The organism is Trichocoleus sp. FACHB-262, assembly GCF_014696035.1.
Classification (GTDB): domain Bacteria; phylum Cyanobacteriota; class Cyanobacteriia; order FACHB-46; family FACHB-46; genus Trichocoleus.
Genome location: NZ_JACJPK010000015.1, coordinates 55,160 through 148,513, shown reverse-complemented (window position 1 = coordinate 148,513; position 93,354 = coordinate 55,160). Strand labels below are relative to the sequence as shown.

76 protein-coding genes (1 of these 76 running past the window's edge) are annotated in these 93,354 nt (G+C 50.4%); 26 read left to right on the top strand and 50 right to left on the bottom strand.

Annotation, left to right across the window (positions count from 1 at the left end; translation table 11 throughout):
- Window positions 1–91 precede the first annotated feature (91 nt).
- From acs to speY, 3 genes are all read right to left on the bottom strand, one after another.
- Window positions 92–2,065 (bottom strand): acetate--CoA ligase, encoded by a 1,974-nt coding sequence (acs, locus tag H6F68_RS01125; RefSeq protein WP_190555834.1) that lies wholly within the window; start codon window positions 2,063–2,065, stop codon window positions 92–94.
- 162 nt (window positions 2,066–2,227) lie between these two features.
- A complete protein-coding gene (locus H6F68_RS01120) occupies window positions 2,228–2,764 on the bottom strand; it encodes a GAF domain-containing protein (protein WP_190555833.1) in 537 nt (178 codons plus the stop codon).
- Between the two features lie 235 nt (window positions 2,765–2,999).
- A complete protein-coding gene (speY, locus tag H6F68_RS01115; RefSeq protein WP_190555832.1) occupies window positions 3,000–4,205 on the bottom strand; it encodes a homospermidine biosynthesis protein in 1,206 nt (401 codons plus the stop codon).
- A gap of 1,009 nt (window positions 4,206–5,214) precedes the next feature.
- On the opposite strand from speY, the gene H6F68_RS01110 reads away from it, so the two are divergent.
- From H6F68_RS01110 to H6F68_RS01100, 3 genes are all read left to right on the top strand, one after another.
- Window positions 5,215–5,520, top strand: coding sequence for a hypothetical protein (locus H6F68_RS01110; protein ID WP_190555831.1), 306 nt, complete (start codon window positions 5,215–5,217; stop codon window positions 5,518–5,520).
- Between the two features lie 81 nt (window positions 5,521–5,601).
- Window positions 5,602–6,261, top strand: a complete 660-nt coding sequence (cobO, locus tag H6F68_RS01105; RefSeq protein WP_190555830.1) for a cob(I)yrinic acid a,c-diamide adenosyltransferase — start codon at window positions 5,602–5,604, stop codon at window positions 6,259–6,261.
- 64 nt (window positions 6,262–6,325) lie between these two features.
- Window positions 6,326–9,082, top strand: coding sequence for an AAA family ATPase (locus H6F68_RS01100; RefSeq protein WP_190555829.1), 2,757 nt, complete (start codon window positions 6,326–6,328; stop codon window positions 9,080–9,082).
- Here the strand turns inward: H6F68_RS01100 and H6F68_RS01095 are convergent.
- The 6 genes from H6F68_RS01095 to H6F68_RS01070 all read right to left on the bottom strand — a co-directional run bounded on the left by H6F68_RS01095 (window position 9,079) and on the right by H6F68_RS01070 (window position 16,716).
- Window positions 9,079–10,356 carry a DNA repair exonuclease gene (locus H6F68_RS01095; RefSeq protein WP_190555828.1) on the bottom strand — a complete coding sequence of 426 codons (1,278 nt, stop codon included), beginning with the start codon at window positions 10,354–10,356 and terminating at the stop codon, window positions 9,079–9,081. The genes H6F68_RS01100 and H6F68_RS01095 overlap by 4 nt on opposite strands.
- Before the next feature lie 74 nt (window positions 10,357–10,430).
- On the bottom strand, window positions 10,431–11,060 hold the full coding sequence (locus tag H6F68_RS01090; protein WP_190555827.1) for a hypothetical protein: 630 nt from the start codon (window positions 11,058–11,060) through the stop codon (window positions 10,431–10,433).
- Window positions 11,061–11,350: 290 nt separating this feature from the next.
- The gene (locus H6F68_RS01085; protein WP_190432542.1) at window positions 11,351–12,334 is read right to left on the bottom strand and encodes an RNA polymerase sigma factor, RpoD/SigA family; all 984 of its coding nucleotides are present in this window, start codon (window positions 12,332–12,334) and stop codon (window positions 11,351–11,353) included.
- A gap of 633 nt (window positions 12,335–12,967) precedes the next feature.
- Window positions 12,968–14,743, bottom strand: a complete 1,776-nt coding sequence (locus H6F68_RS01080; RefSeq protein WP_190555826.1) for an ATP-binding protein — start codon at window positions 14,741–14,743, stop codon at window positions 12,968–12,970.
- Window positions 14,744–15,189: 446 nt separating this feature from the next.
- The gene (locus tag H6F68_RS01075) at window positions 15,190–15,627 is read right to left on the bottom strand and encodes a hypothetical protein (protein WP_190555825.1); all 438 of its coding nucleotides are present in this window, start codon (window positions 15,625–15,627) and stop codon (window positions 15,190–15,192) included.
- Window positions 15,628–15,942: 315 nt separating this feature from the next.
- Complete coding sequence (locus H6F68_RS01070; protein WP_399312401.1) at window positions 15,943–16,716, bottom strand: glutathione S-transferase family protein; 774 nt, start codon at window positions 16,714–16,716, stop codon at window positions 15,943–15,945.
- Here H6F68_RS01070 and H6F68_RS01065 point away from each other — a divergent pair.
- The 4 genes from H6F68_RS01065 to H6F68_RS01050 all read left to right on the top strand — a co-directional run bounded on the left by H6F68_RS01065 (window position 16,708) and on the right by H6F68_RS01050 (window position 19,561).
- Window positions 16,708–16,959: a hypothetical protein gene (locus H6F68_RS01065; protein WP_190555823.1), complete on the top strand. Its 252-nt coding sequence runs from the start codon at window positions 16,708–16,710 to the stop codon at window positions 16,957–16,959. The genes H6F68_RS01070 and H6F68_RS01065 overlap by 9 nt on opposite strands.
- 132 nt (window positions 16,960–17,091) lie before the next feature.
- Window positions 17,092–17,922: a hypothetical protein gene (locus H6F68_RS01060; protein ID WP_190555822.1), complete on the top strand. Its 831-nt coding sequence runs from the start codon at window positions 17,092–17,094 to the stop codon at window positions 17,920–17,922.
- A 256-nt stretch (window positions 17,923–18,178) separates the two neighbouring features.
- Entirely contained in the window at window positions 18,179–18,658 is a 480-nt protein-coding gene (locus H6F68_RS01055; protein WP_190555821.1) for a hypothetical protein, read from the top strand.
- On the top strand, window positions 18,659–19,561 hold the full coding sequence (locus tag H6F68_RS01050; RefSeq protein ID WP_313929991.1) for an inositol monophosphatase family protein: 903 nt from the start codon (window positions 18,659–18,661) through the stop codon (window positions 19,559–19,561). It begins immediately after the preceding gene.
- A gap of 8 nt (window positions 19,562–19,569) precedes the next feature.
- On the opposite strand, the gene H6F68_RS01045 is transcribed toward H6F68_RS01050, so the two are convergent.
- The 6 genes from H6F68_RS01045 to H6F68_RS01020 all read right to left on the bottom strand — a co-directional run bounded on the left by H6F68_RS01045 (window position 19,570) and on the right by H6F68_RS01020 (window position 34,132).
- Window positions 19,570–22,428 carry a CHAT domain-containing tetratricopeptide repeat protein gene (locus tag H6F68_RS01045; RefSeq protein ID WP_190555820.1) on the bottom strand — a complete coding sequence of 953 codons (2,859 nt, stop codon included), beginning with the start codon at window positions 22,426–22,428 and terminating at the stop codon, window positions 19,570–19,572.
- 315 nt (window positions 22,429–22,743) lie between these two features.
- A complete protein-coding gene (locus H6F68_RS01040) occupies window positions 22,744–26,730 on the bottom strand; it encodes a CHAT domain-containing protein (protein ID WP_190555819.1) in 3,987 nt (1,328 codons plus the stop codon).
- 340 nt (window positions 26,731–27,070) lie between these two features.
- Entirely contained in the window at window positions 27,071–28,144 is a 1,074-nt protein-coding gene (locus H6F68_RS01035) for a WD40 repeat domain-containing protein (protein WP_190555818.1), read from the bottom strand.
- Between the two features lie 3 nt (window positions 28,145–28,147).
- Window positions 28,148–30,730: a tetratricopeptide repeat protein gene (locus H6F68_RS01030; RefSeq protein ID WP_399312409.1), complete on the bottom strand. Its 2,583-nt coding sequence runs from the start codon at window positions 30,728–30,730 to the stop codon at window positions 28,148–28,150.
- Between the two features lie 819 nt (window positions 30,731–31,549).
- The gene (locus H6F68_RS01025; protein ID WP_190555816.1) at window positions 31,550–32,473 is read right to left on the bottom strand and encodes a glycosyltransferase family 2 protein; all 924 of its coding nucleotides are present in this window, start codon (window positions 32,471–32,473) and stop codon (window positions 31,550–31,552) included.
- Between the two features lie 36 nt (window positions 32,474–32,509).
- Window positions 32,510–34,132, bottom strand: a complete 1,623-nt coding sequence (locus H6F68_RS01020; protein WP_190555815.1) for a glycosyltransferase family 39 protein — start codon at window positions 34,130–34,132, stop codon at window positions 32,510–32,512.
- Between the two features lie 113 nt (window positions 34,133–34,245).
- Between H6F68_RS01020 and H6F68_RS01015 the strand changes: the two genes are divergently transcribed.
- The gene (locus H6F68_RS01015; RefSeq protein WP_190555814.1) at window positions 34,246–35,961 is read left to right on the top strand and encodes a hypothetical protein; all 1,716 of its coding nucleotides are present in this window, start codon (window positions 34,246–34,248) and stop codon (window positions 35,959–35,961) included.
- A gap of 26 nt (window positions 35,962–35,987) precedes the next feature.
- On the opposite strand, the gene H6F68_RS01010 is transcribed toward H6F68_RS01015, so the two are convergent.
- Window positions 35,988–36,707 (bottom strand): M15 family metallopeptidase, encoded by a 720-nt coding sequence (locus tag H6F68_RS01010; RefSeq protein ID WP_190555813.1) that lies wholly within the window; start codon window positions 36,705–36,707, stop codon window positions 35,988–35,990.
- A 226-nt stretch (window positions 36,708–36,933) separates the two neighbouring features.
- On the opposite strand from H6F68_RS01010, the gene H6F68_RS01005 reads away from it, so the two are divergent.
- From H6F68_RS01005 to frr, 4 genes are all read left to right on the top strand, one after another.
- Entirely contained in the window at window positions 36,934–37,350 is a 417-nt protein-coding gene (locus tag H6F68_RS01005) for a response regulator transcription factor (RefSeq protein WP_206755491.1), read from the top strand.
- 94 nt (window positions 37,351–37,444) lie between these two features.
- Window positions 37,445–37,990: a thioredoxin family protein gene (locus H6F68_RS01000; protein WP_190432575.1), complete on the top strand. Its 546-nt coding sequence runs from the start codon at window positions 37,445–37,447 to the stop codon at window positions 37,988–37,990.
- Between the two features lie 87 nt (window positions 37,991–38,077).
- Window positions 38,078–38,806, top strand: a complete 729-nt coding sequence (gene pyrH / locus H6F68_RS00995) for a UMP kinase (RefSeq protein WP_190432577.1) — start codon at window positions 38,078–38,080, stop codon at window positions 38,804–38,806.
- A gap of 13 nt (window positions 38,807–38,819) precedes the next feature.
- Window positions 38,820–39,341, top strand: a complete 522-nt coding sequence (frr, locus tag H6F68_RS00990) for a ribosome recycling factor (protein ID WP_199298916.1) — start codon at window positions 38,820–38,822, stop codon at window positions 39,339–39,341.
- Window positions 39,342–39,450: 109 nt separating this feature from the next.
- Here frr and H6F68_RS00985 read toward each other — a convergent pair whose 3' ends face one another.
- Window positions 39,451–39,627, bottom strand: coding sequence for a family 2 glycosyl transferase (locus tag H6F68_RS00985; protein ID WP_190549401.1), 177 nt, complete (start codon window positions 39,625–39,627; stop codon window positions 39,451–39,453).
- 434 nt (window positions 39,628–40,061) lie between these two features.
- Here H6F68_RS00985 and H6F68_RS00980 point away from each other — a divergent pair, with 434 nt between their 5' ends.
- Complete coding sequence (locus H6F68_RS00980; protein ID WP_399312388.1) at window positions 40,062–41,198, top strand: geranylgeranyl reductase family protein; 1,137 nt, start codon at window positions 40,062–40,064, stop codon at window positions 41,196–41,198.
- 48 nt (window positions 41,199–41,246) lie between these two features.
- Here H6F68_RS00980 and H6F68_RS00975 read toward each other — a convergent pair whose 3' ends face one another.
- Window positions 41,247–42,035: an RDD family protein gene (locus tag H6F68_RS00975; protein WP_190555811.1), complete on the bottom strand. Its 789-nt coding sequence runs from the start codon at window positions 42,033–42,035 to the stop codon at window positions 41,247–41,249.
- Between the two features lie 109 nt (window positions 42,036–42,144).
- The gene (locus tag H6F68_RS00970) at window positions 42,145–42,990 is read right to left on the bottom strand and encodes a DUF975 domain-containing protein (RefSeq protein WP_199299841.1); all 846 of its coding nucleotides are present in this window, start codon (window positions 42,988–42,990) and stop codon (window positions 42,145–42,147) included.
- Window positions 42,991–43,078: 88 nt separating this feature from the next.
- On the opposite strand from H6F68_RS00970, the gene H6F68_RS00965 reads away from it, so the two are divergent.
- Entirely contained in the window at window positions 43,079–44,047 is a 969-nt protein-coding gene (locus H6F68_RS00965; RefSeq protein WP_190555810.1) for a stage II sporulation protein M, read from the top strand.
- Here the strand turns inward: H6F68_RS00965 and H6F68_RS00960 are convergent.
- The 4 genes from H6F68_RS00960 to H6F68_RS00945 are packed head-to-tail and all read right to left on the bottom strand — an operon-like array spanning window position 44,044 to window position 48,128.
- A complete protein-coding gene (locus H6F68_RS00960) occupies window positions 44,044–45,363 on the bottom strand; it encodes a DUF58 domain-containing protein (RefSeq protein ID WP_190555809.1) in 1,320 nt (439 codons plus the stop codon). The genes H6F68_RS00965 and H6F68_RS00960 overlap by 4 nt on opposite strands.
- Window positions 45,360–46,310: a MoxR family ATPase gene (locus tag H6F68_RS00955; protein ID WP_190555808.1), complete on the bottom strand. Its 951-nt coding sequence runs from the start codon at window positions 46,308–46,310 to the stop codon at window positions 45,360–45,362. The genes H6F68_RS00960 and H6F68_RS00955 overlap by 4 nt, the downstream gene beginning before the upstream one ends.
- Window positions 46,311–46,317: 7 nt before the next feature.
- On the bottom strand, window positions 46,318–47,469 hold the full coding sequence (locus H6F68_RS00950) for a DUF4350 domain-containing protein (protein WP_190555807.1): 1,152 nt from the start codon (window positions 47,467–47,469) through the stop codon (window positions 46,318–46,320).
- The gene (locus H6F68_RS00945; RefSeq protein ID WP_190555806.1) at window positions 47,469–48,128 is read right to left on the bottom strand and encodes a DUF4129 domain-containing protein; all 660 of its coding nucleotides are present in this window, start codon (window positions 48,126–48,128) and stop codon (window positions 47,469–47,471) included. Before H6F68_RS00945 ends, H6F68_RS00950 begins: the two co-directional genes overlap by 1 nt.
- 172 nt (window positions 48,129–48,300) lie before the next feature.
- On the opposite strand from H6F68_RS00945, the gene H6F68_RS00940 reads away from it, so the two are divergent.
- Both H6F68_RS00940 and H6F68_RS00935 read left to right on the top strand, forming a co-directional pair.
- Entirely contained in the window at window positions 48,301–48,756 is a 456-nt protein-coding gene (locus H6F68_RS00940) for an NADAR family protein (protein ID WP_190555805.1), read from the top strand.
- Between the two features lie 224 nt (window positions 48,757–48,980).
- Window positions 48,981–52,289, top strand: a complete 3,309-nt coding sequence (locus H6F68_RS00935; RefSeq protein WP_190555804.1) for a GAF domain-containing protein — start codon at window positions 48,981–48,983, stop codon at window positions 52,287–52,289.
- A 30-nt stretch (window positions 52,290–52,319) separates the two neighbouring features.
- On the opposite strand, the gene H6F68_RS00930 is transcribed toward H6F68_RS00935, so the two are convergent.
- A complete protein-coding gene (locus H6F68_RS00930) occupies window positions 52,320–54,395 on the bottom strand; it encodes a caspase family protein (protein WP_190555803.1) in 2,076 nt (691 codons plus the stop codon).
- Between the two features lie 461 nt (window positions 54,396–54,856).
- Between H6F68_RS00930 and H6F68_RS00925 the strand changes: the two genes are divergently transcribed.
- From H6F68_RS00925 to H6F68_RS00915, 3 genes are all read left to right on the top strand, one after another.
- Entirely contained in the window at window positions 54,857–56,392 is a 1,536-nt protein-coding gene (locus tag H6F68_RS00925) for a hypothetical protein (protein ID WP_190555802.1), read from the top strand.
- Window positions 56,393–56,513: 121 nt separating this feature from the next.
- Window positions 56,514–56,693, top strand: coding sequence for a 50S ribosomal protein L32 (rpmF, locus tag H6F68_RS00920; protein WP_190432598.1), 180 nt, complete (start codon window positions 56,514–56,516; stop codon window positions 56,691–56,693).
- Window positions 56,694–56,868: 175 nt separating this feature from the next.
- Window positions 56,869–57,465 (top strand): sulfite oxidase-like oxidoreductase, encoded by a 597-nt coding sequence (locus tag H6F68_RS00915; protein ID WP_190555801.1) that lies wholly within the window; start codon window positions 56,869–56,871, stop codon window positions 57,463–57,465.
- A 124-nt stretch (window positions 57,466–57,589) separates the two neighbouring features.
- Here H6F68_RS00915 and H6F68_RS00910 read toward each other — a convergent pair whose 3' ends face one another.
- From H6F68_RS00910 to ureG, 15 genes are all read right to left on the bottom strand, one after another.
- The gene (locus H6F68_RS00910) at window positions 57,590–58,954 is read right to left on the bottom strand and encodes an aldehyde dehydrogenase (RefSeq protein WP_190555800.1); all 1,365 of its coding nucleotides are present in this window, start codon (window positions 58,952–58,954) and stop codon (window positions 57,590–57,592) included.
- 23 nt (window positions 58,955–58,977) lie between these two features.
- A complete protein-coding gene (locus H6F68_RS00905; RefSeq protein ID WP_190552815.1) occupies window positions 58,978–60,123 on the bottom strand; it encodes a HAMP domain-containing sensor histidine kinase in 1,146 nt (381 codons plus the stop codon).
- Window positions 60,124–60,581: 458 nt separating this feature from the next.
- Window positions 60,582–62,291: an urease subunit alpha gene (gene ureC / locus H6F68_RS00900; protein ID WP_190555799.1), complete on the bottom strand. Its 1,710-nt coding sequence runs from the start codon at window positions 62,289–62,291 to the stop codon at window positions 60,582–60,584.
- Window positions 62,292–62,381: 90 nt separating this feature from the next.
- Window positions 62,382–63,479 carry a glycosyltransferase family 4 protein gene (locus tag H6F68_RS00895; RefSeq protein ID WP_190555798.1) on the bottom strand — a complete coding sequence of 366 codons (1,098 nt, stop codon included), beginning with the start codon at window positions 63,477–63,479 and terminating at the stop codon, window positions 62,382–62,384.
- Window positions 63,480–63,606: 127 nt separating this feature from the next.
- Window positions 63,607–63,921: an urease subunit beta gene (locus H6F68_RS00890; protein WP_190555797.1), complete on the bottom strand. Its 315-nt coding sequence runs from the start codon at window positions 63,919–63,921 to the stop codon at window positions 63,607–63,609.
- 31 nt (window positions 63,922–63,952) lie between these two features.
- On the bottom strand, window positions 63,953–64,255 hold the full coding sequence (gene ureA / locus H6F68_RS00885; RefSeq protein WP_190432612.1) for an urease subunit gamma: 303 nt from the start codon (window positions 64,253–64,255) through the stop codon (window positions 63,953–63,955).
- 12 nt (window positions 64,256–64,267) lie between these two features.
- Window positions 64,268–65,131 carry an urease accessory protein UreD gene (locus H6F68_RS00880; protein ID WP_190555796.1) on the bottom strand — a complete coding sequence of 288 codons (864 nt, stop codon included), beginning with the start codon at window positions 65,129–65,131 and terminating at the stop codon, window positions 64,268–64,270.
- A gap of 31 nt (window positions 65,132–65,162) precedes the next feature.
- Complete coding sequence (locus H6F68_RS00875) at window positions 65,163–67,313, bottom strand: ATP-binding protein (RefSeq protein WP_199299840.1); 2,151 nt, start codon at window positions 67,311–67,313, stop codon at window positions 65,163–65,165.
- A 284-nt stretch (window positions 67,314–67,597) separates the two neighbouring features.
- On the bottom strand, window positions 67,598–67,891 hold the full coding sequence (locus tag H6F68_RS00870; RefSeq protein WP_242065289.1) for a SemiSWEET transporter: 294 nt from the start codon (window positions 67,889–67,891) through the stop codon (window positions 67,598–67,600).
- Between the two features lie 55 nt (window positions 67,892–67,946).
- The gene (urtE, locus tag H6F68_RS00865; RefSeq protein ID WP_399312375.1) at window positions 67,947–68,708 is read right to left on the bottom strand and encodes an urea ABC transporter ATP-binding subunit UrtE; all 762 of its coding nucleotides are present in this window, start codon (window positions 68,706–68,708) and stop codon (window positions 67,947–67,949) included.
- Window positions 68,705–69,490, bottom strand: coding sequence for an urea ABC transporter ATP-binding protein UrtD (gene urtD / locus H6F68_RS00860; RefSeq protein WP_190432618.1), 786 nt, complete (start codon window positions 69,488–69,490; stop codon window positions 68,705–68,707). The genes urtE and urtD overlap by 4 nt, the downstream gene beginning before the upstream one ends.
- A gap of 59 nt (window positions 69,491–69,549) precedes the next feature.
- Window positions 69,550–70,725, bottom strand: coding sequence for an urea ABC transporter permease subunit UrtC (urtC, locus tag H6F68_RS00855; protein ID WP_399312372.1), 1,176 nt, complete (start codon window positions 70,723–70,725; stop codon window positions 69,550–69,552).
- A 67-nt stretch (window positions 70,726–70,792) separates the two neighbouring features.
- Window positions 70,793–71,953 (bottom strand): ABC transporter permease subunit, encoded by a 1,161-nt coding sequence (locus H6F68_RS00850; protein ID WP_190555795.1) that lies wholly within the window; start codon window positions 71,951–71,953, stop codon window positions 70,793–70,795.
- 103 nt (window positions 71,954–72,056) lie between these two features.
- Complete coding sequence (gene urtA, locus H6F68_RS00845; RefSeq protein WP_190555794.1) at window positions 72,057–73,379, bottom strand: urea ABC transporter substrate-binding protein; 1,323 nt, start codon at window positions 73,377–73,379, stop codon at window positions 72,057–72,059.
- A gap of 219 nt (window positions 73,380–73,598) precedes the next feature.
- Window positions 73,599–74,192, bottom strand: coding sequence for an urease accessory protein UreG (gene ureG, locus H6F68_RS00840; protein ID WP_190432623.1), 594 nt, complete (start codon window positions 74,190–74,192; stop codon window positions 73,599–73,601).
- 279 nt (window positions 74,193–74,471) lie between these two features.
- Between ureG and H6F68_RS00835 the strand changes: the two genes are divergently transcribed.
- A complete protein-coding gene (locus H6F68_RS00835; protein WP_190555793.1) occupies window positions 74,472–77,495 on the top strand; it encodes an EAL domain-containing protein in 3,024 nt (1,007 codons plus the stop codon).
- 29 nt (window positions 77,496–77,524) lie between these two features.
- Here the strand turns inward: H6F68_RS00835 and H6F68_RS00830 are convergent, their stop codons facing one another.
- From H6F68_RS00830 to holA, 6 genes are all read right to left on the bottom strand, one after another.
- On the bottom strand, window positions 77,525–77,992 hold the full coding sequence (locus H6F68_RS00830; RefSeq protein ID WP_199296007.1) for a response regulator: 468 nt from the start codon (window positions 77,990–77,992) through the stop codon (window positions 77,525–77,527).
- Window positions 77,989–80,493, bottom strand: coding sequence for an ATP-binding protein (locus H6F68_RS00825; RefSeq protein ID WP_190555792.1), 2,505 nt, complete (start codon window positions 80,491–80,493; stop codon window positions 77,989–77,991). Before H6F68_RS00825 ends, H6F68_RS00830 begins: the two co-directional genes overlap by 4 nt.
- 186 nt (window positions 80,494–80,679) lie before the next feature.
- Complete coding sequence (locus H6F68_RS00820) at window positions 80,680–81,387, bottom strand: urease accessory protein UreF (protein WP_242065287.1); 708 nt, start codon at window positions 81,385–81,387, stop codon at window positions 80,680–80,682.
- On the bottom strand, window positions 81,356–81,808 hold the full coding sequence (ureE, locus tag H6F68_RS00815) for an urease accessory protein UreE (RefSeq protein WP_190553718.1): 453 nt from the start codon (window positions 81,806–81,808) through the stop codon (window positions 81,356–81,358). The genes H6F68_RS00820 and ureE overlap by 32 nt, the downstream gene beginning before the upstream one ends.
- Before the next feature lie 401 nt (window positions 81,809–82,209).
- A complete protein-coding gene (locus tag H6F68_RS00810) occupies window positions 82,210–82,749 on the bottom strand; it encodes a DUF4168 domain-containing protein (RefSeq protein WP_199299839.1) in 540 nt (179 codons plus the stop codon).
- 150 nt (window positions 82,750–82,899) lie between these two features.
- A complete protein-coding gene (holA, locus tag H6F68_RS00805) occupies window positions 82,900–83,883 on the bottom strand; it encodes a DNA polymerase III subunit delta (protein WP_190555791.1) in 984 nt (327 codons plus the stop codon).
- Window positions 83,884–83,916: 33 nt separating this feature from the next.
- On the opposite strand from holA, the gene H6F68_RS00800 reads away from it, so the two are divergent.
- From H6F68_RS00800 to cbiE, 3 genes are read left to right on the top strand one after another with little or no spacing between them, the layout of a single operon-like run.
- Window positions 83,917–84,705, top strand: coding sequence for a DUF1868 domain-containing protein (locus H6F68_RS00800; RefSeq protein ID WP_190555790.1), 789 nt, complete (start codon window positions 83,917–83,919; stop codon window positions 84,703–84,705).
- A 32-nt stretch (window positions 84,706–84,737) separates the two neighbouring features.
- Entirely contained in the window at window positions 84,738–85,427 is a 690-nt protein-coding gene (locus H6F68_RS00795) for a cobalt-precorrin-8X methylmutase (protein WP_190555789.1), read from the top strand.
- Window positions 85,428–85,438: 11 nt separating this feature from the next.
- Window positions 85,439–86,722: a precorrin-6y C5,15-methyltransferase (decarboxylating) subunit CbiE gene (cbiE, locus tag H6F68_RS00790; RefSeq protein WP_190555788.1), complete on the top strand. Its 1,284-nt coding sequence runs from the start codon at window positions 85,439–85,441 to the stop codon at window positions 86,720–86,722.
- Here cbiE and H6F68_RS00785 read toward each other — a convergent pair.
- Both H6F68_RS00785 and H6F68_RS00780 read right to left on the bottom strand, forming a co-directional pair.
- The gene (locus tag H6F68_RS00785; protein ID WP_242065285.1) at window positions 86,719–87,597 is read right to left on the bottom strand and encodes a CPBP family intramembrane glutamic endopeptidase; all 879 of its coding nucleotides are present in this window, start codon (window positions 87,595–87,597) and stop codon (window positions 86,719–86,721) included. The two genes, cbiE and H6F68_RS00785, sit on opposite strands and share 4 nt — an antisense overlap.
- Window positions 87,598–87,946: 349 nt before the next feature.
- Window positions 87,947–88,369: an AbrB family transcriptional regulator gene (locus tag H6F68_RS00780; RefSeq protein ID WP_190555786.1), complete on the bottom strand. Its 423-nt coding sequence runs from the start codon at window positions 88,367–88,369 to the stop codon at window positions 87,947–87,949.
- Between the two features lie 644 nt (window positions 88,370–89,013).
- On the opposite strand from H6F68_RS00780, the gene H6F68_RS00775 reads away from it, so the two are divergent.
- Together H6F68_RS00775 and H6F68_RS00770 are read left to right on the top strand one after the other, a co-directional pair.
- A complete protein-coding gene (locus H6F68_RS00775) occupies window positions 89,014–90,051 on the top strand; it encodes a succinate dehydrogenase/fumarate reductase iron-sulfur subunit (RefSeq protein ID WP_190555785.1) in 1,038 nt (345 codons plus the stop codon).
- A gap of 25 nt (window positions 90,052–90,076) precedes the next feature.
- Window positions 90,077–90,280, top strand: coding sequence for a chlorophyll a/b-binding protein (locus H6F68_RS00770; protein WP_190555784.1), 204 nt, complete (start codon window positions 90,077–90,079; stop codon window positions 90,278–90,280).
- A gap of 38 nt (window positions 90,281–90,318) precedes the next feature.
- On the opposite strand, the gene H6F68_RS00765 is transcribed toward H6F68_RS00770, so the two are convergent.
- The 3 genes from H6F68_RS00765 to psbX form a co-directional block, all read right to left on the bottom strand.
- On the bottom strand, window positions 90,319–91,620 hold the full coding sequence (locus H6F68_RS00765; protein ID WP_313929990.1) for a chloride channel protein: 1,302 nt from the start codon (window positions 91,618–91,620) through the stop codon (window positions 90,319–90,321).
- Window positions 91,621–91,756: 136 nt separating this feature from the next.
- Window positions 91,757–92,554 (bottom strand): Ycf66 family protein, encoded by a 798-nt coding sequence (locus tag H6F68_RS29560; RefSeq protein WP_190555783.1) that lies wholly within the window; start codon window positions 92,552–92,554, stop codon window positions 91,757–91,759.
- A 348-nt stretch (window positions 92,555–92,902) separates the two neighbouring features.
- On the bottom strand, window positions 92,903–93,022 hold the full coding sequence (gene psbX / locus H6F68_RS00755) for a photosystem II reaction center X protein (protein ID WP_190432648.1): 120 nt from the start codon (window positions 93,020–93,022) through the stop codon (window positions 92,903–92,905).
- A 253-nt stretch (window positions 93,023–93,275) separates the two neighbouring features.
- On the opposite strand from psbX, the gene H6F68_RS00750 reads away from it, so the two are divergent.
- Window positions 93,276–93,354: the start of a YggT family protein gene (locus H6F68_RS00750; protein WP_190553727.1), read on the top strand. 209 nt of this gene lie beyond the right edge of the window; the window shows 79 of its 288 coding nt (coding positions 1–79); it begins with the start codon at window positions 93,276–93,278; the stop codon falls past the right edge of the window.

The window sequence follows — 93,354 nt, the reverse complement described above, 5'->3', positions numbered from 1 at the left end:
CTAACCCCCAGCCCCTTCCCTAGCAGGGAAGGGGAGCTAGATTCAAAGTCCCTCTCTGTGTCGGAGAGGGGTTGGGGAGAGGTCTACCTTGTTAACCTTCGTCACGTAGGGCTTCTAGGACATTACGATCTTCTAGGGTGGAAGTATCTCCGGACACGGCATTGCCACTGGCGAGATCTCGCAGCAATCGGCGCATAATTTTGCCCGATCGCGTCTTGGGGAGGGCATCGGCAAATCGAATATCTCCGGGACGTGCGATCGCGCCGATTTCTTGGCCCACGTGTTGCTTTAGTTCTGCTTTCAGAGCATCACTGCCCGTGTGGCCCCCCTCTAGAGTGACGAAAGCCACAATATCTTGCCCTTTGACCTCATCGGGTTTACCCACCACGGCAGCCTCAGCTACGGCAGGGTGAGACACCAAGGCCGATTCAATTTCCATTGTGCCTAGACGGTGTCCCGCTACGTTGATTACGTCATCGACACGGCCCATCACCCAGTAGTAGCCATCTTCATCGCGTCGTGCGCCATCGCCTGCAAAGTAGATGTATTTGCCATCTTTGGGTGGAATGTGCTCCCAGTAGGTCTTGCGGAAGCGATCGGGATCGCCATACACCGTTCGCATCATTCCGGGCCAAGGATGCCGTACGGCCAAGTAGCCGCCTTGGTTGGTGCCAACGGATTCGCCTTCTAGGTTCACCACATCAGCCAAGATGCCAGGAAAGGGAAGGGTCGCAGAACCTGGTTTGGTAGCGATCGCACCCGGTAGAGGCGTAATCATAATGCCTCCAGTTTCGGTTTGCCACCAAGTATCCACAATTGGGCAACGCTCACCGCCAATCACGCGGTGGTACCACATCCAAGCTTCGGGATTGATGGGTTCTCCCACAGTGCCCAACAAGCGTAAAGAGGAGAGATCTCGCGCTTTCGGCAAGTCTTCACCCATCTTGATAAAGGCGCGAATCGCGGTGGGGGCGGTGTAAAAGACGTTGACCCCATGCTTTTGAATCACATCCCAGAAGCAGCCAGGATTCGAGGCGCGGGGTGCCCCTTCGTACATTAGTGTGGTCGCACCGTTGGAAAGCGGGCCGTAGACAATATAGCTGTGTCCCGTAATCCAGCCCACGTCAGCGGTACACCAATACACATCTGTGTCTTGCAGATCAAAGATCCACTTGGTTGTCATGTGGGTGTAGAGGTTGTAGCCGCCTGTGGTGTGCACCACGCCCTTCGGTTTGCCTGTACTGCCTGAGGTGTAAAGAACGAACAGCAAATCTTCGCTATCCATCGGTTCAGCCGGGCAATCGGCTGACATTTGCGACTGCAACTCGTGCCACCAATGATCCCGACCGCCGAGTTGCATGGGGATGTCCTGTCCAGTTCGGCGTACCACTAGCACATTCTCAACACTAGGAGCCGCGCCATCGGCTAACGCTTTATCCACTTGCGTTTTTAAGGGCACGATCGCGTCTTTACGCCAACCGCCATCGGCTGTGACTACAACCTTGACTTGACCATCGACCAAGCGATCGCGCAACGCCTCGGCACTAAAGCCACCAAACACAACTGTGTGAGCCGCCCCAATCCGCGCACAAGCCAACATTGCAATCGCCGCTTCCGGGATCATCGGCATGTAGATGCCCACGCGATCGCCCTTCTCCACCCCTAAATACTTCAGGGCATTGGCGAACTGGCACACCTCGCGATGCAGTTGGGCATAGGTAAGTGTCCGCGAATCTCCCGGTTCTCCTTCCCAAATCAACGCGGCTTTGTTGCGTCGCCAAGTCGTCAAATGGCGATCGAGGCAGTTGTAAGAGATGTTGATCTTGCCACCCACAAACCACTTGGCGAAGGGAGGCTGCCAATCCAGCACTTGATCCCACTTCTGAAACCAGTGCAATTCCTGCTCGGCTAGCTCAGCCCAAAACTTTTCTGGGTCAGCTTTGGCGCGATCGTAGAGTTGCTGGTACTCTTCCAGAGTCTTGATCTGAGCTTTTTGAGAGAACTCAGCCGCAGGCTGAAATAAGCGCTTTTCTTGAAGAATGGATTCAATCGTGGATTCTGACATAGCTCTTTCTATCACCAGGACGGCCCCTCCAAAAACGATACTTCGTTCTTGGGTCAGTTAGGCAGAACAATACTTTGATTTTGTTTAAGCAACGTAACTAGGGATATAGCATCGCTGACCTGGAGTTAAAGTAGCGATCGCTATACCCTGCCCTTCTAGAATTCAGGTGCCTCGAATAGCTGGAGCAGTGGCTAGCCGAGTCGCACTTTGCTGCATCCGTTTAATTGCTTCAGCAGACCAGTCGTGAGGAGATTGGCAATGATGGGCAATTAGTAAGCCCCATAATCTTTTGTTCGTGAGGACAGGCACCACTAAATTCGCCCGCACTGGCAGACTCCGCAGAAAATCCCGGTGGCACTCTTGAATCGGCTCTGTTTCGGTGTCTGCGATCGCTCGAACCCGTCCATCTAAGTACAAAGCTGCATACTCGTCGTTGAAGCAATCATCAGCGCCAGTTGATCCCAAAATCGACAACTGCTCAGCGCTCAAGGACTCGAAGGTAACTTGGCCTTTCCAGCGTTGATAAAAGTAATACAAGACCACGCGATCAGCTTGGAGCATCTGCCTTAGCTCATCGGTTATTTTTTGGACTAAGGCATCTCTTTCTAGACTTTGGGCTAGACGTTTGGCAACGCGGCTCAATCCTCTGTCCTGCTGGTCCAAGGAGTGAGAATTCAGTTCATCAAAATTACTACGCACAGGTTGAGGAAGGGTACGAAGTTCAATAGGTTTGTTACTGATCAGCCAGTGCACTGCGCTGATTCAACCTAGAGAGATTAGCGGTTTCTGGTTCTATTTAGAAGGGATAATTTACGAAATTTTGATCAAAGTTTTTCGAAGTTGGCGATCGCTCTTTTTCCCTGACAACAAAAATCCCCCTCACCGAAGTCAGGGGGAGCTAATTTGAGTGAAGACGTTCACTCAGAAGTGACGTTTATTTGCGAATCGGAGTGCCGCAGGGATAAGTTGCCACAGGTTCGCGCTTGGCTGCTTCGCTCTTGATAGTCTCAGCCACAGCGACTAGCGATCGCTCCGTTGCCGATTCCGCTTTTGCTGCTAGGTAGTCAGCCTTCAGTTTCGTCAGCATTTCTTCCCGGCGATCGTAGAGTCGCTTGAGTGAGCGAGGCGCACATTGGTTAATCACATAAGCCGTCATGATCGGTAGGGCGATCGTGCTGTCGGTGTAGCAAACAATCGTGCTAGGCAGTTCATCCGGGTCAACCTTGCCCCAACTCACAGCTTCGCTGGGTGTTGCGCCAGAGAGACCACCTGTATCTGGGCGAGCATCGGTGATTTGGATGAAGTAGTCGTGACCCCGTTCCTCCAGACCCAACACTTCGTGGAGTTGGGGTTGCGTCTGCAAAAGGAAATTCTTAGGACTGCCACCGCCGATGATCACCGCTGCACTCTTGCCTTCTTCACCAGCGACACCAGACTCCCTTGCTGCATAAGCGATCGCTGCGGTTTCATTCACATCCAACGAAGGATCAATCACCAACTCGGAGCCTTCCAGCGCCAGCGCTGCTACGTTCATGCCAATCGAGCTGTCTCCGGGAGAAGACGTGTAGATAGGAACGCCGCATTCATAGGCTGTTGCCAACAGGCAAGAATTCTGCACACCGAGTTGCTTCTCCACTTCTCGGACATACTTGCCGAGCAAATGGTGAAATTCTGCTGTACCCATGCGCTTCTGGAACGGTTCAGCCCGCAAAATCTCGCGGATGAAGGCATCGGTTTCCAGCAGTACATCATAGTGAAAGACAATATCGTAAATCCGGATGCGGCCTTCCTGACGCAGCTTCACATCATCCAAAAAGGGATTGCTGGAATAGAGGCTCAACCCCAAACCATAGTGCATGTCATGGTAGAGGTTAGCGCCTGTGCTGATCATCCAGTCAATAAAACCATTCCGAATCAGGGGAGCTAGGACTGAAACTCCAAAGCCTGCTGGAGTCATTGCGCCAGACAAACTCACCCCAACGGTTACGCCCTCCTGCATCACTTCTTGGCTCAGTAAGTGACAAATCTCGCGCAGGCGAGCGGAGTTGTAAGCGGTGAAATAGCCGTCGATTAAATCAACGACGCTGATTTCAGCAGGCATGGGGGCGGGTGCGATTTTGTGGCTGAGCAATTTCGACATTTGTACGCTCCAAAAAGAACAAAAAGCATAAAGAAGAGGGGAAATGGACACGCAGCTACCTAATGCGATCGCGATTGATAAACGAGCTAGGAAGCCCAGTTCAATCAACTCAAACGCTACTAGGTTTTCTTATCTGCAACCTTGAAAGAAACTTTCAAAGTCATGTGATCCGATTAGGTCAACGAAATTGGCGTAGCTTAGGTGAGTAGGTACCCAAGCAGCCAAGAGATTCGATTCTGTCGCTCTGCCCAGTAGTGGCAGAACTCTACAGACTCAAAACTTATGTTTGCTGCATCAGTCAAACCTAGGCACAGAATTCCCCAGGCTAGATGAGAAAGGACATCGTACAGATCAATATCCCTTGACTAAAAGCTCTGATAAATCTGAAAAACATCAGAACCATTAATCCAGCTATTCAATTCAAAAAAACTCCACCTAAGGAGCACGATCGACCCAGTTCGCCACTATTTCTAGAGATAGGGTTGCTTATCCTCTGAATCAGCAAGAGTATCTGCTAGCAATCGCGAACCTGGTAGTTACAGGCCGATCAGCTCATACTGGGTGCTTCACAACGGTCAGCCCAAGATAGTGCGGGATCGCACTGCCGTTTCCGTTTCAATTTCATTTCCAGGTACCAAAGTGGTCTCCACGGGTACCCGACCAAGGAAAGGAGTTTCAAGGCTTTATACGCGACCTCAAACACCAACTGCTACAGTTTAACACCCACGTTTGAGATCAGTTCAATAAAGGTACGGAAATTGCTGGTATTCTCTAAGCAAACCTCCCCAAAGTAAGGGTTCTTACGGCTTTCTCTACCGCTTGGGTAAGTATGCCGCTCCTAAGGGCGTTCCTTTGCGGTTTTTCGTCTTGAGCATTACAATATCTGCTCTATTTTAGTCAAGCTATGTAGGCGAAGAAACAAGATAAACTGGAGACGACGCCATAAAAAACTTCATTAAAAAGCTAATCCGGCATATTTAACTGCTCAGCCCGTTTCTGAGGTCATGCCATGCCTACACCTCCAGCCTTGCCTTCTACATTGCAGCACGCCACTTCTCATGCGCCATCTCGGCAGCATTGGTATGGCTTCAGCAACATGCTAAAGCGGCTACATAACGAGGGCGTTTACCTGCATCCTGAGCAATTAGCTGAGTTCCTGGTAGCTCATGGCTTACCTGTAGATTTGCGTTATGTCCCAGAGCGACTGCAACAAAAAGCAAGGTCGATTAACGCTCACTACAACGGCGATATGGCAGCTTTGGCAGAAGACTCAGAAGATCAGCCTTGGGATGGCTACTTGGGGGATTTCGATTAAGTTCTCTGAATTAGCATCTGTTCCACCGAGCTTCGACTTAGACTTTAAGATCGCTACAGAGCCTTTCGGATAACTAGTTCAATGAATTCAAATCTTGACACCTCAGCAGCTACAGACTCAGCCCCCTCTGAAGCAGCGGGCCTGACGGATGAGCAGTATCGGCAGAAAATGCAGCGACGCAAGGAAGTGCAAGAACAGCGCCTAGCTGAGCGATCGCTGGAAAAAGGCTTGATTGTGGTCAATACAGGCAACGGTAAAGGTAAAACTACCGCTGCTTTGGGGATGGTGCTGCGATCGCTCGGTCACGGCTACAAGGTGGCGATCGTGCAATTCATCAAGGGCGCTTGGGAGCCAGCGGAGAAAGCAGCCTTTAGCCATTGGGGTGAGCAACTGGAATTTCATGCGATGGGTGAGGGCTTTACCTGGGAAACCCAAGACCGCGATCGCGACATCCAAAAAGCTCAGGAAGCTTGGAATACCGCTTTAACCTATATCCGTAATCCAGAATTTCGCTTGGTGCTGCTAGATGAAGTGAATATTGCTCTAAAGCTGGGCTACTTAGCGGTTGAGGACGTGTTGGCAGGTCTAGAGCAGAAACCAGAGGATTCTCACGTCATTCTGACGGGACGAGGAGCACCTGCGGCTTTGATTGAGCGGGCCGATCTAGTGACCGAAATGACCTTAGTCAAGCACCCTTTCAAGGAACAAGGCATCAAGGCTCAGCCTGGAATCGAATTTTAGATTTTAGAGTTTGAATTTCCCGTGAGCAAGTCCAAGCCGAAATTCAAACTCTAGAATTGAGTTTATGGAAATTCTTTCGATTAGTCTCAAAAACTTTAAGGCTCACAGCGATCGCTATTTTGAGTTTCAGCCCGGAACCAACGCGATTTGTGGAGAAAATGGGGCAGGCAAAACCAGCATTTTAGAGGCGATCGCTTGGGCGCTGTTTAATTACTCCAGCTATACCAAAGAAGAATTAATCCGTCGGGGTGCAGCCAGCGCTCAAGTCAGTGTCACCTTTACTTCCAGAGGGGATGGGCGCACGTATCGCGTGCAGCGTTGTACCAGCAAGGGCTATGAGATTTTTGACCCACAAATTCGCCAACGGCTAGACCTGAAGAATGTCAGTGATGTCTTGCCTTGGCTGAAAGAGCATTTGGGCGTTGCCAAAGAAACTGACTTGCCCAAATTGTTTGCTGATACCATTGGCATTCCGCAAGGCACCTTTACTGAAGACTTTAAGAAAGCGGCGGACGAGCGGCGGAAAGTCTTCGATCGCATCCTGCGCGTGGATGAGTACAAACAAGCTTTTGAGAAATCGAGAGACCTGGAAAAGTATGCTCAGCAGCAAGTTCAAGAACTAGAGCGGGCGATCGCGTACTATACCGAGAACCTGCGCGATTGGGATCTGCTGCACACTCAGCGGGCGGATTTGCAGCAAGAAGTAACCAAAGATAAGACTGCTCTACAGCAACTTCAAATCCAACTGGAGCAACTTCAGCACCAAAAAGATCGGCTCACCGCTCAATCTCACCAAATCCAGCAACTCGAAGTTCAGTTCTCGACTTTGCAGGCGCAACTGACTGGACAGCGCCAAACCAATGTGTTGCTAGAACAGTCGCTCCAGAGAGCGAAGCAAGCAGTAGCCACCTGCGAAGCCAATCGAGCGGGTTATCAAACCTTTTTACAAGCAGAATCTGCCTTGCAAGCCCTAGATCGCCAAAGCAAACAGCAGCAAGCTCTGCTGAAACAGCGCCAAGGCTATCAAATGACTTGGGAGAACTCGCAAGCCAAGCTCACTAAACTGACTCTACAACTCGAAAGCCTAACCGCAGCCCAGCAAGAAATTGAACAACTGCAACCCCTGATTCAACAACAGACTGAGCTAGAGCAAAATCAGGAAGCGATCGCCCAACAACTCCAACAATTGTTTAGTGCCGAATTAGAGCGGCAGAATGTCACCAAGCAATTAGCCAAACTTCAAGGAGAGCTAGAGCACCTCAACGGAGAAATTGCTCGGATTCTTAGCTTCGAGACAGTGCTGGAGCAAATTCCTGTCTGGGAGCAACAACGCGATCGCCTGCAAGCACAGCTCAGCCGCATTGCCGCTGCCAAACAGTTTGAAGCTGACCTCAGCCAGATCGTCTCCCACGGGGAAACTCAACGCGATCGCTACTTAAGTGAGGCTGAAACTGCGATCGCGGGTTTACAGGAACTTCAGCGATCGGTGCCCTTACTCGCCGCCTCGGTAGACTCTGCCCTGACTACGCTTCAGGCGGGTGTGGACTTGAACAATGAAGTTTTAGGCAACTTGCAGCAAATTCTAGGCGATTTATCAGAGCAGGTTTCTGCCAGCAAACTAGAGCAACAGCTAGCAGAAATAAAGCGCCAACTGGAAACAGCCTATCAACAGCGCACTCATTTCGCTGGGCTAGAAACCTGGCTGACTAAGCAAACCGCCTTGCAGCAAGATGCAGCCGAGTTGCAAGCTAAACTGCAATACCTCCAAAGTCAACTCGCCAACCAAGCAACGTTGCAACAAGAGAAGACGCAGCTGGCCACGGCGATCGCTGCATTAGGTAATCCTCAAGGTCGGAGCCAACTTCGCCAGCAGGAATTACAGCAGCAAGCGCAATTGCAGATGCAATACGACCAAGCTCAGCAAGCCCAGATGGAAATTGCTCAAGCAGTGACTCATCTAGAAGCTCAATTGGCGGAATTTGCAGATTTACCTGACCAGATAGAAGTGCAAAAAACCCAGAAAGCAAGGCACCAAACCGCACGGGATCTGTACCTGCAAAACCAAAAAGATGCAGAGCAATTGCCGACTCTAGAAGCAAATTTTGAGGCTGCGATCGCCCAACTCAGCACCTTAACTACCAACCAATCGATCGTGCAGGCGCAGTTAGCGCAGCTAGCAGAAACTTACGACCCGCAACATCTGCAAGAAGTGGAAGCCACTTACAACGCGATTCGCAGCCAAAAAGACCAAATTGAGGGAGGGTTGCCCCAAAAGCAGAAATTTCTCTATCAAATTGAGCACCAACTCGCAGAGCTACAAGCGATCGCGGATCAGCGGATTCAGGCCCAAGTTAACTTGTTAGAACGGCAGCGAGTGCAGCAGTTTATCAGCGATGCCCGTCAAGTCTACAACCAAGCAGGGCCAAGGATTACTAAGTTCTACATTGAGGAAATTTCGCGCGAATCGGACAAACTCTTTCGCGAACTAATTAACCGCCAAAACGTGGCTTTAGAATGGACAGGTGATTACGAAATCCGCATTCAAGAAGGTGGTTACTGGCGCACGTTCAGGAGCTTGTCGGGGGGAGAACAAATGTGCGCAGCCCTGGCAGTGCGTCTCGCCTTGCTGAAGGTTTTGGCAGATATTGATGTTGCCTTCTTTGACGAACCCACAACTAATATGGATCGGGCACGGCGAGAACAATTAGCCGAGGCGATCGCCAACATCAAATCTTTCCGCCAACTTTTCATCATCAGCCACGATGACACCTTCGAAAACGTCACCGAAAACTTAATCCGCGTCGAACGCGAAGCCCTCTAGTTTGTAGAGTCTTGCAGCAGTTGTTGGGCGAGTTCGTAGAGTTCGGCTTCGGGGCGGCTGTCGAGCACTAAGTCTTTCAGTTCTACTAAACCTTTGGCGATCGCCCCTGCTTGATCTTGATAGGCATTATTGGCAGCTAACAAATCGGTGTAGGCTTGTAGCTCGATTGCGTTGCGGGGTGGTGGTTCCTCGCCATTGCCAATCATCGGCGTTTCGTATTCGGTGCCGATCGCGTCGTATTTCAGCAAAAAGATTAATGCTTCACTGAGTTGATGCAGCTTATCTCGTAAATCGCGCACATTAAGGTCCAAGCGATTGAAGCCGACCTGACCGTGAATTCGCAGTTCCACGATCGCCGCTTGGGTTTTGCCAGATTTCGCTACGGCTTGGATGTACGCGATCGCTGCTTGTTCTAGTTCTGCTTGCGTTTGCTGCTTATTTGCCTCCAGGTTGAGACGGATCATCCGGCGCTGATAATAATCTTGCTTGAGCTCAGCTCGGATTCCTGTCCCGTTGATCTCGACTAGATAGGCACCACGAGGGGTTTGCTGGAGATTTTCAGCGATGCTATTGGCCTCAATCGAGCCAGGGTTGAAGATCCAGCCTTCTAGCTCGTAGTTCTTGTGAATATGCCCTAAAGCTAGATACTCCACCCCTGCTTCTCGCAAGGGATTTACAGCTTCTAGCCTCAGCGCCCCAGTATAACGAGCAATCTGGCCATCCATGCCGTGATGAAACATCATGACGGTGTGCGGCGGTCCTGGGGGCAGTTGCTGAATACTATGGGCCAATTTCTCAATCATTTGGGGAGCGGACGCGCCATACCAGCGAGAGCCTAAGACCCGCACCCCACAGGGTAAGTCGATATAGCCACCTGCTTTGGCTTCTGGTGTCCAAGGATCAAAGAGGCTAGCTCCATCTTGCACGTCTTCTTTAGGCTCTAGCAGAATCACATATTCCCAATCAGCCATGTAGCGCAGCCAACTGGTTTTGGTGGCGTAAGGGCGGTTGTCATGGTTGCCCTCGATCGCTAAGACTGGGATACCCGCTTCTCGCAGCATCTCAAAGCAAACCTGGGCTTGGTTCAGCACTGCGGGCAACACCTGCCGATGCTCAAACAAGTCGCCCGCGATGAGGACAAAATCAACTTGCTCATTAATGGCGTAACGCTCCAGCACATCCCGAAACGCTAAGAAGAAGTCTTTGGTGCGCTGGGGAGTGTCGTAGCGATCGAGCCCTAAATGCACATCGGCAACGTGGAGAAAGCGAGGCATAACCAGATTTATAGCGTGGCTTTCCCCAGTCTACCGAGCCTCCAGTGAGCTAGCGAGCAAATGTTCTATTTAGCTTAATTTTTTTGGGAGTTAGTCTGACACATACCCAAGATGCGCTGGTCGTTGGCGCTGACCTTAGCTAGGCGCTGGAAGCCTTGCAAGCCAATTTCGGCTACAGCAGGCTTATTGCTATTGGAGGCAATGGTGCTGTTTTGCTCCAAGGCGATCGCGAAGGGATGCGTGGTTTTCTCGTAGGTATCAACCACGTTCAACGCTAATTTGCCTGGCTCAAAACTGCCAGAGAAACAATCGAAGGACGATCGTGGCATGTAGAATGCGCCAACGACTTTGCCTTTAGTTACCTGAAACACCATGTAAGCACTACCAACTTGTTCTGGCTCGGCTGCCTCACCATATAGATAGGTACCGTCAGCCAGAGGACTATTCTTGCTATTCGCAGAGCTTTTAACAGAATTTTTGCTGGGAGCTGCTTGCTTGGCGATCGCTTTGGCGGTTGGTGCTGGAGTTAGGGGTTGCCGCTCCAGCTGGCGTACCGCCATAGCCGCAGAGGTAGACTCAGCTGCGTTCACAGCTTGTAGCCCAACACCTGAGAGACTCGTTAGCAGCAAAATGCCCAAAGCTGGCTGGGTGATGCGTTGCAGAGTACGCCACGGCGAGAGAGAACGGATGTATGGATTGGTCACCGTAGTTTCCTCCATCAAGACTCAACGACAAACCTCAACACTCACACCGTAACCCAGAATACCTGTACAACTGTTCAATCAAATGGGAGAGTTAGTTGCTATCTAGAGGTAGGTTTCCGGGAGTTGTGAGGACACACCCAAAAGGGTGTTGCTAAGGTTACTGTTCAGTTCTACAAGAGTTTAGTTCCCGATTCCTGACCACAAGTTCAATATCTTGTTCAGAACTTTAAATAGATAAAAATAAGTAGATAAAAAACAGGGACACGCTTGAGCATCCCTGTTTAAAGTGGTTAGCTGGCCAAGTACTCACGTACGCTCTCCTGACGACGGCGCAAGTGATTGAGGGCTTGGTGCTCTAGTTGGCGCACACGCTCACGACTAATGTTGAGGCGTTCACCGACTTTGGCTAGAGACAACTCTTTGCCATCATTCAGGCCGAAGCGGAGAGTCAAAACTTCTCGCTGTTGCGGGGTGAGCTCTGCCAACAAGTCTTGCAAGTCTTGACGGAGCAACTCCTGAGTCATATTGTGCTCAGGCGAAGGCCCTTCGTCTTCCAAGAGGTCTTGCAGTTCGGTGTCTTGGTTGTCACCGACACGAAGATCTAGAGAAACGGGTTGACGAGACATCGTCAGGTATTCCCGAATCTGCGCAGGCTCTAGTTCTAGAGCTTCTCCAATCTCAGCAGGGCTAGCAGCCCGACCTAATTTCTGGGCTAGCTCACGCTGCACCTTCTTGATCTTGTTCAGCTTCTCGGTGATGTGGATGGGCAAACGGATGGTCCGAGCTTGCTGAGCGATCGCGCGAGTAATGGCTTGGCGAATCCACCAGTATGCGTAGGTCGAGAACTTATAACCACGAGTCGGGTCAAACTTCTCTACACCGCGCTCTAGTCCTAAGGTACCTTCTTGGATCAAGTCCAGGAACTCCAGGTTGCGCTTCTGGTATTTCTTCGCGATCGCCACGACCAAGCGCAGGTTCGCTTCAATCATCTTTTGCTTGGCTCGGTGGCCCTGACGCAGAGTTTTTGTCAACTCTTCTTCGCTGAGCTTAGCTTGCGCTGCCCACTCCGCTTGAGTTGGCTCATGACGCAACTTTTTCGCCAGCTTTTCCTTGGCTTCTAATAGAGACATCATCTGCTGGACCTGCTTCCCAAACACAATCTCTTGTTCATGGGTTAGCAGAGGCACCCGTCCAATTTCATGGAGGTAGGTACGTACCATGTCAACGGTGAACATGGGATTAGCAGTCTTTGTTTTAGAATTGGCAGTAGGCATGGATCTGTGATGAACTCAGTAAAAGTAGATTAAAGAGAAGTGGGGGCGAAATTAGAGAGCGATTGAAAGCTTGAAGTGGGAACGGGCAGCCAACCAGACACAATAAGCAAGCTCTTCCCTGACCAACCTCAAATCGCCTAGGTCAGAGAAGTCCAAATGCAGAGGATAAAACTAACCTCTGTCTACAGGTGATGAATTAGCTTAAAACTTCGTGCCCGTAACTTTCAGGATGCAGGTGGACCCGATTCCATATTATTTGACCTAAGTAGTGGCAAGAAACTCTAAAAGGTCGTACTCAGTATGAGTTTACTTTACTCGATTGTGCTATAAGTTTAGACTCCAGGAAAGCAAAAAAGATTCATCCTAGAGTATGATCCCGTTAGGCAAAACCGAAGAATCTACTGGAAAATTTTCTATTCTAGCTCTAACTTTAGCGAAGTGACATTTTTGTAGCTGTGCTCTAAGCAGTTCTTCTACTATAATGGCGCAGTTTTCCCTGACCGAAGGGCCATTTAGCATAGGGAAAACCGAACTGATTTAGAGGCTTTTTAGGGAGAAAGCCTCATTGATTAATGCAAAGATGTAGCCTCTATCCGGGTCTTTTGCCCATTGGTCTCGAAAAATCTCACAGGACTAGAAACCTAAGTCCGCTTTAGCAGACTCTGCGGCTTTGAAGACTGCCGCTGTAGGCATCTCTTCCCAGGGTACATCCCCAATCTCGGCATAAAAGGTTTCGTCGTAAGGGCGAGTGCGAATGACCACAGGCATCGGCACTGCATGGCCTAGGATTAGAGCTTGCTGTTTTGAGTCTAGCTTAGATAATACGGAACGGAGGCTCTGCGCCCCCGACACTCCGGTAAAGATGGCATCAATATCCTTCTCGTCGTTGAGGAGCGCGGTGATGCGGGTGCCAATCTGAGACATGACTTCGTTGTCGATCCCTGAAGGCCGTTGGTCTACTACCAATAAGGTGACGAAGTACTTCCGCATCTCACGGGCAATCGTGCCGAAGATGGTTTGGCTGACGGTGCTGGGGTCGAGAAAGCGGTGGGCTTCTTCAATTGTGATGACTAACTGCTGGGGGCGATCGCTAGGATTCTTGCTCTGTAAAAACTTCTCAGCTTTCTGCACATAAGCAGCGTGAATCCGGCGCGCAATCACATTCGTCGCCAACATATAGGAGAGCATGTTGGATTGAGAACCAAACTCAATCACCACATGCTTGCCAGCATCAATGGAATCGAGAATTTGACCCACGTAGTTGTGAGGGCAAGTATTACGAATATATTTCAGTTCTTCTAGTCGGTTGAGTTTGCGCTGCAACGCCATGATGGAGGATTTGCTGCCCATCTTGGTTTCACAAAACTCCTGAATTTCCATGTTGCTCATAGAGAGCAGGCGAGTAATCCAAGATTTGCCAAACTCATTGCGGAGAATAATGGCGTTTTCTAGGCTGGCTTCCGAGAGGTTGAGTTCTCCGCGTACCAGCATTAAGTCTTCCACATCAATCTGGTCAAAGCTGATAAAGAGATCTTGAGCGTCTCGGACTCCACGGCGCTTAGTGGATTCGGGGTCGAGGGTGTAGATCTGCACCTGACCGGGAAAGAGTTGCCTGAGCCCCTTCACGGTGCTGAACTGCTTACCTTCACGGACGGCTTCCCAGCCATACTCCGAGTGCATATCAAAAATCAGGTTGACTCCTGCCTGTTTGCGGATAATTCCCGACAGCAACAACCGAGTCAGGAAAGATTTCCCGGTCCCTGATTTCCCAAATACACCATTACTACGTTCGACGAAACGATCTAAATCGACGCAGATAGGCACGTCCATATCAATCGGTTGCCCGATCGCAAAGTTGCGGCGATGGGGGTCATCTTCCCAACCAAAAACGGCTCGGAAATCCCGCTCGCTGGCTTCATGCACCTGGCTAAAGTGGCTGGGAATGGTCTTGACGGGCATTAACTCGATCGTGCTGCTGCTTTGAGGTGTGAGGGAAGCGAGCAGTGGCAAGCTGGCTGTAGAGTCACTTTTATCTTCAGCGGCACGGGCATTTTTGCCGCCTTTAGTTTTCTTGGCCTTACTGTTGGCCGAGTAACTAATAGGCTCTTCTGGTTCGGGCGTAAACATCAACATTGGAGTTAAGTCAATGGTGCCGAACGTGCCCGTTCCTGCGAGAACTTCTTGGAGGAAGGTATTACCTGGATCAGGAGGATTAGCGAAAATTCGAGTGCTGGCGGTTCCAAGGGTTACGTCGGTCAACATGCAGAAGAACCGCGATCGCGCCCCTTGAACAACCAAGAATTTGCCCACTCGCATATCTTCTACAGAGACATCTGGGTGTAAGCGAACTTCGAGTCCTTGGCTAAGGGAGCCTTGAATGACTGAACCTAAGGGTTTATCTAAATCCATTTATAAACTCGCTAGTCTCCCTTGCTCACACCTGGATGGGTTGATGGAGGCGAATGATTTTAGACCAATAATTCCTCAACCTTTTGAATTATCTTAGGTCTAATTCATTCAAGTAATACTAATTCTAGTTATTTTAGGGCTTAAAAGTTATATAGCAATGCTTCTGGTTCTAATACTCAAATGTTTTTGTAGAAGGATTTATCAGTTAAGCGATCGCTGCACTTAATCTTGCGTTGCTCCTCAGAAAATCTCTTTTCAGAAAAATTTTGATTGTCATTGGTTTCATCTATGAGAAAAGGTGAAGGATCTCTAACGAAACCCTTCACCTTTACTAAAAACCAAAAGATTATATAGCCATCCTAAATGGATTAGCGAGGCACGCTCTGGAGGGATGTGCCTCGCTAATCCACCAATCTCGTAAACTACTTAGGACTTCATTAGCTGAGTTACGGTTGAGCGGGAGCGGTCTCTCCTGTAGAAGTGGCATCTCCTGTAGGAGCAGCGCTATCAGCGGGAGCGCTTTCCGCTGCAGGAGCTTGTGGTGCCGCAGGGCTCGGAATGCTGACGTTCACATCCGGAGCTGGGGGCGCTTCTACTTTAGGCAATGTGATATTAACGTCTGGTGGTTTTACATCTGGGGCTTGAGGCTGAGGAACTGGAATTTCTTGGGTGCGCTCAATAATCGTTTGGTTGCCAGCAGGAGCTGAGTTGTCTGCTCCACGGTTAAATAAGAAGAAAGCACCGAGTCCTAAGCCAAGCAGGGAGGTTAAGAGGATTCCTGTCATCAAACCGCTAGCTGCACTATTATTCTCACGAGCGATTTGATTTTCTCGGCGTAATTCTTGGTTGTAAATTTCTCTATCTCGATCGCGCAAGTTTGTCATGGTTTTTTGCAGAACTCGGTATTGGTAAAAAAATCAGGTAACAAAACTGAAGTTTTAACATTCCGAGATTAACGACTGGATTGGCGCAGATCGCTCTGTCTGAAGGCTAAGTCTATCTATTTCAGAAGGGTGATTGTACGGGGCTGCTTGGTGTAAAAACGATTTTCAAGTTTGGGCAGAGTTTGTCTGCTGTTGGAATTAAGAGCTTGGGGACACCTGCCCCAAACCCCCCGCTGGAGAACGCAGCCGTCCTCCAGACCTCCTCAAGAGGGGTTTAGGGTGCTGAGTTTTTCTCTACGTGTAAGAGGCTGGAGGCTACTCGATGTCAATCGAGGTGGGTCTGGTGCTACTGGAGGAAGTGGTAGCGGGAGTGAAGGATTTGCGGTATTCAGTGTAAAGGCGATCGCGCCAGTTGAAGAAAGGCTCGAAGGTGCCGATATCTGCAACTCCCGGGACTCCTTTACCTTTGAGTCCTTCAGGGATGTCGAGGTAAGGGCCAGAGGGGAATTTGATGTACATGCTCAGCCCTGCTACAGCAAAATCCGCTAGGGTGGGCTGGTCGGAAATTAGATACGGGTGATCGAGCAGGATAAAGGTCAGGGCTTCTAGGTTTTGCCTGAGTGAGGCTTTGGCGCTATGCAAAGCATCGGGTCCCATGCCAACTCCAAAGCTCAGCACGTCTAACACTTCGCTAGGAACTGAGCCGATCAAGTTTTTCAGTAAGGCAGGCGTAGAAGTGGGTAGGGCAGCAGTGCGGAAGTCGGGACTTTGGCTGAAGGCGGCGAGCATGGCTTTTCGGGCGTTCAGACCTAGGACTTCGTCGGCCCAATCTTCGAGCATGAGGCACAGTCCTTTTTGTTTGGGGTCTGTGGGGATAACGGGGCGATCGGGATATTGACGATCGAGATATTTAGCGATCGCCGTTGAATCTGCAATCACTTCGTTGCCATCTTTTAGAACCGGGACTTGGCGTTGCCCGGACATTCGGTAGAGATCTAACTGTCCAATGCCAGGGGTGACTTCAATCTTGCGATAGGCCAATCCCTTGTAATCCAGGATCAGCCGCACCTTCTCGCAATAATGCGACATCTCAAATTGGTACAACTCCAGCATGATCATTCTCCTGTGCTGTTTACAGCGACGACCCATCCGCCTTCCAAGGTAACAGGCTCCTTCAGAAAAGGCACTTCTGGCGAGGGTGAGGATTTCTGGTCTAGAAGTTCTACCTGGGAGTTCTACCTTTGGGTAGGTTGGTTTTGTGGTGTGTCTCGCCTAAGAGCGATCGCTCAGCAGATTTTTGGTGGCTTCTTGCCATCTATCTCTTACTCTTAGCTCAGGTTAGATCCCACTCGTGGCAGAGAATTAAAACCACTCAGACTTCTACACTCAAATCTGTATAGGAGCTGACATTTTTAGCCCAAGTTTTTGAAATCACTAATCTCTTTACGGGAACCCGAGGTATTTATGAGCGCTCAGAATTTTTTCTCATTTAAGAAAGTAGTTAGTCTAGCTGGTGTGGCTGGCGTCAGTGCTTTGTTGGGATTGCCCGCAGTAGCCCAAATGGAATCTAGCCCTGCTAACTCCAACAGCCCCACTCAGTGTGTACCCAGCACGGGCCAAGTTACTCCTAGTGATAGCCCAACGGGTGGAGCCACGATGGAGCAAATGCAAGCAAGTGGCACTCAATCGATGGATCAGTCCAACATCAACATGAGCTCACCTTACAGTGGGTCTGAGCAAGCTAACTCTAGCTACCTGGGTTCGCAGAATCTGCAAGCAAATCAGTCAAACATGAGTGGTAACTCCTCTGCTGCAGGCATGTCTTATAGAAGCGCTGAGGTGGCTCCAACCTATGGCCCCGCAGGTGGATACACAATGGAGCGTTTGCGGGAACTAGATGGCGAGCGTGTTGCTAGCGCTGACATGCGTAATACAACTCAGTCCTTCAACTCGTCTTACCAATCTAACTATCAAGCTAACCGCTTTACTCCTAGTGCAGGTGCCACAGCAGGCCCTGCGGGTGGTTATACAGCAAACAGCTTGAATAACAACAACATGCCGATGAATAACAGCACGGCGATGAACCAATCGGGTGAGAACCAGTACAGTGACAGCAACACCATGCGTCCCTTGCCTGGTTCCATGAGTTCCGATAGGAACCGTCCTGCTGACGAGATGACCGCAGAAGTTAGCCAGAGCCTCGACAACCAGAGCAACTCTATCTATCGAGTTGGCCCCAGCAGTTCTAGCTCCAGCAGCCAGTACAACAGCGGTAGCGCCATCGGCGGCTGCTAAATTCGACCTTTGAGCGAGTTAAGTTCTTGGTGCAGCTACAGTTCGAGCAGTGACTCTAGCCAGTAGCTTTACCTAGCCCCTGAAACGCTCAATCACAAACACCAGCGCCAGAGCTTACAGGAGGCTGATTCCTAAGCTCTGGCGGTGTGCTATTTGGGGCAAATGCCGCAATTGCTACGAGGCATTACCAGAGATCCGTTGCGACTTTGTCTCCGTCCTATAATGATGCTGATATTGCGCGACTCCCATCTAGGTTATGGAAAGCACTGAAACGACTGGCGGTCTTACTCGCAGGCAACACCTCTGGATTGCAGCTAGTATCTGGACTTTGGTAGGGATTGGTCTGTTTACGATGGGTTTGGTGTTCTGGTTTCATCTACCTTATCTGGGCTTTCTGGATACCAAGCATCTAGGCTGGGGAGCGGTTGCCTTGAGTGTCGGTTTGTTGAAAGGAAAAATTATTCTCGATCGAACTGCAAATCGGGTGATCGATCGCGTGGATACGTTACAGGAGCCGAACCCCTTCAAGAGCATCTTCCAAATGTTTGGGGCTAAAACGATCGCGTTGATTCTCGCCATGATGGGAATTGGTGTAGGTCTCCGCTTGGCAGGCGTCAGTTTTGAAATTCGCGGTCTGATCTACATTGCTGTCGGTACTGCCCTGATGTGGAGCTGTCGTCGCTATTGGGTCGCTTCGGGTCAGGATGCAGCCATTAGTGGAGCGAAGGAATCCTAAGTGGCAAACTTGCAATCAATCGCTGGATTTCCGGTCGAATCTGTTTTAGCGATCGCCCGCTCTATTGGCTGGGGTGCGGCTGAAATCCTGCAATCCTATTACCACCCCCATCCAGTTGCGGAGGAGTCAGCTCTAGACTTAAATATCCAAGACCAGGGGGATGGACCTGTCACCGCTGCGGATGTCGCCACCAACCACTACATTCTGAATAATCTGCACGCTGCGTTTGGCACGGTCGAGTTTGGCTACCTGACTGAGGAAACCTTCAAAGCTCAGAATCCCTCCGAGCGGTTGCAGCATACTTGGGTCTGGATTGTGGACCCCCTGGATGGTACCAAAGACTTTATCAAGCGCACCGGAGAATACGCGGTTCACATTGCTTTAGCTCATGCAGGACGACCAGTGTTAGCAGTGGTAGTTTGTCCAGAACTTGGCAAACTTTACTACGCAACTTTGGGTGATGGCACGTTTGTAGAGACACGCGACGGTGCTGTAACTCAATTACGAGTAGCCGATCGCGATCGCATCGCAGATCTGTCAGTCGTTGTCAGTGGGAGCCATCGTGGGGAAAGGTTGGTCCAGCTTTTACGCCAACTGCCCTGCCAAAATCAGCGGGCGATCGGCAGTGTCGGCTGCAAAATTGCGGCGATCGTGGAGCAACAGGCAGATTTATATATCTCCCTATCAGGCAAATCAGCACCGAAAGATTGGGACTTAGCGGCTCCAGAGCTGATTTTGACCGAGGCAGGCGGTAAGGTCACTCGTTTTGATGGCAGTCTGTTGCAGTATAACCAGGCAGATGTCAGCCAGTGGGGTGGCATTCTGGCTAGCAACGGCGCTTGTCATGCGGAACTTAGCACTCAAGCAGAAACTTTACTAGCCGCAATCGATAGCTCAGTTTAACGATGGAGCTATTGAGCTTCACCAATTAAGGTAAAAGCAGCCCAATCTTTGGGATCAGGGTGTTGTTTCATCGTGGCTAGCATGGCTTGGCGGAGAGCTTGGGCTTTATCTGGTTGCTGTTGCAGTGTCTGGTAGAACTGCGTCATCAGAGTTGCTGTAGGTGCATCAGGTACTTGCCAGAGGGAGACAATGACGCTGGGGGCACCAGCGGCAATAAAGGAGCGCGAGAGGCCTACAACACCATCTCCAGTAATGCGACCACGCCCAGTATCGCAAGCACTGAGAACCACTAAATCAGTGTTGAGCTTCAGGTCAAGAATTTCGCTAGCTGTCAGGAGGCCGTTATCTCGACCAGAAGGAGCTAAGGCGATCGCCCCTGGTACTCCCAAACCTTTGAAGTCATCCAATAGCCCGTGGGTAGCTAAATGGACAAGTCGTGTTTGGGTCATCTGCTGCAAGATAGTAGTTTTAGTCGCTTGGCTACCAGTTAAAGCTTGGGTTTTTAGCAGGGCCGCGATCGCCTTAGCTTCTTGCTCCGCACCAGGGAGGCTGGGGAGCGGTTGAGGGGTGGCACCGAGAGGTAGGCTGACTTTGGGCATGGTGGGGTTGCCCACTACAAGCAAATTTTTGGCTTTGCCTGATTGCTGTTGGCGTTTCTGACGCGTCAGGTCTAGGACTTGAATCGAAGGCGCGGTGAGAACAGTGTGTTGCTCGATCAAGTAGCGACCATTGCTGGCTTGCAAGGCGGGAAATGGTACTAAAAACAGCGCTTCTTGAGGCAGAAAGGTGACGTGGGCGTTAGGGTCAGTAGGCAGGAGATCTGCGATCGGTTGAATCAATAATTGGTGGAGTTGTCGCAGCGGTTGGTTGGTTTGGTTGTTCACCTTGGCGATCGCTCTCGCCACCGTCGTCGTGTCTTCTTGGAACGCCAATCCTCGACCCTTGATGCCGATCGCCCCTCTTGCCTGCGTGACTAAACTTTCCAAGACGGAAGCAGTATCCGCTGCATTAATTCCTGATTGAGGCAAACCTTTTAACTCGACTTGGCGAAAACTGATATTTCCCGTGAGCTGAATCACCCAAATGAATAGCTGTGGAGCTTGCGAAGGAGCGGTATCCTGCACGATCGCATATTCCACTAGCGTTGAATTTTGAGTTTTAGCAATCTGCTTGATCTGCGCCAGAGTTGGAGGATTGAGAGTAGGAGTTGTGGTTGAGTTGGTGCTGAGGCGTTGAGCGAGCAACTCCACAAAGGCACGGGCACGACTGCGTTCAGCAATTTCTAAAGCGGGGTTGGTTTGCTTCTGGGCGATCAGCGTTTGCTGCAATGTGCCATAGGTTTTCTGTTGCGTTTCAAAGATCGAGACTTTCTCCGCATCCGTCAGCCCTGGGCGCAAAGATTCCAAAATTGCGATCGCCTGTCGCAGCGTTTTCTCCGCCTCCGATTGTTGCCCGGAACGATGCAAAATCCGACCAATACTGCTCAGCGTCACCCCCTCATTGACGCGATCGCCCACCTCCCGATGCACTGCTAGCGCTTGCTGATAGAACTTCAAAGCCTGAACATTCTGTCCCTGCTGCTCATAGGCGTGGCCCAAGTTGCTCAGCGCCACCCCTTCCCCGGTGCGATCGCCCACCCGCTTGTAGAGCTGCAACGCCTGCTGGTAAAACTTCAGCGCTTGATCCGTTTGCTTCTGGTTATCGTAAACCTGCCCTAAGTTATTCTGCGTCGTAGCTTCCCCAGTGCGATCGCTGAGTTCCTGGTAAATCACCAACGCTTGTTGATGCAGCTTCAGTGCTTGGTCATATTTGCCCACACTGACATAGACCCGTCCAATATTGTTCAGCGTCGCGGCTTGACCCACCTTGGTAATCGCTTCCTGATTGAGAGCATTGCCGATATCCCGCCGCATCGCCAAGCCTGCCTGCTGAAACTCCAACGGCTGGGAATACTGCCCCACAACGTCGTATAGCAGCCCCAACTCAGTAAACGTCGTAGCTGCATCCGGGCGATCGCTAAACTTGTTAAAAATCGCCAAAGCTTGCTGAGTCGAGTCGATCGCTTCCTTGTATTGCCCAATGCTGAAAAACAGCCCACCCATATTATTCAGAATTGTTGCCTTCGCGCCTTGATAAGCGGGCAGTGAATCAAAAATGGCTAAGGCTTGGCGATAACTTTCCAGCGCCTTGGCGTACCGCCCCAGATTCACATACACCACGCCCACATTCCCCAGCGTCGTGGCTTCCCCCTCGCGATCGCGCCCCTCCCGCTGAAGCGTAAGCACCTGCTGATACGCTTCCAACGCTTGCGGATATTGCCCCAACCGGAAGTAAACACTAGCAACCTCATTCAGCCGTAGCTTCTCACTGTTGCGATCGCTCAACTGCCGAATAATCCCCAACGCTTTCTGGTAAAACTCCAGCGCCTTGGTGTATTGTCCTTGCTCCCCGTAAGCCACCCCCATATCAGCCAGCGTCGCCCATTCCCCCTCGCGATCGCCAATCTGCTGCCGTAACTTCAGCGCCTGCTGATAGAACTCCAACGCCTTCGGATACTGCCCCAAACTGTAGTGGTAGACATTGGCAATGTGATTCAGACTCTGCGCCTCTCCCGCCTTAGCCTCCGTCGCCTTAAAAATCGCGATCGCCTTTTGCAACGTCACCAACGCCTCTTGCGGCTGCCCCTGGCGAAACTGGTCATACCCTTGCTGATTCAGATAAACCGCCTCAGTAATCTGCGCCTGACTTGCTTCTGACTGCGCCAACACCACCGCAGCACCCAAAGGATTGAAACGACCTAACGGCGTGCCACCTGCCAGTAATAAAGCAGCAATCACGAGGCTAAGCGATCGGCGGTGATAGGACATAGCGAGAGTTTCAGATAGTGAGTAGTGACAAAGAACCTGTAGCGAAGTGGTGAGAAGGTGGTAGGCAGAAGTCAGAAGTCAGGAGCCAAAACCTAACCACTAATTCAACCCAAGACTCGAAACACTCACAATTAGATTCGTTTGGAGGGGGACTGGGGGACGCAACCGTCCCTCAGCGGGGGCTTGGGGGCGAGTGCCCCCAAAGTTTGGGATTTAAAGTCTTAAATCGAGCCAAAAATTAAGCAGCACCCCAAAAAACTTCACCTCAATCCTGTCCCACTCCGTACAACTGTCAACCCATTAGCAACAAATTTGTCACTCCGCCTCACCAATCAAAGTAAACGCCGCCCAATCCCTAGGGTCAGGGTGCTGCTTCAGCATCGCCAACATCGCCTGCCGTAGCGCTTGCGCCTTATCCGGTTGCCGTTGCAGATTTTGGTAAAACTCCGTCATCAGAGCCGCCGTTGGGTGATCGGGCACCTGCCACAACGACACCACCACACTCGGAGCCCCCGCCGAAATTAGCGATCGCGATAGCCCCACCACCCCATCGCCCGTAATCTTGCCGCGTCCCGTGCCACAAGCACTCAGTACTACCAACTCAGCATTCAGCTTCAAGCCGAGAATGTCATTCGCCGTCAGCAAACCATCATCCTGACCCGAAGGCGCTAAGGCGATCGCACCTGGAATGCCTAGCCCTCGGAAATCATCCAACAAGCCATGAGTCGCTAGGTGAATAATCTGAGCATCCCCCATCCTCGCCATCACCGTTGCTTTCGTTGCCGCACTGCCCGTAATCGCCTCTGTGTTGAGGAGCGAGGCAATCATCTTGGCTTCCCGCTCAGCTCCAGGCAGGCTATAAAGGGGTTGCGATCGCTCACCATTCTCACTCGGCACGTTAGGCATCGTGGGGTTGCCCACAATTAAGGACTTTTGGGGCGATCGCGGTAGTGTTGTGGCGGCAATCTGCGTAGGCTGAGACTGCTGCGCTATCCCTTGGCGTTGCCGTTGTTGGTAGGTGAGTGCCAAAACCTCGATTGCTGGGGCCGTCAGCATCGTATGTTTTTCGATCAGATACTTTCCGGCGGCATCTTGCAAAGCGGGGAAAGGAGCCAAAAAGAGAGAACCTTGAGGAATGAAGACCACACGAGCAGTTGGGTCGCTCGGCAACAGATCCGCGATCGGCTGAATCAACAGTTGATGCAGTTGCTTCAGTTGTGACTGTTGCGTCTGGTAACGTTGGAGCCTCTCCAAGGCACTGGCGACAACCTCAGTGGTTTGGTTAAATGCCAGCCCCCGCCCTTCAATCCCGATGGAGGCTCTGGTACTAGCAACCAAATCATCTAAGGAGGTTTTTCTCTCCTGCCACAGGGGTTTGAGGTCTACTTGACGGAACGCTACTTCTCCGTTGGGCTGTACAACCCAGATATAGAGAGCTTTGTCCTGAATCTGCCGCTGCCCCTCGACCTGGAAGGCTTCTTGAATAATTGAATATTCAACCAAGGTGGCATTTTGGGCGCGGGCAATTTGTTGAATCTGAGCAATGCTGGGAGGTTCTAGATTAGCAGAGCCTGCCAAACTTTTGCTGCCCTGACTGGGCGACTGCTTTGCCAACAATTCCACAAAAGCACGGGCTCGACCGCGTTCTGCCACTTCTAGCGCTGCCTGAGCCTTATTCTGGGCAATCAAGACTTCTTGGAGCGTGCTGTAAGTCGTCGCTTGAGTCTCAAAGATGGAGATCTTCGTCGCATCATCATTTTGATCAAGCTGTGCCCGTAGCGACTCCCAAACTTTGATCCCTGCAAAAAGCGCTTGCTCTGCTTCAGCCAATTTACCCAAACGTAACCAAGCATCTCCTAAATTATTCAAGGCATGGCCTTCACCAGGGCGGTCCTGCAATTGTTGCGCGAGCGCCAAACTTTGCTGTTGATAGTTAGCTGCTTGCTGGTAGTTCTCCAGGCCATAGTAAGCCAGCCCTAAGTTACCCAACGCTCGCCCTTCGGCTAGGCGATCGTTCAACTCACGCGCGAGCGCCAATTGTTGCTCCAGATGCTCAATTGCTTTGGCGTGATCCCCTTTGGTGAAGTAAACCAAACCTAAATTGCCTAACGACTGCCCGATGCCTCGGCGGTCCTGAGCTTTCTCCGCGATCGCTAAACTTTCCTGCGGATACTCTAGCGCCTTAGCAATGTTGTCTTGAGCCAGATAGGCGATCCCCAAGTTTCGCAAGGTCATTCCTTGCAGTTCTGGAGCATCTAGCGTGCGGCTGATGGCTAAACTTTGCTCGTAGTACTGAATCGCCTTTGCGTAGTTACCCACCGCACTGTAAGCGGCACCCAACCCGCTCAATGCTTCTGCTTCGCCTGTCCGGTTTTGCAGTTGTTGCGCGAGCGCCAAACTCTGCTGGTAGCGCTGAATTGACTGGGCGTAGTTGCCTACGACAAAATAGATGCTGCCTAAGTTATGCAGGGTTTGTCGTTGTTGCTGAGGTTGGTTTTGCTGTTGCGCTAGAGCGAGTTGCTGCTGGTAGCACTGGATCACCCGCCCCTGATCGGTGATGACTCGGTAAGTCGTGCCCTGATTTTCTACAATTTGCCCAACTCGCAAGCAGTCTTGGGTACTAGTTGCGATCGCAATTTGTTGCCCTCGAACAGCAGTTCCTAGAGTGGGATTGGTGCGAGGGCGATCGTTGCTCAACGCAACTTCTTGCCGTCGAATCGTGCCTGGTTTGGGTTGCGGTGCAGCTCCAGGCGTTGCGCTGGGAACTTCCGGAGGAGGTGAAGGTGGTACTCCTGTAGTTCCTCCTATGCCTGTTTCAGGCTGAGGCGAGGGTGGAATCCCACTTGATGGTTCAGGTAAAGGATTGGGAGAAACCCCTGCTGCTGGTAGTACATCTATGCTTTCAGGTAAGCCTGGTCCGGGAATAAGTGGAATATTAAGAGATGCTGGTCCAGGTTGGTGAGTGGGTTTCTCGGGGAGAGGTGGAAGTTCTCCTGGGACTTCTGGGATGGGTACGAGTTCAACTCCCGGTGGAGTTGGAGGCTCCATCACTCCAACATCAGGGAGAAAACCGATCGCCATGATAGGAGGATTAACGGTAATGTCTATGTTTGGTAGCGGGGGAGAAATTTTCCCATCGGTTTCAGGGGCTTCTACTCTCTCACCAGGGCTAAAGAGAACTTCAATATTGCCTTTGATGGAGAAGGTGTTACCAGTGGGGCTAGTAATGAGATAGGTATTGCCGTCTGGTTGAATGCTTAGAAGATTTCCAACACTGTCGTTTACGCCTTTGTCGGGGAGCGGAAGCGGTTTATTCCCCAGCGTCACACTGTTAGCCGCCCAGAGCGTAGCACTGTGAGCCGTAGCATTTTCTACCACCACATCTCCTGGGGTGATCGTGAGACCAGATCCAGATAAGACGAGTTGGCCTTCTCGGTTAGTGGTGATGTCAGTAGCGTTCCTACCCAAACCGCCTGTGAGGAGATCGGGGAGATCCAGAATCGGAAAGTCCCAGGGGTTGGGTTGAGACGTATCTGGGGCGATCGCTTGAATATCTAGAGTCAGCAAACTTCCGGCTGGGCTGAGGTGTACCAAACTATTGCCTGGAACCGCAGCGACAGTAATGTGGCCTTCTGGAGCGGTGAGCTGACCTGTGCTGACCACTGTGCCACCCAATAGAGTTAAGTTCTGTCCGGTGGCGACCTCTAGATTGCCCATATTGATGATCCCTGCGGGCTGGCTCATGCTGAAGGCAAACAAATCGGGCGTCCCGACTAAGCCTTCGTAGTTGTTGGGGCCAGAAGCGTTCAACCATTCTTTGCCAAAGCCGACTCCGTTGGCAGTTGTAGCGGTGAAAGAGCCAGGTACATTGAGACTGGCATTGGCACCAAAAACGATCCCAGCGGGATTGATTAAAAATAAATTGGGGCTACCACCTGTAACTTGAATTAGGCCATCGATCGAGGATAAGTTGCCACCTACTACCCGTGCCAAGATATTTTGCGTCGCGGGATCAGCGAGAAAATTGGCCGTGTAGCCTGTTTCCAAGATGAACTGACTAAAACTGTGGAAGAGGTTCGCGCCATCTTGCGATCGCTGACCGCCACTAATATCAAAGCGGCTACCGTCTGGGGTAATGAGTGTACCTGTATCATCTGGGGCAGCAACGATGGGCAGGGCTTTGCCGTCTGGAACCTCACCAGCATGGCTGGATTGGGGCGAAAAAACTTCGGCCAGAACTAAGGCGACTAGCAACAAGCTCACCCCGAGGTAGGGCGATCGCAAACATTTTTTCAAGGTCATGGGCTGAGGAAAGGCGGCTGATGAATGGGATCGCTGAACACGTATCTAACTGCATTCGCTCAACCCAGGCTGCAGGTTGTGGGCAAAACGCAGTCATTCAAGAGCAGTCGCTAGAACGCTGTACAAAGCAGAACCGAAGAACTGGTAAAACCTTAACTGATCTACTACACCCAGATGGAAGCGGAAGATACCCCAAATATAGACAGCCTAATTGGGGAATCAAAACCCTACTCCTAAAGTATTAGGGTCTGTTTCGGGCAAATTCCGCTTCGCCTATTAGGGTGAACGCTAGCAGATCTCAGCAATCCTCACCGATACGCAATCGCTTTCTAAGGCATAATCATGAAATGCCCAGAGCCTGTCTCTGTTCTTTGGAAGCGGGGGCACTAAGAGTCACGTCACGGCCTGTTTGTAGATCCCAAAGTTTGATGATGTCGCCCCAGCCGCCACTGACTAATGCTTGGCCATTGGAGCTGAGGGCGATCGCCTCGATACTACTGGATTGACGAGGTAGAGTTTGGGTGAGTTGTCCGGTGGTTAACTGCCACAACTTAATCGTGTTGTCGCTGCTGCCACTGATCAGCGTTTGACCATTGCGGCTCAGCGTCAAAGCGCTAATGGCGGCTTGATGACCTGTTAAGGTTTGCCGTACTTGACCTGCTGGTAAGTTCCAGACTTTGATGGTGCGATCGCCATTGCCACTGATTAAGGTTTGACCATCGGCGCTAATGGCTAAGGCATTAATGCCAAAAGCGTTATCTGAAAAAGTCCGCAGCACTTTGCCGTTACTCAGTTGCCACAGCTTGATTACATTCCAACTGCTGCTGGCTAAAGTTTGTCCGTCAGCACTAATCGCTAAGGCGTAAATCGAGTCTTGGTGCCCCGTCAGAGTTCGCTCCAACTTGAACTTCTGTCCTCCAGCAGCCACACGCCAAACTCGAATCGTTTTGTCGCCACCACCACTCACTAACGCTTGACCATTAGGACTGAAGGCGATCGCTTCTACCCAATCGGTATGCCCCGTCAATGTTTGTAGCAGTTGCCCGGTGGGTACGCTCCAAAGTTTGATGGTTTTGTCGTGGCTGGCACTGGCGAGAACTTGACCATTGGGACTGAAGGCGATCGCCAGAATGGGTAATGGATGCCCTGCTAAGGTGCGAATTTCTGCTTGAGTTTGCGAGTTCCACAACTTGATTTGTTTGTCCTGGCTCACTCCCGCTACTACTTTGCCATCGGAGCTAATGGCTACGGCTGCATGACCTGAGAGAATCCGGGCGATCGCTGAGTTGGGTCGTTCTAGTGGAGGCTGGGTGGGTGGAACTTGGGCGGCTAGGGTGGAATAGGCAAGGCAGAGTGTGGTAGCGATCGCACTAAGACTCATGCTAGAAAGGCGAATCATGAGTGGGTTCAGCATGATTTATTCAGCCTCACCCATCAGCGTAAAAGCGGCCCAATCCAGCGGGTCAGGGTAGCGGGCTTTGGTTACTAGCATGGCTTGCCGTAGCGCTTGAGCCTTATCGGGTTGGCGTTGCAGTTGTCGATAAAACTCGGTCATTAAGGCAGCAGTAGGTTCGTCGGGCACCTTCCACAGCGACACGATCACACTTGGCACGCCAGCAGAAATTAAGGAGCGGGATAACCCCACTACGCCATCGCCTGTAATTCTTCCCTGTCCAGTGTCGCAGGCACTTAAGACCACCAGTTCTGCATTGAGCTTCAATTTAAGGATTTCGCTGGCAGTGAGGAGGCCGTCATCTTGTCCAGAAGGAGCCAAAGCGATCGCTCCCGGTACGCCTAAGCCCTTAAAATCATCCAACAAGCCATGTGTGGCTAGGTGAACGATCTGAGCTTGCGGAAGTTGCTGCAAAATTTTGGCTTTGGTGGCTTGATCTCCGATGAGGGCTTGGGTGCGGAGGAGGGTGGCGATCGCTTTGGCTTCCTTTTCGGCTCCTGGTAGGCTAGCCAGTTGCTCGGCAGGTTCGCCCAACTTTGGACGAATGCTGGGCATGGTGGGGTTGCCAACAATTAAGGATGAGGGAGAAGGGAGAAAGGATGAAAGTGGATCAGTTTTCTTGTCCCTTGCCGCCTGTAAGCGTTGGCGTTGTTGGTGGGTGAGGTCTAGAACTTGAATTGAGGGAGCGATCAAAACAGTATGTTTTTCGATCAGGTATTTGCCGTTGGCATCTTGTAGGGCGACAAAAGGGACGAGAAAGAGAAACTGCTGGGGAATGAAGGTGACGTGAGCATTGGGGTCTTTGGGCAGCAAATCGGCGATTGGTTCGATCAGCAGTTGATGCAGTTGTTGCAAGCGCTTGTTCTCGGCTTCAGCGGCGTTGGCATCGGCAGTGGCACGGGCGATCGCCTCGGCATCTTCCTGAAACACTAATCCTCTGACCCCGATGGAACTGCGGCTGCGAGCGACTAACTCCTTGAGGGGTTGGGTGGTTGGAGTGGGAGTCACTCCCTTTTGCCACAGCGGTTTCAAGTCCACCCGACGAAAGTCCACTTTGCCGTTGGGTTGAATCACCCAAATGAATAATTCTGACTCGCGCAGAGGTTCACCGTTCACATTCCTCTCGTCGTCGTCGATGACGGAGTACTCGACCAGCGTGGTGTTGTGCTGCTTGGCGATCGCTCGGATCTGAGCCAAATTAGGCGGCTGGATTTTGGCGACGGCGTCAGCTTGAGTGGGCAAGCGTTCGGCTAAAAGTTCCACAAACGCTCTGGCCCGACCGCGCTCAGCCGCTTCCAGCGCTGCCTCTGGTTTGTTCTGGGCAGCTAAGGCTTTTTGTAAGAGGCGATAGGTGCTGGTTTGCTCTTCAAAAAGGGAAATTTTATTGCGGTCATCATCTCCTAGACTAGCTCGCAAAGATTCCCATGCTTGAGCGCTGGCGAGCAGACTGGTTTCTGCGGCGGTTAATTGCTTGGCAGCCAATTGAGCGCGACCGAGGTTGCCGAGGGCATAGCCTGCAACGCGTTGATTGCCAATTTTCTGCGCTAGAGTGGCGGCTTTAGCTTGGTAGCTAGCGGCTTTGGCGTAATCCTGGCGTGTGTAATGAGTCCGTCCTAGATTGATCAGCGTGGTCGCCTCCCCAGCGGGGTCTTTAGTCTTTTGGGCGATCGCTAAACCTTGGTTGTAATAGGTTAAGGCGAGTTGGGGTTGTTTCAGGTCGTCGTAGATCAAGCCAATGTTGTTGAGAACCGTGGATTCTCCTTCGGCGTCTTGGACTTGGCGGAGTAGCTTCAGCGATCGCTGGTAATAATCTAGGGCTGGCTCGTAATCGCGGCGGTCGTAATACACGCTGCCAATATTGGCTAAAGCATAAGCTTCGCGTCCGGGGTCATCTGCTTCTTTGAGGACCGCTAGCGCTTGCTGAAAGCTTTCTAGGGCTTGGTCTAATTGGCCTACATAAGAATAGACGGTCCCCAGATTGGCCAAGGTGGTGGCGCGGTCAAAGCGATCGCTATCAGCTTTCAGACTGGCGAGTGCTTGATTGAAGGCATCAAAGGCAGCTTGGTACTGGCCCAGTTTGCTGTACACCAAGCCCATATTGTTGAGGGTGCGGTTTTGGCGGGTGTGGTCTCCGGTGGACTGCGCGATCGCCAACGATTGGCGGTGATAGTTCAGCGCTTGGGCATAGTTGCCGAGCTTACTGGAGATATTGCCCATGTTGTTGAGCACCGTCCCCTCTCCAGCCCGGTTTTTGATCTCCTTCAAGATGGGGAGCGCTTGGTTGAAAGTAGCTAAGGCGAGTTCAAGTTGGCCTGTGGAATTGTAGACCTGACCCATGCCCACAAGAATTGTCGCTTGGCTGTAGCGATCGCCTGACTGTTGCGCCAATGGCAATGCTTGTTTGTAAGCCTCTAGCGCGGGTTGCTTTTGGCCCAAGCTGTCGTGCGCGGCTCCCAAAGCTAGCAAAGCTAAGATTTCCTGTTGCCGCTCACCGTTCTTTTTAGCACTGACTCTCGCTTGCTCAAACTTCGCGATCGCTTGCTGCACCGAAGCTCCAGAGCCTTGAATCAACAACGCTTGCCCTTCCTTCAGCGCTTGCATGGTGGGGTCTAGGGTATTGGTAGAAGATGGAAGTTGAGCGGCGATCGCGGCTTGCTGTTGCTGATAAGTCTTGACCTGGGCAAAATCTCCCAACTCTTGCGATGTTTTGATCAAGCTTTCCAACGCTTGCGCTTGCTTGGGCACATCTTTAAGCTTTTGGGCCAAGGCCAGGGCAGGTTCCTGGTAGCTCAGTGCTTGCTTGTTCTCGCCAACGGACGCATAAATGGTGCCGAGAGTACTCAGCATTTGCCATTCTTTCTCGGCATCGCCCCACTGTCGTGCTAGTTTCACCCCTTGTTCGTAGTAGCTGGCAGCAGGGGGAATCTCTTGCTGGGTGTAGTGCAGCAAGCCGAGGCAATAGAGAATCAGAAACTCCCCTTCGCGATCGCCCAAACTCCGATAAATCTGAAGTGCTTGTTGCCAAGATTTTTCGGCAGCGGCAAACTCTCGCGCTTCAAGTTGAGCAAAGCCTTGCTTTTGCAGTTGATCCGCTTCGGTTTTCTGAACTGAATTTGGGGTTGCAGGTTTTTGTGTGGCGGTAGGTTGAGCGATCGCCTCAGGGATTGGCAAAATCGTCCCAGCAGGCAAGGCTAAAGCAAATAACAGTGCAGCAAAGAGTTTGGCAGAGAGCATAGCGATCGGGACAAGCGTCAGAAACTGTTAGTTAAGACCTAGAACTGCATTAACTACAGAGTACTGATGTTGAATTTCTGAAGCTATCTAGATGAATTTTTAGATAGTAAGTAAGTGAGTTGAAGGCAGCACTTAACGTTGACTGCGCTTATCGATCATGTCTGCTAACAGGGCAAACATGCCAATTTGGGTTGCTGCAATAAACAAGATCATGGTTCGCTCGGTGAGATCTTCTCGCACAAAGATGTCTTGAATTAAGGTAACTAAAAATCCTAAAAAGAAGATGCTTGCAACCGGAAGAAAAATTCTCAGTGGAGCGAAATAAACTCCAGTTCTTAAGATTAATTGGAGAAATCTCAGAGTATCTCGAATCGGTTTAATTTTGCTTTTGCCAACTCGATGATAATAATCAATTGGCACATACTGAACTACATAGTTGTTTGTCAGCATGGCCAGCGTAATAGTAGTTGTAAAACTAAAAGTATTAGGCAAGATATTAAGAAAACGTTCCGCAATATCTTTGTGAAACACTCGCATGCCACTATTGATATCAGGGATGCGGCAGTTAGTAATCCATTGGGCGAAGTGCAACAGAAACCACTTGGGAATCTTGCGAAGCTTAGAATATTTGACGTTTTCACCAATTCTCGCACCCACCACCATATCTGCATGCTGAGCCAGAGCCACTAGTTCTGGGATTCGCTCATTCGGATAGGTACCATCCGCATCCGTAATCACAATCAGAGAATATCTAGCATGGCGAATTCCCGTTTTTAAAGCCGCACCATAACCCCAATTTTGACTGTGCTGAATCAAGCGAATCCCGGATAGCTCTTGCAGAATCTGACTGGTTCGATCAGTGGAACCGTCATTGACCACGATGATCTCGTAATGACAACCAGCTGCTTGAAACTGTTGATGTAAGTGTTCTAGTGTGATGGCGACGTGCTGTTCCTCGTTGTAGACCGGAAGAATTAAAGAAAAGGCAGGATAAAGGCTTTGTGGATTGGATGTGGCCGTAGAAGTTTCTTTGCCTATGGATAAACGTTCTGGCATGATTCAGGCCTGGATGGTGGAGCAATACAATGAGTGTTATTTCCTCAACGAGGCAGGAAGTTTTGTTAGATGAAAGACATTACGAGTTTTACTGAGTGGTTGAGCTTGAAAGTTTTGCGTCTTTTCTAAATTCTCTCGTAGTGGAATAGAGGCGCTGAATAAAAACACATCACTAAACTGGACAGGAACTTGCGGAACTACTGTTGCAGGTAATAACTGTAGATGAACTTGAGGATCTAGAGAATGGCTCAATGATAGAACGTCGACCGCATTGCTGCTATCACTAATAATTAAAGGATTAGTAGTGCGATCCACAATGCGAGAAAACTCAGGATAAAACCCAGTTTTCTGGATACTCTTATGCCACCAAACCTCAGATTGAGAACTAATTAAACAGCTTAAACTTCCAGCAGCAACTAAAGCCACTAATGCCGTTCTCGCAACTTTGTGTTGGCGCAGTTGACGCGATCGCAAATGAGTGGCGAGATAATAAGCTACCGCTAATTCGATCGCCATATAACAGGGAGTTAGGTAGCGGAGATTGGTGGAATATCGGCTTTGTAGAATTAAATCAGCAATGACTAAGGGAAATGCCGTAACCACAATTAAGCTGACAATAAATAGCCAGATGCGCTGAGCGGTATGGCGACAAAGCCAATAGAAGACAACCGCTGCTAACAGAACAAAAATAATATTCGCAGAACCAAGTTCAATATCGACAAAAACTCGATTCAGGTTGATGAACCATTTGCCAATGATGGTATGCAAAGTTTGAGCACGTCTAACTCCCTCGGTAGCGGCGTGAACTTGCGCCCAATTCTGCACCACCAGAACGATCCAAGGCACAAAGGTTACGAGTCCTGCGATCGCGGCTAAAGCAAAAGATTTGAAAGTTTTAAATAGGCGATCGCGTTGAGTCGCTAGCAGGTAAACCCCGTGAGCGATGGGAACTAAACCTGCTAAGGCATGGGTGTACAGACTCAAACTAACTGCGATCGCATACAATCCCCATGCCTGCTTGGTTTGAAGTCGTAACGCCCGCAAGAAACTAGCGCTAGAAAATAAAACCGTGACTGCCCAAAGGCTGTACTCTCTCGCTTCTTGGGCATAAATTACATGAAAAGGGGCGATCGCAATCAGAGCGCAGGCGATCGCGGCGGTTAAGGAAGACTCGAAGAGTTCTAAGCAAAGCCAATAAATGCAGGGAAAGGCGAACAGGCTGATCACAATGGGTAAACTCCGCATCGCTGCAACCGAGCTGCCAAACCCGTCACTCCAGAGGCGGGCCAGCAAGTAGTAAAGCGGTGGGTGCTCTGCATTGCCAGCTAGTGCCGTGAGCGTGTCGCCCCAACCTTTATCCGGACTGGGGTGTTGATATTTTTGCAGCGCTGCTACCTCAACGACCTGGCCATTAAAGGTTTGCTGTACTAATTCTGTTTGGGTGTAGCCAAACACTCGCAGCGAAGTCAGCGCTTCATCATGCCAGTAGAGTTTGCGGTCTAAGTTAACGAAGCGAAAGCAGAGACCCAACAGGAGCGATGTGAGTAGCAAAAGCTTCAGCCAGATAGGATACCGTTTCCCACCTAGTCGAAACTGTTTGCGGACCTTAACCTCGGTAGCGCCCCTGAGGGAAGTGGCGGATGCAGCCCTGGATGCCATGCCAACTCCCTTAATCCAGATGTAGTAGGATTGCAAGAATATTAAATCCTTGCCAGAAGTTTACAGTAATTTTAATTGCCTGCGCTTTCTCAGCACACTGCATCTCCACTCCTATGCTGATTACGCCTTTGCATCACGGGCTGACGACGGCGAAACCTTCCAAAGCCCAGTTAGCTTTTTGGTTCAGTTTGAGCCTGACTTTTGCCGCGATCTATGGCTGCATGGCACTACAGCAAGCCTTTAGCGGTGAATATGTTGTCCAAGATGATGCGCGGCAGCATGTGTTTTGGATGCAGCGATTCCTCGACCCAGAATTACTGCCCAACGATTTTATTGCCAACTATTTTCAATCTGTAGCGCCTTGGGGTTACACCAAGTTTTACCAACTGTTTGCGGCGATCGGGGTTCATCCTTTTTTGTTGAACAAGCTATTACCGATCGCCTTAGGTTTGGTGATGACAGCCTATTGCTTTGGTGTCAGCTTGCAACTGTTTCCGGTACCTGCGGCGGGTTTTCTGGCTACATTGCTGCTCAACCAAACGGTTTGGATGAAGGATGACTTGGTGACTGCCACACCCAGAGCCTTTTTGTATCCGCTGTTTCTGGCGTTTCTGTACTATCTGCTGCGGCGATCGCTCCTGCCTTGTCTAGTGGCGATCGCGTTGCAAGGACTGTTTTACCCGCAAATTTTGTTGATTAGCGCTGGAACCCTAGTGCTCACCTTAGTTCGCTGGGAAAATGGGCGGCTGTGTTTCTCCCGCGATCGCCAAGACTATCTCTTCTGTGTAGCAGGCTTAGCCGTGGCGTTTGTGGTGTTGTTGCCCTTTGTCTTGCAAACCTCTGAGTACGGCTCTGTGATTACGCCAGATATGGCGAGGCGAATGCCAGAGTTTGGTGAAAAAGGCCGCAGTCGGTTCTATGTAAATGATCCTTGGGACTTTTGGCTCACGGCTGAGCGGAGTGGCTTTTTCCCGGCGCTATGGTTGCCTCCATTGCTGACTGTGGGTGTGCTGCTACCCTTGCTCTGGCGATATCGCGATCGCTTGCCGCTGCTCCAGCAAGTGCAACCTCAGATCCGGTTGTTGGTGCAGATTTTTGCCGCTTCGGTGGGGCTATTTACTCTGGCTCACTTGCTGCTATTTAAGTTGCAATTGCCTAGCCGCTATACCCATCATAGTTTCCGCGTCATTACTGCGATCGCCACTGGGATTGTCCTGATTACGTTATTCGATGCTTTATGGCGATGGGCTACTCAGTCTCAGTCAGCCCCAAAACAGTACTTAGCGATTGGAATTATAGTTCTGGTGAGCGCAGCTTTGTTACTCTACCCCAGTTATGACCAGCGTTTTCCTGACACAAAATACAAGGAAGGACAAGCCCCTGCGCTCTATCAGTTTTTGCAAAAAACGCCCAAAGCAAGCTTAGTAGCTTCCCTCTCAGAAGAAGCTAATTTTGTGCCTTATTTTGGCCAGCGGCCTGTGTTGGCGGGGCGTGAATATGCGCTGCCGTTCCACCAAGGGTATTACAGTCAGTTTCGCCAAAGAGTCACAGATTTGTTGCAAGCGCAGTACAGCCCCAACCAAGAAGCTGTTAAGCAGTTTATCCAGCAGTACGGCATTAACTTTTGGTTGCTAGATCAAGAAGCATTTACCCCTCACTACTTGGCGAGCAATCGTTGGTTCCAGCAGTTCCAGCCCGCAGTGCGTGAAGCCCAAACACGATTAGAGCAAGGAATTACGCCTGCGATCGCTCCAACAGTTCCCCATTGTACTGTCTTTAGTACAGAGCGCTTGATCTTGCTGGATGCTGCCTGCATTTCTGCAAGATAAGCCTAGTGACAATGTTGCCATCCTAGCTAAAGCTCGGCGCGACCATAACGAGCAGCGACGGCATGAGGGTCAGGGTTTGGGTTGGCTCCAGTGCTCAACCAGGCCCACAGTTGGTCGCCCCAGGAGAAATGCCACCATTCATTCATGTGTTGCAGAAAACCCGCACTGGTCATCACTTGCTTGAGTAGTTGCCGATTTTGGTGATATTGCTGCGCTTCCGGTTCTGGCTGGTCGGCAAAGAAATCTGGAAACGAGCGGGGAGAGATCTCATCAATTGGAGATCCCATATTTACAGGAGCACTGGATGCATCTACCAGCGTTACGTCTACCGCAGCACCAGTGCTGTGAGGAGGTGGCGTAGCAGGGTTCACATTCGGTACCGCCCAAAACTGATGCACTTGCTCCCAAATGTTTTGTTTCTGAGCGTCCGTGAGTTCCTGAAGTTGTAACCCTTGCGCTTGCACCAGTTCGGCAAAGGTGTAGTCCACCATATATTGCTGTACTGCAATCGGACGGTAAGCATCAAAAACTTGAATCCGCCAACTAGGACAGCATGCTTGCAGTTGCTGCTGAGCCTGGAGCAAGCGAGCCACCACTTGTTCCCGCAAATAGTAGGGCGATTTGTCACCATAAGGAGCCCCTAACTTTTGATAAGCATGGAGATGTTCGGTGGCAAATATATCCAGTGGAATGGGTACTAATGGTTCTCCACATTCCGCGATCGCAATTTGCTGATAAGGTTTCATACAACTAAATCTATCGTTTTAGTAATTTAAAAATAGTTACAAAGATTGTGAAATAAAAATTTAATTCCTAAGTAATCCTAACTTTGCTCAGCGGTTTTTACTGAACTGATAGGATGAAATTATGAAGATATTAAGTTGTTGCTATTACTATGGAGCGCCCCAAAATTTCAATGGCTTCAGAAATGCCACAAGCTCACTAGAAGAGGAGTATTAACTCCCAGCTAAAATGCATAAGATTGCGGTCTTAGACGATGACGTTAATTGGAGTTTATCAGTTCAAAGATTCTTAAGAAAAGAGTTTTTGGTAACTGTTTTTACAGATCCCAATCACTTTTTTGCGGTGGCAGCTCAGTACGATTTGGTGATTGTTGATTTTGTTCTTGACCCTTTGCCTGAATCAGAAAACAAGCTAGATGGCTATGGTATTATTCATCGCTTAAAATCATCCTTAGAGCGCCCTCCTCTCTGCCTGTTAGCCTCCGGCTGGATTGACAGAAATGATTTAGCATCCATCAGCCAACGACCTTATTTTATGGCCGATGACCTAGCGGCAAAAGATGCGGGTTTAGACGTGATTTTGGCAAAAGTAAGGCAACTGTTGGGTAGCACCTTGCCGCAATCGACCTCTTATTCTCAACCTTAGATCATTCCTGCAACGAGCGGACTATGATGGAGAGCTAGATGGGAAGCCTCTGCTGCCCGTTAAACTCTTCTGAACATTCAGCGGATTCAGTTTCATGGAAACAGTAGGTACAACAATAGGCAGCTACGCTCCAGACTTTGAACTCCCAGGAATAGATAATGCAGTGCACCATCTTGCTCGTTATCTAGAAAGGTCGAAAGCAGTAGGGGTAGTGTTTATGTGTAACCATTGCCCTTACGTACGGCTCTACTTAAACCGCCTCAAACAAATTCAAGCTACCTTTCAAGCTCAAAAGTTTACCTTAATTGGGATTAATCCCAACGATGCCACGCAATACCCAGATGATAGCTTCGAGAATATGAAGCACTTCGCGGTTGAGCAACAGTTGAACTTCCCCTATTTGCGAGACGTGACCCAAGATGTAGGGCGTAGCTTTGGGGTCAAAATAACGCCAGAAGTTTTCTTGCTAGACCAAGCGGGCATTGTGCGCTATCACGGACGCATTGACGACAATCCAGAAGACGTCAGTGCTGTGCGATCGCCCAACTTTCAAATCGCGATCGCTCGTGTCCTAGAGGGCAATGCAATACCTGTAGCAGAAACTGAACCCGTAGGTTGTTCTGTTAAATGGCGTATTTAGCAATGCTTGCGGCTCCTAAAAGCTGACCTCCGACAGCTTAGTGTTATCTTTAGTTGGAGGCAATTTGAGTTAAAAAGTAGTCGCTACATGGGGATTGTTTATCAGCGGGTTTTGTTCAAACTAAGCGGTGAAGCTTTAATGGGCGATCTAGCTTATGGGATTGACCCAGCAGTGGTTCAAGCTATTGCCCAAGAAGTGTCAGATGTTGTAGCAACTGGAGTCCAAGTTGCCATTGTCGTGGGTGGCGGCAACATCTTTCGCGGCGTTAAGGGAGCTGCGGCTGGAATGGACCGGGCAACCGCCGATTACATTGGCATGATTGCCACCGTCATGAATGCCATGACCTTGCAAGACTCTCTGGAACAGATGGGCGTGCCGACAAGGGTGCAGACTGCGATCGCCATGCAAGAAGTGGCAGAACCTTACATTCGGCGGCGAGCCATTCGTCATCTCGAAAAAGGGCGAGTTGTGATCTTTGGGGCAGGCTCTGGCAATCCCTTCTTCACGACCGACACCACAGCAGCGTTGCGAGCAGCGGAAATTAGTGCCGATGTTTTGTTCAAGGCTACTAAGGTAGATGGCGTTTACGACTCCGATCCGCACCAGAACCCCAACGCGCGTAGGTACCAAAGCCTCACCTACGCCCATGTTTTGCAGCAAGATTTGCGCGTGATGGATAGTACTGCGATCGCACTGTGCAAAGATAACAACATTCCTATCATTGTGTTTGACCTCTCGGTACGCGGTAACATCCTGCGGGCCGTGACGGGAGAAACAATTGGAACGATCGTGGGAGGTTCTTGTGAAATTAGCTGACGCTGAAAATTCGATGCAAAAAGCCGTTGAATCAACTCAACGGTCTTTCAATACAATTCGGACTGGACGAGCCAACACATCTCTGCTCGATCGAGTCATGGTGGAGTATTACGGAGCCCCAACTTCTCTCAAGTCTCTGGCAACTATCAATACGCCAGATGCCAGCACGATTACGGTTCAACCCTTCGATCGCGGTAGCCTAAACTTGATTGAAAAAGCCATTTCCCTATCCGACATTGGCTTAACTCCTAGTAACGATGGCTCGACCATTCGCCTAAATATTCCACCGCTCACCAGCGATCGCCGTAAAGAACTCGTGAAGCTAGCGGCCAAGTTTGCCGAAGAAGGCAAAGTGTCAGTTCGCAATGTGCGTCGCGATGCGGTCGATAGCGTCCGTAAACAAGAAAAAGCTGGCGAGGTGTCCGAAGATGAAGCGCGAGACTTGCAGGATAAAATTCAAAAACTGACGGACAAGTACATTGCCAGAATTGAAGAAGTTTTGGCAGAGAAGGAGAAAGATATCACCACCGTCTAGATTGTTCTGCTCAACCCCAGGTTTGGAGCTTAATCCTATAGAGCCATAGAGCTAGATTGTTCTAGAGCTAAGCACTCAAGCGAGCAACATTGAAGTTCGTCTTTCGGGTTTAGGCATATTGAAGTGCTGGCATGGGTGTCTGACGAACCACGTAAGCTAAGTGCATGGGGTACCCCTGAATGGAGTAGATTGTGTCGATGCACTTCAAGGCAGTCTCGCGATTCTTATAAGAACGCAGAACTCGCTTACTGCCGTTGGCGTACTGCACACATACTTCCCAGTTCATTGGCTTAGCCTCATTTCAGAGTGTCTTGTGGCTCAGAACTTTATCAAGCCTTCATGAACTATCCTAGGGGCCACATCAGGGCTTTGTACTCAGTGCATTCAATGAACTATATAACTGTAGTGATTTCACGGATTGATTGTTGTTGGAACTGAACCAATTCCTCTACTTTGAAACTTAAATTGCCAAGCACACGTGTGAAATCCCTGTTGTTTTTCCCTGAGAAACAGCAGGGTTATTCGTATGCTGCTTTAGATTTGGGATCAACACGGAAACATTCACTGAGTTACCCCTGTCTGTCAGCTCTGGATGCCATTGGGTCAGGATGACTAGTAAAGCACTACAAACTGCAAGTGTTTGGCAAAGCTACTACCCAAAGTTCTAAGCGATCGGCCAGGCTGGAGTTGTGAACTGATATTCAAGAGTGAGATGCGAGCATGATGTTTGACTGCATTATTGTCGGTGCGGGGCCAGCGGGAGGAACTGCCGCTTACCATTTAGCCAAGCAAGGCCGTTCTGTTCTAGTGCTAGAAAAAGAACCCCTACCCCGCTACAAACCTTGTGGGGGCGGAGTCTCGCCTCAAGTTGCGCAGTGGTTTGACTTCGACTTCACGCCAGCGATTTCACTCAAGGTCAACTCCGTGCGCTTCACCTGGAAAATGGAAGACCCCGTGGAAGTTGAGCTAAAAACTCCAGAGCCGATGTGGATGGTGCGGCGAGATGTGTTCGATCACTTCTTGGTACAGCAAGCTCAGAAGCAAGGCGCAGAGCTGCGAGACAACACGGAAGTTACAGGAATTCAGTTTAAGAGCGACCACTGGCAAGTGAATACAGCCGAAGGCCCAGTGACGGGACGCTATCTCATTGCTGCCGATGGTGCCAAAGGTCCGATGGCGAAGTGGCTAGGGTTCAAAGAGCGGAAGCGTCGCTTAGCCGGAGCTTTGGAAGCAGAGGTGCCCGCTCAAGTAGAAAGCGGCAACCCTATTCACTTTGAGTTTGGCATGGTGAAGAATGGCTACATCTGGAACTTCCCTAAAGCCGATGGCTATTCGTTGGGTATTGGTACCTTCCGAGGTGGTGAACCCCAGGATATGAAAGCTTTGCTGGCTGAGTATGCCACGCTGTTTGGCGTGGATGTCAAGTCCAGTCAACAATATGGGCATCCGCTCTGCTTGTGGGACGGTAATCAAAAACTGCACACCCAAAATGCGGTGCTAGCGGGAGAAGCTGCTTGTGTGGTTGATCCCTTTACCGCAGAAGGGATTCGGCCTTCTATTTTTAGTGGAATGAAGGCGGCTGAAGCGATTAACCAAGCTCTAACAGGCGATCGCAGTGCTCTAGAGCGCTATACCCAAATCATCAACCAAGAATGGGGCGAGGATATGGCTTGGGCGCAGCGTATTGCGGGTGTCTTCTATCGGGTACCTGGCATTGGCTACAAAGTCGGCATCAAGCGTCCTTCGGCTACAGAACGCATGGGCAAAATTCTCTGCGGTGAACTGCGCTACGCTGATGTCGCCAACCGAGCAATTAAGCGGCTGACTAGCAGCTTGATTCCTGGCATGGGTGGTTAAAAAGCTATAACTCATTCATCACTAGGGCGTACGTGGTGCGCCCTACATTTATTTAGTAGATTGCTGTTGATAGGCGAGATAAACTGCCTCTAAGAACAAATCTGGGGTTGTCTTCGACGGTACTTTTTCCAGCAAAATTATTTCTTTTACTTGACGAGCCAATTGTAAATTAACTTCTGACTTGGCTTTGGATGACATTGCACCCCGGCGCTGCAAGTATTCTCGAACCACAGCGAAGTCGTCGGGCAGCAAATGGGATAAATCTGCAATTTTGAGTAACTGGATCGCTAATTCCTCGGCTGCTGGAGAAATGGGAAAGGTGGCAGCAGCAATCGTTTGCTCCTCTTGAATCACCACCGTGCCTGCTGCCCAGTCTCCTAAACGTTTTTCTTGGCGACCTAAAGCAATCAAGAATACGCCTAAAAATAAAGTGTCATCGAAAGGTCGAAGTAAAGCTCGTAAGGTAGCTTGAGCTAAACCAATAGGCCGTCCATCATCGCGAATCACCCGAATTTTGGTGTAACGCTTCCCAGGTGTCTGCCCACGCCAAAGGCTTTCAAAGAAGACAAAGTAGCCCACATAGATCACAAAGCCACCCAGAATAGTAATCGCCGTCAACCACAGGTCAACACTATTGGCGTTTCCAGCTACTTGTCTGACTAATTCTAGAACTTGACTAGAAACAAATAGCCAGATGAATAGGAAGGCAATGAGACACCCACCCAAGCAGGTGTAATCGAGCAGTAAAGCTAAGGCCCGATTCCCAATTCCAGCTAGGGTAAATTCCAACTCTACGCTTTCTGGTGTCTGAAGGATAATTCGATTAAAGAAGCGCATGGTCTTTCGTCTGCATAGCTCGGGGTAGGGAGAGATCAGGGATTCGGTGAGGGCGCTGGGGAGAAGTATAAAGAGGTTGAGAGATTGATTAGAGATGCAATGGGGAAGGTTAGCGATCGCGTAATTTCAATCCCAACCCTTCTCGGCGGCTGCGGAGGTCGTAATAAACCACCGCTTTAAGGGCTTGCCAGAACGGCATGATAATCATGCCACTCAACAAGCTCAAGCTCAAAATCAGCACAGAAAAGATAACTGACAAGGCGGAATCAGCGACAGAATCTTGTCCTAGCGCCGCTTGTAAGACACTAATCACCACCTGGAACAAAAGTTGGATGGGAATAGTGATGAGAAATGCGACTGAAACTACACCTACCAATTGCCAAATCAACCCCTGAGATAAGTCCCAACTGCGGCTAATCGCTTTGCTGGCAGTCATGTTGTCCTCAAGGGCTAAAGGAACTTCGACCACCAAAAAGCGGGCGGAAATCCATAGCAGCCCCACAGTAAAAGCAAGGACGGCGATGACCACAAAAATGCCACCAACCACGGCGGCTAGAACACTGTTTCCCAGGGCAGCGCCAATTACAAATGCCAAAATTCCAACTGCTACTCCTAAAACGATAGAACAGGCCAGAACAATACCGAGGGCAAGTAGCCCAACGAACAGCCCAGCTAACAAAAAACTCCACTTCCGAGCATTCGTTCGCTGTTCAGCGGTACTGGTGCTCTCCGGTTGGTTGACCAATTCCCCAAAAGCTAATCGTGAGATCGACGCCGATAAAGCTGAGTACTTAGCCCAACCGTAAACAGGCACGAGCACCCAGAGATACGCTTTGCAGGCAATGCCAAAATATTGCTTCAGGTGGGAGCTGTAGAGCCGAAAACTCGCACTCACTACATTACCGATGCTGAGCGGTCGCATGGGGCCACCGGGGTTCAAATTTGGAGACGACACTAGCCAAGTTCTCCTGGGAATGAATGGAACCAGATTGACGCTATCTTAGGCTACGCTTAGCTTAGAGCGGAGTGAAAATTTATAAAGTATGAATATTCAGCGCTGGATTGCACGGCGTGAACCTAATTGGAAACGCTTGGATGCGCTACTGAAGCAAGTAGAAAAACGGAGTTTGAAGTCAATCCCAGCCGCTGAAATCAAAGAATTAGCCAGTTTATATCGCTCCGTTTCGGCAGATTTGGCTCGTGCCCGCACTAATCAAGTTGGGGCCGCTCTCGTGCAAGACTTGCAAACCCTGGCTTCTCGCGGCTATACGCAGATTTATCAAGGCTCCAGACGACAGGAATGGCAGGCGGCTCTAGACTTTTACCGTTGGGGCTTTCCAGCTTTGGTGCAAGAAACTTGGGCCTACATTGCTTTGGCAACCGCGTGTTTTCTGGCTGGATCTTTAGTGGCTTGGTGGTTCGCTTGGCAAGACCCTACCTTTTTGTCGTTGTTGGTACCGGGTGAGCTAATTACCAAAGTGCGAGACAAGGGTGAATTGTGGATGGGGTCAATTGTAGGCATCGAACCCCTGGCTTCTACCCGAATTATGACCAACAATCTTTCGGTTTCTTTTGGGGCGATCGCGGGAGGCATGACCGCAGGTCTTTACACTCTATTTCTCTTAGTTTTTAACGGATTAAGTATTGGGGCGATCGCTACTTTGGTTGGCCAAAATAATTTGGCTTATCCGTTTTGGGCCTTTGTTTTTCCCCACGGCTCGCTTGAGTTACCCGCCATCTTTTTGGCTGGAGGCGCAGGATTATTGATTGCTAGAGGGCTGTTGTTTCCCGGCAAGTATCGCCGTGCGGATGCTCTGCGGCTGTATGGCCTTAAGGCAGCTCAGTTAACCTATGGCATTGTGCCTATGCTAATCATTGCGGGAACGATTGAAGGCTTTTTCTCTCCTAGCCCTGTCATTCCATCCCCTTTCAAATATTTGGTTGGTATGGGTCTTTTTACACTTCTATTAATATATTGCAGTCGCAGAAAGCCAACAGGGCAGACAGGTTAAAGCTGATTACGGGCTTTTAGTTGCAGGTAGCGATCGACCAATTGCTCAGTAATTTGATTCGCAGGTGCGTCTAGAACTAGCACGCCTTTTTGACGTAGCTCGGCGAAAGCGACTTGACGTTGGGCCAATAGATCTAAAGCCACAGCACGGCTATAAGTAGAGGCAACATCCTCAGTTATTTGGTGGGCTTGTTGATCAACTTGGGGGTCGCGCAGCGTGACACAGAAAGGTAAATAACGAGGTTTGAGGCGGGCGAGAGCGGCTAACAACTCAGCAGAAGCAGTGGTATCAATAACGTCTGTAATCACTACGACTAGGGCGCGGCGAGTTTGCTGATTGACCATGCGAGTCACAGCCCCCAAATAGTCTGGTTCCAATAACTCTGGTTGCATCGGGGTTAAACGCTCAATCAGCTTGGTGAGATGGTGCTGACCTCGCTCTGGTGGAATCCAAGTGTGAAGCTGGCGATCGAACACTCCTACCCCCACGCGATCGCCCCGATTCAGACCTGCCAAAGCTAGAGACAATGTGGCATTCAAGCCCCAGTCAAATCGAGTTAGGCCATGAACTCGCGCGGTCATCAGACGGCCTCGATCTAGCAAGACAATCAAGGTTTGTTCTTGCTCTGGCTCCAACACCCGCACCAAGGGACGGCTACGGCGAGCGGTAGCTTTCCAGTCGATTAAGCGCGGATCGTCCCCTACACCGTATTCTCGTAATTCGGCAAATTCGGTGCCCATCCCCAACCGTCGGGCTTGGCGAATGGCTCCGGTAGATTGCAAGGTGAGGCGGATCGAAAGCGATCGCAAACCCAACAAATCTGGATAAACATCTACTGTTTGAGTTTGCGGCACTTTCCCATCTCGCCATGCCAACCCCCAAGCTCCTAGTTGCCGCACCTGCACATCGCCCCATTGAAACTGCCCCCGTTGCGTGGGGTGAATGGTATAAGTTAGCTCCTGGCTACTATTGGCCGCTAAGGTGGCTTGGAGGCTAGAGGCTGAAACGTCAAATGCTACTGGATAAGCATCTCGGACTTGAATCCTGGCAGGTTGATCTCCTGTTTGCACTGCCAAAACAACCGGATTGTCGCGGCCAATCGAGAGACGCTGCAACGGTTGCCGCTCGATTTTGACTGAGTGCGATCGCACCTGCCGAGCATCCCAAAAGGCTAACCCCAGAACCACAGCATCAAACAGCAGCAACGCCAACACAGCTATCCTAAGCTGCACCTCTCCAGGCCAAACCACCGCAAAGACAGTCGCGATCGCCATGCCAAGGAGGAGTAAACCGTAAACTCGCCAGGAAGGAATCATCTTGGTACTGGAACTTGACTAAGAACTGAGCCAATGACGCTGTCGATTTTGAGGCCGTCGAGTTGGGCTTCGGGGCGGAGGATGAGGCGATGGCGCAGGAGCGGAGGCGCGATCGCTTTGATGTCATCGGGGGTGACGAAATCTCGCCCAGAGAGCCACGCTTGAGCCTTGCTCACTTGCAACCAGGCAACTGCGGCACGGGGCGAAGCGCCTAAAGCCAAATCGGGATGTTGTCGAGTGCGTTGCACCACAGCCAGCAAATAATCCAATACAGGCTCCTCGACTTTGACCGCTTGAGCAGCTTGGCGAGCTTGCAAAATTTGCTCTACTGAGGCGATCGCTTTGAGCCGAGCCAAGTCCAGACGACGCGATTGGAACCCTGCTTGGCTGTTGAGCAGCATTTGCTTTTCCGCTTTGGTGTCTGGGTATTCAACCAAGAGTTTGAATAAAAAACGGTCTAGCTGCGCTTCTGGAAGCGGATAAGTGCCTTCAAATTCCAGTGAGTTTTGGGTCGCAATCACCCAGAACAACGATGGCAGCGGCATACTGTCGCCATCCAGCGTCACCTGTTGTTCTTCCATCGCTTCCAGCAAAGCTGCTTGAGTTTTGGGTGGCGTACGGTTGACTTCGTCTGCCAACAGGATTTCGGTAAAAACTGGCCCCTTCTTCAGCACAAAACTGCGCGTGTTCAGGTCAAAGATATTCGTGCCTAGGATGTCGGACGGCAAAATATCGGGGGTGAGCTGAATGCGGCGGAAATCAGCTTGGACCAGTTGGGCCAACACTTTAACCAAGAGGGTTTTGCCTGTACCGGGTACGCCTTCTAGGATCACATGGCCGTTGGCGAGTAAAGCGATGAGCAGTTGTCGCACCAGAGCAGGCTGACCCACAATAACTTGGCTGAGGGCCTGACCCAGGCGAGTGATGACCGCATGCGTTTCTGTCATAGGTGATTTAATAGCGAGGCAGATGATGGCGAACAGTCTGAATTTTTTCTAACCAAGCCAGCAAGTCACGATCGCTGACTCGTTGACCGCGCGATCGCAGTTGTAACATGTCTGCTAGTTCTGTGGCAGGTCGTCCAGTTTGTTGGGTCCAAGCGGTGAGCAAAGTTTCCGGGTCTAATAATTGGTTGCCCAACCCTAAAGCTCGTTGCACTTGTAATTGCTCTTCTTTGCGAATGGTGTCAATCACAAACTCGCTCGATTCCGCCTTGTAGAGAGCTCCTGCCAAAGCTTCGATATAGGCCTTGCTGTTATCCACAGCAGGAGTGGTGACTGGAATCGGCTGACCAAAGCGGCGATTGTGTGCCCAAATGCCTAAGAGCAGCAATACTCCCACTTGAATGAATCCAGGCAAGAGAGCAGTGTTGGCTAAATAAGCTAGAAAGCTGCGCGATCGCTTTTCTGAACCTGAAGCTGAACCTGTAGCATTAGCAGGGTCACGATAGCCGTGCAGATATTCATCGACCCAAATCGACTGTTTGGGCTGAGTCACCAGTTGAGCTAGAAATTCATAGTTGCCGCGATCGTCTTGATAGGCGTTGGCAGCAAGATGGGGTGTAGTGGCCCAAATGGCTCGACCTTGACCCAGAGATTCTTGCCAAACGACTGCCCCAAAGCGATCGCCCAGGACTAGGCTGGTGGTGTCCTGCTTCGGTAAGTAATGCCGTCGTCGAGTTTCCACTCGCACATTACCCACTTCACTGGTTTGCCAGGTACGGAAAGTTGCCTCGGTAACAGGAGCATGGGCACCTAAAACGACTAGCGTATTGCCTGCTTCTACCCAAGCTTTTTGGTTCTCATCGAGGGACGCTACCTTCAGCCTGCTGTTAATTTGTAACAGCGTGATCTTGCCCTGGTTCGCTGAGCTGGGTTGCTTTTGAGCTAATTGCTCAAACGGTTGCTGCCAACGCTGGATGGGAGTGCCGCGATCGCTCATGAAACTGTACCAAGCACCGTAACCATCGGGAGCGCGGCTATAAGTTGAACCACTACGGGAAGCACTTTGAGTCGGAGCACTCAGCAAGGTGAGTAGAGCGATCGCTCCAATGACCAAAGCCCCAAACCACATTTGTCGTCGAGAGAGATTTTGCGCAGGATTCATCAAGAGCGTCTCCCAGCAGGAATGCGGTTCTCGATTTCTCGCCTCTCAATTTCTTGGTACGCTGTTTGGCAACGATTTAACGTCTCGAGCGAAATCGCCATATTGTTAAACCGCATTTGTTCGTGCGTCGTAATCAATAGCTGGTAAAGCGGAGCTTGGGGAAAATGCTGCACCAACTGCCAATACTCCCCATCGGTGCGGCTAGCCTCCAAGGGCACTAAGTTGGATTCACTCAAGTGTTGCAGCAGCGCAAAATACAAAGCTTGGAAGGCTTCTGGGTAGTTGCCTCGACGCTGGTAATCTTGCGATCGCTGAAACCATCCGGCGGCATCAAGTTGGCTAACTTGGGCATTGATGTTTGAGTGGGCTTCTGGTCGCTGTAACCAGGAAAGCAACTTTAAGCTACGTAGCGATGGCAAAAATGTTTGTAACAACTGCCAAGTCAGCCAAAGCAAACAAAATCCCACCAGCAGCCAAAAGACGACCCGGACAAGGGATTCGATCGCATCCGTTAGCCAACTGGGTAAAGTCTGTGGAGTTTGGTCATTGGAGCTACTGAAGAGCTTATTCAGTTGCAGCTCAATCCACTCTCCCGGCTGCCGCAACAACTGCTGGGTCTGCCAGCCAATGTTAGTCTTCTCAAAGGAACCTGTTGGCATGAATGCATACCATCTGGGAAGAAAGGGTACGGTTTTGCCCTATTATCAACGATTCCTGAGCTTTGGCCTATGGGTACCGTAGTGCTGTGGGGCGATCGCTCAATCGTGCTTGTGACTGATACAAATTCTTGCGATGCCCCGGACCCTGTTTAAGTAGATCTGTAAGCGTAAAATGACCATTTATTTTTACAAGGTTGGCGACCCCTACGGCTGTTTTTCTAATTTTTCTCCCCATCCCATTTTTATTGATGATCAAAGCTGGTCCACGGTTGAGCATTATTACCAATCCCAGAAGTTTTTTGGAACTGAGCACGAACCTCTGATCACAACCATTCGCGCTGTAAAAACGCCTGAAGAAGCCGCTACTTTAGGCCGCGATCGCTGCCGAGTGTTCCGGGAAGATTGGGAACAAGTAAAAGCAGAAATCATGTATCAAGCGGTTTTAACTAAATTTTTGACGCATTTAGATATTCAATCTGTTTTGCTCTCCACTAATGAATTACTAATCGTAGAAGACTCACCCACAGATTACTATTGGGGCTGCGGCTCAGAGCGGACTGGGCAGAATCAGCTCGGCAAGATTTTGATGCAAGTGCGCCAAGAAATTCGACAACAATTAGCTGAGTAGCTAACTTCAAGCTTAATGACAAGAACTAAATTGCTTCCCTAAAAGTCTCAATTAAATCTCTTTGGAAGTGAAAGCTTCCAGGCAATTAGTTGATTTTTGCTAATTGGCTTCTAGATACTTTTACTGATTCCAATATCAATTAGAAACAGGCAAAATGTTATAGGTCTTTTTGGCTTTTTAGGCCTAATCAGCTTTTAAGTAATTCACTAGAGAACATACAGGAAATGCAGGATTTACGACCCACGGTAGATCGTTCAGGTCAAGAGGTTTTACTCCACAAAATTACCACCTGCATTCGGCAATCTCTCGAATTATCAGAAATTTTGACTGCGACCGTTAAAGAAATGCGGTCTTTCTTAAACACCGATCGCGTCATGATCTATCGCTTTCATCCCGATGAAAGTGGTGAAGTCATTGCTGAATCTATTGAGCGCGATCGCTTGCCTTCACTGTTAGGTCTCAACTTTCCGGCTGATGATATTCCGCCACGGGCCCGCGAGTTGTTCCTCAAGGCTCGCCAGCGCTCTATCGTAGACCTCGATTCCGAACAAATTGGTTCAAGCCCTTTAGATAACCCAGAGACAGGGTTGCCTCTCCAGGTAGAAGATATTCGTTATCGTCCTGTAGACCCTTGCCACATTGCTTACCTAACGGCAATGGGCGTGAAATCTTCCTTGGTAGTGCCGATTTTGCATCAAGATGCCCGAACCCAGACTGGCGAACCGATGCTTTGGGGGTTATTGGTATCTCATCATGCCCAACCCCGAATTATTGCTGAGTCGGAGCTTCAGGTAGTACAGCAAGTGGCTGACCAAGTTTCGATCGCGATCGCCCAAGCAGAATTGCTGCGGCAAGCCAGGGCTCAAGCGGCAAAAGAATTCAGTATCAACCAAATTGCGACTCTACTCCATACCCTGCCAACTCTACAGCTACAAGCAGCTTTAGAGCGTACAGTAGCCATACTCCAAGGGTCTGGTGGCAGACTCTACACCTTCGCACTCGATCCCACCCAAGCCACGATCGCCACCTGTGGGGCTCAACCGCAGATGCCAGGACAAGACCAGACCTGGATGATCGAACAAAGCCCCCTCTGGCAGCAGTACTTTAGACCTGCCGAATCAAAGGCCGAGTCTTGGCAGCAGTCGATTACTGACCTTTATAAGGAACCAGAACTGCGAGTTTTAGCGCCAGCATTCCGGGCTACGCTCATTCGTGGCATCTTAGTTGTGCCGCTGCAATATCGCCAACAATTTTTGGGTTACCTCACGGTTTTTCGAGATGCGATCGATACCGCAACCCTGTGGGCAGGGCAGTTTGACTCGGATCAGCGACAATTTCAACCCCGCAACTCTTTTGAAGCTTGGCAGGAACTCAAGCAAGGCCAAGCTTTGCCTTGGACGCCAGAAGATTGGAACTTGGCTGCTGCCTTAGGGGAGCACTTCTCAATGGCCATCCAGCAGCAGCAGCTTTACCAACAAATACACGGGTTGAATGTCAGTCTGGAGTTGCAAGTTCAGCAGCGCACCCAAGAGCTAGAGCAAGCCTTAGAGTCTGCTCGTCTCCTGAGGCAGGTGAGTGACCAAATTCGTAGCACACTAAATTTGCCGACCATCTTGCAAACGATCGTGCAAGAAGTCCGCGGCTTGCTCGATACCGATCGCGTGGTGATTTATCAATTCGTGCGGGGTTGGCAAGGGGAGATTGTGGTGGAAGAAGTGGCGTCGGGGTGGCAGTCAATTTTGCATGAAAAATATGCAGACGAATGTTTCCCGACCGAGCATGCCAGCTTGTACCAGCGTGGTCGGATTCGCGCGATCGATCATGTCAAGCAATCTAATTTGCATCCTTGTCATATCGAATTTTTAGCCAATCTACAGGTCCAAGCCAACTTGGTAGTGCCAATTCGTATGGGTGAGCAACTGTGGGGCTTGCTGATTGCCCATGAATGCCGAGGGCCGCGCCAATGGCAAGCCTTTGAAATGGAGCTGCTAGAACAGTTGGCCGACCAAGTGGCGATCGCGATTCAGCAAGCAGAATTATATGAGCAAAGCTGTGCGACAGCGGCGATGGCAACCGCACAAGCTAAACAGATTGAACAAGCGGCTGAGCAACAAAAAACGTTGTTCGAGGTGATCACCAAAATTCGTGAATCGTTGGATTTGCAAACGATTTTTCAGGCAACAGCGCGAGAAGTGCGCCAACTGCTCAACGTCGATCGCGTGGGTGTGTTTCGGTTTGAGCCAGAGTCTAGTTACCGGGATGGTGTCTTCGTTTCGGAAAATGTGTTGCCTGGTTTTACCTCCGTACTAGACCGGAAAGTTCATGACCACTGTTTTGGCGAACAGTATGCCCCCTACTATCGGCTCGGTCGAATTCAAGCGGTGGCTGATCTATACGCTGCCAACTTGAGCGATTGCCACCTGAAGATTTTGGCGCAGTTTCAGGTCAGAGCGAACTTGGTGGTGCCGCTGATTCAAAGTGATGAACTTTGGGGCTTGTTGTGTGTGCATCAATGCTCTCAGCCTCATCCGTGGACAACGTCTGAGATTGAGTTTGTAACTCAAATTGCCGCGCAGTTGGGAGTGGCAATTCAACAAGCCGAATTGCTGACTCAAACCCAACACCAGACGGTGCAACTCGCCCAAACCCTAAACGAACTGCAACAAACCCAGACGCAACTGATCCAGACTGAGAAAATGTCGAGTTTGGGGCAGCTCGTGGCTGGAGTGGCGCACGAAATCAACAATCCCGTCAATTTCATTTATGGCAATGTCAACTATGTCAGCGAATACACCAAAGAATTGCTGACGCTGCTTCATCTCTATCAGCAACACTACCCCAACCCTGAGCGGCCCATCCAAGAATACGCTGAATCAATTGAGCTAGACTTCTTAGCCACAGACTTGCCTAAAATGTTGGCTTCGATGAAAGTGGGAACCGATCGCATTCGTCAGATCGTGTTGTCACTGCGGAATTTTTCCCGCCTAGATCAGGCTGAGAAAAAACCTGTCGATGTCCATGAAGGCATTGATAGCACCTTGATGATTCTGCAACATCGCCTCAAGTTGGCGAATGATCCAACGGCAATCAGGGTCGTGAAGCAATATGGGTTGTTGCCCCTAGCGGAGTGCTACGCGGGCCAACTCAACCAGGTCTTCATGAATATCATCAGCAATGCTATTGATGCGATCGAGAATGACAACCAGCAACGTCTAGCTCAAGGTCTGCCGTTCAATCCAGGGTTAATCAAAATTGAGACAGAACTGATGCAGTCTGCGTCTTATGCTTCCCAAATGCTGATCCGGATTAGTGACAATGGCCCTGGCATGTCAGAAGCGGTGCGATCGCGAATTTTTGATCCATTCTTCACCACCAAGGCTGTAGGCCAAGGTACAGGGCTGGGCCTATCGATCAGTTATCAGATCGTGGTAGAAAAACATGGCGGCATGCTCAAATGCACGTCCCAAGTCGGCCAAGGAACTGAGTTTTCAATTGAGATTCCAATTCGCTCAGGCTGGACCACCCAACCGTAATTGCTGATTGAAGCAAGAAATAAGGCGAAATCAACGCTTCCACGTAGCAATAGATTTCTGAGCTTGAGCATAAGCAGGTGTCCCTGATGGAACGAGAGTCGCAGTTTGCAAGGCTGCCTGAATCCGCCCCCGTGACGCTCGCAGTTCTGCCATCCCTAAAATGATATTGCTCCATTCGCCTGTGAGTCGCTGAGCTTCCAAATATCCTGGTTGACCTGCGGGGATGCGTCGAACCAAGGCGATCGCGCGACTGTAAGAAGACGCTTCCCCCCGCCGCAACGAACCCTGAGCTTGGTCAATCAGAGCTTGGTTAGCCTTTTGCTGCTGAGAGCTTTGTTGCCATCCCGCGATCGCTTGCTGAGCTTGGCCATAAACGGCAGCATTATTCTTAGGCACCAAACGAGCGGTTTGTATCGCCTCGCCAAACTGACCTTGCTTGGCTCGACCCTCCGCCAAGTCTAAAATCACTTGACTCCAGCGCTGAATATCTTGTTGGGCTTGGTCATAGAGCGGTTGACCTGGCTTGATTTTGCTGGCTTGAGCGATCGCTTGATTAAACCGAGAGGCTTGATTCGGTCGAATCGTTACCCTGGCTTTTTGCAATAAATCTTGATTAACCTGCTGTTCTGCCTGAGTTTTCAGATTACGGTACTGTTCGGTTTGCTGATTGGCAGGTACCTGATTAAGCAGGCGCAAGGCTTCTTGAGATTTATTCTGTTGCAGCGCTGTCTGAGCGGCGGGTAACAGTTGTGTGGGTGGCACATCCGAGGCGGCAACTGTAGCAGGAGGACTAGGCGCAGCCTTGTCTGGGACGGGGGTGGGGCTTGCCACCGGAGCCGTTGCTGTCGCACCTGTGGTTGAAGTCGCCACCGTTGCCATAGGCGTAGGAGTGGACTTCGACGATTGGGTGGCTGTGGAGACAACAGCATTGTCGATGGGCTGACCTGTAAAGGCTGCTTTATTACGAATGATCACGCCTGAGCACAAAACAAATGCAATCAAACCGCCCCAAACCAGCAACCGCCGCCAAAATACGCTATCTGCCATTTCTGGTTCTGCTTCGGGATCTCGCATAGGGGATTGAGGGGATAGAGGACTAGATGGGGCGGGTTGTGTAGTAGAACTAGCTGGCCTACGAGTCAACCGTTCTAAAATCTGGTAGGGCGAGGAACGAGAAGAGGGGTCAGCCTTGCCAGAATCACCCGTGCCCGGATGACCCGTAACAGGGAGAGTAGAGAGACCAATTCCCGCTTGGGGTGGTGCTTGCAAGGACATATAGCCACGAGATGCATCTGAGTCGAGAGCAGCCATTGTGTCAGCCGGGTCAGATGGGCGATCGAGCGTATTCCAGGTGCTTGCAGCCACCATTGAGTGAGGCAAGATGCCCTGCTGCCCTTTCCCTAGTGGCACTAGCACTACCGCATGCTGAGCGGGTTGCCAGTAGTGCTCAGTCAGTTCTGGGAGGCGATCGCGCAAAAAATAATCTAGATCGGCGAGGGTGTCACATTTACCAAACCGTAGCCCCTCCAACAAGGCAGCCGTAAAGCACCCATGATGCAAGCTGGCAGTCTCGTATGAAAACTCACCCGGTTCGCAAGCCAGAATTGTGGCAACGCTGAGTTGGCGGGCGCATTCTAAGGTCTGAGTGCCCAACGGTTGATCCGATGGCAGCCCTTGGCTCCGATTCATATCCAAGCATAACAAGGCTGTCTCGGCGGCAATGGCATCCAATTGTCCCAGCAGCGATCGCACTGAGATGGCAGTACCAGGAATATCGGCTGGATCACCATCAATCGGCATTAGGTAGTCTTGGCCTTGGTAACAAACCCCATAGCCGCTAAAGAAACACCAAATCAAGTCGCCGGGGTGCACCCACTGTTGGCAAAACTGCTCAATCCAAGCTTGGAGCGAACCTCCAGTGGGATAAGTGGAGCGGTCGGCCACAGGTAACGAAGCATCGGTTAGCAGTAGGCACTGTTCGGCTGGAAAGCCTGCTTCCTCCACTAAAAAATCATGCAGAGCCTGGGCGTCCTGCTGGGCATACCTTAAAGGCTGCAAGAACTGATATTGATTGATACCAATTGCGATCGCCCAGTGTTTCACCATGCTGAATGCCCTAGATTCTTACTAGATAGTGTGCCCAGAAGGCAGTTCAAGTAAATAGGAACCTTACGCTCTGTTTTTACTCAGCTCAAGTGGCATGTTGTTGGTTAAAAAGACAAGAAGTACGATAACTTTTTTATTGAAAACTAAGTTATCTGACAAGTTTGTTTGGCTGACCCAGTGCACAACTCCAGAGAGATAAGAAACAGTAATATCTGACTGCCTTCGTGAGGCATTAAATTCAGGTCAGAAACTGCAAACCTCAAGATAAAAACGCAACGTCTAAAATTCCGTCTATAGTCTAAGTTAATTCTGCTTCATTATGAATTAAATTTCTAATAACTAACTCATTTAAACTGCTTAAACCTGGCCCCGCTTAAGATGGTGTCCAGTTTAACCAAGTCTGAGTCATTAATATATTGAGTGGTCTTGCTGAGTGATCGCGTAAGGAGCTAGCAGCAAACATGCGAGAGTTTTCCCCTTCCCACCTTCGTTTTTTACCACTCCCGCAACTTCTGAGCTTGGCAACCTGCTTAGGATTAGGGGGTAGCGTTTGGCTCACCCAAGCTGCGATCGCTCCTCAAGCGGCTCAAGCTTATACCGCCAGAGTAGATGTGGCCCTGGATCGCCGCACCGGGGAGAGCTATGAAACGCTTTTGCGCCGAGCGGAAATTGCCGCTAGAGCCGCGGCTCAGCGCAGTTTCGATCGCGACATTTTGACCAGTCAAGTGTCTGTCATCGTCTCAGCTCAAAGTGAAGGCTCGGTAGTACCTGTACTAAATCTAGATGTCAGCCGTACCCAATGGCGCAGCCGTCCTGATCCACAACGTTGGGCAACCTACTTTCGCACTTCTCAAGCGTTGTTACGGCTAAATCAAGGCGTAGCTGAAGAGACAGCACCCGCTCAAGCCGCTCCACCGCCACCTCCGGCTGTACCCTCGCAACCTGCTACCGTACCAGTAGCACCCACACCAGGAGCGCCAGGAACCAACATCCCCGCAGGTAGTCGAGCACCTGGTACACCAGCTGCACCAAATGGTGGAACTGGAACGGGCGCGGGCACTGGAACGGGTGCAGGCACAGGTACGGCTGCTCCGGGTGCTACAGGTACCGGAACTGGCACGGGTGCAGGCACGACTGCACCTACTGGCGGTACAGGTACCCGAACTGGAAATACAGGTGGAACAGGCACGACTGCGCCTGGCGGCACAACTGGCACAGGTACTGGAGCGGGCGCGGGTGCAGGCACTGTTGCACCTACTACCGGAACTGGCACAGGTGTTGGCACAGGAGCAGGAACTGGAACCGACACAACCGTTCCGGGCGGTGTGCCTGGGACTGGCACAGGTGTTGGAACGGGCGCGGGCACTGGAACTGATACAACCGTTCCTGGAACTGTCCCTGGCACAGGCACTGGAGCTAATACAGGCAACAGAACTGGGCCTAGCACTACTATTCCGGGTGGTGTGACTGGGACTGGCACAGGTGTTGGCACAGGCGCAGGAACTGGAACCGACACAACCGTTCCTGGAACTGTTCCGGGCACTGGAACTGGAGCTAATACGGGCACAGGTACCGGGACGGGCGCGGGTGCAGGCACTGTTGCACCTACTACGGGAACTGGCACAGGTGTTGGAACAGGTGCAGGACAGGGGGGCACTACTGGAACCGGAACGGGACCAGGTGGCGGCACTCAAATAACTCCGGCTGGACCTGGTACTCTTGCCCCTGGAGCACCCACAACGCCTGGAAATCAAGGGCCAGTGATTACAGCTCCGAATGGTCAAACTGTTGCTCCTGGCGCTCAACCGACTGGAATAGGAACACCAGGAATAAACAGAACGACAGCACCAGGCACTGGTACAACTACAACGCCCAACAACACGCCCAACAACGGCTCTTTCACTATTACGACTCCCAATGGGCAAGTCATTACACCAACTACACAGCCTAATGGAACCACAACTCCCAATCAGTCAACTGATGGGGTAAATCGTTAGTTTGCAGCTAGCTGATCAATCAAAATTGCTTAATGAGCTGCAAAAGGCTTGGTTTAAATGGAGGCATCATGCCCTAGAATAGGAGGGTTGTCTAAAAATTGCGATCGCCGCACGGACGAGCATGGCTGTTCCTAAGAAGAAAACATCCAAGTCTAAGCGAGATATGCGTAAAGCGACCTGGAAGCGCAAAGCCGCGTTGCAGGCGCAAAAAGCTCTCTCTCTTGGCAAATCCATTTTGACCGGACGTTCTAAGGGCTTTGTCTATCCCAATGACGAAGAAGGGGAAGATGAAGAGTCTTAAGCTGCATTCTGATTGCAGACAGATTCGTGATGGGGGCAAGCGGTTGCCCCTTTTTTATTGCGCTAGTTTTTATGGCTCCTGACTGGGGCGATCGCTAGAAATCTGCTACACCGTAATAAAGAGGTAGGGCATAGCAACCCAACTCCTCTGATGCTGTTCTTGAGGATTTCGCCTTATGTTAGGAAAATTTTTTCAAAAACCAGGCTCAGAGTACAGCGATCGCGTTCCTCCCGGTCAGCACCTCACCAATGGCTTTCCGGTATTGACCTATGGCCAAACACCGGAAGTAAATCGAGAAACATGGCAGTTTCGGGTGTGGGGCAGTGCCCAAGAAGTGACTTTCACTTGGGAAGACTTCATGGCCATGCCTCAAAGTAACTTCACGGCTGACTTCCACTGTGTCACCACCTGGTCAAAGCTGGATGTGCAGTGGACAGGGGTGAAGGTGTTGGACTTCATGAAACAAGTAGAAGTAGCTCCCAAAGCCGCTCACATCATGGAGCATTGCTATGGCGGCTACACGACGAACATTGCAATAGAAGACTTTCTGCGAGAAGAAAACTTCTTTGCCCACACCTTGTTTGGTGAACCCTTGCCTGCTGATCATGGGGGGCCATTACGCTTGGTCGTACCCCACCTCTATGCCTGGAAGAGCGCCAAATGGATTAATGGTTTAGAGTTCCTAGAGCGAGAAGAACTGGGTTTTTGGGAACGCAATGGCTACCATCGGCGTGGTGAACCCTGGGCCGTGGAGCGTTATAGCGATCGCTAGTTGTAGCTTTTGCAACGACAGGAACTTGAGCGCTACCTTTAGCCTAAGTGAACTGGGGCAAGGTTTTCCCATTGCCCCTCAACCAAATTGCTATCCAACGTTTTGCTGAGAAGAATACGATGAGTTATCGAATGATCTGCTTGATCCAGCGCAGCTTATCTTTGTAGGGGGCGTAGCGTAACTTCAAGTCTAGGAAGAAAGGCTTCTTCAGAATGCTGCGCTCATGGGAGAAGGTATCGAAGCTAGCCTTACCGTGATAACGACCCATGCCGCTAGGGCCAACTCCGCCAAAAGGTAAGTTTGGGACGCCAACTTGCAAGATAGTGTCATTGATGCAAACCCCTCCGGAACTGGTGGCCTGCAAAACTTGAGCTTGGCGTTGTTGGTTTTGCGAGAAAAAGTACAGGGCTAACGGTTTGGGACGCTGATTAATCTGCGCGATCGCCTCATTTAAGTCTTCATATTCTATAACGGGCAGGATCGGGCCAAAAATTTCCTCCTGCATCACAGGGTCTTGCCAACTGACGCCATCAATCACGGTAGGAGCAATATAGTGCTCGGTGGGGTTACTGTCTCCGCCAACGACAACTTGCCCCGACTGTAGGAGTGGGGCTAAGCGCTCAAAGTGTTTTTGATTGACGATTCTGCCGTAGTCGGGGCTGCTAGCTGGGTTGTCGCCGTAAAACGCTTGAATATTTTCAGCGATCGCCTGCAAGAGCTGAGGCTTGATTGAGCGATGGACTAACAAATAGTCGGGAGCAATACAAGTTTGGCCCGCGTTTGTGAACTTGCCCCAGGTAATTCTGCGAGCGGCCACATCAATCGGCACGTCGGCATCTACCAGGCAAGGACTTTTGCCGCCTAATTCTAGGGTAACGGGGGTGAGGTGTTCTGCTGCCGCCGCCATCACCCGCTTGCCGATCGCGGTGCCACCCGTGAAGAAGATGTGGTCAAATCTTTCGGCTAACAGTTGCTGACTGGTTTCTACGCCACCTTCAATCACCGTGATGAAAGCTGGATCAAAGTGTTGGCGAATTAAGTTAGCAATGACTTGAGAAGTATGAGGAGTTAGCTCCGAGGGCTTGAGGATGGCGCAGTTTCCCGCTGCGATCGCCCCGATTAAAGGAGCGATGCACAACTGAAACGGGTAGTTCCAAGGGGCAATAATCAGAACCACGCCCAAAGGTTGCGGGCAAATTTGAGCGGTAGCGGGCAAAACTGTGACGGGGGCTGCCACTTTGCGCGGTTTCGTCCAAGCGCGCAAATTTTTGATCGCGTAGTTCAGCTCATCTATGATGCCGATTTCGGTGAGATAGGCTTCAAAGACGGGTTTTTGTAAGTCTGCCTTTAAGGCATCCACGATGCTGGTTTGCGCTTCCAGAATCGCTTGCTTCAGCCGCTTGAGTTGCTCCAACCGGAAATCAACCGACTGGGTTTGGCCAGACCTGAAAAAAGTGCGCTGCTTTTCTAAAGCGTCAGGAATTAGCATCAGGAATTGCCTGCATAACAGGATTAAGGTTGTTTGGCTGGCAGACGGACAATAAATGTACTACCTTTGCCTAACTCCGATTCTAGGTCAACAGTACCTTGATGAGTCTCAATAATGCGGCGTGACAAGTAAAGACCCAGACCGCTGCCAGAACGTCGATGCTGACCTTGGCGAAAACGCTCGAACAGCATCGCCTGATCTTCTGGCGAAATCCCAGTCCCTGTGTCCTTGACTGTAATCACCGCCCAAGTTGGAGCCGAGGCAGTAGCCGTTCCGGGTGCTGGGGTAGAAGACAATCCGATAGTGATAAATCCACTGTCTGTGAACTTAATGGCGTTGCCTACCAAGTTGGTTAAGACCCGATGTATTTCCAAGCGATCGCCCGAAACATGGGAGGCGACAGGATAGCCCAGATGGTCACCTACATCCACTTTCAACGCGATGTTTTTGTCGGCAGCAAGCGGTGCCAGTTCTTGAGCGACTTCTGTAACTAGGTCTCGTAAATCTACGGGGCTAAACGAAAAGCTTTTCCGCCCTGCTTCTAAGCGGTACACCTCTAAGAGTGTGTTGACCATTTGCAGTAGGTTTTGATTGCTCCGAGCCATCGTCACGATCGCGTCGTTCATGTCTGGAGAGAGTTCTCCTAAAGCGCCTTGGCGAAACAAGCCCATCATGCGATCGGCGGCGACGAGAGGCGTGCGGAGGTCGTGGGCTAAGCGGGAAACAAAGTCTTCGCGCTGGCGGGCAATATGATCGCGCTCGTCCACGCTGTGTTTTAGGCGGAGCAGCGATCGCACCCGAGCCAGCAGTTCGTCAAACTCTACAGGTTTGCGGATAAAATCATCAGCGCCTGTGTCCAAGCCTTTGGCAACGCTGGGCTGGTCGTAGGCTGTGATTAGCAAAATAGGAATAAAAGGTAATTTCTGGTTGAGTCGAACCCGCCGTGTCACTTCATAGCCATCCATTCCGGGCATCATGACATCCAGCAAAATCAAGTCGGGAGGAAATTCATCAATTTTGGCTAAAGCTGCCATGCCGCTATCGGCAATGTCAACCTTGTAATCCTCTTCCTCTAAAATTGCCTGGATTAGAAATGAGTTGTCAGCGGAATCATCTACAACAAGAATTCGATCAATTCTTGGAGACTGGGCAAAGGGCGAATTGTTCATGAAGTGTAGAAATGCAAATAATGAGAGTTATTAAAAATTAGTTAAATTCTCTCAATTGGCTAGAGAAACACCTCTTTCGAGAGGGGGATTCTGTTTAATTTAGCCACAAATGCAAGAGAATAACGTCTATCCAAGTAGAGAACTTGACTCTGACGCTTGAACCAATTCGATTCAACCGCAAAGTCTTCCCATCAGGAGCAAACTATTAAGATCTAACTTAAGTTAGATCCTGACGCCTCACCCTATCCTGCTTTACTGACAGCGATCGCAGTTGCACAGGAGTCATGGGCAGAAGTAGCAGCAGGCTCCTTGTTGTTATCCTACGGCAACGAGTGCTCTGAGCGATCCCTAAGCAATCGAGGGCCAATTCTAACGCAAAACAAGTTCGATACTGTTGACTGAGGCTGTCGCGATCGCCGCTTGCCCTGAGTCAATAAGCTGGCTTAGAACAAACTGGCTTAGAACAAAAAATAGCGCTGAGCCATTGGCAAGACCGTCGCGGGTTCACAAGTTAGCAACTCACCATCGGCTCGGACTTCGTAGGTTTCTGGATCAACTTCCATGTGCGGCAACAAGTCATTGAGCTTGAGGTCACGCTTGCTGAGTTGGCGGGTATTGGAAACTGCTACAGCGGGTTTTTGCAGCTTGAGTTGAGCGGGAATGCCTTGCGCGAGAGCGGCTTGAGAGACAAAGGTGAGTGAGGTCGCTGCGATCGCCCCGCCAAAGCTGCCAAACATCGGACGCATGTGGACAGGTTGGGGAGTCGGGATGCTGGCATTGGCATCGCCCATTTGAGCCCAGGCAATCATGCCACCCTTAACCACGACTTCTGGTTTGACACCGAAGAAAGTGGGACGCCAGAGACAGAGGTCCGCCAGTTTGCCTGCTTCAATAGAGCCGACATGAGCCGCAACCCCGTGAGTAATGGCGGGATTGATCGTGTACTTGGCAATGTAACGCTTCGCCCGCAAGTTATCGTTGCGATCGCTGTCGCCATCGAGCGGTCCCCGCTGCACTTTCATCTTGTGCGCTGTTTGCCAAGTACGGATGATTACCTCCCCTACGCGACCCATTGCCTGAGAGTCGGAAGAGATCATACTGAAAGCTCCCAAGTCATGCAAAATATCTTCAGCCGCGATCGTTTCTCGGCGAATCCGCGATTCAGCAAAGGCGACGTCTTCGGGAATGCTGGGGTCGAGGTGATGGCAAACCATCAACATATCCAAATGCTCGTCTAAGGTATTGAGCGTGTAGGGACGAGTGGGATTGGTGGAAGACGGTAGCACATTGGCTTCACCACACACTTTAATGATGTCTGGAGCGTGCCCGCCCCCTGCGCCCTCGGTGTGGTAGGTGTGAATCACCCGATTTTGAAAGGCCGCGATCGTGTCTTCAACGCAGCCCGCTTCGTTGAGGGTGTCTGTATGGATGGCGACCTGCACATCATATTCATCCGCTACGCTCAGGCAAGTGTCGATGGTGGCAGGGGTGGTGCCCCAATCTTCGTGCAGCTTTAGTCCCATCACCCCCGCTTCCACCTGTTCCTGCAAGCCTTCTGGTTTGCTGCTGTTACCTTTGCCGAGAAAGCCCAAATTCATCGGGAAGGCATCGGCGGCTTGCAACATGCGGTAGATGTTCCAAGGGCCAGGGGTGCAGGTGGTGGCGTTGGTTCCTGTCGCAGGTCCAGTGCCGCCGCCAATCATGGTCGTGATACCAGAGGCGATCGCGGTTTCAATTTGTTGGGGACAAATGAAATGAATGTGGCTGTCGATGCCGCCTGCGGTTAGGATCATGCCTTCTCCCGCGAGCACCTCGGTTCCGGGGCCAATGATGATGTCTACGTGGTCTTGGATGTAGGGGTTGCCTGCTTTGCCAATTTTGGCGATACGCCCATCTTTGATGCCCACATCGGCTTTAACAATGCCCCACCAGTCCAGAATTAGCGCGTTGGTAATGACTAAATCCACAGCTCCATCGGCATTAGTGATGGGAGATTGCCCCATGCCATCCCGAATGACTTTGCCACCCCCAAACTTAACTTCGTCTCCGTAGGTGGTAAAGTCTCGCTCCACTTCAATAATTAGCTCTGTGTCTGCCAGTCGCACGCGATCGCCCACTGTAGGCCCAAAGGTTTCGGCATAAGCCCGACGATTCATGCGATAGCTCATAATTCTAATCCTTGAAGTTAAACATGAAATTTAAGCAAGCTAATTCTAGCTTTTGAGAATTTCAAAGATAGTCAAAATAATTTGTCATAACTAATTTTTCAAAAACTCGTCGTGCCACTGTTGAGCTACTTGATCCCAACCCCAAAATGGTTTTAATGCCATAACATTTTGGCGCATTGACTCTTGCTTCTCAGGATGTTTAAGTAAATCAATCACTGCTGCTGAAAAGGCTTTGTCAACATCTGGCTCCCCGCCACAGCCATCAATCTTAATTCCCGACTGGATCGTTTCAGCAAGAGCTGCATAATTGGTAACAACCGGAACACAACCACAGGCTTGTGCTTTCAACCCTGAAATACAGAAAACTTCAGGAAAATGACAGGGATAAACATAAATTCCTGATTTGTACAGCTCCGAGATTAGTTGAGTATGTCCTATCCTGCCATGCTCATACACATTTTCTTGTTGTAGCAGTGGTAGTATTTGCTCTTTTTTACCTTTTAATTGTGGGAATCTCTCGATTAGTGGTGATTGAACTAAGGCATCATAGGTTTGCCAGCCATAAAAGAGATGTAGTTCCGCGTCAGGAACTTCCTTTAGGATATCTGGCCACTGATTTAAAAGATGCTCAATGCCGCGCAAATAATCACTAATATATATCAATCGCTTAGGATTTCTTGGGGGCTGATCGACATTAAAATCAGGTAGATTAATGCCATTCTTGGTAATAAAAATTTTATCTTTAGGAATCCAATCTGGCAGAAGAGACTGATGAAAATGAGACAACACAAATAATTTATCGAAGCTAGCTAAGAAATCACCATGTCTTATCTCATCCACCTGAGGCAAAATGTGAGGATTATCATGCATCCAAACGGCGGTTTTATTTGCCTGAGCTTTCATCATCATGGGCTGGAGCCAATTTCGATGAAAAATTAAGACGTTAAAGTGATCGTGAGGATTAAACTTTTCAACAGCTTGGTAGAGCACACCATTATGCTCTCCCTCCATATCACCGCAGGAGTTGAAAACAGTTACTTGATATCCTAATTTTGCAAGTTCTTGCCCTAGATAAATGACTGCCTCCTCACTACCGCCAACCCCTGTCTTCACAGAGGGAGGAGCCCAACTCTCAATACGAATTGGCAAGTTGGAATAAATTACAAGCGAATTGTCTGGCCATTTCATAGCAATGCTCTTACATTGTGATGATTAAGCAGGGGAATCGTTGCTGGGTTGATATACATCCTGTCTAAAGAGAGAAAAGTTAAGCTTTTGCCTGTCTCTTCCCTCCGTGAAGAAAAAGGGCTGGGAGTTAGGTTCTATCTAGGGGACCGTTAATTTTGGCGTTAAAGCCGTAGACTTGGCGACTACCCACAAAGGGGACGAGTTCTACTTCTCGCTCATCTCCTGGTTCAAAGCGGACAGCGGTTCCGGCGGGGATATTAAGGCGCATGCCTTTGGCTTGTTCGCGATCGCAACTCAGGGCAGGATTGACTTCATAAAAGTGGAAGTGAGATCCTATTTGGATGGGGCGATCGCCTGTGTTGGCGACTTTGAGCTTAATGGTAGGGCGACCCGCGTTCAGCTCGATGTCTCCGTCTTCTACAAACAGTTCTCCTGGAATCATCTTGATCTCCTTTTGTTTCAGCGAACCCGATTTAGCGAATGGGATTGTGGACGGTGACGAGTTTGGTGCCGTCGGGGAAGGTAGCTTCTACTTGCACTTCGTGAATCATTTCGGGCACGCCTTCCATGACCTCTTCTGTAGTCAGGAGGGTGGCCCCATAGCTCATCAGATCAGCCACGCTGCGACCGTCACGGGCTCCTTCTAGGATGGCGGCTGAGATGTAGGCAACTGCTTCCGGGTGGTTTAGCTTTAAGCCTCTGGCTTTGCGGCGTTCTGCGAGCAAAGCAGCAGTAAAAATCAGTAATTTATCTTTTTCCTGTGGTGACAGTTGCATGCGCTTTCCTTTTCAGATTTGCCAAACTCGCGGTGGACAAGCGGAACGACCTAGGTAAATTTGGCGTATAAGTTGCCACACTTGCATAAACCAGTTACGGGCCGCTTGGCTAGAAGGCCCGCGATAACGGCAGAGTAAGCCTTCGGTGAGGCTGGTGACTCCTGCTTCGCCAGGGTACGCGCCTGCTTGCCACAGCGATCGCGCCTGGGTAATTAGCTCTAGTTCTACCGCTTTTCCTACTAAAGCAAAACTAGCAATCACCGGATGTCCTGCTAGGCCATGCGGACTGTTCACGATCACTGGACTGCCTGGAATCCATTGGGGGTCAATCCATAAGGGTTGGTCTTGCCGCCAAACTTCGGTGCGCGATCGCCAGTTCCCGCTGAGAAATTGTTCGCCCCTAGCGCTGCGGCCTAGGCGGGTGATTTCCCAGCCGATCCAGGTGGCGTTGGGTGCTAGTTCCACTCGTAGATTTTGTTGGTAGTTTGCGCCATCAAACACAATCGTTTCTTGCGGCAGCCATTCACAGCAAGCGCCCTCGGCAATTTGGATTTGCGCCGTTTGTTGCGCGACTAAGCCATTACTCCGATAAACCTTGCTAGCAGCGGCACTGGTGATTAAGGCATGGGCTTGGGGTTGTAGGCGAAGATTTAAGCTGAGGCGATCGTCCCCCACGACACCTCCAGCTGTGTGCAACAGGACGCAATGACAAACCTCTGGCCCTTCTGGATAGAAGGGGCGTTGCAGCTTCAAGGGAGCTTGGCTGCGGCTATAGCTGAGTTGGGTAGCGCGATCGCGAAAGGCAAATTCTAACTCTAGGCTGCCCTGCCATCCTGCACTCAAATTCAATTGTCCTGTGGCAGCATCAGCAGTCATGAGGGGCCAAATCGAAACGGCTTAGCGAAAATCATACCGCTATCGGCAAGGATGTGGCTGCCTGGGGTAGATCAATCGTCACTTCTGTACCTGCTCCAGGAGTCGAGATGACGTGAATTTGGCCTTGGTGCCGCTCCAAAATTTGATAAGCCACAGTCAAGCCCAGACCTGTACCTTTGCCCACAGGTTTGGTGGTAAAAAAGGGGTCAAATAGCTTCTCTTGGATTTCTGACGGAATACCAGGGCCATTGTCGCGGATGCTCACCTGTACCTGATTATCGGGACACATTTGCGTCTGAATCACAATTTGCTTGTCTGGGCGAGAGCAGCTTTCCAGCGCATCGATCGCGTTGCTCAAGAGATTCATAAAAACTTGGTTGAGTTGACGGGGATAACACTCCACTGGGGGTAGCGGGCCATATTGCTTAATCACTTGAATTGAGTCTAGGTTATGCGCTTCCTCATTGAGGCGATGCTGCAAAATCAGCAAGGTGCTGTCAATGCCTTCGTGGAGGTTGGCTGGTTTCATCTCCGCTTCGTCCAGCCGCGAGAAGTTGCGTAAAGACAAAATAATTTGGCGGATGCGATCGGCTCCCGTTTCCATTGAAGTGAGGATCTTGGGCAGATCCGTGGTGATGAAATTAAACTCGATCGCGTCTTTGCGTTGTTGAATTTCTGGATCGTGGCCGTAGCGTTGGGTATATTGTTGCACCAGATCGAGTAAATCGCGGCTGTAACGGCTGATGTAAGGCAAGTTGCCGTAGATGAAATTGATCGGGTTGTTGATTTCGTGGGCGACTCCTGCCACCAACTGCCCCAAACTAGACATCTTCTCCGTTTGAATTAACTGGGCTTGGGCTTTTTGCAAATTGCGTAAAGCGATGCTGAGTTGCTCAGCTTTGGCGGTGACTTCGGTGTTCAACCGCTGCAATTCATCGTGGGCTTGCTGCAACTGTTGATGTTGTTGCCGCACTTCTTCGGTGCGCTCTTGTACTCGTTCTTCTAAAGTTTGCCGCGCCAGTTCCAATTCTTCGGTGCGTTCGGCTACCCGGTGCTCTAGGTCATTAATCAAGGTTTTGAGCGAGCCAGCCATCTCCTGGTAAGAACAGGCGAGTTGGCCGATTTCACCGCCTGCGGTCATGCCTGGAATGGGACTGCTTAAGTCTCCAGCGGCTAGAGTTTGGCTGCGTTCTGCTAGTTGCTTGATCGGTTGACTGATTTGTTTGGCTAGGAAATGAGCGATCGCAATCGAGAGCAATGTTGCCAACCCTAACCCACCCCAGAGCAATTGGCTGAGGGCCGTGAGGGCTTGGCTAAAGTAGCCAGAAACAATCTGAATTTTGGCGATCGCCACAGGCCGATTGCTCGACATCAGCGGTGCATAAACCGTGTTGAGTCCTGATTGAGGCTCGATGCGATAGACAGATTGACCTTGGCGAATTTTGGGCAAAACTTCGGTGCTGAAATGATTGGCTTCCCAAACATCTAGCTTCAGATCGCTATGACTCGCGACGACAGGCTGACCTTGCAGCGAGAAAATCTTCAGCTTGGTGGTTGGTTGAGAATACGTGAGAAATTTCTGTAACCAAGCCGCATCCAGAACTTGCCCCACAATGAGCGTGCCAGGTGACGCTCCCTTGCCATCACTCTTATAAATAGGCGCGACAGACAGCATCAACACTTGACGTTGAGGGCCTAGCTTTGCGGCAGAATTGCTCTGCGCCTGAGGCGCTACATCAGTCTGAATTAAGTCTTGGGTGGTTTTTCCAATTTTAACCAAACGACTGATGCGCTCTTGCACCGCAGGCAACTCTAACTCTGCCCCTCGGCTGCCTAAAACATCCCCAGCTTGATTTGTGACTTTCACCGCATCTACGTCTGTGGAGAAAACCAATTGATCGCTGACTTCCTTCGTGATCCAAGCTCGGTTGCGCTGTTGTACCGCATCGTACAAGTCAGTCCAGAAGGCATAACCTGCGGCTAAATCTTGTAATCCTTTTTCGCTAGCAGCCGTATAACCTCGAAAGGCTTGGACTTGATCATTCAACCGCACTTTCTCTAAATCCTTGAGCGGCTGATGCCCAAATTGCCAAGCAGCACCCACTAGAAAAATGACGGGAACTAGCGAGGCTCCAAAGGTAAACACCAAAATTTTGGGTTGGAGGTGATGCAGTCTCTCCACCCATTTGGATTCAGCTTGTTTGAGTCGAGAAAATAGCAATTTACTTAAATGTGTTGAAGAATACAGCTGACAAACTGTTAATAAAATTCCACGACTCACACCCTGTACCTACAGCTTCACCCTATGGAGCATCTGATCACGTAAGTCCTTGATGTTTCAGAACTTTCCGTCCACACTGTACTCCTACTGATCGGCCCGCAACTCACGAAAAAGGGTGAAAGCTAAGCCAAGCCTAAAGTTAAATCTTGGAATGAGTCAAGGCCAATTCGGTAAGTTGATGGCTTTTAGGATTCGTAGCGAATTTTCAAAATCAAATTAATTGATGACAAAACAAAAGTGACCGAATTAGCAATAATCACAGGCAAAGACTGGATATAAACACCATAGATCAACCAAAGAAAAACTCCGATGGAAAACGTAATCAGCATCCATAGCGAAACATCTTTGGCAGATTTAGAGCGCCAAGTTTTGAGCAATTGTGGCAGAAAAGCGGTAGTCGTTAAGGCGGCAGCTACGAGACCCAGCAATGTCACAGCATCCATCTGGCTTTTTCCCTCAAACACATGAATTCTCCCCATGCCTGATCATGCCAGCCTCAGGAGGATCTGTGTCTTCCAGATTAAGCAGCTTGGCTTACACGGCCAAAAATTGTTGAATTACGTCGTTGCTGAGTTCTTGGGTGGAGCCAGACGCGACAATGCCACCTTTTTGCATGGCGTAGTACCAATCGGCTTGGCGGACAAAGTGGAGATGTTGCTCAACTAGCAGCACCGAGATCCCCGTTTCCGCAATGATCCGCCGTACTGCCGCTTCGATTTCCAGAATGATGGAGGGTTGAATGCCTTCAGTGGGTTCATCTAAAACGAGTAAGCGGGGTTTGCCCATCAAGGCACGGGCGATCGCTAGTTGTTGTTGTTGACCACCACTTAAGTCTCCTCCTTGTCGGGAGAGCATGGTCTTCAGTACGGGAAACAGCTCAAAGATTTCGGCGGGAATTTCTGCTTGCTGCCGAGTTTTGCGATCGCTACAAGCCTCCAGACCCAACAGCAAATTCTCTTTAACAGTCAAGCGAGGAATGATCTCCCGACCTTGCGGCACATAACCAATACCGAGTCTGGCTCTTTGGTCGGGGGATTTGGAGTTAATCACATTTCCTGCTAAATAAATGTTGCCACTACGCGGTGACAGTAAACCCATGACAGTCTTGAGCAGGGTGGTTTTGCCCACACCATTGCGCCCAATCAAGCAAACCATCTTGCCCACCGGAACACTAAGATCAACCTGGCGCAGAATGTGGCTCTCGCCGTAGTAGACGTTAAGGCCCGCAACCTGAAGCATGGGGGACGGAGTAGTGGCGATTTCTGGGGCGATCGCGGTCTTAGCTGAATTCATCATGTAGCGCTGATCTCCTCTTTAACCGCTGCAGCAGGCATCTCTGACTGTTGACCTAGATACACTTCAATCACACGCGGATCGCTTTGTACTTCTTCAATGGTGCCTTCGCAGAGCACCGACCCCTCGTGCAGAACGGTGACCTGCCGAGCAATCTGGCGCACAAATTCCATGTCGTGCTCGATCACCAAAATCGAATGGCTTTCAGCTAATGCCAACAGTAGATCCCCAATATTGGCAGTTTCTTCATCGGTCAGACCTGCCACAGGCTCATCCACCAGCAACAGATCGGGCGATTGAGCAACGAGCATGCCAATTTCTAGGCGCTGCTTTTCACCGTGGGAGAGCAACCCCGCTAGGCCATCGGCCTTGGTTGCTAAGCCAATGGTTTCTAACAACCCGCCAATTCTACGCCGCTCTGCCGTAGAGGCTCGCCCCCACAAAGTCGAGAAGACAGATTTGGCCCGACTGCCCGCGATCGCTAAGTTATCTCGCACCGAGAGGTTGAGATAGATGCGGGGAGTTTGGAACTTGCGACCCACACCGAAACGGGCAATCTGATGTTCAGAGAGCGATCGCAAGTTGCGGCCCTTAAACAGCACTCGCCCTTCAGTGGGCTTGACTTTACCTGTGATCACATCCAGAAAGGTGGTTTTACCTGCACCGTTGGGGCCAATCACCACTCGGAGTTCGCCAGTATCCATGCTGAAGTTAAGTTGCTTTAAGGCTTTGAAGCCATCAAAGCTAACGGTAAGGTTCTCAATTTCCAGAATTTTGCTGTTCATGGAAGGGTTGGGTGGGAGATAGGGAAGGGGGCTGGGGGGTAGGTCTAGATGGATAGCGCCTAATCATGTTTGCTAAGCTTTTGACGTTCTTGCTCAACGTCGGGATCGGTTTCGAGGCTGGGATAGGTCATGACAGCGGGACGACGGCCTAAGAGCGATCGCAGTTGTTGCATGCCTTGGTGGCGCAACCAACCGACCAAACCGTTGGGCAACACCATCACCACCAGGAGAAACAAGGCTCCTTGGAAAAAGAGCCAAATATCGGGAAAGCGCTCACTCAATAAGCTTTTGCCGTAGTTGACGAGGAGAGCACCCAGTACAGCACCAACTAGAGAAGCGCGGCCTCCTACAGCAACCCAAATCACCATCTCAATCGAGAAAGCGATATCCATAGCTTTGGGTGAGATGATGCCCGTTTGCAGAGTGAACATGGCTCCCGCCAAGCCTGCCAGACCTGCGGAAACTGCAAAAACCAAAACCTTGAACCCAGTGGGATCATAGCCAGAGAAGCGCACCCGGCTCTCATCATCTCGAATCGCCACCAACAAGTTACCGAAGCGACCTGTAGTGAGCCAACGGCAGAGGGTGTAAGCAGCTACCAACAGGAGAACCGTGACGACGTAGAAGACAAATTGAGTTTGCGGAGCGCTGACTGTAGCTCCAAACAAAGTGCGGAAGTCTGTGAGACCGTTGGTGCCATTAATAAATTTCTGCTGACCGTTGAAGAGATTGAAAAAGATGATCGTAGCGGCCTGGGTGAGGATGGAGAAGTAGACACCCCGAATCCGATTGCGAAAAACCAAATATCCCAGAACTGCCGCCAGCAACCCCGGAATCAGCACGATCGCGAATGCTGTAAAGGGAAATGAATAAAAGGGTTGCCAAAACACAGGAAGCTTGGTGACGCCATACAAGCTCATGAACTCTGGTAACTGGATGCTGGCATCGGGTGGAATCTGCAACTTTAAGTGCATGGCTAAGGCATAGCCACCTAAAGCAAAAAATACTCCATGCCCCAAGCTCAGTAGACCTGTGTAGCCCCAGATCAAGTCAATGCCTAAGGCTGCGATCGCCAAGGCTAGAAATCGCCCTAACAAATTCAACCGGAAACCAGTCAGTAAAAGCGGCATCACTAAAATGAGGCCCAGTGCGATCGCGCCCACAATGCCAATTTCCATCAGCAGTGTGCGATGCCTACGCCAATCTATCCCTCGATTCCCAATTGCTGTCTCCACAACCCCAAGCCTCTCACGTCACCCAGCCAAACTCAATCCAGAATCTAAAATCGGCAATCCAAAGCTGCTATGCGTCCACCGTTCGTCCTTTCTGCGGAAACAACCCTGCCGGACGCACTTGCAGAAACACCACAATTAGCGCAAAAACCATCACCTTGGCCATGCTAGTGCTAGAGAAGAAAGTAAAAAAGTCAGCCAATGGGGGCACCGCCGTCAACAAAGGACGAAACGCATCGGAGCCGATCAGATAAGTTAAGGTGCCGATCGCCATTGCCGCCACAATGCTGCCGACCAACTTGCCAACGCCACCCACGACGACCACCATAAAGGTATCGACAATATAGTTCTGTCCGGTGTTGGGGCCAACGGAACCAAGTAAGCTCAGGGCACAGCCCGCCACACCTGCCAGCCCAGATCCCAGCGCAAAGGTAAGTGCATCTACCTTCTGAGTGGGGATGCCCAAGCAAGCACTCATGCTACGGTTTTGCGTCACAGCTCGAATTCGCAGCCCCCAAGGCGATCGCTGCAAGAACAGATAAATGGCAACGACGCAGAAAATAGTCAAGGCCACAATAAAGAGACGCACCGAGGAGACTTGAAGGCTTCCCAAAGAGAAGCCACTGCGAAGCCACTTAGGCGCGGTGACATCTACGTTTTGTGCCCCAAACCAAGGTTTAGTCACGGCCAGCTTATAAGTTTGGCTGAGGATATTGCCTGTGACCGCCGCAATGCCAAAAGAGAGCGGTAAAAGTAGCGCGATCGCCCAACCCCGCAGACGGTGCCAATCCGCACGACGAGACAGCAGCCACATTCCACCGAAAAAGAAGAGGCAAAAGAGGGCTAGACCAATCACCAGCACCCAATTCACGCTCCGCACAAACTGCTGCAAGATCAGGCTCACGCCCCAGGTAGCCAGCAAAGTTTCTAGAGGACGGCCATATAAATACCGCACCACCCCTCGTTCCAAAATTAGTCCCATTAAAGCTGCGACTAAAAAGGCTAAAGGGAGAGCAAAGAGAATGTAAGTTTCTAGCCAGTCACCCCCCAGGCTCTTGAACACATTCTGAACCACAAAGGTGGTGTAAGCCCCCAACATCATCAATTCCCCGTGGGCCATGTTGATCACACCCATGAGGCCGAACACAATGGCGAGTCCCAGTGCTGCTAGCAACAACACCGAACCGATGCCAATGCCACCCAAAATCCCATCTACCAATCCCGTCAGCAAATCTCTCCCTCCTGCGAGCTGGGATTCTGAAGAAGAACTTGGTTAATTCAGCTCCAGAATCCTTTAGCGAAGTGGCACGTAGTGCTATCTAAAATCTCAATCTCTAGGTGGTCTTGTACTTGCCACCCTTGGCTGGGTCAGACCAATCACAAGCGAAGCCCTTGGTTTCAGCTACATACTGGTTCCAAGGCACAGGAGCTACGGCTTTGTCAGTAGAGGAGACAATCTCAAACAGACCATCGTCCCGCACCTCACCAATCCGCACCACTTTAGACAAGTGATGGTTGGCAGCCAAGCTGACCTGTCCTTGTGGAGCATCAAAGGTTTGGCCGATCGCAGCAGCCCGTACCTTCTCCATGTCATCTGCCGTAGCGGCCTTCTCAACCGCTTGCTTCCAGATGTAAACCATGATGTATGCTGCTTCCATCGGGTCGTTGGTGACGCGATCGCTGCCATACTTGGCTTTGAACGCCTCTACAAACTTCTTGTTGGCAGGAGTGTCTACGGTTTGGAAATAGTTCCAAGCGGCATAATGACCCTTGAGATATTCCGGTCCGATCGCCTTCACTTCTTCTTCCGCAATACTGACAGACATAGAGGGATATTTGTCTGGTCCCATCCCTGCGCCCTGCAACTGCTTGAAGAAAGCCACGTTGCTGTCTCCATTCAGCGTGTTGTAGATCACGCCACCGTTCGGCAATGCCTGCTTGATTTTGGCAATAATTGGCGTAACTTCTGTACTGCCTAGAGGCAGGTAGTCTTCCCCGACAACTTCGGCACCTTTGGCTTCTAGCTGGGCCTTGATGATGGTGTTGGCGGTGCGAGGGAAAACATAGTCAGATCCCACCAAGAAGAATTCTTTGCCCTTGTTTTCCAGCAGCCAATCGACCGAGGGTTCAATTTGTTGGTTGGGAGCGGCTCCGGTGTAGAAGATGTTTTTGGAACATTCTTGCCCTTCATACTGCACTGGATACCAGAGCATATGATTCTTCTGCTCAAAGACAGGCAAAACTGCTTTGCGGCTGGCAGAGGTCCAGCAGCCAAAGATAGTCGCGACCTTATCTTGGTCAATTAGTTTAGTTGCTTTCTCAGCGAAGGTAGGCCAATCAGAAGCACCATCTTCGACGATCGCTTCAATTTGTTTGCCTAAAACACCACCTGCTTGATTAATTTCTGTGATCGCTAACTGTTCAGCATCTACCACGCTCTTTTCACTAATGGCCATGGTGCCGCTTAGCGAATGGAGAATCCCAACCTTGATGGTGTTGCCGCTACCAGCGGCGGCAGGTGAAGCTGCTGTCGTAGGGGAAGCACTCTCGCCTGCTTGAGGGGTGGGATTGTTGGCGCAAGCTTTTAGCAGAATGCTAGTACCAAAAGTGGCTGAGCCGTAAATCAGAAACTTGCGCCGCCCAAACTGCCTTGCCATGTTGTTATTATTCTCCTCACTCAATCTGCTAACCGGTGTCGGAAGTTACATGATTAAAGTGAGATATTATGGCGGAGCTTCTCAGGCTAATTGTATTAGCTTATACAAAATTCCGATGGCAATAAATGTTCTTAGTCGCAAACCCTGATCTTTGCGTGGGTTAAGTCAAAATAACCCCATGATTGAAAGTTCAAGGCGATCGCCAAATTCTACATACTTCTACATATTCTCTGTAATAAAATTAATCACCTGCTCTAACCCGGTCTGAGTTTTCAGATTGGTGAAAACAAATGGCTTCTGACCTCGCATTTTTGTGGCGTCTCGCTCCATGACGCCTAGGTCAGCCCCGACGAAGGGAGCCAAATCAATTTTGTTAATCACCAATAAATCTGATTTGGTGATTCCTGGTCCTCCCTTGCGAGGAATCTTGTCTCCTGCAGCCACATCGATTACGTAAATGGTGAGATCAACTAATTCGGGGCTGAAGGTAGACGCGAGATTATCACCCCCGCTTTCCACGAACAGTAAATCTAAGCTCTGGAAGCGTTGTTCCAGTTGAGCGATCGCCGCTAAGTTGATTGAGGCATCTTCGCGAATTGCAGTGTGAGGGCACCCTCCAGTTTCTACCCCAATGATGCGCTCTTGCTCCAATGCCTGATGCTTGACTAAAAACTGCGCATCTTCTTGGGTGTAAATGTCGTTGGTGACTACCGCAATATTGTATTGCTGACGTAGAGCTTTACACAGCGTCTCTACCAAAGCAGTTTTGCCAGAGCCTACTGGACCTGCGATTCCAACCCGTAGTGTACTCATCTGGAATTCTCCTAGCCAGATTAAAATTATATTCTCTAGATAAATTAAATCTTTAGTCTAAGTATTTTCTGTCGTTGCGAATTGTGACTGCACTCAGTCAGAAATGGCTGAAGAACTTCTGAGGCGCATTAAATTTTGCAGCACGAATTCTAATCTCAATCCTCCGGCATCAAAAATTTAAGATCAGGGCACATTTATGTGTATGAGAGCAAAATTTGGGCAATGTCGGTAACCGACCAAAACTTTAAGATAAGGTTAATTTGTATATTAGATAACCATATGTATCAGTACCCCATCAAAGTGCTGTTGGTTGAAGATGACGAGGACGACTACGTACTCACGCGATCGCTCCTCTCAGAAATCGAGGGTGATAAGTTTACCCTGGAATGGGTCCAGACCTATGAAGCGGCGCTGACTATGATGGGGCAGCATCGGCATAATATCTATTTAATTGACTACCGCTTAGGGCTTCATGATGGCCTAGAGCTGTTGCAGGCGGCGATCGCTCAAGGTTGCCACGCTCCTATTATCCTGCTCACCGGACAAGGTGATCAAGAAATTGATCTAGCGGCGATGCAAGCGGGTGCGGCGGACTATCTGGTGAAAGGTCGAATTGATGCTGCTTTATTAGAGCGAGCCATTCGTTACGCGATTGAGCGGAAGCGCACCCTAGAAGCACTCCGAGCCAGCGAGTCGCGTCTGGAAGGAATTTTAGCTTCCCTCGAAGATGTAGTTTGGTCGATTTCAGCTACAACCTTTGAGACCATCTATATTAGTCCTGCCGCTGCCGCGCTCTACGGTCGTCCTGTAGCGGAGTTTTACCAAAATCCCCGGCTGTGGCTGGAAGTGGTGCATCCAGAGGATTTGGAGCAGGTCGAAGCCGCATCAGAGCATCTACTCAAAGTGGGTTTCAAGAATTTAGAGTACCGAATTCTCCAGCCTACAGGTGGAGTCCGCTGGATTCATGACCGGGCGCATGTAGTCTATGACGGAGGCAGCCAAGGCGATCGCATTGATGGCATGGCCATTGACATTACCGAGGCAAAGCAAGCCGAAGCCTCCCTCAAGGCAATTGTCCGAGAGAACAGCCAGTTGGCTTCTGCGATCGCCAATATGACGATTGGGGTGGTGATTACGGACCCCAACCTGCCCGAAAACCCAATTATTTTTGCCAATCCCGGATTTACCAAGATGACAGGCTACACCCCTGAGGAAGTCTTGGGCCGTAATTGTCGGTTCTTGCAAGGCGCTGACACCAATCCAGTTCATGTCGATGAGATGCGGCATGCGATCGCGACCCATCGCTCCATTACGCAGGTGTTGCTGAACTATCGCAAAGATGGCACCCCCTTCTGGAACGAACTCACCATCAATCCAGTGTTTGATGCCGATGGCAAACTGATCAACTTCATTGGCTTGCAAAATGATGTGACTGGCCGCAGGCAAGCCGAAGCAGCCCTACGAGAAAGCCAAGAGCGCTACGCCCTGGCAGTTCAGGGAGCCAACGATGGCTTGTGGGATTGGAATCTAAAAACCAATGAAATTTACTTTTCCCCCCGTTGGAAATCGATGTTGGGTCATCAAGAAGATGAAATTGGCAGTTGCCCAGAAGAGTGGCTGCATCGAGTTCATCCCGAGGATGTAGAGCGCTTGAAGGCTCAGATCGATCTGCACCTAGAAGGGCTGTCACCCCATTTTGAAAGCGAGCATCGGATGCAGCATCAAGATGGTTCCTATCGTTGGATGCTGAGCCGAGGACTAGCTGTGCGGGATGCCGATGGCAAGATTTCGCGCATGGCGGGGTCTCAAACCGATGTCACCAATCGCAAGCAAGTTGAAAAACAACTTCTGCATGACGCCTTCCATGATGTCTTGACAGGGCTTCCCAACCGCGCCCTGTTTATGGATCGCTTGGGTCTGTCGATCGAGCGCTCGAAGCGGCCAGGGAATAACTTGTTTGCCGTCCTCTTCCTAGATCTAGACCGCTTTAAGGTAATTAATGACAGCTTGGGCCACATGATTGGCGACCAACTGTTGATTTCGATCGCTCGTCGTCTGGAGGCTTGTCTGCGGGGAGGAGATACCGTGGCTCGCTTGGGTGGAGACGAGTTCACCATTCTGCTAGACGATATTAGCGATCTCGATGACGCAACTCGGATTGCCAACCGCATTCATCACGCCCTCCAGTCTCCCTTCAATCTGCAAGGCCAGGAAGTTTTCACCTCGGTCAGTATTGGCATTGCTTTAAGTGAAACTGGGTATGACTGGCCGGAAGATTTGCTGCGAGATGCCGACACTGCCATGTATCGGGCCAAATCTCTGGGCCGCGCCTGCCACAAAGTGTTCGATCGCACCATGCACTTGCGAGCCGTAGAGTTGCTCCATCTAGAAACCGATTTGCGCCGGGCGATCGAGCGGCAAGAACTGCGGCTGCATTACCAACCCATTGTCTCCCTCACTACGGGTAGAATTCACGGCTTTGAAGCCTTGATTCGCTGGCAGCATCCAGAGCGCGGTTTAATGTCGCCCGCCGAATTTATTCCGGTAGCTGAAGAAACAGGATTGATCGTTCCTGTGGGGCTTTGGGTGTTGCGTGAAGCTTGTCAGCAAGCGCAAAAGTGGCAAAAACAGTTCTCTACCAGTTTCCCTCTCACCATGAGCGTGAATTTGTCTGGAAAGCAATTTTCGCAGCCCGACTTGATTGGGCAAATTGAGCAGATTTTGCAAGCCACCGCTTTGGATGCGCGGAGCTTGAAGCTGGAAATTACGGAAAGCGTGATGATGGAGAACGCTGAATCTGCCACTAAAATGCTGCTGAGGCTCAAAGCCTTGGGTGTGCAACTACACATTGATGACTTTGGCACTGGCTACTCATCGCTGAGCTATCTGCATCGCTTTCCCATTGATCAACTCAAAATCGATCGTTCGTTTGTGAAGCGCCTGGGAGCCGATGATGAAAGTGCCGAAATTGTGCGGGCGATCGTGACCCTGGCGCATAACCTAGGAATCCATGTGACTGCGGAAGGAGTGGAAACCGCCGAACAACTGACGCAACTGCGGGCTTTGGAATGTGAATACGGCCAAGGCTACTTCTTCTTCCAACCCCTGACGGAGGCAGTTGTAGAGAAACTGATTTTGACGGAGCAGCAATGGTCTGAAAGTTGTGAATGTCTAACTTCTGAGTTGGGACAAACCACCCACCGCGATCCAGCCTTGTGCCGATCGGCAAATTTAGCGTTACCTGGAATCAATCCCGAAGTGCTACGAGTCAACCCAGAAGCAGTGCCAAAGCCCTCTATCTAACGCTGTTGCCCAATCCTAGCTGGTGCAGCTCAGTCTTCTGAGGGCAACTCGACAATTTCAAACCAATATCGGCCCAGAATTTTCATCACTTCTACCAACGACTCAAAAGTAACAGGCTTAGTAATGTAAGAGTTGGCTCCTAAGTCGTAGGTGCGATAAATATCTTCCTCGGCTTGAGAGGTCGTGAGAACTACAACGGGGATTTGGCGCAGTTCTGGATCAGCTTTAATCTCTTGCAACGCTTCTCGACCATCTTTGCGCGGCATGTTGAGGTCTAGCAAAATTAAACCCGGACGCGGCGACTGAGTTTGGGAGTCAAACTTACCCCGATGGTAAAGATAGTCCAGCAGCTCCTCTCCGTCTTGAACAAAATGGAGATTATTTGCGAGGCGACATTCTTCTAGAGCTTCACGCGCCAGCATGCGATCGTCTTCATCATCGTCGGCCATCAAAATGGTGATGGGTTTACCAGGGAGGTTGCTAGCACCTTGCTTCATAGAGTTTGTTGAATCGGGAGGGTGACAATAAAGGTGGTGCCTTGGCCCAGGCTACTTTTAGCCGTAATATTACCTCGGTGGCGTTCAGCAATTTTGCGACAAATGGCGAGGCCTACCCCAGTCCCTTCATAGTCGCTGCGGCTATGCAATCGCTGAAACACAGTAAAGATGCGATCGAGGTACTTTTCATCAAACCCAATGCCATTATCTGTGACGAAAATTTGACAGAACCGACTATTAGGAGCCTGAAGCGGGGTTGGTGAGTCGGCAGCCTCTAGGAGCTGAGCTGAAATGCTGACAATCGGACGGCGATCGCTTTGATGAAACTTCAGGGCGTTACTAATCAGATTTTGGAATAATTGCCGCATCTGCAAGGGATCAGCTTCTATCGTCGGTAAATAGTCAGCTTCGATACATCCGCCAACTCGCTGGATCTGCACTTCGATATCAGATAAAACTTCTTGGACGATGGTGCCGAGGTCTACAGGAATGAAGGGCTGGGCTTTAGTCGTCACTCGTGAGAAGGCTAACAAATCGTTGATCAGCGTTTGCATCCGCTGAGCGGCATTTTGCATTCGCTCTAGATAGTCTTTACCTTCGGGAGGCAGAGAATCAGCACATTTCAGCTTCAAGCGATCGCCAAACGCTTGGATTTTGCGGAGCGGCTCTTGGAGGTCGTGGGAAGCGACAGAGGCAAAATCTTGCAGCTCTCGGTTGCTTTGCTCTAACTTAGCTACCAGTGTTCCCAGTTCCTTTTCAGCTTTGCGGCGTTCACTAATTTCTTCCGCCAGTTCAGTGTTAATGGCGACGAGTTGCTGGGTACGCTCCTGCACTCGCTGCTCTAGCAGTTCATTGGCGCTTTTGATTTCCCAAAATTTTTGAGTGAGGCTCGCCGCCATCGACTGAAAATTTTGCACCAGCGAATCTAACTCGGTTACAGAGCTACGCGGCCACCGAGTCAACTCGCTCTCCAGCAACCTGTAAGGCAAATTGGTTGTAACGTCAGCAAGTTTTGAGAGGGGATTGATTAAGCTCTGACTGATCAAGGTGGCAAAGATTAAGCCTGTTCCGGAAATGAGTAATAAGATGGTCAAATTTTGGGTATGGACTTGCTCAATCCGGTGAACTTGAGGTTTAGCAGGTAGTTCTACAATCAAGGTCCAAGGCAGTTGGGGGGCGATCGGAGTTTCTTGCACAAAGAACGAATTGCTCCACCGCACCATGACTAAAGGACTGCCAAGGACAGGAAACCACTGGTAGGTTCTAGGCCCAATCGCTTGCACTTCTCCTTGCTGCTTCCGATTGAACTGTGGTGTGGCGACTCGACTGGCATCCGTGCTAGCAACCACGCTCTGAGCTGCATCCACTAAGGTCACCTGGAGTCCTTGCTCGGTCACATGCGATCGAATCATGGCACCCACCCCAGTGTCAGCATCAATTTCACCCAGGACAAACCCAGAGAGAACGCCATGCTGCTGAATGGGAGCACAGAGCCAAAGGTGAATGCTGCCGGGGGTTTGTTGCTGATCGCTAAGGGTGAAAAGCTGAGGCTGAGATGTAGCCTGAAGCTGGCTGAGCGACAGCGTGGGGGGCAGAGCAGAATAGGTGGTTTCTACTTGAGCTGTAGCGCTGAGCGTGCTCAGAATCGGTATGCCTGTCCGATCTACTACCGACAAATTAACAAAGTCAGGGAAAATATCTTGCGTGAGTTCCAAGCTTTGCCGCAAAGCTGGAGTCGTAGCGTCAAAAGGAGTGCGGGCAGCCAGTTGGGCTAGCTGTGTTACCGCGGTGAGGCGCTGGTTGTACCAAGCTCGGACCTCAACCACCAGATTAGTAGAAGCAACGCTTAATTCCGTAGCAGATGAGGTTCTGATGTTATCCATGACTTGGCGGCCATCTAGAACCATCAGCATCAGGGTGGGGAAGAAAACGAAGGCAACTAATAAATTGAGGAGGGTTTGTTGGAGAGAGAGGGTGCTAATGGCTTGGGGGCGACCGACCCAGCGATGAATCGGTAAGTGAGTCAGTATCAAGTTGGCAATTAAGGCATTGAAAATACCATTGGCGGGCTGCTTCAGCAGAATGATGGTGGTTTGAATAGCATCCAACTGTAAGAGGCTGCCGTAAAACAACCAAACCAACGGCATGCCAATCAGTATCCAGAAGAGAGCGTCCAGTAAGACGATGTTTTGCTGCCGTCGATGAAAGAAGATGCCTACAAATAAAGCTTCAGCAGTAAACGTGATGATGGAATAGGGATGGTGCCAAAGGATATAGGTGCAAAGACTAGCCACAAAAGCGGCAACAGTGCCCCAGATGGTGCCATATAGACAAACCACCATCCAAGTAGCAATGCTGCCAAACAAAAAGTCGATATTGAAGAAAAAAGACCACCGCCAATAGTTGCCGAGGTAGCCCGCAATCACCAAAAAGAGGAGTCCCAGGATGCCTCGATAACGGATCGCCCATCGTTTCAAATAGGAAAGTTTGTGCAGATCCATAGCTCCTACCTTGTCGTCCTACAGAGTTGAGGAGAGTCGGCAGCGTTAGCCCCAGCAGACAGCTACATCAGCTCATATCCACTTAGTAATTCCTAATCTTGTTGAATTTGTACCTAGTCTTAGCTAATCGTTACTAGTGATCACAAGGAATTACTGGTTACACAAAGTTGTGACTTGGAAGAACTTCTAGCTGCGAAAGAGACGGCTGTACTGCACTTCATGCGCCATGCTGGCGATCGCTAGGCCCCAGCCACAACTGCATAAATCCTCATCCTTCAAGACTAAAATTGCCCCTGTGGCATCACTCAAACAACTCTGTAGCTCCACTAAAAGTCGCTGACCCGCCGTTTGTCCTAAGGGAATTAGTTTGACGCCTGCATTCATCAGGTTGGTGGCCCAACTGTGGAGATAGCCTAAAATTGCTGCTTCGGGGTCAATCTGCCAACTGGCAGCGGCAATGCCAAAGGCGATCGCGAAATTACAAGGTTCGCCACAGGCCTGAATTACAGGTGCTAAATTCGGCTGGAGTTCTTGAAGTAAGCGGCCTAAAGAGTAGCCCATCTGCCAGCTTTGTTGGCGCAGTTCTTCTGTTTCTCTGCTGGCTGAGAGCCAAGCGTTCCAATGACGCAGGGCAGGGCGATCGCCAGCTTGGGTGGCCTGATAGGCGCGGATCATGAGCGCTGCTTCGAGGCGAATGGCACCCACTTGCAACTCCTGTTGTAGCCAGTGTTCTAGACTCAGTTTGTCTTTAATGATGCCTGCCTCTACGAGTGCTTCCAGACCTTCTGAGTAACTGTAGGCTCCTACAGGTAAAGCAGAACTAGCTAGTTGGAGCAAACTCAGTAGTGCTTGAGGTTGCAGACTAATGGGCATGGCTAGGTCCACTGTGCCCATAAGCGCCAACTTCTGGTTGAAAGGCCGCGATTTCTGCGCTTACCTGTAATCCCAGATGCTCCAGCATCGATTGGAGGACTGGATCGGGAGAGAGACGCAGATAATCCGTCGTGATCTCTAAAGCAACATGACGATTTCCTAGGTGGTAGGCTGCTCGCAGAAGCTCTAGAGAAGTCTGCGCTTTCACGGTCAAGACGGGTTCAGGTTTAGCGGCAATCCGCACCAAGACATCCCCAGTTTCGGCTTGCAGCAGATCTCCATGATGTAGCACTGTGCCGCGCGGCAACTGCAATCGCACGCTCTGCCCCGCTTCTGTGGCAAGTTGATAGCGGCTGCGGGCACGCTCCTCGGCGGTGAGGGCTAGGGTGAGATCAACGGCGATCGCAACATCAGCAGATAAACGGTGGGTCAACGTCAGCATGACTCAGAACAGTGTTTCCAGGAGATCAACCTCACTCCTGCTTACTATAAACCGCTAGGTTGATTGCTTTGAGCCGTTGCCCTCATTTTTTCGGGGTGGTACAAAGTCAATCGAGATCCGGTTAATCGACATTCTGACTGATCAAAAAATGCCGCCTCTATGACAGAGAACAGCATTTTAAGTCTCAAATTGATGCAGTTATCAACCAGGTTTATCTTAAGGATTTCTGAAGCAGGTGGAAGGGCTAAATTTTGGCTGGGAGGGGATTGGGACTTCAGGCCAGCCTCGATCCCCTCTCTAAAGATTGTTCATCTTCGGCGCTACATCTAAACCATCAACTGGGTGAACATTTGCCGTTCTGAAGTCATGCAGCAGAGGTGAGTTTTGTTGCTGCTCAAAATTTATCTAGATGGCTTTTGTAGCTCCAATAATTCCGCTTGAACTCGCTTCTCTAGATTTGGATCACTCTGAACATTCACGGTAATGGCGTTGAATTTGTCGATCGTCAGGCCGTTGCTCTCAACAATTTTTTTAGATTTGTTGCAGTACTCAACTGCAATTCCGCGAACGTTTTGGGCCAATCCTTGTAAGCTTTTGGGTCTATGACAAGCGATCGCCGGAATGCCGCTAGAGCCGACAAGTTTTTTAATGTCTCTGTAAGAGACCTGGCGCACTTCTTCTACCGCCAACACAGCGCGAGCGTAACTTTTGAGTTCTGCTGCACTGGGTGCCGCTTGAGCCACAGCAGCCGTACTAAACATTTGCTCTGGAGAGCGCTCTGATAAGCTAGGAACCCAGCCAGAAGCAAGGCCAACAGCGGCTAAGAAACCAATCGCGAAGGACTGTGAAACCAGTTGCATCCGAGGCTGTTGCAGTTTAGCAGTCAAGGTACGAAGCATTTGAGGGTGAAATGGCACGAGGGAACGGCAAGAGTTCATCATAATCCGATGTGACAGAACAAAAACTAGAACAATCCCAAATCTATTCTTGTTGAACTATTTTATATAGGCTAAGTTCCAGGTGTGGGATAGACATTTGAGCAATGTTGCCTCCTCACAAACCAGACAATTAAACCCAATGGATGGCATCGCTTAGCGCTGGTAAATTTGACAAAGTTCAACCACTTTAGTTTGTAGAGTGGTAAGCTCTTCTGCGCCTTGCTTAAGGCTCAGTTCTAATTCCAACAATAGGGGCAATGTTTGCTGGAGTTGCTGAGAGGACAGGCTGCGCACTTCTTGTTGGAGAAAATAAATCCGTTTGGGATTGCTGACTTCGGCGGCTTGAGCGATCGCCCGCTCATCGCGTTCCCCAGCTTCCTGCATCAATTTGACCCACAACCAAGTGCGAAACTGGCCGATCAAAGTCGCTACAACCCGCAGCGCTGGTTCATTGTGACTGAGGAGACCTGCCACGAGTTCCAACGCTTCACCGACTTGGCCTTGGCGGATCGCGGCTGCCAATTGCAGACTGTTTTGAGTATTAACCACAACCAATCTGGCTACGACCTCTGCCTCTAGGGGTTGAGAGCGATCGCCCGCATAGAGCCGTAATTTTTCTAATTCACTATAGAGTTGTCGGGAGTTGTTACCAACCGACTCTGCCAAAAGCTCCATGCTGGGCTGCGTTAGCGTCACCCCTACTGTTTGAGCCACTTGACGGACCTGGTGGAGCAGTTGATCTGTTTTCCAAGGCGGAATTGGCGAGAATTCCTTGATCTCGGCATATTTCTGGAGCAATTTGGTGGACTTGAGTCGTCCGTCTGGTTTGTTGCGGGCTGTCAGCAGCAACACCGAGGCGTCTGGGATGGCGGGTAAAGTGCGCTCTAGCTCTGCTAAAACGGTTTCTGGACATTGCTGCCCTAGGGTAGTGTTTTCGAGCCAAACTAACCGTTTCCCCATCCCAAACGGGGGTGTCATTGCTTGTGTGAGCGCCTGAAGAACGGCATTGCTCTGCTCTGCTGAAATCTTGTCGAAGTTAAAGCTGGTCCAATCTGGATCGAGGGTGCGATCGCGCAGGGTTGTAACAGCTTTTGCGATCGCAAAGTCATCTTCTCCCCAATAGAGGTAAATTGGCATACAGAGCACCTGAACGCGCGAGGCGATCGAGAGTTGGACGATAATTATCAAACTTATGTGAATCGAGTGCTACGGCTACCTCTGCCAGAGACTTATAAATCTCAATTGCAAAATATTCAAGAGTCTCCCAAGTTCCAACTGCAAGAAGTGGGAGGCGAGCGGCAGGCAGTAGCGTTTCCGGGTTACACCATAGTCACCCCGCCAGGGGGCGAAGAAACTGAAAATCAGGCTTTCTACGCTAATTTGCAGGCGCTCCAAGCGCAACTCCAGCAGCAGCTTGATCCTAATCTATTCGTGCCTTTGCCGCCGGACAGCTTCCACCTCACCGTGGCAGACCTGATTTGGGATCATGCCTATCGTGATGCGGCCAAAAATCCAGAGTTTGAGCAGCAACTCTGCGATCGCATGGCTCAGAGTTTTCAGCAGTACCAACGGATGCACCCGCAATCCCACCCCGTACGCTTACAAGCGGTAGGCTTAATTGTGATGCCACGAGCGATTGGAGTCGGCTTGGTTCCCAAGGAAGAAGTCGCCTACGAGCAGCTACTGCAACTCCGCCGAGCGATCTACCAAAATCCTGGCTTGATGGCTCTAGGAATCGAGCAGCAATATCACTTCACGGCCCATGTGACTCTAGGCTACTTTGGCAGCATTCCACCTGAGCTAGACCGCGATCGCCTCAGCGAGCAATTCACCCAGTTGAATCAGCAGTGGATCACAGGTGTGCCTCAGGAGATGTGGGCCTACCGCGCCGAACTCCGAAAATTTGATAACATGACACGCTATTATCGAGAACCGGATTGGCCCAGCCTCGAAATTTAGCCTTGTAATTTAGCCCTCTTACTGAGCTACCTATGAATTTGCCCATGCATCCCATCATGCAGCAGAGCTTTGCGGTGATTGACCAGGAAATCGGGGATCACAGCTTTAGCGTCGCTGAATATGCGATTGTGCGACGAGTGATTCATAGTACGGCTGACTTCGACTTCAAGCAACTGCTCTGGTTTAGCCCCGGAGCTATTGCTACTGCGATCGCGGTTCTCCAGCAGGGCTGCCCGATCATTACTGATGTCGGCATGGTGAAACAGGGTGTCGCTAATATGGTGGCGCAAACCTTCGGCAATCCATTGATCAGTGCGGTGGAGCAAGTGACAGAAGCTCTCCCTGGGAAAACTCGCACAGAAACTGGATTGCTTGAATGTTTGCAGCGGTTTCCCCAGGCGATCGTGGTGATTGGGAATGCCCCCACCGCCTTGCTAGCCCTCTGTCAGCAGCTACAGGCGCACTCAGGTACTGCTGGTTTATCGCCTGCCTTGGTGATTGGAGCCCCCGTTGGGTTTATTTCCGTGGTGGAGTCGAAAGCAGCGCTAGCCGCCACCCCCATCCCGCAGATTCGCGTCGAGGGTCGCAAAGGTGGTTCTCCGGTTGCAGCAGCGATCTTAAATGCTTTGCTGGTGTTGGCCTGGGGGCAACAGCCTGAACTGCTAGAACCAAACTGCGATCGCACCCTCTTGCCGACTCATTCGACTAACCAATCTCATTAATTAACGAGCCAATGACTCCCATCCATGTAGTCGGAATCGGCTTAGATGGAGCCGCTGGTCTCAGTCCTGCCGTTCAGAAAATAGTGGCTGAAGCAACGCTGCTAGTTGGAAGCGATCGCCATTTAAGTTATTTTCCAGAACACTCAGCCGAAAAACTGAAGCTGGGAGATTTCACCCAAGCGATCGCGACAATCCGCCAACATTTAGCCGCAACTGCAACCGCAACGCCTCTTCCTAGAATTGTGGTCTTGGCTTCAGGTGATCCCCTCTTTTTTGGCTTGGGACGGTTGCTGCTAGCCGAACTGCCAACCGAACAATTAACGTTTTATCCGCATCTCAGCTCTGTCCAACTTGCCTTTAATCGCGTCAAAATTCCCTGGCAAGATGCTCGCATTATTAGCGCCCACGGACGTTCCTTAGAGGAGCTAACTCAAGCCATTCAACAAGGTGTAGCCAAAATTGCTGTCTTAACAGACAACACTCATTCACCCGCCGCGATCGCCCAGCTGCTGCAAAGCCTCGACCTGCCCCAGCGCTATCAAGTTTGGGTGTGTGAGAACTTAGGTAGCCCTGAAGAACGAGTGCAAGCCTGGTCTCCAGAAGCGTTGCGATTGGAAGCCTTTGCTCCCCTGAATGTCGTGATTCTACTGCGCTCCGGAAGCCATACAGAACCTTTAGACCTCAAAACTTTACCCCTGCTCGGCCTGCCAGATTCAGCATTTATCAGCTTTAGCGATCGCCCCAACCTCATGACCAAGCGTGAGGTGCGGACTTTAGTGCTCGCCGAACTGGCACTCCAACCCGGACAGGTAATTTGGGATATTGGGGCAGGCACAGGCTCTGTCTCCATTGAGATCGCCCGTCTCATCCCAGATGCCCAAATTTACGCCATCGAAAAAACTGCGATCGGAGTTAGCCTAGTGCAACAAAACCGCGATCGTTTTCAGTTAGAAAATATCGTCGCTATCCACGGCCCCGCTCCCGCAGCATTGCATTCACTCCCCGCTCCCGATCGCATCTTTATTGGTGGCAGTGGCGGCAACCTGAGCCAGATTCTGGATGTCTGTGCAGCCCATTTAGCGCCTCAAGGTGTCTTGGTTCTAGCCTTAGCCACCCTGGAGCACTTGACTCAAGCCCTGGCTTGGCTAGAGCAGCAAAACGCCCCAGCTCAACCGCCAGCTTGGCAGCATCACCTACTACAAGTTCAACTCTCGCGGTCAGTCCCCGTCGGTCCTCTCACACGCTTCGCCCCTCTCAACCCAGTCACCTTAATCACTGTCAGTCGCATTGCTTAGTAGCGGTTGGCAATGAAGCCCCCAGCACCCAACCACCAAAGCCCTACCCCAGTTCCAACCAGAAACAATAGACCCATCACTCCTGCCAGTGGCTGCTGGCCTAACCCAGTCATCCAAGTTGGCCCCTTACCCGTATAAGCGATCGCCTGAGCCGCATCTAAGCTCGCAATGCCCCAAATCCACCCAGCATGTAAGCCACAAGCGAGTCCCAAACTGCCACCATCCACTTGGCGGGCCAGCACCAGCACCATGCCCATGAGCCAAAGTCCGGGTAATTGGGGAATATTCTCAGGCCCTTCCCAAACCAAGTGCAGGACCGCAAAAATGCTACTAGCGATCGCGCCTGCCAGCCAAAGCGAGTAGTCTTGCTGTAATTGATTCAGAAGAAATCCTCGAAAAATCAATTCTTCAGTCACACTCACCCAAATTCCTAATACCAGCGTTGGTAGCCAGATGCGCCAACTCCAGCTGCTAGTTTTGCCAGCTTCAGAAACAGAATTTTGTCGTGAAATTTGAGAGGATAGCGGCCACTGAACCCAACCTAAAGCTACTTGGAACCCAAACAAAACTGCTAAGCCTAAAACACCTAAAATCAGCCCTAATCCTAAAGAGCCGAAGAAAGCAGCCGTTCTAGTTAAGCCATAACCTGAGAAAGGCACTCCTTGAATTCGAGCAAACCCCCAGAGAATTAGAGGGGCAATTAGATAAAGGGGAGCGAGTAAAGGTAATTTTTGTGAGGGAGTAATGGGTTGAGGGGGTTGCCACTTGAGCGCGATCGCCAGTGGAATTCCCAAGGGCAACCAAACCACGACCCAAACGATAAAAAAAACAACTGCCTTAATGATTGCTGATGCTTCTATAAAAGACGAAATCATCAGGTGAGTTGCTTGATCTAACATAACTAGGGGCACGACGAAGAGAAACAATAGAACTTGGGAGTTCAGCGTTAGTGAGGAGCAAGGGCATGACAGGTAAATGTCTCAATCCATCGTTAAAAAGATGTATTTTTTAAGCTCATGAAGCTAACAGATTGGCAGAAATCTTAAATTTAATGACTTGTGCACTACCAATCCTGACGTTTCTCGATCCGCAACCCCAGGTCTGAGTGGCTTCATGTCATTGATTAATTGACACCTCAGACAGGGTTAAGCAGAAATTTACCTGTTAACTCCCGCGATCGCTCTATTAATTGTCTTCATGCCTGAAGCAAACTAGAAGAAGTATTTATTCCTCGTCTAGCTCCTCATCATCGACTGCCCTACCACCATTGCGATCGGCATCTACCTGAATCAGATGAATGTGTTTGTAACCAAGTTTGATTTCAAACTCATCACCTGGCTTTAATCCCATTGCCTGGGTGTAAGTTGCACCAATGACAATTTGGCCATTTTTGTGCACACTAACGCGATAGGTCGGTTCTCTACCACGGCCATCCTTAGAACCTTCAGGGCTTAAAGGAATACCCCTAGCAGCCAGAAGTGCATCATAGAAATCAGTCAAATTAACCCGAGTCTGGTCATTTTTTGTGACCGTGTAGTAACCGCAGCGCTTTGCCGTTTCCCGCCGAGGTAAGTGAGAAAGTTCTTTTACTTTTTGCAGTAGCGCTTTGCCCGTCAATGGGGCTGTTGGCGTTTCAGTTTCAGTCATCACTTTGCAAAATATCCTTTGCTCTCTAGGAGGGTAAATAAGAAATGCCAGTGTGTGGCTTTATAAAAAATATATCCTCTAATCTATATGTTTTGACAAGACTTTTACTAATTAGTTTTATCACTAATATTTGGAGGTTCACTTTACAGATTTTTGTGTCAATGCTTAACCTTTGCTCAGCCAAAATTTCTGATGACGAGTATTTTAGAAGATTTTATAATTGGATGCACGATTTCAATGGGCTGTCAACCTGAGAAGTGTTTATACAAGTTATGATCCCGACTCCTGCTTCTCCTCTGGAAGGCTCACTAGTCGCTCTAATTAGCAGGAAAGGACAGTTCGTCACAAACTTCTAAACTATGTTTTCTCAGGAAAATTTCATCTTTGCAATGTCGAATGCACATCGCCTAAAGCAGAAATTGCAAAGGTAAGGGTACTTTACGGATCATGATGCTGGTAAAGCACTGTTGGGGTCGCCTAGGTTAGAGAAGTTCAGGATTAAACTAGAGTTAGGGCAGGAAAGCTACTCATCAACAAAGTAGTGAACTGCAAGTGACGAAGCATGCGGAAATCTTCTTGCCCGAACTCTAAATTTCAGTGATTTCTTACTTTACCCTGCAAATTTCAAGGCTTCGGTTTTAAGCATGCAAGTTCTCTTTAAAGTAGACCGACAGAGCCAAAATGCTCCAGCTTGGGTGCAGACTTACACTCTTGATGTTGATCCTGGCATGACAATTCTTGATTGCTTAAATCGCATCAAATGGGAGCAAGACGGTAGTTTAGCTTTTCGGAAAAACTGTCGTAATACAATTTGTGGCAGTTGCTCAATGCGAATTAATGGCCGTTCGGCATTGGCTTGTAAAGAAAATGTGGGTCATGAATTAGCTCGACTGCAACAAATTGCCAGTACAGCAGCATTAAACTCCCAGCCTGCTGAGAGTTTGCCAGAAATTACGATCGCGCCGATGGGCAACATGCCTGTGGTGAAAGATTTAGTGGTCGATATGCAGAGCTTTTGGAGCAACCTAAAAGCTGTTGATCCCTACGTCAGTACTGCGGCTCGGCAAGTTCCAGAACGGGAGTTTTTGCAAACCCCGGCTGAGCGATCGCGCCTCGACCAAACGGGCAATTGCATTCTCTGTGGCGCTTGTTATTCCGAATGCAATGCCCGCACCGTCAATCCTGATTTTGTCGGCCCCCACGCCTTAGCCAAGGCTTACCGCACCCTGGCAGACTCTCGCGACGATCAAACCGCAGCGCGCCTTGACCAATACAACCAAGGGACGCAAGGCGTATGGGGTTGTACTCGCTGCTTTTTCTGCAACTCGGTCTGCCCGATGGACGTGGCTCCAATGGACCAGATTGGGAACATTAAGCGAGAAATTCTAGCCAACCCTTCTGTAGAGGATAGCCGCCCGATTCGGCACCGTCGCACCTTGGTTGATTTGGTGAAGCAAGGAGGCTGGGTAGATGAGCGCCAATTTGGTCTGCGGGTCGTAACCAACTCCTTCCGGGATCTCCAAGGTTTAGTCACGATGGGGAAACTGGGTTTACGGATGGTGCAGCGAGGCAAGTTTCCCTTTACGTTCCATGCTTCTGCTGGGGCTCCCCAAGTGCGATCGCTGATTGAGTCAGTGCAAAATTTAGCGGTAGAGTCAAAGCAGGCTAATTCCCAGCCCTAATCTGCTGATTCATCACATTCTTGCTATGAACGAAACAACTTCTACTCCCCCCCAGCCTACGGCCCCCCAAGCCACCCTAGACGCTGACAACCGTTTTGAGCCTGCCTTCGGTTGGACCTTCTATGCGGAGCAAATCAACGGGCGATTTGCCATGATCGGCTTTGTCGCCTTACTAATTTTGGAATTCTTTACGCATCAAGATTTTTGGACTTGGTTGGGCTTGCGATGAGCGGGGCTCGCTTACCTCTGGCTGCTCTGAGGAACCGCTTAGGGATGAGCTAACTCCTCACGATTGGTTTTGAGTTGTGAGGCAATCAAAGGAACCTTAGGAGCTAAGAAAAAGCCGATTAGACTAGCAAATAACACCGGGGTCAAGGTACTAACTCCGGTTAATTTTGCCAACAAGATCGCAGTACTGACCGGGGTGCGAGTGACAGCTGCATTCATGCCTGCCATCGTACAAATCATGGCTAGAACTGGATTGACACCTGGAACTAACAAGGCGATCGCTTTGCCAATACAGGTACCCGTAAAGAAAATAGGGATAATGAATCCGCCCCGCCAGCCTCCTGTGACTGTAATGCTAATAGCGGCCATCTTGGCGCAGGCTAAGGCCAAGAGGGCTGTCGCGGTGAATTCAGTGGTGATGACGACACTGAGTTCGTGGTGGCCAAAGAATCGGGTGAGGGGAAACAAAGTAGCGATCGCACCCAGTCCCAAACCTGCAATGGTCGTGCGGACGTAAATCGGTCCTCCTAAGTGGGCAAAGAACTGGTCACACAGCCGAAAAATGGTGATTAGCAGCCATCCTGCTGCTGCGCCAATAGCGCCATACAAAATAGCTAAAGCAAAATCGTCAATTTGGTCCAGGTTGTACTGGGGAAACTCCCAAGTTGGGGCCAAGCCTAAATGGGTGATCCCGGCGAACACAATGTAGCTAGCGCAACTAGCCACGATCGCTGGTAAAACCGCTTCGTAATACTCCGCTACGTGCTGATGGTGCAAGATTTCTAGGGCAAACATGGCACCACCCAAAGGCGCACCGAATAAAGCAGTAAAGCCAGAGGCCATGCCAACTAAGCTCATGGTGCGGAGGTTTTCGCCTTGTAGCTGCCAGCGATCGCCCAGCCACGTCCCGACTGACCCAGTTACTTGCACTAGCGGAGCCTCTGGACCCGCACTTCCCCCGCTGGCAATGCTTAAGAGAGAAGACAAAATCATGGCAGGATTACGGCGCATATCTAGGCGTCCGCCTTGAAAGTGAATATTGTCCACAATCACAGCAATTTCACCTGGATTGCCTAGCCAGTAAATCACCAAACCAATGAGCAAACCCGCCAGAGGCATGATCAATAGAAGCACGGGACCTGTGAAGACCTCTAGGGCATGGGTCAAGAGTTCTAAAACATTCCAGTAGAGTGCCGCAAAGAGACCCCCAGCCGCACCTACTGTCATCCATAGCAGTACCCAGCGAGACATGGTCAGGGGGTTGCGCTCACTCAGCTGAGCCAGCCAAGGTACTGCCCAATATGGCTTGGCTGCCCCTGTCGATCGCCGCTCAAATGGCACCGCTACTTCCTCCTGAAGAAACGCTTAAAAATGTTCAGTAGTAACCAAAATAGCGTGAAGCGGGAGCAGTATGGTGACGGCTCCCGCTTCAGGGCTGGTTGATTAGATTTAATTCAGGAATGCAAAACCCTGTTGCTTAATCGAAGTTGGAGGAGTTATCTCCTTCATCATCTGGAAAGTTAATGGGTTGGTAATCTACATAATCGCTCGGCTCCGCGTCTACGTTCGAGCGTCTTGAAGCACCCGAATTTTGCGGAGGACGAGGTCTACGAGTTTTTGGACCCCCATTGGTATCCCGATTGGCAGGACGAGAGGAGCCGTTACTGTTGGGGCGCGTTGGCCTTCTAGCAGGGCGATCGTCCAAATCCACTGAAGCGTCTGAAATGTCGCTGTCTTCAACGGGTCGGCTTTCTGGACGAGGGCGAGGTCTTCGGGAACGCTCTCCGGGACCTAGCCTCTCATCTCGGCTAGGACGAATGGGTTGACGACGAGGCAAATCATCTTCGTACTCATCTTCACGGGTCGCATAGCTGTCTCTGGAGCCGCGAATGCGCCGCCGATTGGCCCACTCTTCGTCGAATTGCGTTACGTCATCCAACTCAGCTTGATATACCCGACTCACGGGTCGCTCATCATCCACAATCGGAGTACTGCGTTTCGCTTGCTCAGTCGCAACACCCCGTAACCGAATGCTCTCTACAGCAAAGAAAATGGTTGTCCCGGCTAATAGAAACTGACCAAATTGTAGAATTGGGTCTTGTCGCCAGCCCTGGAAAAAGAGAATACCACCGCAAAGGAGCCCCACGGCGGCAAAGAAAATATCATGATCGCGGGCTAGACCTGGACGTACTGAGCGCAGAAAATAAAGCGCTGCTCCAGCGATAGCAAGAGCAATGCCCACCATGCTGCTCCAGCTAAGTCCGACGTTTACCATTGCCTTTCTCCTAAGTCAGTCCTATGTTAGCGAGTCTTGCTAAAAACCTCCGCCCTATGCTAGGTAAGCTGATTTTGGCTTGCCAGCGATCGCTGAGGGCTAACACTCGTAGGGTAGCGAACTTGTCTTGATTCTAGATTGGGTGCGATGTCGCACCAGATTGCACTAGTTATCTCTAAGGTAATCCATAGCTGAGCATAAAAAAACCTCAGTCTGTTAACGTCAGACAACTTAAAGTTGCCTCTAACAAGGCTGAGGTTGAAATAGGCTAGCTTGAACTGCTGAAGCAGTGTGAGGGAAGTTTCAAAAAATGCTTGAAATCTTAGCTTTACAAATTAGTTCAGCCAACTAAGAGCGCTGAATTTTATCTTTCTGACTGATGACGATCAGCCCTACGGTCGCGGGAATGACTACGATGGCAGCACCCCAAACCAGGCTCCATAAGAAATTAGCGAGTGAAGGAGTCATAGAGAGTCCTCGTCCTTGATTACAACCATGAGTTAGTTTTCATAATTGTAATGGTTTGTCATACCTTAGAGAAGTCATGCGCCGCTTTTAGCACTCTGCTCTGAGCAGTTTAAGAATGTGCCTAGAAGCAATTGGATCAGCTAGAAGCACTCTGGTGGGGGCGATCGCTGCCTCAGACATGCCCACCTACAGGTAGAATTAAGGAGTGAATTTAGTTACAAAGCTTAAAAATCCTCTACTCAACTCCGCGCTTATGACTTCTGCTGCACTTGCCACCTGGACGCTTGGCCCTTTATTGGGGTTGATGATCTTTTTATTTATCTTTCGGATTG

Excerpts from the sequence above, each read along its gene's own strand:
- acs (WP_190555834.1), bottom strand. The coding sequence starts at position 2,065 with ATGTCAGAATCCACGATTGAATCCATTCTTCAAGAAAAGCGCTTATTT.
- speY (WP_190555832.1), bottom strand. The coding sequence starts at position 4,205 with ATGTCGAAATTGCTCAGCCACAAAATCGCACCCGCCCCCATGCCTGCT.
- H6F68_RS01110 (WP_190555831.1), top strand. The coding sequence starts at position 5,215 with ATGCCTACACCTCCAGCCTTGCCTTCTACATTGCAGCACGCCACTTCT.
- cobO (WP_190555830.1), top strand. The coding sequence starts at position 5,602 with ATGAATTCAAATCTTGACACCTCAGCAGCTACAGACTCAGCCCCCTCT.
- H6F68_RS01100 (WP_190555829.1), top strand. The coding sequence starts at position 6,326 with ATGGAAATTCTTTCGATTAGTCTCAAAAACTTTAAGGCTCACAGCGAT.
- H6F68_RS01095 (WP_190555828.1), bottom strand. The coding sequence starts at position 10,356 with ATGCCTCGCTTTCTCCACGTTGCCGATGTGCATTTAGGGCTCGATCGC.
- H6F68_RS01085 (WP_190432542.1), bottom strand. The coding sequence starts at position 12,334 with ATGCCTACTGCCAATTCTAAAACAAAGACTGCTAATCCCATGTTCACC.
- H6F68_RS01080 (WP_190555826.1), bottom strand. The coding sequence starts at position 14,743 with ATGGATTTAGATAAACCCTTAGGTTCAGTCATTCAAGGCTCCCTTAGC.
- H6F68_RS01075 (WP_190555825.1), bottom strand. The coding sequence starts at position 15,627 with ATGACAAACTTGCGCGATCGAGATAGAGAAATTTACAACCAAGAATTA.
- H6F68_RS01065 (WP_190555823.1), top strand. The coding sequence starts at position 16,708 with ATGCGACATCTCAAATTGGTACAACTCCAGCATGATCATTCTCCTGTG.
- H6F68_RS01070 (WP_399312401.1), bottom strand. The coding sequence starts at position 16,716 with ATGTCGCATTATTGCGAGAAGGTGCGGCTGATCCTGGATTACAAGGGA.
- H6F68_RS01060 (WP_190555822.1), top strand. The coding sequence starts at position 17,092 with ATGAGCGCTCAGAATTTTTTCTCATTTAAGAAAGTAGTTAGTCTAGCT.
- H6F68_RS01055 (WP_190555821.1), top strand. The coding sequence starts at position 18,179 with ATGGAAAGCACTGAAACGACTGGCGGTCTTACTCGCAGGCAACACCTC.
- H6F68_RS01045 (WP_190555820.1), bottom strand. The coding sequence starts at position 22,428 with ATGTCCTATCACCGCCGATCGCTTAGCCTCGTGATTGCTGCTTTATTA.
- H6F68_RS01040 (WP_190555819.1), bottom strand. The coding sequence starts at position 26,730 with ATGACCTTGAAAAAATGTTTGCGATCGCCCTACCTCGGGGTGAGCTTG.
- H6F68_RS01035 (WP_190555818.1), bottom strand. The coding sequence starts at position 28,144 with ATGCTGAACCCACTCATGATTCGCCTTTCTAGCATGAGTCTTAGTGCG.
- H6F68_RS01025 (WP_190555816.1), bottom strand. The coding sequence starts at position 32,473 with ATGCCAGAACGTTTATCCATAGGCAAAGAAACTTCTACGGCCACATCC.
- H6F68_RS01020 (WP_190555815.1), bottom strand. The coding sequence starts at position 34,132 with ATGGCATCCAGGGCTGCATCCGCCACTTCCCTCAGGGGCGCTACCGAG.
- H6F68_RS01015 (WP_190555814.1), top strand. The coding sequence starts at position 34,246 with ATGCTGATTACGCCTTTGCATCACGGGCTGACGACGGCGAAACCTTCC.
- H6F68_RS01010 (WP_190555813.1), bottom strand. The coding sequence starts at position 36,707 with ATGAAACCTTATCAGCAAATTGCGATCGCGGAATGTGGAGAACCATTA.
- H6F68_RS01005 (WP_206755491.1), top strand. The coding sequence starts at position 36,934 with ATGCATAAGATTGCGGTCTTAGACGATGACGTTAATTGGAGTTTATCA.
- H6F68_RS01000 (WP_190432575.1), top strand. The coding sequence starts at position 37,445 with ATGGAAACAGTAGGTACAACAATAGGCAGCTACGCTCCAGACTTTGAA.
- pyrH (WP_190432577.1), top strand. The coding sequence starts at position 38,078 with ATGGGGATTGTTTATCAGCGGGTTTTGTTCAAACTAAGCGGTGAAGCT.
- frr (WP_199298916.1), top strand. The coding sequence starts at position 38,820 with ATGCAAAAAGCCGTTGAATCAACTCAACGGTCTTTCAATACAATTCGG.
- H6F68_RS00985 (WP_190549401.1), bottom strand. The coding sequence starts at position 39,627 with ATGAACTGGGAAGTATGTGTGCAGTACGCCAACGGCAGTAAGCGAGTT.
- H6F68_RS00980 (WP_399312388.1), top strand. The coding sequence starts at position 40,062 with ATGATGTTTGACTGCATTATTGTCGGTGCGGGGCCAGCGGGAGGAACT.
- H6F68_RS00975 (WP_190555811.1), bottom strand. The coding sequence starts at position 42,035 with ATGCGCTTCTTTAATCGAATTATCCTTCAGACACCAGAAAGCGTAGAG.
- H6F68_RS00965 (WP_190555810.1), top strand. The coding sequence starts at position 43,079 with ATGAATATTCAGCGCTGGATTGCACGGCGTGAACCTAATTGGAAACGC.
- H6F68_RS00960 (WP_190555809.1), bottom strand. The coding sequence starts at position 45,363 with ATGATTCCTTCCTGGCGAGTTTACGGTTTACTCCTCCTTGGCATGGCG.
- H6F68_RS00955 (WP_190555808.1), bottom strand. The coding sequence starts at position 46,310 with ATGACAGAAACGCATGCGGTCATCACTCGCCTGGGTCAGGCCCTCAGC.
- H6F68_RS00950 (WP_190555807.1), bottom strand. The coding sequence starts at position 47,469 with ATGAATCCTGCGCAAAATCTCTCTCGACGACAAATGTGGTTTGGGGCT.
- H6F68_RS00945 (WP_190555806.1), bottom strand. The coding sequence starts at position 48,128 with ATGCCAACAGGTTCCTTTGAGAAGACTAACATTGGCTGGCAGACCCAG.
- H6F68_RS00940 (WP_190555805.1), top strand. The coding sequence starts at position 48,301 with ATGACCATTTATTTTTACAAGGTTGGCGACCCCTACGGCTGTTTTTCT.
- H6F68_RS00935 (WP_190555804.1), top strand. The coding sequence starts at position 48,981 with ATGCAGGATTTACGACCCACGGTAGATCGTTCAGGTCAAGAGGTTTTA.
- H6F68_RS00930 (WP_190555803.1), bottom strand. The coding sequence starts at position 54,395 with ATGGTGAAACACTGGGCGATCGCAATTGGTATCAATCAATATCAGTTC.
- H6F68_RS00925 (WP_190555802.1), top strand. The coding sequence starts at position 54,857 with ATGCGAGAGTTTTCCCCTTCCCACCTTCGTTTTTTACCACTCCCGCAA.
- rpmF (WP_190432598.1), top strand. The coding sequence starts at position 56,514 with ATGGCTGTTCCTAAGAAGAAAACATCCAAGTCTAAGCGAGATATGCGT.
- H6F68_RS00915 (WP_190555801.1), top strand. The coding sequence starts at position 56,869 with ATGTTAGGAAAATTTTTTCAAAAACCAGGCTCAGAGTACAGCGATCGC.
- H6F68_RS00910 (WP_190555800.1), bottom strand. The coding sequence starts at position 58,954 with ATGCTAATTCCTGACGCTTTAGAAAAGCAGCGCACTTTTTTCAGGTCT.
- H6F68_RS00905 (WP_190552815.1), bottom strand. The coding sequence starts at position 60,123 with ATGAACAATTCGCCCTTTGCCCAGTCTCCAAGAATTGATCGAATTCTT.
- ureC (WP_190555799.1), bottom strand. The coding sequence starts at position 62,291 with ATGAGCTATCGCATGAATCGTCGGGCTTATGCCGAAACCTTTGGGCCT.
- H6F68_RS00895 (WP_190555798.1), bottom strand. The coding sequence starts at position 63,479 with ATGAAATGGCCAGACAATTCGCTTGTAATTTATTCCAACTTGCCAATT.
- H6F68_RS00890 (WP_190555797.1), bottom strand. The coding sequence starts at position 63,921 with ATGATTCCAGGAGAACTGTTTGTAGAAGACGGAGACATCGAGCTGAAC.
- ureA (WP_190432612.1), bottom strand. The coding sequence starts at position 64,255 with ATGCAACTGTCACCACAGGAAAAAGATAAATTACTGATTTTTACTGCT.
- H6F68_RS00880 (WP_190555796.1), bottom strand. The coding sequence starts at position 65,131 with ATGACTGCTGATGCTGCCACAGGACAATTGAATTTGAGTGCAGGATGG.
- H6F68_RS00870 (WP_242065289.1), bottom strand. The coding sequence starts at position 67,891 with ATGGGGAGAATTCATGTGTTTGAGGGAAAAAGCCAGATGGATGCTGTG.
- urtE (WP_399312375.1), bottom strand. The coding sequence starts at position 68,708 with ATGATGAATTCAGCTAAGACCGCGATCGCCCCAGAAATCGCCACTACT.
- urtD (WP_190432618.1), bottom strand. The coding sequence starts at position 69,490 with ATGAACAGCAAAATTCTGGAAATTGAGAACCTTACCGTTAGCTTTGAT.
- urtA (WP_190555794.1), bottom strand. The coding sequence starts at position 73,379 with ATGGCAAGGCAGTTTGGGCGGCGCAAGTTTCTGATTTACGGCTCAGCC.
- ureG (WP_190432623.1), bottom strand. The coding sequence starts at position 74,192 with ATGAGTACACTACGGGTTGGAATCGCAGGTCCAGTAGGCTCTGGCAAA.
- H6F68_RS00835 (WP_190555793.1), top strand. The coding sequence starts at position 74,472 with ATGTATCAGTACCCCATCAAAGTGCTGTTGGTTGAAGATGACGAGGAC.
- H6F68_RS00830 (WP_199296007.1), bottom strand. The coding sequence starts at position 77,992 with ATGAAGCAAGGTGCTAGCAACCTCCCTGGTAAACCCATCACCATTTTG.
- H6F68_RS00825 (WP_190555792.1), bottom strand. The coding sequence starts at position 80,493 with ATGGATCTGCACAAACTTTCCTATTTGAAACGATGGGCGATCCGTTAT.
- H6F68_RS00820 (WP_242065287.1), bottom strand. The coding sequence starts at position 81,387 with ATGGGCACAGTGGACCTAGCCATGCCCATTAGTCTGCAACCTCAAGCA.
- ureE (WP_190553718.1), bottom strand. The coding sequence starts at position 81,808 with ATGCTGACGTTGACCCACCGTTTATCTGCTGATGTTGCGATCGCCGTT.
- H6F68_RS00810 (WP_199299839.1), bottom strand. The coding sequence starts at position 82,749 with ATGATGAACTCTTGCCGTTCCCTCGTGCCATTTCACCCTCAAATGCTT.
- holA (WP_190555791.1), bottom strand. The coding sequence starts at position 83,883 with ATGCCAATTTACCTCTATTGGGGAGAAGATGACTTTGCGATCGCAAAA.
- H6F68_RS00795 (WP_190555789.1), top strand. The coding sequence starts at position 84,738 with ATGAATTTGCCCATGCATCCCATCATGCAGCAGAGCTTTGCGGTGATT.
- cbiE (WP_190555788.1), top strand. The coding sequence starts at position 85,439 with ATGACTCCCATCCATGTAGTCGGAATCGGCTTAGATGGAGCCGCTGGT.
- H6F68_RS00785 (WP_242065285.1), bottom strand. The coding sequence starts at position 87,597 with ATGATTTCGTCTTTTATAGAAGCATCAGCAATCATTAAGGCAGTTGTT.
- H6F68_RS00780 (WP_190555786.1), bottom strand. The coding sequence starts at position 88,369 with ATGACTGAAACTGAAACGCCAACAGCCCCATTGACGGGCAAAGCGCTA.
- H6F68_RS00775 (WP_190555785.1), top strand. The coding sequence starts at position 89,014 with ATGCAAGTTCTCTTTAAAGTAGACCGACAGAGCCAAAATGCTCCAGCT.
- H6F68_RS00770 (WP_190555784.1), top strand. The coding sequence starts at position 90,077 with ATGAACGAAACAACTTCTACTCCCCCCCAGCCTACGGCCCCCCAAGCC.
- H6F68_RS29560 (WP_190555783.1), bottom strand. The coding sequence starts at position 92,554 with ATGGTAAACGTCGGACTTAGCTGGAGCAGCATGGTGGGCATTGCTCTT.
- psbX (WP_190432648.1), bottom strand. The coding sequence starts at position 93,022 with ATGACTCCTTCACTCGCTAATTTCTTATGGAGCCTGGTTTGGGGTGCT.